Genomic DNA, 81,538 nt, shown 5'->3' with positions numbered 1-81,538 from the left:
GCGGTGCCTCAGGTCCGGGCGCGCGCCAGATAGATGCTGTCACACCATTCGTCGCGCCAAAGCAGGGTCCGCTCTGCCCGATGCGTCTCGCGGAAGCCCAACCGGCCCAGAAGCCGCAGCGAGGCCGCATTGCGCGGATCGACCTCGGCGGTCAGCGCGGGCAGGGCAGGGAACTCCGCCTCCAGCGCGGCGATGACCGCCACCATCGCCTCCTGCGCCAGACCTTGCCCCCAATGATCGGGATGCAGCAGGAACCCCACCTCCGGCAAGACCCAGGCCCCTGCCTTGCCGATCACCGCGCCGTCCTTCTCGATCAGCCAGTCCCGGCTGTCCGGTGCCTGGTCGACCAGAAAGCCCAGCCAGGCCCGCGTCTCCTCCAGCGTCTCATGCTCGGGCCGCGACCAGTAGCGCATCACGCGCGGGTCCGACATCAGCCGGTGGACGGCGTCCAGGTCCGCCCAGACCGCCTGCCGCAGGACCAGCCGTTCGGTCCGTAGCGTCGGGACGCTCATTGCCCCTCCGGCGTCAGCACCATCACCCCCGCCGCTGCCGCCCGCGCCAGCTCTGGGTCCAGCGACATCGGGATGTATTCCCCGCGCCGCCACAACTCGCCCAGGTCGTCGTAATGCCGGGACAGGGGATGGCCCGACTGCCCCGTTGCCGTGATGAAAACGGACGAGTCCGGGTCGGCAAAGTCATAGACCCCCCGATAGCCCGCCGAATGGACGTTCTGATACGGCTCCGGCCCCTCGCCACGAGTAACACCCCGCATCAGCGTGTCGTCGCCACCGCTGGTCGACTGCCGGATGTTGACGAAATACTTCACGAACGCGACCTCGCCCAGCACCGGATGGTCATGCGTCGCCTGGTGCGCATCGCCCCAGCGCCAGCTTTCGATGTTGTCGCCGTACCGTTCGGTCAACTGCAACAGCGCCTCGTCCAAAGCGATCCGCGCGATGTCGGTGCAGCTTTCCACCGCCGCCGACTGGATCACGTCGCACCACACACTCGCCCCGCCCACGTTGCGGTAGACGCGCTCGATGAAGACCGGCGAGATATGGGTGAAGCTTTCCGCCATTGCGCCCAGGTCATCCTGGATCAGCCGCTTCATCAGCGCCCGCATCCAGGCCTCGGCGATCAGAGGTTCCGGCAGATGCTCGTTCATCTCGCCGTTCCATTCGGCAAGCAGAACCAGGGCCCGCTGCCGCAACCGTTCCGGACTGCCCTCCGGCGCCGCTTCCCCGGTGAACCACAGGTCCGCCCCGATCAGCGGCAAAAGCGAGCGCGCCGTCGGGTTCACCGTGTCGAGCTGCGCCTCGATGAAGCTTTCCCGCGTATGCACCTCGCGCGCCTTCATCAGCGTCAGCCAGCGCTGGATGCGCTGCGTGTCGCCCCAGTCGAAGCTGACGTGGTTCGGGAAGGGCCGGTCCACCGTCTTGTTGTTGGTGTTGCCCAGAAGACCCGAGGCCGGGCTGATCACCCGCGGATTGTCCTCGTAGGGCAAGACCCCCTTGAACCCGACCCGCGCGTCCGACCCCAGCGCGGGCAAGCGGCCCTGCGACGGATGCCCCGCATCCCGCGCCGGCAGCGCCCCCATCACCTGCAACGCAATGCCCGTCCCATCCGCCAGCATCACGTTCTGCGCCGGCGCCACCACCATCCGGCCCGCCTCCAGCGCCTGCGCGATGTCTTGCGCCTTCATCAGCGCCATCGCCCCGCTGATCGAGGTGTCGGCCCCCGACAGCGCGGTCCAGCTGATCGCCGCCACATGCCCGGAGGGAGTGATCGACCCCAGATCATAATGCCCCCCCGGCAGGATCGGCCCGTTCTTCGACCAGCGCAGCGTCAGCGTCACCGGTTCCGCGTCCTTGACCTTGATGATCGACTGGCGGCTCTCGAACGTCGCCCAGCCGTCCGGCGTCTGGTATTCCTCGGGATTGTCCGGGTTCAGCGCCTCGATCACCACGTCCTGGTCGTCGACATAGGCCGTGGTCAGCCCCCATCCCAGCGATTCCGACCGCCCGACCAGCACCAGGGGCACGCCCGGGATCGTCCCGCCGATCACCCCGCCCGACTGCAGCTCCAGCCGCGCCAGATACCAGATCGTCGGCGCCGTCAGCCCCAGATGCGGGTCGTTGGCCAGAAGGCTTCCCCCCGCCGCCGACCGCCCCGGCATCGCCGCCCAGGAATTCGACGCCCCCGCCATCCCAGGGGCGGCCACAGGCGAGAACGGCCCCTCGGCAAAGTCGACCTTGGCCATCAGCGGCGCCACCCCCGGCACCAGCGACGCATAGTCGGGCAGGGCAGTGACCCCCTGGCTTGGATCGTCGGGAAGGATGTCGGCCAGCCGGTCGTTCGGCAACAGCAGCGACACCCGCGCCCGCAGGACCTCGGTCTGCAGGGCGCTGGACAGCTGCAGCGACATCAGCTTCAGGATCGCGATCGAATCCGCCGGCGCCCAGACCGAGATCTCGGGCTCGAACAGGAAGAACTCCGGCGCGCCCCGGCCGCGCGCGCCCGTGTTCACCTCGCCGATCCAGGCGTTCACCCCGGCCGCATAGGCCTCCAGCGCGCGCTTCGTCGCATCGTCCTGAACCTCTACCGACTGCAGCGCCAGCCCGTACAGGTCATAGCGCCGCATCAGCTCGTCTACCTTCACCGTGGCGGGGCCAAAAATCTCGGACAGCCGCCCCTGCGCCGTCCGCCGCAGCATGGTCATCTGCCACAGCCGATCCTGCGCATGGGCGAACCCCAGGGCATAGAAGACGTCCTCGTCCGTCTTGCCGAAGATATGCGGCACGTTGTCGTTGTTGCGCACGATCTCGACCGGCGCGGTGATCCCCGAAACGGTGAAATCCTCGTCATAGTCGACCAGCGACCGCGACAGGATGTAATAGGCCAGCAATGCCGCAACGACCCCCAGGGCCAGAAGCCCCGAGACGATCCGGATCAGCCAACGGAAGGCGGTCAACATCGGTGCTGTCCTTGACGGCGGGAAGCCGATCGGTTCCTAGTCGAAGCGCCGGTGAAGGGCAACACGCAGGGGGCGCAGATGGCGAAAGTGGCATTTCTTGGCTTGGGAGTCATGGGGTTCCCGATGGCGGGGCATCTGGCGGCCAAGGGACATGAGGTGACGGTCTACAACCGCACCGCCGCCAAGGCCGCGGCCTGGGTGGCCAAGCACCAGGGCCGTGCCGCCGCCACCCCGCGCGAAGCCGCGACGGGGGCCGAGTTCGTCATGGCCTGCGTCGGCAACGACCAGGACCTCGCGCAGGTTTGCACCGGGCCGGACGGGGCCTTTCTCGGCATGGGCAAAGGCGCGGTTTTCGTCGACCACACCACGGTTTCCGCCCAGATCACCCGAACGCTTGCCGCTGACGCGGCGGCGCATGGCCTCCACTTCGTCGACGCCCCCGTCTCCGGCGGTCAGGCCGGGGCCGAGAACGGCCAGCTTTCCATCATGTGCGGTGGCACGCCCGAGGATTACGCCCGGGCCGAGCCGGTGATGGCCGCCTACGCCCGCATCTGCCGGCTGATCGGAGACAGTGGGGCAGGGCAACTGGCCAAGATGATGAACCAGATCTGCATCGCGGGCCTGATGCAGGGCCTGAGCGAGGCATTGGCCTTTGGCCAGAAGGCCGGATTGGACGGCGAAAAGGTGGTCGAGGTGATCTCGCAGGGGGCCGCAGGCTCGTGGCAGATGGTGAACCGACACAAGACCATGCTGGCGGACAGCTTCGACTTCGGCTTCGCGGTGGACTGGATGCGCAAGGACCTTGGCATCTGCCTCGACACCGCCGACCAGATCGGCGCGCGCCTGCCGGTCACGGCGCTGGTGGACCAGTTCTACAAGGACGTGCAACTGATGGGCGGCGGCCGGAACGACACCTCCAGCCTGATCCGCCGTCTAAGGTAGGGTGCGCTACAGCGCACCTGTCTACCGATCCAGTTCCTTGACGATGCGAAAGCCGATGAAGTCCAACCGCGCCGCCTCAAGCGTGGCCCCCCTTGCGGCGACCCGCGCCACGTTCATGTCCTGCCCGTAATTGCCGCCCCGGGTAACCCGGTCACAGCTTGGCAGGACGCTGCGCTCCAGCCACTCGCTGGTCGTGTCCCAATCGGGAAGCGGCCGGTCCACGTCCGGCGATCCGTCGGCTTTGGTGGGAGTGCAGGACAGCGTGATTTCCGCGACATTCCCCGACATGTGCCGCAGGCCCCAGGGATTGGCCGCGTCAAGTTCGTCGACCGGCACCGGATGGCCCAGCGTCCGCAGGTCCGGCCGCGGGCGCTGCTCCATGTTGGCCGTTGCCGCGCCAGAGATGTTGGCCTCTTCCGGTTTCGGCTCATAGCCTTGTGCAAAGCGTGTTGTCGTGCCCGCCCGCGCGGCATATTCCCACTCCGCCTCGGTCGGCAGCCGGTAGGCGTCGGTCCCCAGCTTCCGGTTAAGCCAGTCCACATAGCTGGTGGCGTCCAGATAGGACACGCTGTTCACCGGATACCGTCCGCCAATCGGCAGGAACGCAGGTGAGCGCAGGACCTTGGCAATTTCCCCTTGCGAGGGGGTCGGCTTGAACCTGGGGTCGGCAAGGGACGCGGCAATCTTGTCGCTGTCGCCCCACTGGTCCGCCGTTCCATCGGGGACATAGCCATTGCAGCCGCCGTCCACGACGCAGGCCGTCCAGTCGTCAAAGGTGATCTCGGTCCGGCTCATAGCGATGCGGATATCGACCGTGACCCGGTTCTGCGGGCCTTCGTTCCGGGGGATGTAGGGGTCTTCGGCCGTGGCGAACCGCTGCGCCAGCCGGCCCTCGTCGGTCACTCCGATATAGGCGATGGTCCGGAACTCGTCGTCCGGCGCGCCCATCAGGAAGCTTCCCGTCGGCAGCTCGATCATCTCGGGGCAGGCAGGGCAGTCCTGAAAGCGGTTCAGTGGCTCGACCAGGGTTGGTTGGGCCATCAGTGCGACAGACCAGGCCCAACCGATGCCACGCGTCACCCCGGACATCTTCGCGACCCTGCCGCCACCCGCGATGCCCGCGTAGGGTGGGCGATCCGCCCACCGCCCCGACGGAGGCCAAACATTAAGAATCCCCTAACGTCCGCGACGAAGTCATTGATAACATTGATCGAACGGCGATTGTCCACCGTGGACAGATCTCAGGGAATGATCCGGGTATACTTGATCCCGGCCAACGAGGCCCCAGCGATCAGCCCCTGCTGCCCGAAGACCATCGCGATGACCTCGTCCAGCTCGGTCGTCTGCTTGCCGATCGAAGCGCCCTCTTCCGGCGACGCATAGCGGATGTCCGCCCCCGCCGCCCAGCCCGACGACCGCCGGAAGTTTTCCAGCGCCTCGGGGGACATGAAGAACAGGGCGTGGGCGTACTGCTGCGCCCCGATCTGCAGCCCGAACGACCCCTTGGCGGCCGAGTAGTAATCGACCGTCACCCCCTGGATCCGCAGCGCCCCGCGCCCGAAGGCCCCGCCGAATCCCGCACCGACCTCGGTCATCAAGGGCATGTAAAGCACCCCGGAGGCCCGGCTTGCCAGGTCGCGCGTCCCCGGAAACTGGTTGAAGAGATAATCCTGCGTGGCGTCCACCCGCGCTTCGATCTGGCTCGCGCCGTTCGACCCGATCCCGTTGTTGCAGCCCGCAAGCGCGCCCGTCGCAACCACAGCCCCCGCGCCAAGCAAAAGCCCGCGCCGCGTCATCCTCATGTCGGTCATACCACCGCCCTTTCATGCCTCACGGGGTCTCGTCTGCCCCTTGCCGCAGAGATTAGCCGCTTTCCGCGCACCTGTCATGCCCCGATGCCCCGACCGGCAAGCCGACGCCTAAGCGGTCAGGGTTGCGTAAAGGGCGAAGTCTTCGGCCGCAACCTCGCGCAGCATAGCCGCGGTTTCCGCCGTGATCTCGGTCGCCCCGGGTGGCGAGACGTTCAGCCGCGGCAGGATGACCTCGCAGTCCAGCCGCTCTTCCAGGAACTGCACGAAACTGTCGATCTCTTCATACCGGAACAGCCGGTCGACGCCGACGCCCTGCCTTGGTCGCAGGAACTTGCCCTGGCTGCCCACGTCGGCGAAATCCGGCCGCGGGTCCTGGCACCAGGCCCGCACGAAGTCGTCGAAACTTATCCCCTTGGTTGATTTCCCCGCATCCGTCTCGTCCCGCTGGCGGAAGCGGTACCACGATCCCAGCCAGTCCGTCGGCTCGCGCATCAGGGCGACCAAGGTGAAACTGTCTTTCGACGCAGCTTCCAGGAACGGGCCGATGAAGCGGCGGTAGCGATGGACCGTGGTGTGTTTCAAAAGGGGCGGCCGCTGGATCGACACCGCCGCCAGTGATTCGAGCGCGGCCGCAATCGCCGTTGACCCCGTCTTCGGCGTGGCCAGAAACGCAAGCCTCTGCTCCCAGAACACCAGCATCTTGGCCTCTTTTCTCCGGTTCTGCCTCACATCGTCCGGTTGTCCCGGCCTTCCGTAAACACTCCCTTAACCAAAGCCGTGAAAAACTGCCACCACGAGATTTAAGTTGAATTGTTCCCTTTTTGTCCTCATAAGATCAGGAACACTTGGGGAACACGGGCAAGGATTGCCGCCTGCGGGTGGCTGTGAAATAAGGAGCGTGACATGGCGACGGCAAACCTTCTCGACCTCGGGAGCAAGCGGGATATGGACAAGTCGAAGGCGCTGGAAAGCGCGCTCGCACAGATCGAACGGCAGTTCGGCAAGGGCTCGATCATGCGCCTGGGCGCGGACAGCCCGGCGATGGATATCGAAGCGACCTCGACGGGTTCCTTGGGCCTCGACATCGCGCTTGGGATCGGTGGCCTGCCCAAGGGTCGCATCATCGAGATTTACGGGCCGGAATCCTCGGGCAAGACGACGCTGACCCTGCATGCTGTTGCAGAAGAACAGAAAAAAGGCGGCGTCTGCGCCTTTGTCGACGCGGAACACGCGCTTGACCCGCAGTATGCCAAGAAGCTGGGCGTGAACCTGGATGAACTGCTGATTTCCCAGCCCGACACCGGCGAACAGGCGTTGGAGATCGTGGACACGCTGGTCCGCTCGGGCGCGGTCAGCATGGTTGTGGTGGACTCCGTGGCCGCGCTGGTCCCGAAGGCCGAGATCGAAGGCGACATGGGCGACATGCAGATGGGCAGCCAGGCCCGCCTGATGAGCCAGGCGATGCGCAAGCTGACCGCCTCCATCGGGCGCAGCAACTGCATGGTCATCTTCATCAACCAGATCCGAATGAAGATCGGCGTGATGTTCGGCTCGCCCGAAACCACGACCGGTGGAAACGCGCTGAAATTCTACGCCTCGGTCCGTCTGGACATCCGCCGCATCGGCGCGATCAAGGACCGGGAAGAGGTCGTCGGCAACACCACCCGCGTCAAGGTGGTGAAGAACAAGGTGGCCCCGCCCTTCAAGCAGGTGGAATTCGACATCATGTATGGCGAAGGCATCTCGAAGATGGGCGAGTTGGTCGACATCGGCGTCAAGGCAGGCGTGGTCGAAAAATCGGGTGCCTGGTATTCCTATGGCGACGAACGCATCGGGCAGGGGCGTGAGAACGCGAAGGCCTTCCTGAAGCAGAACCCGTCCGTCGCCCTGGCGATCGAGGACAAGATCCGCGCCGCCAACGGTCTGGACTTCACGATGGCCGGCGAAGACAGCGCCGACGTCCTGGACGAGTGAGCGGCCACGCCACCAGCGATGAATTGATGGCCGCGCTGCCGGGGGTGCTGTCCGCACCAAAGACCGGCAGCGCGGTCGAACTTCTGTGCGTCCGTCCCGGCTACGGGGAACGTCGCTTCGTTGATGAATTGACCGTGACAAAGGCGCAAGGTATCCCCGGCGAGCGCTGGGGCACCGCGCCCTGGCTGAAGCTGGCTGACGGCACCGGCCATCCCGGCATCCAGGTCTCGATCCTGCCGCGTCGGGTGCTGGACCTTGTCTGGCGCAACCGCGAGACTGTGGTGCACCCAGGCGACACGTTCGTCTGCGACCTTGACATGACCGAGGCGAACCTTCCCGCCGGGTCCCTCCTCGCGGTCGGCACCGCCGTCCTCTGCGTCTCCGAGGTCTGGAACGACGCCTGCGCCAAGTGGAAAGTGCGCCACGGCGAGGCGGCCTTCGACTGGGTCCGCGCGCACCCGGACCTGCGCCTGCGCGGGGTCCTTTGTTCCATCGAACAGGACGGCGTGATCCGGAACGGCGACGCGGTGGAAGTGCTGCGCTAGCGGCCTTTTTTCCCCGCACGAAAGGCCCGCCTGTGGACAGGCCGTTTGCAGGGGGCTACATGGGGTCCGGACTCCCGCATCCTGCCCAAGGACCGCCCCCACATGGCCTCTCTGAACGACATCCGCTCGACGTACCTCGACTTCTTCCGCCGCAATGACCACCGGGTCGTTGACAGCTCTCCGCTGGTGCCGCGGAACGATCCCACGCTGATGTTCACCAACTCGGGCATGGTGCAGTTCAAGAACCTCTTCACCGGGGTCGAGACGCGGGACTACAAGCGCGCGACGACAGCGCAGAAATGCGTGCGGGCGGGGGGCAAGCACAACGACCTCGACAACGTCGGTTACACCGCGCGGCACCATACCTTCTTCGAAATGCTGGGGAATTTCAGCTTCGGCGACTATTTCAAGGATCAGGCCATCGCCTTTGCCTGGGAGCTTTTGACCAAGGATTTTGGCCTGGCCAAGGACAAGCTTCTGGTCACCGTCTACCACACCGACGATGAGGCGGCCGAAATCTGGAAAAAGGTTGCGGGCCTGCCCGACAGCCGGATCATCCGCATCGCCAGCGATGACAACTTCTGGCGCATGGGTCCCACCGGCCCGTGCGGCCCTTGCACCGAAATCTTCTATGACCACGGCGACCATATCTGGGGCGGCCCTCCGGGCAGTGCGCAGGAAGACGGCGACCGGTTCATCGAGATCTGGAACAACGTCTTCATGCAGAACGAGCAGTTCGCCGACGGGCGGCTGGTTCCCTTGGAGATGCAGTCGATCGACACCGGCATGGGGCTGGAGCGGATCGGCGCGCTGCTGCAGGGCAAGCACGACAACTACGACACCGACCTGATGCGTTCGTTGATCGAGGCCAGCGCGAACGTCACGTCGCAAGACCCTGATGGACCGGGGAAAATCCATCACCGCGTCATCGCCGACCACCTGCGGTCCACGTCTTTCCTGATCGCCGACGGGGTGATGCCGTCGAACGAGGGCCGGGGCTATGTCCTCCGCCGGATCATGCGCCGTGCGATGCGGCATGCCCACATGCTGGGCGCGCAGGACCCGGTGATGCACCGCCTGGTGCCCGCGCTGGTGCGCCAGATGGGCGGGGCCTATCCCGAACTCAGCCGTGCCCAGTCGCTGATCGAGGAAACGCTGCGGCTGGAGGAAACCAAGTTCAAGCAGACCCTCGACCGGGGCCTGAAACTTCTGGATGAAGAACTGTCCGGCCTGCCCGAAGGTGGCGCGTTGCCCGGGTCTGCGGCGTTCAAGCTTTACGACACCTACGGCTTCCCGCTTGACCTGACCCAGGACGCCCTGCGTGAAAAGGGGCGTGAGGTCGACGTGCAGGGCTTTGACGCGGCGATGGCCGAACAGAAAGCCAAGGCCCGCGCCGCCTGGACGGGCACCGGCGCCGCCGCCGACTCCAAGGTTTGGTACGAGATCGCCGAAGAGCATGGCGTGTCCGAATTCCTCGGCTACGACACCGAAACCGCCGAAGGTGTGATCACCGCGCTGGTCCGCGACGGCGCTGCCATCGGGCAGGCTGCCACCGGTGAGACTGTGCAGATCGTCGTCAACCAGACCCCGTTCTACGCCGAATCCGGCGGTCAGGTGGGGGATTCAGGCTGGGTCCGCACTGACACCGGCCTTGCGGAAGTGACCGACGTGAAGAAGGCCGCCGGGGTCTTTATCCACATTGCAAAAGTCATGGAAGGCACTGTCCTGAAAGGACAACCGGCGAAACTGGAAGTGTCCCATACCCGCCGTTCCGCGATACGCGCCAATCATTCGGCCACGCACCTTCTGCACGAGGCGCTGCGCCGGACGCTGGGGGACCATGTGGCCCAGCGGGGCAGCCTGAACGCCGCCGACCGTCTGCGGTTTGACTTCAGCCATTCGGCCGCGATCTCGGCCCCGGACCTCGCCACCATCGAGGCCGAGGTGAACACCTTCATCCGCCAGAACTCCCCGGTCGAGACCCGGATCATGACCCCCGACGACGCCCGCGCGATCGGCGCGCAGGCGTTGTTCGGCGAGAAATACGGCGACGAGGTTCGCGTCGTGTCGATGGGTGCGCTGGAAGGCTCGGGCAAGGGTTCAGACGGCAAGACCTATTCCCTCGAACTTTGCGGCGGCACCCATGTCCAGCGCACCGGCGACATTGGGGCGATGGTGCTTCTGTCGGAAAGCGCCTCCAGCGCCGGTGTCCGCCGGATCGAGGCTTTGACAGGGCAAGCGGCGCTGGATCACCTGCGCCAGCAGGATGCACGGCTGAACGACATCGCGGCGATCATCAAGGCTCCGGCCAGTGAACTGGCTGACCGCATCCGCGCGCTGTTCGACGAACGCAAGGCGCTGGCGAACGAGGTCGCGCAACTGCGGCGCGAAGTCGCGATGGGCGGCAAGGCCGCAGGGCCAGAGTCCAAGGAAATCAATGGGGTGAAGTTCATTGCTCAAGTGCTTTCGGGCGTCTCGGGCAAGGACCTTCCGGCCCTGATTGACGAGATGAAGGCGCGTCTTGGCTCGGGGGCTGTTCTTCTTATCGCTGACACCGGTGCGAAGCCCGCCGTCGCTGCAGGTGTCACCGCCGACCTGACCGCAAAGCTTTCGGCGGTGACGCTGGTGAAAGCCGCAGCCGAAGCGATGGGCGGCAAGGGCGGCGGTGGCCGTCCGGACCTCGCACAGGCCGGGGGCGCCGACATCGCCCAGGCCGATGCAGCCATCAAGGCGGCCGAAGCCGCGATGGGGGCCTGAGCCATGCCGACCGCTCTCTGGATCGCCCACGTCCACGTCACCGACACCGAGGCCTACGCCAAATACGCCAAGGGCGCGACCGAGGCCATCGCGGCCCACGGCGGCGTCTTCCTGGCCCGCGGTGGCCGCTATGTGCAGCTGGAAGGCAACGACCGCCCGCGCAACGTGGTGGCCCGCTTCCCGAGCCTTGAGAAGGCGGTGGAGTGCTACAACTCCCCCGCCTATCAGGCCGCTTTAGCCCACGCAAAGGGCGCCAGCACCCGCGATCTGATGGTCGTCGAAGAGATCGAGTAGGGAATTCCCGCCAATTCGTCTTGAATTGATTGGACTATCTTTCCGGCCCCGCGTGATTTCTGCTAGACTTCCAGAAAAAGAAGGGCCGGGCAGATGATCCTTTTCACGACGGGGGCACGCTAGATGTGCCGCTGGGCCGCCTACACCGGCGCTCCGATCTTCCTGGAAGAGATCGTCAGCCGCCCCGGACACTCGCTGATCCACCAGTCGCACTGCGCCACCCAGTGCCACACCGCGATCAATGCCGACGGCTTCGGCATCGCCTGGTATGGCGCGAGGGCGGAGCCAGGCCTTTTCCGCGATGTCCTGCCCGCCTGGTCGGACCCGAACCTGAAAAGCCTGACCGCCCAGGTCCAGTCGCACCTCTTCCTTGCCCATGTTCGCGCCAGCACTGGCACCGCGACCAGCCGGAACAACTGTCATCCCTTCACGCATGGGCGGTGGAGCTTCATGCACAACGGCCAGGTCGGCGGCTACGACGCCTTTCGCCGCGATGCCGACATGCTGATCCCGGAACACCTCTATCCTCATCGCAAGGGCGCGACCGACAGCGAAGCGCTGTTCCTGGTCGCCCTGGCCGAGGGCCTCGACGACGATCCGCGCGGTGCCTTGGAACGGGCGGCAGCGCGTTTCATCCGCTTGTCGCGCGAAAAAGGGCAGGGGCCGCATCTGCGGATGACGGCCGCGCTGTCGGAGGGCCAGCGCCTTTATGCCGTGCGCTATGCCACCGACGCCGCCGCCCCGTCGCTGTATCACCGCTGGTCTGAAAGCCGGGGCGGTATGGCCGTGGTCTCCGAGCCGCTTGAGGCAGAAGAGGAGGGCTGGATTGAAGTGCCGTCCTCAAGCTTCTGCACTTTCGAAGGGCAGACCGCCCTTCTGGAAGAATTCCTGCCCTGTCGGCTCGCAGCGGCCGCATAGGTCGCGGCGAGGCGAAAGCGTGCTTTCTACTAGTCTCTTCTGGTCATAGCAACTTAAGCCCGGCGTCGTTCAAACTTGCCCTAAACGGCCCTGCTCGACAAGATCTGCCAGAATCCGGTTTTCGACAGTGCATGGCGCGTCATATCGCTTGAAGTAGTCCATATCACGTACCGAGTCTGATGCCTTCTCATATGAGTCACCCCGCTTCATCTTGACCCTTTCAAAAAACTCCATGCTTTGAATATTGTAGTGGAATAGGTGGAAGTTCTCATTGTCCGAGAAAGTTCTTGAAGAATCTGCACCAACTATATGATGAACTTTGATGTTCTTTCGTGACTTAATTGCCGATGTCCGGCAAAGATACTTTGTGAAGCGATGCGATGCCAGCTTCGGGTCAGAGTGAACCAGTGCGCACCTTATGCTGGTGGGTTGTTCGATCAGGCCGCTGCTGCCAAACATTCGCCAGTTGGCATATATCACGTCGACATCTAGGTATTGTGGCTCGGCCAACTTCGTCGGCACAGTCTTTCCATCGGGGCAGAACCAGAACTCGTCAAGATCAACGATAAGGAGCCATTCATATCTTCCCAAAACGAACCGTGAGATAGCCTCCCAGTAATGATCCAATTGTTTGTGGCGAGTATGACGAGAAATGAGGTCGACCTTGCCTTTTGCAACCCAAGCCTGTGCCTTTTCAACGGTGTCATCGGTACTGCCATTATCAATCAGGACTATCCGGTCAGCACCGACTTGCAGGTAATGCGATATCCACTCATCAATGTTCATGGCCTCATTCTTCATGATGGCCAATACTGCAAGCGAGCCGCGGAATTTGGCACGCTTTCGCTCTCGATACTTTGTCAATCGATCCCGATTCTTTCGTCGCAAGTAAGCAACAAGACCCGATAGACTTGACATCGACTATGGTACCTCCGCTTACTCTTTCCGGCTTTGACGCTTGCGCTCGTTCGGGTCCAAGAGGCGCTTGCGCAATCGGATGATCTTCGGCGTCACTTCGACCAGTTCGTCGTCGTCGATATAGGCAATCGCCTCTTCCAGCGACATCTTGATGTGCGGCGTCAGGCGGACGGCTTCATCCGTTCCGCTCGCGCGGACGTTGGTCAGCTTCTTGCCCTTCAGCGGGTTGACCTCAAGGTCGTTCTCGCGGGAATGCTCGCCGATCAGCATGCCGACATAGACCTGCTCTTGCGGGCCGATGAACATGCGGCCGCGTTCTTCCAGGTTCCACAGGGCATAGGCGACGGAAACGCCGGCCTCGGTCGAGATCAGGACACCCTGACGCCGACCCTGGATCGGGCCCTTGTGCGGGGTCCAGCCGTGGAAGATGCGGTTCAGAACGCCTGTGCCGCGCGTGTCGGTCAGAAACTGGCCCTGATAGCCGATCAGCCCGCGCGACGGCACATGCGCGATGATCCGGGTCTTGCCGACGCCGGCGGGCTTCATCTCGACCAGCTCGCCCTTGCGCTCACCGGTCAGCTTGTCGATGACCGCACCGGAGTATTCGTCATCGACGTCGATGGTGACTTCCTCGACCGGCTCGTTGCGAACGCCGTCGACGTCCTGAAAGATCACGCGCGGGCGGGAGATCGACAGCTCGAACCCTTCGCGGCGCATGTTTTCGATCAGGACGCCCATCTGCAGTTCGCCTCGGCCTGAAACCTCGAACGCGTCGCCGCCGGGGGTGTCGGCGATCTTGATCGCGACGTTGACCTCGGCCTCTTTCATCAGGCGGTCACGGATCACGCGGGACTGGACCTTGCTGCCATCCCGACCTGCCAGGGGCGAGTCGTTGATGCCGAAGGTCACGCTGATCGTCGGCGGGTCGATCGGCTGCGACGGCAGGGCGGTGTCGACTTCCGGCGCGCAAAGCGTGTCGGCGACGGTGGCCTTGGTCATGCCGGCAAGGGTGACGATGTCACCCGCGACGGCTTCGTCGATGGCGGTCTGGGTCAGGCCGCGGAACGCCAGGATCTTGGTGACCCGGAACTGCTCCAGCCGGTCGCCGGTGCGCGACAGGGCTTTCAGCGTGGTGCCGGTACCGATCCGGCCCGATTCCACGCGCCCGGTCAGGATGCGGCCAAGGTAGGGGTCGGCGGAGAGGGTGGTCGCCAGCATCGAGAACGGCTCGTCCACGCGGGCCAGGACCTTGGGGGCCGGGACGTGGCGGACGATCAGGTCGAACAGGGCGGACAGGTCCTTGCGCGGCCCGTCCAGCTCCATGTCGGCCCAGCCCGAACGGCCCGAGGCGTAGACATGCGGGAAATCCAGCTGGTCGTCATCGGCGCCGAGGTTGGCGAAAAGGTCAAACACCTCGTTCAGCGCGCGGTCGGGTTCGGCGTCGGGCTTGTCGACCTTGTTCAGGACGACGATGGGGCGCAGGCCCAGAGCGAGGGCCTTGGCCAGCACGAACTTCGTCTGCGGCATCGGGCCTTCGGCGGCGTCGACCAACAGGCACACACCGTCCACCATCGACAGGATCCGCTCCACCTCGCCGCCAAAGTCGGCGTGGCCGGGGGTGTCGACGATGTTGATCCGCAGGCCTGCCCATTCCACGCTGGTGCATTTGGCAAGGATCGTGATCCCGCGTTCGCGTTCGATGTCGTTGCTGTCCATCGCGCGTTCGGAAACCGACTCGTTGGCGCGGAACGCCCCCGACTGTTTCAGAAGCTCGTCCACGAGGGTGGTCTTGCCGTGGTCGACGTGGGCGATGATCGCGATGTTGCGCAGTTCCATGGGGTCCGTCCTATAGGGTTGGCGCGGCCTTACAGGGTTTTCCCGGGCGTGGCCAGAGGGCAAAGCTGCCCGCGCGCGGCGCGCCTTTCGGGTCCAGGAAAATCAAGGGCTTGGGTGCGGGCGTTCCGGAAATCTTAACCGCTGCTCGCGGCAATTATGCCGCAATATAGCGGTCGCGGCGGTGGTTGAGGGCCAGAAACAGCGAGAAGACTGCCGCCCCGAGAAAGCTGTAGGCCAGCGTGTCGACCGGCATCACCAGTGCCGCCAGGCCGAAGATCACCACGTCCGACAGAAGCTGCGCATGGCCGGCCGGAAAGCCCGTGCGGTCCTGCAGCTCGATCCAGAGGACCGAGAGGCCGCCGAAACTGCCGCCATGCCGGATCGCCGCCAGCGCCGCGATCCCGAAGAGAAGGCCGAAGAGAATGGCTGCAAGGGTGGGCTCGATCCGGCCCAGTTCCAGCCAGTTCGGCAGAACCGCCACCAACCCGGATAGCGCCGCCGTCGTGACCAGAGTCCGTAGGGCAAATCGTGGCCCCATGCGCTTCCACGCGAGGCCAAGGAAGGGCAGGGTCACGGCGAAGTAGACAGCAGGGAAGGGTAGGCCCGTCGCATGTGCGATCAGCACGGCAAGGCCGGTGGTCTGCCCGGTGACAAAGCCCATGTGGGTCAGGATTTGCATGCCCAGGGCCGCCATTGTCACCCCGAAGGCGATCCCTTGTACGTCGTCCACGGGTGAGTGCCGGGGGCGATCGGATAGCTGGTCGGGACGGTCGGGCATGGGTGCCTCCTGCGGATAAATGGGTCATAGTGTATGACCTTTAACAAGTCAATAACTCTGACCCAAACTGGTTAACCGTTCCTGTTAAGTTCTTGACGTCCCGGAGCCACCGCAGTACACCGCCACTCCTTTTCGACTGCACCATTGGAGGACGACATGACCGGGCAGCTTCCCTCGGCCGAAGTGTTCATTGCCACCAGTCTTGACGGTTACATCGCGCGCCCAGACGGCGACATCCTCTGGCTGACCGGTCGCCCCGTACCGGAGGGCGAGGATTTCGGCTATGCCGCCTTCCTGGATGGGGTAGGCGCGATGGTCATGGGACGCGAAAGCTTCGAGAAGGTGCTGACTTTCCCGGACTGGCCCTACAAGACCCCGGTCGTGGTGCTGAGCCGCACGCCGGAGCGCGTGGTTGTCCCCGAGGCGCTGAAAGCGTCAGTGCGGGTCAGCGGCCAGTCGCCTGTCAAGGTGCTGGAAATGCTAGGGGCCGAAGGCGTCACGCGCGTCTACATCGACGGCGGCCAGACGATCCGCAGCTTTCTGGCCGAAGGGCTGGTCCGCCGCACGATCGTGACGCTGATCCCGGTGCTGCTGGGGCAGGGCCGTCCGCTTTGGGGCCACGGGGCGGGGGACGTCGATCTGACGCTGGTCGCGGCGCGGTCGTGGGACAACGGCTTTGTGCAGGTGGAGTATCTGGCCTAGAAAAGGCCGGAGGTCTCCTCCCGGCCCTGAGGCAAGGTAGGGTGGGCGATATCGCCCACCCTACGATCGTTTACCCTTTCAGCGCCTTGTTCAGGTATTCGTCGACCTTCTCAAGATAGCCCATCGTGGTCAGCCATTTCTGGTCCGGCCCCACCAGCAGCGCGAGGTCCTTGGTCATGAAGCCGTCTTCCACGGCGTCCACGGTCACCTTCTCCAGCGTGGTGGCAAAGCGCATCAGCGCGTCGTTCCCATCCAGCGTCGCGCGGTGCTTGAGGCCGCCGGTCCAGGCGTAGATCGACGCGATGGAGTTCGTGGACGTCGCCTTGCCCTTCTGATGCTCACGGTAGTGGCGGGTCACGGTGCCGTGCGCGGCTTCGGCCTCGACGATCTTGCCATCGGGCGTCATCAGGACGCTGGTCATCAGGCCCAGCGAGCCGAAGCCCTGTGCCACGATGTCGGACTGCACGTCGCCGTCATAGTTCTTGCAGGCCCAGACATAACCGCCCGACCATTTCAGCGCCGAGGCGACCATGTCGTCGATCAGGCGGTGTTCGTAGGTGATGCCCTTGGCCTTGAACGCGTCGGCGAATTCGGCCTCGAACACCTGCTGGAAGATGTCCTTGAAGCGGCCGTCATAGGCCTTGAGGATGGTGTTCTTGGTGCTCAGGTAGACCGGCACGCCGCGCTGGAGCCCGTAGTTCAGCGAGGCGCGGGCGAAGTCGGTGATGCTGTCATCCAGGTTGTACATACCCATGTAGACGCCGGCGGACGGGGCCGAATAGACGTCCTTCTCGATAACCGTGCCGTCGTCGCCGACGAACTTCATCGTCAGCTTGCCCTTGCCGGGGAACTTGAAGTCGGTCGCGCGGTACTGGTCGCCAAAGGCGTGGCGGCCGACGACGATGGGCTTGGTCCAGTGCGGGACCAGGCGGGGAACGTTCTTGCAGATGATCGGCTCGCGGAAGATCACGCCGCCCAGGATGTTGCGGATCGTGCCGTTCGGCGACTTCCACATCTGCTTCAGGCCGAATTCCTCGACCCGCTGCTCGTCCGGGGTGATCGTCGCGCATTTGACGCCGACGCCGTACTGCTTGATGGCATTGGCCGCGTCGATGGTGATCTGGTCGTCGGTGCGGTCCCGCTCCTCGATCCCGAGGTCGTAGTATTTCAGGTCGATGTCGAGGTAGGGCAGGATCAATTTCTGCTTGATGAAGTCCCAGATGATCCGGGTCATCTCGTCGCCGTCAAGCTCGACGACGGGGTTGGCTACCTTGATCTTCGACATTGGTCTCTCCGGTTCGGGGATTCGTTACGGGCGGTCATAGCGGAAAAGTCGGGCCAAGGGAAGTGCGGTATGCGATTGTATACCGAATTGCCGCAGTGCTTTCCGGGCCGCTCGTCGATGACTTCGTCACTCCTCGCTGGGGGCGGTCCGACGAGAAGCCGAAGGCGCACGAGGAGGTTATCCAAACCAGGGCCGGGCCTTTCCCTTGACCCAGTCCCAAAGCGCCGGGGCGCCCTTGGCGATCTTGCTGCCCACCCGGGTTTCCAGCTGGTCGTAGGTCACGTTGTAGGTGGCCCAGGTCCCGCCGCCGGACATCAGGTTCGCCATCACCGGCTGCACGCGGTCCAGCGACTTGGCGAAGCGGGCGTCGGGGGTCTCGGCGGCCTCGAATTCCTCCCACAGGGCGCGGAGGTCGGCCGCCAAGTCACTGGGAAGAAGTCCGAAGATACGGTCGGCGGCTTTCGCTTCGGCAGTTGTCGTCTCCAGGCTGGCATGGGCCTGGCCGTTCTGCGAATGGATCGGCACGTCGCCCACGTCGATCTCGACCAGATCGTGGATCAAGAGCATCCGGATCACCCGGTCAATCGACACACCCGGCCCGGCCTGATCCGCCAGCACCAGGGCGTAAAGCGCCAGGTGCCAGCTGTGCTCCCCCGAATTCTCGACCCGGGAGCCATCGACCAGCGTCGTCGCGCGCAGGACGGATTTCAGGCGGTCCGCCTCGTTCAGGAAGGCAAACTGCGCTTCCAGACGGTCGGTCAATGGCCCGAGCCGGCAAGGTCGACCGGTGCCTCGGCCTCGGTCTCGGTGTCCGAGATCAGCCCGCGCTTGGCGGCCAGCGCACGCTCCAGGTATTCGCGGCCCCGACGTTCGGCCAGGCGGACGCGGATCGAGGTGATGTAGGCCTCCTGGAACGTGGGCGAGGCAGCCATCAGGATCTGCGCCACCTTCTCGTAGAAGCGGTCGTCGCCAAGTTCGGCCTCGGCGGCAAGGACGTCGTCGGCCAGCTTGTCGGCCAGAAGCTGCAGCGCGGACATTAGCGGGTGGCCTCCGTCATCCTCCGGCGGACATAGTCCGACACCGTCTGGATCATCGGTTTCATATGCGCCTCTTCGTCCTTGAAGAAGTGGTCCGCCCCTTCGATCTCGGTATGGGTGATGGTGATCCCCTTCTGCTCGTGCAGCTTGCCGACGAGCGTCTTGGTGTCCTTCGGCGGGGCGACCTTGTCGGCCGAGCCGTTGATGATCAGACCCGATGACGGACAGGGGGCAAGGAAGCTGAAGTCGTACAGGTTCGCGGGCGGTGCAACCGAGACGAAGCCGGTGATCTCGGGCCGCCGCATCAGAAGCTGCATCCCGATCCAGGCGCCAAAGCTGAAGCCTGCGACCCAGCACTGCTTGGAGTTCTGGTTCATCGCCTGCAGATAATCCAGCGCGCTGGCGGCATCCGACAGCTCGCCAATGCCCTGGTCATACTCGCCCTGGCTGCGCCCCACGCCGCGGAAGTTGAAGCGCAGGACCGTGAAGCCCAGGTTGTAGAACGCGTAATGCAGGTTGTAGACCACCTTGTTGTTCATCGTCCCGCCATAGGCCGGGTGCGGGTGCAGTACGATGGCGATCGGCGCGTCGCGGTCCTTCTGCGGGTGATAGCGGCCCTCAAGGCGTCCATCGGGGCCGGCAAAGATGACTTCAGGCATTGCACTCTTCTCATGCGGGAGCGATTTCTTGACGCTTTCGCTCGGCTAAACTAGAACCGTTCTAAAGCGGGCCTGCGTCACAATGACCGGGGCCAACTTTCCGGGGCTTGACTGAGGTAATGTGCGACGCGCTTGGCGTCAATGCGGTTGCGATTCTCCGGCAGGGAACGGGAGGCGTGCGATGAAGCTTTCGACCAAGGGGCGCTATGCGATGGTGGCGCTGGCAGATCTGGCGCTGGCCGAGGCGAAATCGGGGGGCGACGACCTCGTCTCGCTGGCGGCGATCTCGCGGCGGCAGGATATCAGCCTGCCCTATCTGGAGCAGCTTTTTGTCAAACTGCGCCGCGCGGGCCTGGTCGAGGCGGTGCGCGGACCGGGCGGCGGCTACAAGCTGGCGCGCAGTCCGAACGACATTCGCATCAGCGAGGTGATGGAGGCGGTCGAGGAGACGGTCGACGCCATGCACACCGGCGCGGGCGCTTCGGGTGGGCTGTCAGGCAGCCGCGCGCAGTCGCTGACCAACCGGCTCTGGGAAAGCCTGTCGGCCAACGTCTATGTCTTCTTGCACCAGGTGCGGCTGTCCGATGTGGTGAAGAACGACCTGACGCCATGCCCCGCGGTGCCGAACCTCTTCCGCGTGGTGGATGAGGAATGAGCCGCGTCTACCTCGACTGGAACGCGACTGCGCCGCTGCGCCCCGAGGCGAAGGCGGCGATGGCCCAGGCGATGGAGGTGGTTGGCAACCCCTCGTCGGTCCATGCCGAGGGGCGGGCGGCGAAGTCATTGCTGGAAAAAAGCCGCGCGAAGATCGCGGCGGCCTTGGGGGCGGACGGCGCGGATATCGTCTTCACCTCGGGCGCGACCGAAGCCGCGTCGCTGGCCTGCGCCGGGCGCGGATTGGCCTGCGCGGAAGTAGAGCATGACGCCGTTGCAGCTTGGTGCGATGTGTCGCTGCCGGTGGACGGGCAGGGCAGGGTGGCGGTCGCTGATCCCGCCCGCACCGCTTTGCAACTGGCCAACTCCGAAACCGGCATCCTGCAAGAGCTGCCCCAGGGCCTTGCCGTCAGCGACCTGACGCAGGCTTTCGGCAAGGTGCCGATGGCGTTCAACTGGCTTGGCTGCGACATGGGTCTTGTGTCGGCGCACAAGCTGGGCGGCCCCAAGGGCATCGGAGCGCTGGTCGTCCGGCGGGGGATCGACGTGCCGTCGCAGTTGAAGGGCGGCGGGCAGGAAATGGGCCGCCGGGCGGGAACCGAGAACCTGATCGGTATCGCCGGATTTGCCGCCGCCGCCGAGGCTGCAGCGCGGGATCTGGCCAGCGGGATCTGGGAAGAAGTCGCCGAACTTAGAAATATTCTAGAATCAGAGTTGTCGGCTGCGGCAAAAGAAACTATTTCCGTCGGGAATGGTTCGCCACGCTTGCCGAACACGCTTTGCCTGATCGCTCCCGGCTGGAAGGGCGAGACTCAGGTTATGGCGATGGACCTTGCCGGGTTCGCCGTATCGGCGGGCTCGGCCTGTTCCTCGGGCAAGGTGCGGGCCAGCCGCGTGCTGACCGCGATGGGCTTTTCCGAGGCTCTTGCGGGCCAGGCGATCCGGGTCTCTCTCGGGCCTGGGGTGACAAAAGACGACGTGCTGCGGTTCGCGACTGTGTGGACCAACGCCTATGCCAAGGCCCGCGCGCGGGCTGCCTGAAAGGACAACGCCGATGACCATGCTGGAAACTGTCGACGGAACCGAGGTGCGCGAAGGCGTTGACCGCGAGACGATCGAAACCGTCCAGGCGATGGCCGGCAAGTACAAGTACGGCTGGGAAACCGACATCGAGATGGACTACGCCCCCAAGGGGCTGAACGAGGACATCGTTCGTCTGATCAGCCAGAAGAACGGTGAACCCGAGTGGCTGCTGGAGTGGCGACTTGCGGCCTACAAGCGCTGGCTCAAGATGGAAGAGCCGCGTTGGGCGATGGTGAACTATCCCGACATCGACTATCAGGACCAGTTCTACTACGCGACGCCGAAGAGCATGGCGAAGAAGCCCAAAAGCCTGGACGAGGTTGATCCAAAGCTGCTGGCGACCTATGCGAAACTTGGGATTCCTCTGAAAGAACAGATGCTTCTGGCCGGAGTCGAAGGTGAAGCCGAGCCGCGCCAGGTGGCTGTGGACGCCGTCTTTGACAGCGTCTCGGTGGGGACCACGTTCAAGGCCGAACTGGCCAAGGCAGGGGTGATCTTCTGTTCGATCAGCGAGGCTGTGCGGGAGCACCCCGAACTGGTGAAGCAGTACCTGGGCAGCGTCGTGCCGCCGACGGACAACTTCTTTGCCACCCTGAACTCGGCCGTCTTTTCGGATGGTTCGTTCGTCTACATCCCCAAGGGCACCCGCTGCCCGATGGAGCTGTCGACCTACTTCCGCATCAACGCGGAAAACACCGGCCAGTTCGAACGCACCCTCATCATCTGCGACGAGGGCGCCTATGTCAGCTACCTGGAAGGCTGCACCGCGCCCAAGCGTGACACCAACCAGTTGCACGCCGCCGTGGTCGAAATCGTGATCCTGAAGGACGCCGAGGTTAAGTATTCGACCGTTCAGAACTGGTATCCGGGCGATGAAAACGGCGTCGGCGGCATCTACAACTTCGTCACCAAGCGCGCCGATTGCCGGGGCGACCGGGCGAAGGTGATGTGGACCCAAGTCGAGACCGGCTCGGCGATCACCTGGAAGTACCCGTCCTGCATCCTGCGCGGGGATGACAGCCAGGGCGAGTTCTATTCGATCGCCATCGCCAACAACGCCCAGCAGGCCGATACCGGGACCAAGATGATCCACCTTGGCAAGCGCACCAAGTCGCGCATCGTGTCGAAAGGTATCAGCGCGGGTCGGGCGCAGAACACCTACCGGGGATTGGTCAGCATGCACCCCAAGGCCAAGGACAGCCGCAACTACACCCAGTGCGATAGTCTTCTGATTGGCGACAAATGTGGGGCGCACACCGTGCCTTACATCGAAGTGCGCAACAATTCCTCGCGGGTTGAGCATGAGGCGACGACGTCCAAGGTGGACGACGATCAGCTCTTCTACTGCCGCTCGCGCGGGATGGACGAGGAAGAGGCCGTCGCCCTGGTCGTCAACGGCTTTTGCAAAGAGGTCCTGCAGGCCCTGCCGATGGAATTCGCGATGGAGGCGCAAAGCCTGGTCGCGATCAGCCTGGAAGGCTCGGTCGGGTAGAGCCAATGCTTTGTACGTTCTTCGGTGTCTGGTGTCAGCAGGTCGACGCTTTCTACTATCCCGATCGACAAGATTTGACGGTCTACGAATTAATTGTGGACGTAGGATCGGTCGAGGGTTGCCGTGACGCAGTTCGTTCGGCGGCGGCGAAGATGGGTGACCCCAACCTGCAACGCGGCGACTATGAGTGTGGCGTCGGTCGCACCGGTGAAGAATTCGGGGGGATGAGGGTCTACGAGGAGACAGTTAAGTGATCCGGCCAAACAATAACTCTGGCTCGGTCGGCTGACCCCTGGATGGCTGAAGCGCGCGCATATGCGGAACCTGATGCGGAACGGCCCCTGGTCGTGCTGGTCTCGGCCATGCGCAACGAGGGGCCGTTCCTGCTGGAATGGGTCGCCTACCACCGGGTGATCGGGATTGACCGGATCGTCGTGGTCTCGAACGGGTCGACCGACGGGATGGACGCGCTGCTGGAGGCGCTGGCAAAGGCCGGTGAGGTTACCTTCCTGCGCACCAACCCGGGCTGGGGCGTGGCCCCGCAAGAGGCTGCGGTGCAGGCCTTCGAGGCTGAGGTCGGGTATCGTGAGGGCGTGTGGCACCTGTGGCTCGACGCAGATGAGTTTCTGAACGTCCATGTCGGTGACCGGACCGTGCAGGCGCTGATTTCGGCTGTCGGTCCGGCCCAGGCGATGATGCTGAACTGGCGGCTGTTCGGGTCGAACGGGAATGACAGCTTTCCGGGCCGCCATGTGTCAGAAGCGTTCATCGGGGCCTCCAAGCTGGGTTTTGTTGCGAATCTAGAAACGAAGCCGCTTTTCCGCCATGGCCCGAAAATGATCGGCTTCTCGGCCAATGCGGCGGGCCTTCCCCGCCTGGAGCCGGGCGTTGGGGCCACTGCCGACGACTGCCTTGCCGGCAACGGCAAGCCTTTGGACCCGAAGCAGCCCCGGACGCAGGCCTGGCTGGAAGGTCAGCCGCTGCCGGGGCGCAACAACCTGGCCTCGCGGCGTGAGTTTGGCTGGGACCTGGCGCAAGTGAACCACTATTCGGTCCGCACGCCAGATCACTTCCGGCTGAAGGCGGCGCGGGGCCGGGGCATGGTCTCGACCGGGCCGAAACGGCCGAATGTCCGGCACACCGCAAGCTATTTCGACCGTTTTGACCGGAACGAGGCCGAGGATCGGTCGATCCTGCACTGGGAAGCCGCCGTCACCCAAGAGATCGCCCGCCTGCTTGCCCACCCCGGGGTCGCGACTGCCAAGGCCGAGGTGGACGCCCTCGTCGCCAAGGCACTGGCCGAGATGGACGATATGGTCGAAACGGACGACGCAGATGGCCCGCTCGACGATGCGGACTTGCCCAGGACACAGGTTGTGCGCGGCATGGAGGCTGAAATGGAGCCGGAACCCGAAACCCCGAGCTTTGCCTTGACGTTCGAGCCGAAAGAACGCCGCTTCGTGACGCGCTTTTATGAGGCGGCGGAAACAATCCTTGAATACGGCAGCGGCGGCTCGACCGTGTTGGCGGCCCAACTTGGGCGCAGGGTGTTCAGCGTTGAAAGCGACCAGGACTGGGCAGAGCGCATGGCGGCCCATGTCGCCACGATCTCGGACCGTGCGCATGTGCATTGGGCGGATGTCGGCCCGACCGGCCCCTGGGGCGTGCCGATGAAACCGCGCGAGTTCCGCAAGTTCCACGAATATGCGCTGTCGGTCTGGGACCGCCCGGATTTCGTCGCACCCGACCTTGTGCTGATCGACGGTCGTTTCCGTGCCGCCTGTCTGGTCGCCGTGATGATGCGGACAGCGAAACCTGTGACCGTCCTCTTCGACGACTACGTCCGGCGGCGCTACTATCATGGGGTCGAGCGATTGGCCCAGAAGGAAGAAATGGTTGGCCGAATGGCCCGCTTTACCGTCACCCCTGGCGCGATTCCGCCGCAGATGGTCACCAGGGCCATCGGCTGGTTCACCGATCCGCGCTGACGCTTAAAGGAAAGAAAAATGCTGGAAATCAATAACCTGCACGTAAAACTTGAAGAAGAGGACAAGGTGATCCTTCGTGGGGTCGACCTCAAGATCGGCGCGGGCGAGGTGCATGCGATCATGGGGCCGAACGGGTCCGGCAAGTCGACCTTGTCCTATGTCCTGTCGGGCCGGGACGGCTATGAGGTGACCGAGGGGTCCGCCAAGCTGGAAGGCCAGGAACTGCTGGAGATGGAACCGGAAGAGCGCGCCGCAGCGGGCCTGTTCCTGGCCTTCCAGTATCCGGTCGAAATCCCCGGTGTCGGCAACATGACCTTCCTGCGCACCGCGGTGAACGCGCAGCGCAAGGCGAGGGGCGAGGACGAACTTAGTGCCGGCGACTTCCTGAAGGTCGTCCGCGAGAAGGCCAAGACCCTGAAGATCGACGCCGAGATGCTGAAGCGCCCGGTGAACGTCGGCTTCTCGGGCGGCGAGAAAAAGCGCAACGAAATCTTGCAGATGGCCATGCTGGAACCCCGCATGTGCATCCTGGACGAGACCGATTCGGGTCTTGACGTCGATGCGATGAAGCTGGTCGCCGACGGCGTGAATGCCCTGCGCAGCGCGGGGCGCTCGTTCCTGGTCATCACGCACTACCAACGGCTTCTGGACCACATCAAGCCGGACGTCGTGCACATCATGGCGGCGGGGCGGATCATCAAGACCGGTGGGCCGGAACTTGCCCTTGAGGTCGAAAGCAACGGCTATGCCGACATCCTGAACGAGGTGGGCTGATGGCACTGCCGAAGGCAAAGGAAGACGCGCTGGCGGCCCGGCTTCAGGCGCTGCCGGGTCCGTCGGGCAAGGGCTGGCTGGCTGCGGCCCGGACCGAGGCTTTGGCGCGGCTGACCGCGATGGGCCTGCCTGCCCGGCGCGATGAATACTGGCGTTACACCGACCCGTCCAGCCTGAACGCCCCAGAGGCCCCCGCCGCCGTCCGCTTTGACGCAGGCGATGAGGCCGAACCCTTCGACGGCATGGACCGGCTGAAGATCGTGTTCGTGGACGGGGTCTTTGACCCCGCTGCCTCGGACGATCTGACCCTGTCCGGCGTCACGATCGAGCGGCTGGCTCAGGCTGGCGACACGGACATCCACTGGGCGCAAGGTCTTTACGGCCAGCTGGAGACGCGGGGCCAGACCCCGGTTCCCCGGCCTTTCGCCGCGCTGAACTCGGCCTTTGCGACGGATGGCCTTCTGATCCACGTCACCGGCAAGGCCGAGAAGCCCGTCTCTCTGGTTTATGTCCACAAATCAGATACTTCCGATGCGATCCTCCACCATTGCGTGAAGCTTGATCCGGGGGCCAGCCTGACCCTGATGGAAAGCGGCCCGGCCGCCGCGCGCTTTTCCAAGGTGATGGAGGTCGACATCGCCGATGGCGCTGTGTTTCACCACATCCGCATCCAGGGCCGCGACCACCAGCGCCGCGCCGTGACGCATCTTTTCGCCCGGATCGGCGCCAAGGCCGAGATGCGGTCCTTCACGCTGACCGCGAACGGGCGCCTCACCCGCAACGAGGCGGTGGTCGAACTTGTCGGCGACGAGGGCCGGGCGCATCTGGCCGGTGCGACGGTTGGCGACGGCGATTTCCACCACGACGATACGGTCTTTGTCACCCATGCTGCCGTGGCTTGCGAAAGCCGTCAGGTGTTCAAGAAGGTGCTGATGAACGGGGCCGTTGGCGTGTTCCAGGGCAAGATCCTGGTCAAGCCCGGTGCGCAGAAGACCGATGGCTACCAGATCAGCCAGTCGCTGCTCTTGGACGAGGACAGCCAGTTCCTGGCCAAGCCCGAGCTGGAGATCTATGCCGATGACGTGAAGTGCAGCCACGGCTCCACCTCGGGAGCCATCGACGATGTGGCGCTCTTCTATCTGCGGTCGCGCGGGGTTCCCCGGCGTCGGGCGCAGGCGCTTCTGGTGCTGGCCTTTCTGGCCGAAGCCATCCAGGAGATCGCCGACGAGGACATCGCCGAGGACATCCGCGGGCGGCTGGAGCGTTGGCTCGCCCGGCACGGCTCGAACGGGTAGGGGGACGGGATGACAGTCTCGACGGACCTGGTCGCCACCTGGCGCCGCCCGCGGCAGGTGCTGCGGCGGCACCTGGCGCGCGGGAAGTCCGAGGCCTTTGCCTTCACCCTGCTTCTGGTCTTCCTGATCCTGGCCTTCGTGGGTCAATGGCCCATCGCCGCGCGCGAGGCCTTTCTGGCGGGGGAGCAATCCGCCCTGCCACGCATTCTTGCGGTGGCTTACGGCGTGCTGATCCTGATCCCGGTCGCCTATGGCATCGCCGCCTTGTCGCGGCTTGTCGGGCGGGCCTTTGGCGGTCAGGGGTCGTGGTACAGCGCGCGGGTCGCGCTTTTCTGGGCGCTTGCGGCGACGGGGCCGGTCCTGCTGCTGCAAGGGCTGGTTGCCGGAATGATCGGACCCGGCCCGGCGTTGACCGCGGTGACCTGGGTGGGGGGCCTGGCCTTCCTGTGGCTTTGGGCAACCCTTTTGCACGAGGCGGAACGCGGATGACTTTGGGTGCGCGACTGGTCGATCTGGCGCGGCTGACGCTGCAGGACCCGCCGCAAGCGGCGCGGGTTCTCTTGGCCGAAGGCGTGCCGCTGAAAGCGCGCAGCGCGGCTTTGCTTCTGGTCGCGATCCTGTCGGCGCTTATGGCCAGCCTGCAGGTCGGCGGGCGGGAAAGCCTTGATCCGTTCAGCGCGCTGATGCTGGCCAGTCCGATCCGGGCGGCGGTGTTCTAGTGGGCGTTCCTGGCTGTCACGGTCGTCCTCGTGCACCGGGTCGGCCGGGCCTTTGGCGGTCGGGGGAGTTTTGCCGACGCTCTGCTTGTCGTGGTCTGGCTTCAGCTGATCATGCTGGGCTTTCAGGTCCTGCAGATGGTCATCCTGCCCTTGTCGCCGAACTTTGCCGGGTTGATTGGTCTTGTCAGCTTCGGGCTCTATCTGTGGCTCCTGACCGTGTTCATCGCCGAGCTGCATGGCTTTGCCTCGCGCGGGATGGTGTTTCTGGTCATGGTGCTGACCGCGATTGCCGCAGGTTTCGTCCTGGCGGTGGTGCTGATCCTCTTCCTTGGGCCGGAGGCCCTGATGCCGAATGTATGACGTCCGACAAGTCCGCGCCGACTTCCCGATCCTGTCCCGGCAGGTGAATGGCAAGCCCCTGGTCTACCTCGACAACGGCGCTTCGGCGCAGAAGCCGCAGGTGGTGATCGACGCTGTGACGCGGGCCTATTCCGAAGAATACGCCAATGTTCACCGGGGGTTGCACTACCTGTCGAACCTTGCGACCGAAAAGTACGAATCCACCCGCGGGATCATCGCGCGCTTCCTGAACGCCGGGTCCGAGACCGAGATCGTCTTCACCACCGGCACGACCGAGGCGATCAACCTGGTCTCCTACGCCTGGGCCGCGCCGCGCCTGCAGCCGGGGGACGAGATCGTGCTGTCGGTGATGGAGCATCACGCCAACATCGTCCCCTGGCACTTCCTGCGCGAACGGCAGGGGGTGGTGCTGAAATGGGTCGAGGTGGACGCGAACGGCGATCTGGACCCGCAGGCGGTGATCGACGCGATCGGGCCGAAGACCAGGCTGGTGGCCGTGACGCATATGTCGAACGTTCTTGGCACCGTGGTCGATGTGGCCGCGATCTGCCGTGGCGCGCAGGAAAAGGGCGTGCCGGTGCTGGTCGATGGCAGCCAGGCCGCCGTCCATATGCCGGTCGATGTGCAGGCGCTTGGCTGCGATTTCTATGCCATCACCGGGCACAAGCTTTACGGGCCGTCCGGGTCAGGCGGGATCTACATCAAGGCCGCCCGGCAGGCCGAAATGCGCCCCTTCCTGGGCGGCGGCGACATGATCCGCGAGGTCACCCGCGACACCGTCACCTGGAACGACCCCCCGATGAAGTTCGAGGCAGGGACCCCCGGCATCGTCCAGCAGATCGGGTTGGGCGTGGCGCTGGACTACATGATGGGCCTCGGGATGCAGAACGTCGCGGCGCATGAGCGCGTCTTGCGCGACTATGCCCGCGACCGTCTTGACGGCCTGAACTGGCTGAACGTGCAGGGGAAATCAGCGGAGAAGGGCGCGATCTTCTCGTTCACGCTGGAGGGGGCGGCCCATGCCCACGACATCTCGACCATCCTGGACAAGCGCGGCATCGCCGTCCGCGCCGGCACCCATTGCGCCATGCCGCTGATGGAGCATCTGGGGGTCACCGCCTCGTGCCGGGCCTCGTTCGGGCTTTACAACACGGTCGAGGAGGTCGACGCCCTGGTCAGCGCGCTGGAACTTGCGCACGAGCTTTTCGCCTGACGGCAGGGTTCACCTGACGGCAGGGCCCGAAGGCCCCGCCGTCCGCGGTCCTTAGAACGACCACTTCATCCCGATCACCGCCGCGCTGTCCGAGGCTCCGGCGATGTTGCCGTAGTTCGTCGCGTGGACCAGCTCCATCAGGAACTCGGACTGCTTGCCCGTCGGCATGGCATAGCTGATCGACAGGTCCATCTGACGCTCTTCCGGTGCAAGGTCGATCCCGACCGACCGGACCTCTGCCCCGCCGCTGGTCGTGGCGACGGGAACGATCATGTCGGCCCCGCCAGAGGTCACGGCAATCGGCATCGCGACGCCGAAGGTCAGCTTGTCGCCTGCCGCAAGCACGTCCCGGCTGCCAAGGTCCAGCCGCAACGCGTTGAAGTTGGCCTGACCCGTGCTGGAGATGGCCGTCGTGCTGCCCAGGTCGGCAACCCCCATCTCGCCCGACAGCGCGAAGAACCCGCCCTCGCCGGTATCGGTCGACAGCGCCAGCGTGACCGAGGCCATCGACGCCCCGCCCGAGTTGCCGCTGCCGGAAAAGCCCATCAGGCTGCCCCCATCGCGCGCCAGCTTCACGCCGACATCCAGCGCGAGGTCCCCGTCGCCCACCCGCTGCGAAAGCGCGATCCCGTAATCCTCGGCCCCGCCCATCAGCACCGCGGCGCGAGTGCCTTCGGGGCCGTTCAGTTCCATCGACTGGCCGGGGTGGGCCGCAAAGGTCTCTGCCAGCGGATTCACCGGAGCGGTCCGGGCGCGGCGGAAGTCCTTGCCGAAGGACCGCGCGGCCAGCGTCTCGGCAAGGTCGGCCGGCGCGGCGGCGGTGGCGAAATTCTTGGCCGCAACCTCGAAATCGCCGCCAAGTGCATCGCTGACCGAAAGGTCCACTCCCTCCAGGCTGCGGGTAACCGCGTCGCCCATCGCACCTCCGGTCGCAAAGGCATAGTCCTGCGTCTTGACTGCTGCCCCGTCGCCCATAGCTAGTGTGGTCTGCCCGATCGGCAGAAGAGCCGCGCGGATATCCAGGAAGCCGTGACCGAATTCGGTGGAAACCGTGTGGAAGAACTCTCCCGGACCTTCAAGCAGGTCGACCGCGGTGGTCGGAGTGGAATCAAAACCGGTGAAGGTATTGTCCGCCGAAGCCAGCAGCCTTACCCGCAGCTCATGTGGGCTCAGGTCCGGGAAGGCCTGCGCCAGCAGCGCCAAGGCGCCTGATACCTGCGGGGCCGCAAAGGACGAACCGGTGCCGCCCGCGTAACCACCGTTCTGTGTCGCTGCGACCCAATATCCGTCCGCCATGATGCACCAAGCCGCAGATTCGCGGCACGGCGCGGATTCACGGCTTGCAACGGCGCTGACGCCATTGTCATCGAAGATCGGAATGGCATTGCCGACCGCGATCCAGGCTCGTTCCAGATCGGTCTCCAGGAGGGGCAGGCCATCCATCAGACCGGCGCGGCCATTGTCGTCGTTGTCCAGCGCAAAAACCACCACGCCGCCTTCCCAGGACCCGGTTCCCAGCGCGTAGTCGCGCAAGGCGGATAGCCAGGCTGCTCCGGTCGCGTTGCCGAAGATCAGGTCAAATCCGGCGGTATCTGCCGTAAGGGAGTAACCCCAGGAATTGTTCTGGGCCACCGCGCTACCGGTCCGGGCGGCAATGGCTGCCAGACGTAGGTTGTCGAAGTTCACGTTTCCCCAGTCGCTGAGTATCAGATTTGCACCCGGAGCAACCCCGACCATGCTGTCCGAATTGCCCGCCGCGATCGAGGCGACGCGGGTTCCGTGGTCTTCGACCACCGGACTGCCGGTGGTTGTAATCGCTTTGCCGGCAAAGGCCTCATGGCCTTGCAGGAAGCCGTCATCGACAATTGCAATGACCTGGCCTTCTCCGGTCAGGCCGACGGCATGGGCATAGTCCACGCGTGAGGAATGCAGCGGGTTGGCGAAGACCGTGCCGCCGAAGAAACTGCCATCCTGCAACCGGAACCGCGGATTGTTGGTCCGGAAGCTTGCCGCGGCCGCCCGCCATTCGTCCGTGATCGACTGCATGTAATAGCTGCCGAAAATCCCCGATCCATTGGGATTGGGCGAGATGGTGAAGAAGTCGCTATCCTCCTCGCCACCACCGCAGGCGGCAAGCACGGCCAGACTGGACAGCGACAGAAGCAGCGCTGACTTGCGGCGAAAGGCGGTTGGCGAAAAATGGCGCACGAGGAACTCCTCCCAACAAAGTGACTGGTTCAACTGGAGCGATAGTCCACGATTCGGTCAAGATCGTGCCAATCCAACGGCAAGAAATCATTTTCGCATTGCCGTGCTTTGCGGCAACGGGTGCCTGCGCGAAGGGCTGCGTTTGCCATTGAAACCCCTGCCTTGTTCCGCTAAGGACATGCGCAGGCACCCATAGCTCAGCTGGATAGAGCGTTGCCCTCCGAAGGCAAAGGTCGCACGTTCGAATCGTGCTGGGTGCGCCAGAAATCCATCCTGCGTCCGCTCTGTCCCTCTCGCTGTGGCCCCTTGGACGCCTCGTGATTGCATTGGACCGGCCGTGCCGACATTGGCCCGAATAGCTGCGGGACTTGCGCTTGGAACCCTGGGTGGCGTGGTCTTCCACGCGCTGGCGCTGCCCTTGCCCTGGATGCTGGGCGCGCTTTTCGTCACCATGACCGCCTCGGTCGCCGGGCTGCCAGTGCAGGGCCCCGCGCGGTTGCGCCCGGCCATCGTGGCGATCATCGGCGTGCTGCTCGGCTCGCGCTTCACGCCCGATGTGATGGGGCAGGTGGGCGAGATGCTGGTGACGCTGGCGATCCTGCTGGTCTATCTGGTGGTCGTGGCCATCGTGGTCGTGCCGTTCTACCGCTATGTCGGGCGGCAGGACTGGACCACGGCCTACTTCGCCGGAATGCCCGGCGGCCTGTCCGAAATGATCGAGTTCGGCGAGGCGCGCGGTGCCAATGTCCCGGCCATCGTGCTGGCCCATTCGTTGCGCATCGTCGTCACCATCGCGCTGATGGCCTTTCTGTTCCGCGTGGTGCTGGGCCACGATGTCGGCGCCGCCGCGATGGCTCCTGGCCCGGCGCTGGGGCTGGCCGATGCGGCGATCCTGATCGCGTCTGCGGTGCTGGGGGCATTTCTTGGCACCCGGCTTGGGTTGCCCGCGCCAACCTTCCTTGGTCCGCTGATCCTGTCGGCGGCGGTGCATCTGGCGGGCTTCACCGAAAGCGCGCCGCCGCCACTGCTGGTCAACGCGGCCCAGGTGGTGCTGGGCACGATCCTCGGCTGCCGCTTCCTGGGGATTGCCCCGGTGATGCTGGCGCGCGCGGGGCTTCTCAGCCTTGGCTCGACGATCCTGACCCTGGCGCTGGCGGGGGCTGCGGGGCTGGCGATGGGCCGGGCGGCAGGCGTCGGGCTTGACCAGGCGCTGCTTGCGCTGGCCCCGGGTGGGCTGACCGAGATGGGCCTTATCGCGCTGGCCATTCACGCCGATGTGGCCTTCGTGGCGCTGCACCACGTCGCCCGGATCCTTGTCGTCCTGGTCCTGGCTCCGCTTGCGGTGCGCTTCCTGCCTGACGACCGCTGATTTCCTGCGGCCCCCAGGGGTAGGGGGCTTGTCTTCTTGCAAATGCTTCTCATTTACATTCTACTGTAGCCAGAGCCGATGGAGCCTCCATGCCGCTTTCCCGCCGTTTCCTTCTGATTGCCACCCTGACTGCCGCACTGCCGGTCGCCGCCCAGGCGCAGGACCCTCTCAAGGTCGTCACCACCTTCACTGTCATCGCCGACATGGCGCGAAACGTGGCCGGTGACCGGGTCGAGGTCGTCTCGATCACCAAGCCCGGGGCCGAGATTCACGGCTACGAACCCACCCCGCAGGACATCGTCGGCGCTTCGGACGCCGATCTGGTGCTGTGGAACGGCCTGAACCTGGAACGCTGGTTCGAACAGTTTCTCGGCAACCTGGGCGACGTGCCCTCTGCCACGCTGACCGAGGGGATCGAACCGATCTCGATCAGCGCTGGCGAGTATGAGGGCAAACCCAACCCCCATGCCTGGATGAGCATCGACAACGCGTTGATCTACGTCGACAACATCCAGAAGGCGCTCTCGGACGCCGACCCGGCCAACGCCGCGACCTATGCGGCCAATGCCGACGCCTACAAGGCCCAGCTTCGCGCCGCCCTTGACCCCTTGAAGGCGCAGATTGCAGCGCTGCCCGAAGACCGCCGCTGGCTGGTCACCTGTGAAGGCGCCTTCAGCTACCTCGCCCGTGACCTTGGGCTGCAAGAGCTGTACCTCTGGCCGATCAACGCAGACCAGCAGGGCACGCCCCGCCAGGTCCGTTCCGTGATCGACGGGGTGCGCGAACATGCGATCCCTGCCGTCTTCTGCGAAAGCACCGTTGCGTCCGATCCCGCCGAACAGGTCGCCCGCGAAACCGGTGCCGCGTTCGGCGGCGTCCTATATGTCGACAGCCTTTCCGCTGGCGACGGGCCGGTGCCGACCTATCTCGACCTTCTGAAGGTCACCACCGAAACCATCGCCAAGGGCCTTGCGCCGGCGAACTGAGGGTGAAATGCGCGATACCGCGGGCGATCACGGGGCAGGGGGCGAGGGCATCTTCGCCGAAGGCGTCACGGTCACCTACCGCAATGGCCTGACCGCCCTGACCGACGCCAGCTTCCAGATCCCCCAGGGCACGATCACCGCGCTGGTGGGGGTGAACGGGGCCGGCAAGTCCACACTCTTCAAGGCGATCATGGGCTTTGTCCCCATCGCCCGCGGCACGATCCGTCTGCTCGGGATGCCGGTCCGCGACGCGCTGCGGCAGAACCTGGTGGCCTACGTCCCCCAGGCCGAAGATGTGGACTGGTCCTTCCCGGTCCTGGTCGAAGACGTGGTCATGATGGGCCGCTACGGCCATATGGGCTTTCTGCGCCGCCCCTCCGCCACCGACCGCGCCAAGATCGACCAGGCTCTGTCCCGCGTCGGCCTCTCCGACCTCCGCCACCGCCAGATCGGTGAGTTGTCGGGAGGCCAGAAGAAACGCGTCTTCCTGGCCCGCGCCTTGGCACAGGAAGGCCGGATCATCCTTCTCGACGAACCCTTCACCGGCGTCGACGTGAAGACCGAGGAACAGATCATCACCCTTCTGCGCACGCTGCGCGACGAAGGTCATGTCATGCTGGTCTCGACCCACAACCTGGGCTCGGTCCCGGATTTCTGCGACCGGACGGTTCTGGTGAAAGGCACCGTCCTCGCCTACGGCCCCACGGAAACCACCTTCACCCGCGACAACCTGGAACGCGCCTTCGGCGGTGTCCTGCGCCGCTTCACTCTTGGCGGCACCGACCTGCACGAGGACGACGACAGCCGCGAAATCAGCATCCTGACCGATGACGAACGCCCCTTCGTCCAATACGGTCGCAAGGGCGACAAATGACCCACGCCCATCCCTTTCATCTGTCCCCAAATATCCCCGCCGGAGGCTCTCCGAGCCGTTTTGCGTCCTTCACGCAAAAGGGCGAGACAAAAGGCTCGCGCGTCAGCGCTCCATGCAAAAACCGCCCCAACCCGCGCGCCAGCTGCCATGCTTGAGCCCTTCGCCTACGCCTACATGACCAACGCCATGTGGGTCTCCGCTTTGGTCGGAGGCGTCTGCGGCTTCCTCTCGGCCTACCTCATGCTCAAGGGCTGGTCGCTGATCGGCGATGCGCTGTCCCACTCCGTCGTGCCGGGGGTCGCCGGGGCCTACATCCTCGGCCTGCCCTTTGCCCTCGGCGCCTTCCTGTCCGGGGGCCTCGCCGCCGCTGCCATGCTGTTCCTCACCAACCGCACCGGCCTCAAGACCGACACCATCATCGGCCTCATCTTCACCTCGTTCTTCGGTCTTGGCCTGTTCCTGATCTCGGTCTACCCGACCTCTGTCTCGATCCAGACCATCACGATGGGCAACATCCTGGCCATCTCGCCCGAGGACACGCTCCAGCTGGTCCTGATCGGCGGCATCTCGGCCGTTGTCCTGCTGCTGCTCTGGAAAGACCTGATGGTCACCTTCTTCGACGAGGCCCACGCCCGCACCATCGGCCTGCGCCCCGATCTGCTGAAGATCGTCTTCTTCACCCTCCTTTCCGCCAGCACGGTGGCCGCGATGCAGACTGTGGGGGCCTTTCTGGTCGTGGCTATGGTCGTGACACCGGGGGCCACCGCTTACCTTCTGACCGACCGCTTCCCGCGCCTTCTGGCCCTCGCCGCCGGGATCGGAGCCGTCACCGGCTTTGCGGGTGCCTACCTTTCCTATTTCCTCGACGGAGCCACGGGGGGCGTCATCGTCCTGCTGCAGACCGGCCTTTTCGCGCTGGCTTTCCTCTTCGCCCCGAAACACGGCCTTCTGGCCGCGAAGCGCAGGGCGCGGGCATGATCGAGGCCCTGATCCAGCCCTTCCAGTTCCCGTTCATGCAGAACGCCTTCCTGATCGCGCTGATCGTAGCGCCGCCCACGGCCCTTCTGTCCTGCTTTCTGGTCCTGAAAGGCTGGGCGCTGATGGGGGATGCTGTCTCCCACGCCGTGCTGCCCGGCATCGTGCTGGCCTATATGGCGGGCCTGCCGCTGCTGCTTGGGGCCTTCATCGCAGGCCTTGGCAGCGCACTTCTGACCGGCTGGCTGGCCGACAACAGCCGGATCAAGCGCGACACAGTGATGGGCGTGGTCTTTTCGGCGATGTTCGCCCTTGGCATCGTCCTGCACACCGCCTACCCGTCGGATGTCCACCTTGATCATATCCTCTTCGGCAACATGCTGGGGGTCGGAGGCGCGGACCTGCTGACCGCCCTTCTGATCGCGGTCCCGGTCACCCTGGTTCTCAGCCTGAAATGGCGCGACCTGATGCTGCATGCCTTCTATCCGGCGCAGGCGCAGGTCTCGGGCCTGCCGGTGAAGCTTCTGCACTACGGGCTTCTTGCCATCCTCTCGCTGACCATCGTCGCCACGCTCTCGTCGGTGGGGCTGATCCTTGCCATCGGCCTGCTGATCGCGCCGGGAGCCATCGCCTTCCTGATCAGCCGCAGCTTTGGCGCGATGCTGATCACCGCAACCCTGGTCTGCCTGTTCGCGATGACCGCCGGGGTCTATGCCAGCTTCCACCTGGATGCGGCCCCGGCCCCCACGATCATCCTGATCCTGACCGCGATGTTCCTCATGGCCTTCCTGCGCCGCGTGATCCTGACCCGCGCCGCCTGATGCCACCTGCTGATCACCCTGCTGATTCCCTTGCAGGACTGCAGGTCAGCCTCTACCCCTAGGGTGACGCCTCAGGAACACGCACGCATGCCCGCCACCAATGCCGCCATCTGGTTCTCGTCGGACGGCTATGACCCGAAGACCAGAGGCATCAACGGTCGCCGCGTCGCAGGCGAAAGCTTCCTGCGCGGCTTTTTCGCCCATGCCGAGGTGGACGAGTTCGTGTCCCTGGCCCATGCCCAGGCCGACCATGACGCCTTCGCGCGGATCGCCGCCGACCCGGGCGTGACGCGGCCTCTGCGCGCGGTCCGCCTTGACGCGCCCGCCGCCCTGACGCCGGTCGACGTCGTCTTTTACCCCGCGCCGATCCCGACCGTGGAATGCTGGCGCCGCGCTGCGCAGGGAGGTGCAGCCTGGGCCCTGTGCGGCATCACCCACACGACCGCCACCCGCATGGTGATGCAGACCGTCTTCGATCTGCGGTCCGCACCGCAGATGCCCTGGGACGCGGTGATCTGCACTTCGCGCGCAGTGCAATCTTCAGTCCGTCGTTTGATGGAACTGGCCGAGGTTCATCTGACCCAGCGTTTCCCCGGCGCGCCGCTGCCTGCGCGCCCCTTGCTGCCGGTGATCCCGCTTGGCATCACCTGCGCCGACTTCCAGCGCGACCCGGCCCTCGGTCAGGCCTTGCGCGACCGCATCGGAGCCGGACCGCACGACATTCTGGCCGTGACCATCGCCCGCCTTACGCCGGACGAGAAGTTCGATCCCCTTCCCCTGTTCCTGGCGCTTGAATCCGCCGCGGCCGAGGTCGCGGGGCAGGGCGGCGGCAAGCTGCACCTCGTCCTTTGCGGCCAGTTCAAGGAACCCGGGTGGGAGGCGGTCTTCGCCAAAGCCGCCGCCCGCCTGATGCCCTCCTGCGGCTACCACCTCCTGGACGGCGGCAATGCCTACGACCGCAAGGCTACCCTCTCGGGTGGCGACATTTTCGTCTTCCCGATCGACAACCTGCAGGAAACCTTCGGCCTTGCGCCGATCGAGGCGATGGCGGCGGGCCTGCCGGTGATCGTTTCGGACTGGGACGGGATGAAGGACACGGTGACACCCGAGGTGGGCTTCCGCGTCCCGACAGAACTGCCGCGTCCGGGGCTGTCGACCTATGTCAGCCAGCGGCATCTGGGGGGAACCGACAGCTACATCCAGTATCTGGGCCAGGTCTCGGCCATGACGCCGCTTGACCTTCGCGCGCTGACCCGGGCGCTGGTCACGCTGGCCCTTGACCCCGGCTTGCGCGCCCGCATGGGGGCGGCAGGCCAGGCGCGGGCGCGCAGCCTCTATGACTGGTCGGCGGTCATCCCGCAGATGCAGGCGCTCTGGGGCGAACAGGCGGCGATGCTGGCCCATGCCCGGGCTCGGGGCGGCCCCGGCCTTGCCCCGGTTCCAGCTGGTCTGATCCCGGTCAGCCCGGCGGTGGACGAGATGTTCGCGGCCTATCCCACCGCCTTCGCCGCCGAGGGCCGTCGCCTTGCCGCAACACCCGGCCCCAATCCGGCCCCCGCCGAGATCTTCGGCCTGCGCAACTACGCCGCCCGCCGCCGCCTGATCGAAAGCCCGGCCCGAATCGAGGCGATCCTTGCCGCTTTCACGGCCACCGGCCCGCAGGGCGCGACCGAGGCCGAGATCGCCGCGGCCACCCGCGCCTCGGCCCCCGTCGTGGCGCGTGTGGCGCTCTGGCTGCTCAAATACGGCTACCTGCAGGAGGTTTCATGACCCGCTCCATCCTTGTCACCGGCGCCGGTGCCGGCATCGGCCGCGCCACCGCGCGCCTTTTCCTCTCCGAAGGCTGGGAGGTCACTCTCCTTGGCCGCCGCCGCGAGACGCTGGAGGAAACCGCGCAAGGTGCAGACGCCCGTATCCTGACTGCCGACGTGGGCGACCCCGCCGAGGTCGAGGCCGCCTTCGCCCAGCTTTCCCGCCTGGATGTCCTCTTCAACAACGCCGGCATCTCGGCCCCGGCAGCACCCATCGACGAAATCCCGGTGGACAAGTGGCTGGAGGTCAGTCGTACCAACATCACCGGCATGTTCCTCTGCGCTCGCGCGGCCTTCGGGCTGATGCGTCGCCAAAGCCCGCGCGGTGGCCGCATCATCAACAACGGCTCGATCTCGGCCCATGTCCCGCGCCCCGGTAGCGCGCCCTACACCATGTCCAAACACGCCGTCACCGGCCTGACCCGGACCCTGGGCCTTGACGGCCGCGCCTTCGACATCGCCTGCGCGCAAGTGGACATCGGCAATGCGCTGACCGACATGGCCGCCAGGTTCACCCAAGGCGTGCCGCAAGCCCGCGGCGACATCCGCCCCGAGCCGGTGATGGAGGTGGATCACGTCGCGCGGATGGTCCTGCACATGGCCAGCCTGCCGTTGGAGGTGAACACGCCCTTCGTGACGATCATGGCCCGCGACATGCCCTACATCGGGCGCGGCTAGAGCCGCTCGTCGATGACTTCGTCACTCCTCGCTGCCGGTGCGCGACCTTGCGACGAGAAGACGAAGTCGCACGAGGAGCCGCCCCACACCCTTCAGCCCGCCTTTGCGAACAACCCCGGCATCAGTCGCAGCAGCGTCAGCACCCGGTCATCCTGCACGGCATAGAAGATCGCCTTGCCGTCGCGGCGGGTCGAGACCAGCCCCTCCAGCCGCAGACGCGCCAGTTGCTGGCTGACCGCCGCCTGGCGCTGACCCAGCAACGCCTCCAGCTCGGTCACCGACTTTTCGCCCCCGGCCAGATGGCACAGGATCATCAGCCGCCCCTCATGGCTTAGCGCCTTCAGCAAGGCCGCTGCCTCCGGCGCGTTCGCCGCCATCCGCAGCGCAAGATCGCGTGGCTCGGTCGTTCCGACCCCGAGTGCAGACCCGCCCGGCGGGAAACGATCCAATGACATGCCAACCCTCACACAACCAGACATTGCAGAACGATAGCATGTACGCCCGACCGCCACGACTGTCCCTTGCTCAGTTTCTCGGGTCCGGGCAAGGTTCCGCCGACATCCCTCTGGAAGGACCATCATGCTCCGCCCCTCTGCCTTTACCGCCGCCGGCCGCTTCTGGCGCGGCAATCTGCACACGCATTGCACCAACTCGGACGGGGTGCTCTCAGCCGAGGAAGTCTGCCGCCGCTACAAGGCCGAGGGCTATGATTTCCTGGCAATCACCGACCATTTCATCGGCATGTACGGCTACCCGATGACCGACACGCGCCCCTGGCGTGACGCAGGTTTCACCACGCTGATCGGGGCGGAACTGCACTCTGGCGCGCAGTCGAACGGAGAGTTGTGGCACATCCTGGCCGTGGGCCTGCCCGACGATTTCGCAGCCCCTACCACGACCAGCTTCATCGCCGAACCGGGGCAGGAGACGGGGCCAGAGATCGCCGCCCGCGCCGTTGCTGCCGGGGCCTTCGTCGCCATCGCCCACCCGCAATGGTCCGGCCTGACCCTTGCCGACGCCCGCACGATCGAAGCCGCCCACGCGGTCGAGATCTACAACCACGGCTGCGCCACCGGCTGCGACCGCCCCGATGGCGCGGGGATCGCCGACCTCTTGCTGACCGAAGGCCGCCGCCTGACCCTGATCGCCACCGACGACGCGCATTTCCACGAGCCGGACCATTTCGGCGGCTGGGTCATGGTCAAATCCACCGAAAACACGCCCGAGGCACTGCTTGCCGCCCTGAAACGCGGCGATTTCTATGCCAGCCAAGGCCCGCAGATCCATGATGTCCGGGTCGAGGGCGACACGGCCTATGTCGAATGTTCCGCTGCGGTCTCGGTCGTCGCCTTGGGCTGGGGCACGGGCGCGCGCAGTGTGCATGGCCATTCCATGACCCGCGCCGAGGTTCCGCTGGACCGGCTTCTTGGCAGCCCCTGGGTCCGCATCTCGGTCATCGACGCGGCGGGCAAACGGGCCTGGTCAAATCCGATCTGGCGCGAAGCGGGCAAGAACCCCCGCATCCTTTGAACCGGGACCGGACCGAAGCCCAAAGCGTCCCCTCTCCCCGCCGGGGGAGAGGGCCAGGGTGAGGGGGGGCTGCCACCCCCGCATCATCCTGGATCGTTGTTCCCTTGGTCAGCTCAGACTGGCCTTTGGTCAGCTCAGACTGGCCTTGCGCGCGAAGAAGACCGGCACCGCCGTCACCGGCCGCTCGGCCCCGCAGCCTTTCAGCATGCCGATCCGCCGCAGGGCCGGGTCCTCGCGCCGCATCGTCCGCAGCCACCAGCCCAGTATCGCTTTCGTTCCGGTCATCGCGCTTTCCCCCTCTGCGGCTTCGTTAAGCAATTACTCATCTGGAAGTTGTGTCTCCGATGGCCGATCCAAGGAGATTTCCGGCGAAGATCATGGCAGCACCGTGGAATGCGGCCTGACAGGCGACGATCACCGACAATCGCTATGGTTGTTCACCCCACAACGGCAAAACCTGTGGATGAAGACTGCAGCCGGAAGGCAAAACTTGAAACTTTGCACCAAACGACTGACACTACAGACCCTGAGGTTCCGATGCCCGCCCGTGTGATGACCACCGATCCTGACGCCTACTTCGCCGATGGCTGCGGCCGCTGCGACCGCTTCGCGACGCCCGACTGTTCGACCCGTCTCTGGCTGCCGGGCCTTCTCACCCTCCGCCGCATCGCGTTGGAGGCGGGTCTTGCCGAGACCGCCAAATGGGGCCACCCCTGTTACATGCACGCCGGCCGCAACATTTGCCTTTTGGGGGCCTTCCGGGGCGATTTCCGCCTGACCTTCATGAACGCGGCCCTGCTGAAAGACCCCGAGGGCCTGCTGGAACGGCAAGGCCCGAACACCCGCCACCCCGATTGCCTGCGCTTCACGGACAACGACGCCCCCGCCAGACTGGAGCCGGTGATCCGCGCCTATCTGGTCGAAGCGATGACGTACGCCGACAGGGGCCTTCTGCCGCCGAAAGAGCCGACCGAGCTGACCCTTCCCGAGGAGTTGGTCGAGACCCTGGACGCCGACCCCGACCTGGCCGAGGCTTTTGCGGCCCTCACCCCCGGCAGGCAGAAAAGCTGGGCGCTGCACGTGAACTCTGCCCGGACCAGCGCCACGCGGCTTGCGCGGATTGCGAAATCCCGTCCGAAGATCCTGGCGGGCAAGGGGGCCAACGAACGCTGACCTTCCGACTTGCGGGGCCGACCGCGCCGATGATCCGGCCCGATCACCGGCTCGGCGCACCAGGTTTGCTGGCCCACCACGCCTCGGCTTGCGTCATCAGCAACTCCGTGCAGCGCGTGGCAAGGTCCTCTTGTGGCTGGATAGCGCCGCGATAGGGCGTATCGCTTGGGCTGGCGTAGACGAACCAGTGGTCGCCCCCGGTCACTGCGCCAAGCCGGACCCAGTCTTGCGTCTGGCTGACCCTCAGCTTTGCCGGTTCGGTCTTCGACTTGAGGAAACGGTTCAGCCACCCTTGGGCGGAATAGCCCAGGTTCACGCAGAAGCTTCCCCCGCCCGAGGCGAACTGGAAGGTCACCAGCGCGACGAAGCCCCCCGTTTCCCGAAAGAAGTGGGGAAACGCACCCTGAAACGCCGCAGCCCGCAACGCCGGGACGCAGACCTGCTTCAGCACCGCGACCATCGCCTTCCGGTCGGTTCTCATCCCCTGCCGTCCCCTTGACCACCCGGACCACAGTTAACACCACCCGAACGCGCCCAGGCAAGCCCTTGATGTTGCAGGAAAGCCCAAACTCGTCCGGCGTGGGCAGCCCTCAGTTCCCCAGGATGCCCGGCAGCCGCAACCCATGCTCTTTCGCGCAGGCGATTGCCGTCTCATACCCCGCATCGGCGTGCCGCCAGACGCCCGAGGCCGGGTCGTTCCACAATACCCGCTCCAGCCGTTTCGCGGCCTCCGGCGTCCCATCCGCCAGGATCACGACGCCTGCATGCTGCGAGAACCCCATCCCCACACCGCCGCCGTGATGCAGCGACACCCAGGTCGCCCCGCTGGCGGTGTTCACCAGCGCGTTCAGCAGCGGCCAGTCGCTGACCGCGTCGGACCCGTCCCGCATCGCCTCCGTCTCCCGGTTCGGGGATGCCACCGAGCCTGAATCCAGATGATCCCGCCCGATCACGATGGGGGCCTTCAACTCGCCCGAGGCCACCATCTCGTTGAACATCAGCCCCGCCCGGTGCCGGTCGCCAAGGCCAATCCAGCAGATGCGGGCCGGGAGGCCCTGGAAAGCGATCCGCTCGCCCGCCATGTCCAGCCAGCGGTGCAGTTGCGCGTTGTCGGGGAACAGCCGCTTCATCGCCGCGTCGGTTTTCCGGATATCCTCGGGGTCACCGGACAGGGCCACCCAGCGGAAGGGGCCGATCCCCTTGCAGAAGAGGGGGCGGATGTAGGCGGGCACAAAGCCGGGGAAGGCGAAGGCGTTCTCGAACCCTTCCTCCTTCGCCACCTGCCGGATGTTGTTGCCATAGTCCAGCGTCGGCACGCCCGCGTTCCAGAAGCCCACCATCGCCTCGACATGGGCGCGCATGGAGTGTCTTGCGGCCGTCTCGACCGCTGCGGGGTCCGTCTCTTGCTGCGCCCGCCATTCGGCCACCGTCCACCCTTGCGGGCAATAGCCGTGCAGGGGGTCGTGGGCCGAGGTCTGGTCGGTCACGATGTCGGGCCGCATGCCCCCCGCCTTCATCCGGGCCAGAAGTTCCGGGAAGACCTCGGCTGCGTTGCCCAGAAGGCCGACCGACTTCGCTTCGCCCTTCGAGGTCCAGTCGGCGATCATCGCAAGGGCTTCGTCCAGCGTCCGGGCCTTGGCATCGACATAGCGGGTGCGCAGGCGGAAATCGATCCGGGTCTCGTCGACCTCCACGGCCAGACAGCAGGCCCCGGCCATGACAGCAGCCAAGGGCTGCGCGCCGCCCATGCCACCGAGACCACCCGTCAGAATCCAGCGGCCTTTCAGAGAGCCGCCGTAATGCTGCCGCCCCGCTTCGGCGAAGGTTTCATAGGTGCCCTGCACGATGCCTTGCGTCCCGATGTAGATCCAGGACCCGGCGGTCATCTGGCCGTACATCATCAGACCCTTGCGGTCCAATTCGTTGAAATGCGCCCAGGTTGCCCAGTGCGGTACCAGGTTGGAATTCGCGATCAGCACCCGGGGAGCGTCCGTGTGGGTGCGCACGATGGCGATAGGCTTGCCGGACTGGACAATCAGGGTCTCGTCCGCCTCCAGATCCTTCAGGCCGGCGACGATGCGGTCGAAATCCTCCCAGGTCCGCGCCGCGCGACCGATGCCACCATAGACCACCAGCTCATGCGGGTTTTCCGCCACGTCGGGGTGCAGGTTGTTCATCAGCATCCGCATCGCCGCCTCACCGCCCCAGGTCTTGGCGGTCTTTTCCGGGCCGGTGGGGGGGTAGATGTCGCGCAGGTTGTGGCGGGGGTTCGTCATGGTCGGGCTCCGGGCTTGGGGAGGCGCCGGGGGCTTCGCGCCCCGGGACCCCCGCGGGATATTTTCAGACAGATGAAATCAGCCAAGGTCGGGCAGGGGGATGCCGGTGGCGCGGGACAAAGCGCCCTCGGCCACAAGGGCTGCGGCGCTGGCAAGGTCGGGGGCGAGATAGCGGTCCTCTTCCAGGGCGTGAACCTTGACGCGCAGGGCATGGACAGCGGCCTGGAGGGGAGGAGACGTGCGCAGGGGCGCACGGAATTCGACGCCTTGCGCGGCGCACATCGCCTCGACGCCCAGGATCACGTTCAGGTTCTTGACCATCCGCCGCAGCCTGCGGGCGCCGTGGGCGGCCATGCTGACATGGTCTTCCTGGTTGGCAGAGGTGGGGGTGCTGTCGATCACCGTTGGGTGGGCGAGGTGCTTGTTCTCGCTCATCAGAGCTGCCGTCGTCACTTCGGCGATCATCAGGCCCGAGTTGAGGCCCGGCTTCGGTGTCAGGAAGGCGGGCAGGTCGAACGACAGCGTTGGATCGACCATCAGCGCCACCCGGCGTTGGGATATCGCGCCGATTTCGGCCAGAGCCATCGCGATCATGTCGGCGGCAAAGCCCACGGGTTCGGCGTGGAAGTTGCCGCCGCTGACGATCTGGCCGTCCGACAGGACCAGCGGGTTGTCGGTGGCGGCGTTGGCCTCGATTTCCAGCGTGCGGGCGGCCATGCGCAGAACGTCCATTGCGGCCCCGGTCACCTGTGGCTGGCAGCGGATGCAATAGGGGTCCTGGACGCGGGTGTCGCCCTCGCGGTGGCTGTCGCGGATCGCCGAGCCTTCCAGCAGCGCCCGCATCGCTGCGGCTGCGGCGATCTGGCCAGGCTGGCCGCGCAAGGAGTGGATCTCGGGTTCCAGTGGCGCGGTGGAGCCCATGATGGCGTCTGTCGACAGGGCCGAGATCACCAGCGCTTCACGCGCGGATTGCCAGCCCTGAAAAAGGCCGGCCAGCGCGTAAGCGGTCGAAAACTGGGTGCCGTTGATCAGCGCAAGTCCCTCTTTCGCGCCCAGCGTGATCGGCGAAAGCCCTTTCATGGCAAGAGCTTCTGCGCCTGGCTTGACCTGACCGTCGACCGTTGCCTCGCCGTGGCCGATCATCACCGCAGTCATGTGGGCCAGGGGGGCAAGGTCGCCCGACGCACCGACCGAGCCCTGGTCAGGGATCACGGGTGTCACGCCCTGGGCCAGCATGTCCTCGATCAGGGTCACCACGACCGGCCGGACCCCCGACGCGCCGCGCCCAAGGGACAGAAGCTTCAGCACCATCATCAGCCGGGCGACGTCTTCCGGCATCGCCGCGCCAACACCGCAGCAATGGCTTAGGATCAAATTCTTCTGCAGCGTTTCCGTGTCTTCCGCGGCGATCTTCACGCTGGCAAGCTTGCCAAACCCGGTGTTCACGCCATAGACCGCCGCCGTCCCCCGCGCTGCGGCCGCGATGTGGCTGGCGGCGCGTTCAATGCCGGGGCGGGCGCTGTCGTGCAGCTTTGCGGGACGCTGCTGGCGGAAGATCCGCTCCAGCTGGGCAAGGGTGACCTGGCCGGGGATCAGGATTTCAGGCAAGGCGGCCTCCGAAGATGCGGGTGTGAAGCGGGGTCGCGCCGATGCGGTAGGCCAGTTCGGCCGGGTGGTCGGCGTCCCAGATGCAAAGGTCGGCGCGCAGCCCTGGGGCGATGCGGCCGCGGTCGGTCAGTCCAAGGGCTTTCGCCGCATGAACAGTCGTGCCCAGAAGCGCCTCTTCCGGTGTCAGGCGAAAGAGCGTGCACGCCATGTTCATCGCCAACGTCAGCGAGGCCATCGGCGAGGAGCCGGGGTTGAGGTCGGTCGCCACCGCCATCGCCACCCCCGCCGCGCGGAGGGCCGCGACAGGCGGCACCTGGCTTTCGCGCAAGGTGTAGAAGGCACCGGGCAGGATCACCGCGACGGTCCCGGACCGCGCCATCGCGGTGATTCCTTCGGGCGAGAGATATTCCAGATGGTCTGCTGAAATTGCCCCGTGCCGGGCTGCAAAGGCAGCGCCACCCAGGTCGGTCAGCTGCTCGGCGTGAAGTTTCACCGGCAGGCCAAGCGCGCGGGCCTCGGCGAAAAGGGGGGCAAGGTCGTCAGGCGAAAACGCAATGGTTTCGCAAAAGGCGTCGACGGCGTCGACCAGACCCTGGGCATGGGCGGCGTGCAGCGAGGGGATTGCGACCTCTGCGATGTAGGCCGGTGCGCGGCCGGAGTAGTCGGGCGGAATGGCATGGGCCGCAAGATGCGTGGTTTTGACCGAAACCGGCAGGTGGCGGGCGATCCCGCGGGCGGCGCGCAATAGCTTCAGCTCGTCCTCGACGGTGAGGCCGTAGCCGGATTTCACCTCGATCGTGGTGGCGCCGCTGGCGATCAGCTGGTCGACGCGCGGCAGGGCCTTGGCCAGAAGCTGGTCTTCGGACGCGGCCCGGGTGGCCGTCACCGTGGACAGGATGCCCCCGCCGGCGCGGGCGATTTCCTCGTAGCTTGCGCCCTTCAGCCGCAGCTCGAATTCCACCGCGCGGTGGCCCGCGAAGACGGCGTGCGTGTGGCAATCGATCAGGCCCGGCGTGACAAGGCGGCCTTCGGCGTTGTGTTCGGGCAACGCGCGGTAGGCGGCAGGCAGGTCCGCCATCGGTCCGGCCCAGGCGATGCGGTCCCCCTCCAGCGCTACGGCGGCGTCAGGGATCATCCCGTAGCCATCGGTCATCGTCGCAAGAGTGGCGTGGGTCAGGAGCATCTGCTTGCCTTATGGCTGATGTAATGGCTAATATGTCTAGACATAAACCCGAGTCAAGCGAGTCGCCATGATCCTGCACGCCGCCCAAGCGCTTCTGCCCGAAGGCTGGGCAAAGGATGTCCGTCTGCGGGTGGAAAAGGGCCGGATCGCCGAGGTGACGACCGGCGTGCCGGGGCAAGGCCACGACGTAATCCTGCCGGCTCCGGTCAACCTCCACTCTCACACGTTCCAGCGCGCGATGGGCGGGCTGACCGAGGCGCGGACGGCCGGTCAGGACAGCTTCTGGACCTGGCGCGCGCTGATGTACCGCTTTCTGGACCGCCTTTCCCCCGAAGACGTGCAGGCAATTGCGACCCAGGCGATGGTCGAGATGGCCGAGGCCGGGTTCGGGGCGGTCTGCGAGTTTCACTACCTGCACCATCCGGTGGGCGGCGGCACCTATGCCGATCCGGCCGAGATGTCGGGCCGTGTCGCGGCGGCCGCGCAAGAGACCGGGCTGGGGCTGACGCATCTGCCGGTGATCTATGAACAGGGCGGGGTCGATGGCCGCGTGCTGGCGGGCGGGCAGTTGCGGTTCGGGTCCTCGCCCGACGTCTACAACCAGCTGCTGGACGGGGCAGGGCGCGCGCTGTCGGGGATGCCGGACGCGGTGCTGGGAGTGGCCCCTCATTCGTTGCGGGCGGTCAGCCGGGGGACGCTTGACCGTGTCGGCGGGATGACGGGTGGGCCGGTGCATATCCATATCGCCGAACAGGTCGCCGAAGTGACTGAAGTGCTGGCGGCCTGGAGAGCGCGGCCTGTTGAATGGGCAGTGGCGAACCTGCCGCTGGACGCACGCTGGTGCATGATCCACGCGACGCAGATGACGCCAGCCGAGGTGGCGGCCCTGGCGCGGACCGGAGCCGTCGCGGGGCTTTGCCCGATCACCGAAGCGAACCTTGGAGACGGGGTCTTTGACGCGCCGGGCTGGCTGGCGGCGGGTGGGGCTTTCGGGGTGGGGACGGATTCGAATGTCCGGATCTCGCTGGCGGAAGAGCTGCGGCTGCTGGAGTATTCCCAACGCCTCGCCCTGAAGGCCCGGGCGGTGATGGCGGACACCCGGTCGACCGGCCGGCTCTTGTGGGAGGAGGCCGCGACGGGGGGCGCTCGGGCGGCAGGGCGCGGGACGGGCCGCATCGAGGTGGGTCAGTGGGCCGACCTTCTGGCGCTGGAGACGGGCGATCTGCGGCTGGAGGGGCTGAGGGGCGACCAGCTTCTGGACGCCTTCACCTTCGCGGGGCGCGACGGGCTGGTGGCTGACCTCTGGTCTGCGGGCCGACATATCGTGCAGGGCGGGCGTCACATCGCCCGCGAGGGTGTCGCGGCCCGCTTCCGCGCGACGATGCACCGGCTGCGGGCTGCGCTGTGAAAGGCTGGGAAGACATCCGCACCGAGGTGCTGCGCCGCATCCGCGCCCGCGACTGGCCACCGGGAGCGCTGATCCCGGGCGAGGAAGCGCTGGCCGAGGAGTTCGGCGTCGCCCGCGCCACGGTCAACCGGGCGCTGACCGCGCTGGCCGCGGCGGGGGTGATCGAGCGGAAGAAGCGGGCGGGCACGCGGGTGGCAGAGCTTCCGGTCCGGCGGGCACGGCTGGAGATCCCGGTGATCCGGCTGGATGTGCTGGGTCGGGGGCTGAGCTACGACTTCAAGCTGCTGTCCGACCGGCTGGCCCCGGCTCCGGTCCCGGTGACGGCGCGGCTGGGCCTGCCCGAAGCCACACCAATGCTGCAGCTGGAGACGCTGCATCTGGCCGGGGGGCGGCCTTTCGTGCTGGAGACCCGCTGGCTGAACCCGGAGGTCCTGACCTACCCCCAGCCGGACTTTGCCGCGGTCAGCGTGAACGAGTGGCTGGTGACCCATGTCAGCCTGGTCTCGGGTGACATCGCCTTTACCGCCGAACCGGCCTCGCTGCGCGAGGCCGAGGTGATGGGCGTGCCGCCCGGCACGGCGCTTTTGGTGGCCGAACGCACGACCTTTGGCATCGGCGGCCCCGTGACCTGGGTCCGGCTTGCGCATGCGCCGGGGCACCGGGTGACGATGACCTTCTGACCAGGGTGGGCGGATCGCCCACCCTACCTCCCCGCGCGAAAATGCCGGGCGACCAGCTGGGTCAGCTTGCGGTGCAGGGGCAGCGTCCGATGCCGGATGTGGATCGCCGCAAAGACCGGCTGGCGCAGGTCCGGCGCGTCCTGCACGGCCACGAACCGGCCCCCCGAGATCAGATCCTCGGCCGTCTTTTCCAGCACGTAGCCGGACCCGCCCATCGCTGTCAGCAGCGATACCACCGACCCCGACTGGCCGACCGAGACCGGCGAGGAGGCAAGGTCGGGTGTCAGCTGGCGATGCATCTCCTCGAAAGCGGGGGAGAAATGGGCGAAGACGAAGCGGGTGGGGCTGACCTCGGCCAGGACTGCCGTATCGGTCGAGACCATTCGGTAGGTGACCTCGCCCACGCTGTCGAAATGCAGGTCGGGATGGGGCTTGGGGCTGAACATGACTGCGAAGTCCAGGATGCCGGTCAGAAGGTCGGCGCACATCTGGTTGGAGTAGTCCGGCTCGATGTAGAAGGCGGTCTCGGGCAGCGCGGCGCGAAACTCGGCCACCCAGTCGCCAAGGTAGACGGCGGCAAGGTCGTTCTGGATGCCAAGGCGGAGAAGTTGCGCGGCCCCTTGCGGGATCTGGATGCGGCGCTTGGCCTCGTTCCATTCGTGGCGAAGGGCCCGGGCGTGCGGCTCGAACCGCTTGCCTTCCGGGGTGAGGTCGGTGCCGGCGCGCGAGCGGTCGAAGAGCCGCTGGCCCACGGCCTGTTCCAGCGCCGTGACGCGGGCGGAGACGGTGGATTGGGTGATCCGCAGCCGGTCCGCCGTGCGGTGGAAGCTGCGGGTTTCGGCCAGGTCGAGGAAGGTGTCGAGAAGGTCAATCTGCATGGGGTGACCGGTGCGTTTGGGGCAGGAACCGGGGGCGCTTCGCCCCCCGGACCCCCCGAGGATACTTGTGGACAGACGAATGGGCTGATCGGGTATGCCGATCAATACCCCCGGTCTGCCCGAATTGAAAGCGGGCGCGTGGCAGGGGATAGTGGCGCAGGGAACGGGGAGGCGGACATGGCGGAATTTGCGTCGGCGCGGGTGGTGATCATCGGGGGCGGGGCGGTGGGGGCCTCGGCCTTGTACCACCTGGCAAAGGCGGGGTGGACCGATGCGCTTCTGCTGGAAAAGAACGAGCTGACGGCGGGGTCGACATGGCATGCGGCGGGGAACGTGCCGACGTTTTCCTCCAGCTGGTCGATCATGAACATGCAGCGCTATTCGGCCAACCTGTACCGGGGTCTCGGCGATGCTGTCGGCTATCCGATGAACTATCACGTCACCGGCTCGGTCCGGCTGGGTCATTCCCGGGAACGGCTGCAGGAATTCCGGCGCGTGGCCGGCATGGGGCGCTATCAGGGGATGGACCTGGACATCCTGTCGCCTGAAGAGATCCGGTCGCGCTATCCCTTTGTCCAGACGCATGACCTGACGGGCGCGCTGTATGACCCCTACGACGGTGATATCGACCCCGCACAGCTGACCCAGGCGCTTGCGACGGGGGCGCGCAAGATGGGTGCCAGGATCGAACGGTTCTGCCCGGTGACAGCAGCGACTTGGACGGGCCGCGAGTGGGTGCTGTCGACGCCGAAGGGCGAGGTCCGGGCCGAGTATGTGGTGAACGCGGGCGGCTACTATGCGGCGCAGGTCGGCGCCATGTTCGGCCGCCGGGTGCCGATGATGGTGATGAGCCACCAGTATATGCTCTTTGACACGATACCGGAGCTGGAGGCGTGGACGAAAGAGGTCGGCCACAAGCTGCCTTTGCTGCGCGACGTCGATTCAAGCTACTACCTGCGGCAAGAGAAGATGGGCTTCAACCTTGGCCCCTACGAGAACCCCTGCCGGGCGCATTGGGCGACGCCGGACGACCCGATGCCCGAGGACTTTTCGTTCCAGCTCTTCCCCGATGATCTGGAGCGGCTTGAATGGCACATCAATGACGCGATGGCGCGGGTGCCGCTTTTGCAGCAGGCGAACCTGACCAAGGTGATCAATGGTCCGATCCCCTATACTCCCGACGGCAACCCGCTGATCGGCCCGATGCCGGGGGTGCCGAATGCATTCGAGGCCTGCGTCTTCACCTTCGGCATCTGCCAGGCGGGCGGGGCGGGCAAGGTGCTGGCGGAATGGGTGACGGAAGGTGGCACGGAATGGGACATGTGGTCCTGCGACCCGCGCCGCTTCACCGGGTGGGAGGATCAGGATTACCTGATCGCCAAGGGCAAGGAAGTCTACGGCCATGAATACGGAATGCATTTCCCCATGGCGCGCTGGCCTGCCGGGGCGGACCGTCGGCTTTCCCCCGTCCATGACCGGTTGAAGACGCTGGGCGCGCAGTTCGCGCCCTACAACGGCTGGGAACGGGCGGAATGGTATGCCGCGCCGGGCGACGACACGGGCTGGGAAGCGACGCAGACCTGGGGGCGCTCTGGCCCGTGGGAGGCCCGGATCAAGGCCGAATGCGAGGCGGTGCGGGATGGGGTCGGGGTCCTTGACCTGCCGGGTTTCTCGCGCCTTGTGGTCAAGGGGCCCGGGGCAAAGGCGCATGTGGCGGGTCTGACCGCCTCGCGCCTTCCGGCTGAGGGGCGGATTGGCCTGGTCTATTTTGCCGATGACCGGGGCCGGATCGTGACCGAGATGTCCTGCATGGTGCAGGGTGAGGATCAGGTCGGGCTGATCACCGCCGCCGTGGCGCAATGGCATGACGCGGATGTGCTGCGGAGGGGGCTGCCCGAGGGCTGCGTGATCGAGGATCACTCGGACGCGGTGTCCTGTTTCATCGTGACCGGGCCGAAGGCGCGTGACCTGCTTGCGCGGATCGCCGAGGCCGATCTGACTCGGCCCTGGTTGTCGGTCCAGTATGACGCGAAGGTCGCGGGCAAGGACGTGGCGCTGGTCCGGGTGTCCTTCGCGGGTGAGCTTGGCTGGGAAATCCACTGCGACACTGCGGATGCCCCTGCGATTCTGGACGCGCTTCTGGCCGGGGGGGCCAAGCCCTTTGGCATGAAAGCGCTGAATTCCTTGCGCATCGAAAAGGGCTATCGGGCGTGGAAGGGCGATCTGTCGACCGACTACTCGCTGCTGGAGGGGGGCCTCGAGCGGTTCATCGACTGGAACCACAATTTCCCCGGCAAGGCGGCGCTGGCGGCCGAGAAGCAGCAGGGCGTGAAGAAGCGGTTCGTGTCGCTGAAGGTCGAGGCCGGGGAGTGCGACGCGCCCTATATGTCCACGCTTTGGCATCAGGGTCAGGTGGTGGGAGAGACGACCTCGGGCGCCTGGGGCTACCGGGTCGGGCACTCGATGGCGCTGGGCATGCTGCGGGCGGACCTTGCAGTGGCGGGGACCGAGGTCGAGGTGGAAATCTTCGGCGACCGTGTGAAGGCCACGGTACTGCCAGATGGTCCGGCCTGGGACGCGAAGAACGAGCGCATCCGCGCGTGACAGCGGGCGCACCTGGGGTTTCACACCCCCGGACCCCCGTGGGATATTTTTGGACAGATGAAAGACCTGAGTGATGGCTGAGATTCCAACCAAGGCGCGGGCGGTGGTGATCGGGGGCGGGGTCTCGGGCTGTTCGGTGGCCTACCATCTGGCCAAGGCGGGCTGGACCGATGTCGTGCTTCTGGAGCGGCGGAAGCTGACCAGCGGGACGACGTGGCACGCGGCGGGGCTGATAGGGCAGCTGCGGGGCAGCGCGAACATGACGCGGTTGGCCAAGTATTCGGCCGATCTGTACCGCGGGCTGGAGGCGGAGACCGGGGTCGCGACGGGGATGAAGCAGGTGGGCAGCATCTCGGTCGCGCTGACGTCCGAGCGGCATGAGGAGTTGCTGCGACAGGCCACCGTGGCGCGGATCTTCGATGTCGAGGTGCATGAGATCAGCCCGCAGGAGGCGAAGGCGAAGTACCCGCACCTGAACATCGACGGCGTCGTGGGGGCCGTGGCGTTGCCGCTTGATGGACAATGTGATCCGGCCAACATCGCGATGGCGCTGGCCAAGGGCGCGCGGATGCGGGGGGCGAAGATCTTCGAGGGCGCGCTCGTGACGCGTGTGACGACGGCCGGCGGGCGCGTCACCGGAGTGGACTACGAAACCGCCGAGGGGCCGGGGCATATCCAGGCCGATGTCATCGTCAACTGTGGTGGCATGTGGGGCCGGGATCTTGCGGCACAGAATGGGGTCACGCTGCCGCTGCATGCTTGCGAGCACTTCTACCTTGTCACCGAACCCGTTGACGGGCTTAAGGATTTGCCGGTCCTGCGGGTGCCGGACGAATGCGCCTATTACAAGCAGGACGCTGGCAAGATGATGCTGGGGGCCTTCGAGCCCAAGGCCAAGCCCTGGGGCATGGAGGGCATCCGCAAGGACTTTGAGTTCGACACGCTGCCCGAGGACTGGGACCACTTCATGCCCATCCTGGAACACGCGATGAACCGGATGCCCCTATTCCAGACCGCAGGCATCCATACCTTCTTCAACGGACCGGAAAGCTTTACCCCCGACGACCGCTACTATCTGGGTGAGGCGCCCGAGGTGCAGGGCTATTGGATCGCGGCTGGATACAATTCCATCGGCATCGTGTCCTCGGGCGGGGCTGGTCAGGCGCTGGCGCACTGGATCACCGAGGGCGAGCCGCCCTTTGACCTATGGGAAGTCGATATCCGCCGCGCGCAACCCTTCCAGAAGAACCGCCGCTATTTGAAAGAGCGGGTGACCGAGACGCTGGGCCTCCTCTACGCCGACCACTTCCCCTATCGGCAGGTGGTCACATCAAGGGGCGTCCGTCGCAGCCCGATCCACGAGCATCTGAAGGCGCGTGGGGCGGTCTTTGGCGAGGTCGCGGGCTGGGAACGCGCCAACTGGTTCGCGAATGAGGGGCAGGAGCGGGACTACCGCTACTCCTGGAAGCGGCAGAACTGGTTCGACAACCAGCGCGCAGAGCATATGGCGGTGCGCGAAGCCGCGGGTCTTTTCGACATGACCTCGTTCGGCAAGATCCGGATCGAAGGCCGCGACGCCTGTGCCTATCTGAACCGAATTTCCTCGGCCCAGATGGATGTGCCAGTTGGACGGATCGTCTATACGATGTTCCTCAATGATCGCGGTGGGATAGAGGCCGACCTTACCGTGACGCGCCTGTCCGAGACCGCCTATCTGGCCGTCGTCCCCGGCGCGACGCTGCAGCGTAACCTTGCGTGGATGCGCGCACATCTTGGCGACGATTTCGCCGTGATCACCGATGTCACCGCCGCCGAAAGCGTGCTGTGCCTGATGGGTCCGCAGGCGAGGGAGGTTCTGGCCAAGGTCTCGCCCAACGACTTTAGCAACATCGCGCATCCCTTTGGGCAGGCGAAGGAAATCGAGGTCGGCATGGGCCTTGCCCGCGCCCATCGCGTCACCTACGTCGGCGAGCTTGGGTGGGAGCTGTATATACCCACCGATCAGACCGCCCATGTCTTCGAGGCGCTGATGGAGGCCGCACCGAACCTTAAACTCTGCGGCTTGCACACGCTGGACAGCTGCCGGATCGAGAAGGCTTACCGGCACTGGGGCCATGACATCACCGATGAGGACCATGTGCTTGAGGCAGGTCTTGGCTTCACGGTCAGCCGCAAGAAACCGGCCTTCCTGGGGCGAGACGCCGTTTTGCGGCGCGAAGACGAAGGCCTGGGCCGCAAGCTGCTTCAGTTCCGCCTGAAGGACCCCGAGCCTTTGCTTTTCCACAACGAAGCCATTGTCCGGGATGGAAAAATCGTCGGGCCGGTGACCAGCGGCAACTACGGCCACTTCCTGGGCGGCGCCATTGGTCTGGGCTATGTCCCCGCCAAGGGGCAAAGCGACGCCGACATCCTCGGCTCTACCTACGCGATCGAGGTCGCGGGCCAGCGCCATGCGGCCATCGCCTCACTTGTCCCGATGCACGATCCGAACTCTGAAAGGGTAAAGGCATGACCGACCTCTCCGACCTTCCGGGCGAGACCTGCGAACCCGCCCGCGCCCGTCGATCGGGTGGGCGGCAGGCCCGCGTGGCCATGCGCGCCGCCCCGCTGACGGACGAAATGCGGCCCGTCCGCCCCGGCCTGCCCGGTGGCCAGTACAAGCCGCTGACCGAGGCCGGGGTCCAGCAGATTCACGCCGCGGCACTGGACGCGCTGGAAGAGATCGGCCTTAGCCAGGCCCCGCCGTCGGGCGTGAAGCTTCTGACCGAGGCGGGGGCGATCCTGGGTGATGACGGCCGCATCCGCTTTCCCCGCGCTCTGGTCGAGGACATGCTGGCCATCGCTGCCCGCAACATCACCCTGCACGCCCGCGACCCGAAGTACGACCTGCATCTTGGCGGCACCAACGTTCACTACGGCACCGCGGGCGCTGCGGTGCATATCGTCGATCCGGTGACCAACGAGTATCGCGAATCGACCGCTCAGGACCTGTATGACGCGGCGCGGCTGGTCGACAACCTGGACAACATCCACTTCTACCAGCGCACGATGGTCTGCCGGGATGTGATGGACAACAAGGAGATGGACCTCAACACGCTGTACGGCAGCCTTGCCGGGACGGTGAAGCACGTCGGAACCAGTTTCTCGGACCCCAGCCACGTGGCCGATTGTTTCGATCTGATCCACATGGTTGCGGGTGGCGAGGAGAAGTGGCTGGAACGGCCCTTCGTCAGCAATTCGAACTGCTTCGTCGTCCCCCCGATGAAATTCGCCGAGGAGTCCTGCATCACGATGGAGGATTGCATCCGGCGCGGGATGCCGATGCTGCTTCTGTCGGCCGGGCAGGCCGGGGCCACCGCGCCCGCGCCCATCGCGCTGACCATCGTACAGGCGGTGGCGGAATGTCTGGCGGGTGTGGTCTATGTGAACGCGATAAAGCCCGGGGCTCCGGCGATCTTCGGGACCTGGCCTTTTGTTTCCGATCTAAGAACGGGCGCGATGTCGGGCGGGTCGGCCGAACAGGCGCTTCTGACCGCCGGTTGCGCGCAGATGCACCGGTTCTACGACTTGCCGGGGGGCGCCGCCTCGGGGATCAGCGACTCCAAGTTGCCGGATATGCAGGCGGGCTGGGAGCAGGGGATCACCAACGCGCTCGCCGGTCTTGCGGGCCTGAACATGTGCTACGAGGCGGTGGGGATGCATGCCTCGCTGCTGGGCTTCTGCCTTGAATCGCTGGTCCTGGGCGACGACCTTCTGGGGCAGACCATGCGCCTGGTGCGCGGGATCGACGTCACGCCGGACAGCACCAGCATCGACGCGATGAAAGAGGTCTGCCTGGGCGGCCCGGGGCACTATCTCGGGTCGGATCAGACGCTGAAGCTGATGCAGACGGAATACATCTACCCCAACGTCGGCAACCGGATGTCGCCAAAGGAATGGAACGAGGCCGGCAAACCTCTGCTTCTGGACACCGCCATCGCCCGGAAGAACGCGATCCTTGCCAAGGCCGGCTGCCGGGTGGACCCCGAAATCGACGCGATGATCCGCAAGCGGTATAACATCTACTTCAAATAAGCCTGCCAAGCTGCGGGAAAGAGGGACAAATGCACTACGGATATATCGGCCTTGGCAACCTTGGTGCGGCCTGCGCGGGCTGTCTGGTTAAGGCTGGCTTCAAGGTCACGGTCTATGACCTTAACCCAAGCCTGGCCGATCCTCTGGTGGCACAAGGGGCGACGCTTGCGTCCAGTGCCGAAGCTGTGGCCGCATCGGTGGACCATGTCATCACCTGCCTGCCGTCCCCCGCCGTATCAGAGCGCGTGTTGCGCAACACCCTGCCGCACATGAAGCCGGGTGCGTCCTGGGTCGAGATGTCGACACTCGGCCGCGACGAAGTGCTGAAACTGGCCGCCGTGGCCGAAGCAGGCGGCGTCCGGATGATGGAGCTTCCCGTGACCGGCGGGGTGCATCTGGCCCATCAGGGCAAGATCACCATGCTGGCGGGTGGGGACCGCGACCTCTATGATCTGCACACCAAGGCCATGCAGGCGATGGGCGACCGGATCTTCCACATGGGGCCTTTGGGGTCGTCGTCGATCATCAAGGTGATCACCAACATGCTGGCCTTCATCCATCTGAAAGCCACCTCCGAGGCGCTGATGCTGGCCAAGCGTGGCGGGCTGGATCTGGGTCAGGCCTGGCATGCGATTGCAGCCAGTTCTGGAAACAGTTTCGTGCATGAGACGGAAGGCGCGCTGATCCTGAACGGCTCTTACGACATCGCGTTCAACATCGATCTGGCGTTGAAGGACCTGGGTTTTGCGCTTGGCTTCGGGAAAGAGTTCTGCGTGCCGCTGGATCTCGCGTCGATGACCAACCAGACCTACATCGCGGCCAAAGCGGCCTATGGCGGTGAAGCGCAGTCGCCGATGATCGCCAAGCTTTTGGAGGACCTCCTCGGCACGGACTTGCGCGCGCCTGGCTTCCCGGCCCGGCTGGAGTGAGGGGTTGAGGCGCGCGGGCCGACGCGCTAGCGTCTGGTGAAGTCCCGCCGCCAAGCCCTTGATTTCGCAGGAACCGCCATGACCGCCGAAACCGACGCCAGGATTGCTCGCCTCTTGCATCACCGGAAGGCGGGCCTCTCGTTGGGCGAGCCGGTCGTGCCCCCGATTTCGGTCGCGACCACTTTCCATCTGCCGCAGGCGCAGGGGGCCGCGCACTACTACGGTCGCTCTGGTCAGCCCACCTGGGACGCGGTCGAGGCGCAGCTTGCGATCCTGGAGGGGGCCGAGGTCGTGTCCTTCCCCTCCGGCATGGCCGCGATCACGGCGGCGCTGGTCTGCTGCCTGAAGGCCGGGGCCAAGGTGATGATCCCGTCGGATGGCTACTACGTGACCCGTCTTCTGGGGCGCGACCTGCTGCAGGTCTACGGGGTCGAGGTCGTCCAGATCCCGACGCTGGAGATGGAGGCTGCCGATTTCACGGGCTTTCAGGTGATCTATATCGAGACGCCCTCGAACCCCGGTCTCGACACGGTCGACATCGCCGCGCTGGCCCGCAAGGCGCATGCCGCCGGTGCGTTGCTGCTTGCCGACAACACGACGATGACGCCCCTGTTGCAGCGCCCGCTGGACCTGGGGGCCGACCTGGTGGTCGCCGCCGATACCAAGGCGCCGGCAGGTCATTCGGACGCGCTTTTCGGTCATGTGGCGGGGCGGGATGCGAACCTGATGGCCCGGATTCGCGAGTGGCGGCGGCAGTCGGGGTCGGTGCCCGGCCCGTTCGAGGCCTACCTCGTCCACCGCGGGCTGGAGACGCTTGAGGTGCGACTGTCGCGGATGTGCGCCTCGGCTGCGGTGATCGCCGAACGTCTGGCGGTGCATCCCAAAGTGCGGGGCGTGCGCTATCCGGGGCTGCCGGGCGACGCCTCGCACAAGGCGGTCGGCACGCAGATGACCAACGGGGGCTTCCTGATCGGGTTCGAAATGGCGGGGGAAGCTGAGGCCGAAGGGTTCCTCGCCCGTTGCCCGCTGATCGAGCAGGCCACCAGCTTTGGCGGCGTCCACACTGCGGCCGAGCGTCGGGCGCGTTGGGGGGACGCCGTGGCGGACGGGTTCATCCGGCTGTCGGTGGGGGTGGAGCAGGTCGAGGTGCTGTGGTCGGCCATCGACGCGGCGCTGGCGGGGTAGGTCCAAATTTCTTGAGCAAGAAATTTGACAAATTCCTTACGTAAGGAATTTGGGGTCCAAGATCACAGGTCGTCGAGAATCCGGGCCGCTTCGGCCGGGACGTCGGCCAGTTTCGTCCGGTCCTCGCCGGGGAAGAACCGCGCGCGGGTGGCGGTTGGCAGGCCCTTTGGTTCGGCGATGACCACGCGCGGGCCGTGCTTTGCCGTCTCGGCCAGCCAGCTACGGGCAAGGGCCATCTGCGTGGCCTTTGTGGCCCCGTAGGACCCGAAGAACGGCTGACCGGCGCGGGGGTCGTCAAGGAAAAGGGCCGTGCCCGCATGCGCTTTCAGCAGAGGCTCGACCATCGGGATCAGCATGCCCGTAGCGCGGGCGTTGGTAGCAAGCGACTTCTCCCAGTCCTTCTGGTCGATGTGACCGGCGGGCGAAAGCGGGGCTGCATGGATCGCGGCATGGACCCAGAGGCCAATGCCACCCCAGCGGTCATGGATGCTGCGGCAGAGGTGACGCATCGCATCATCGTTGGTCACGTCCATCGGGGCCAGCGTCAGCCCGCCCGCGCCCGGAAGGCCTGCGCGTTTGACGCGGTCGTCCAACTCCTCCAGCCCGCCCACAGTGCGAGCGACGGCCACCACATGCCAGCCGCGCAGCGCCAGCTGTTCGGCGATGGCAGACCCCAAGCCGCGCGAGGCGCCAGTGACAAGAGCGATCTTCTGGGTCATGGGTCAGTCCTTCTGGAAGCTGTCGGAGCCTCCGGCGGGGATATTTGGACCAGTATGAAAGGGCAAGGGGGGGCGCGGTCTAAGCCTTGCGACCATAGCCCGCAGCGATCTCGGCTTGGCGCGTTGCGAGGATTGCCTTGAGCAAGAAGTCGGGCAGCGGCTGGTCGGGAGTAAAGAGGACGCCGGATTTCGAGGTCTTGAACGGCGTGCAGTCGATCTGTGGGATCACGGTGCCGGAATGGGGATAGAGACCGAGGTGGCGCGCGAAGGCCGCGTAGCCGATGACCATCTTGCCCTTCGGCCCGGGCTGGCGGAAGCCGGGCATGGCGTAGGACATGACTTCCAGGTGGTCGGGGAGGAGGGACTGCAGGCGGGCGCGGAGGGCGGTCAGAGCCTCGCGCTGGTCCGGGGGCAGGGCGGCGAGGTAGGCGTCGACTTCGGGTGCCATCAGGGTTCTCCGAGATGCGGGCGGAGGTCTTGGCCAAAGGTCGCGTAGATGTCCAGAAGCTGATCGAAGCTGATCCTGTCCCGCTGCGCTGCGCTAAGGTCGGCAGGAGGCTGCACGGCGAACTGCGGCCGGTCGGAGCCGCCAGAAAACCGGATGGTCAGCGCCAGGCCGACGCTGCCCGGAAAGCCGGGCAAGGCGTTCGCAAGCCGGGCTTGCCGTGCACCAAGCGCGGCCTCGGCGTCGGTTCCGAAAGCTGCGCGATAGGCCTGGAACGTCTCGGCCGGCACTTCCGCCCAAGGGCCGAACGCAAAAGACACGTCAGTGTTCTGAATTGGCAGGGTGAGGAGGCCGCGCAGGTAAAGCCGGTCGCCCATTGAACAGAGGTCTTGTGTCAGCCTGTCTTGACCGACCGTCACTGTGCCCCCCGTCCGGCGGTAGGAGGCATGCGGCCAGGCGTCCGGGTGGTCGTAGCCCACATCCAGCACGCCCTGCACCGCTTTGCCGCAGCAGGGGCAGCGGTAATCCGTGTCCGTGAACCTTTGCCAGCGCCGGTCCGGGGCCAGCGACACGGATTACTCTGCCGCCTTCATCTCGAAGCCTTCCTCGATCTTGTCCGAGGGCGCGACCGGGTAGTCACCCGAGAAGCAGGCGTCGCAGTATTGCGGAGCGGCGGCGTTGCGGCCTTCGGCCTCACCGGCGGCGCGGTAGAGGCCGTCGAGCGAGATGAACTTCAGGCTGTCGACGCCGATCCAGTCGCGCATCTCGTCCTCGGACATCGTCGCGGCCAGGAGTTTCGACCGTTCGGGCGTATCCACACCGTAAAAGCAGGGCCAGGCGGTGGGGGGAGAGGCGATGCGGAAGTGGACCTCGGCCGCGCCCGCCTCAAGGATCATGTCCTTGATCTTGCGGCTGGTGGTGCCGCGCACCACGCTGTCATCCACCAGGATCACCCGCTTGCCCTTGATCAGCGCGCGGTTGACGTTCAGCTTTAGCCGCACGCCCATGTTGCGGATGCTGTCCGTGGGCTCGATGAAGGTGCGGCCCATGTACTGGTTGCGGATGATCCCCATCGCATAGGGTATGCCGGATTGCTGGCTGTAGCCGATGGCGGCCGGCGTGCCACTGTCGGGAACCGGGCAGACAAGGTCGGCATCGACCGGCGCTTCAATGGCCAGCTCGACGCCGATCTGCCGACGGGTTTCATAGACCGAGCGGCCGCCGATGATGCTGTCGGGGCGCGAGAAATACACGTTTTCGAAGATGCAGAAGCGCGACTTGGCCGGGGTGAAGGGGCGGGTCGATTCCACCTTGTTGCCCTCGATCACCACCATCTCGCCGGGTTCGATTTCGCGGACGAAGTCGGCGCCGATGATGTCCAGCGCGCAGGTTTCCGACGACAGGGCCCAGCCGTGATCCCCGATCCGGCCCAGGACCAGCGGTCGAACGCCCAGGGGGTCGCGGACGCCGATCAGTTTGGTGCGGGTCATCGCGACGACGCTGAAGGCGCCCTCGACCCGGCGAAGCGCGTCCTTGATCCGTTCCGCCAGCGACTTCTGGATCGATCGTGCCATCAGGTGGATGATGCACTCGCTGTCCGACGAGGACTGGAAGATCGACCCGCGCTCGATCAGTTCCCGCCGCAGGGCCGAGGCGTTGGTGAGGTTGCCGTTGTGTGCGATCGCGCAGCCACCCATCGAGAATTCGCCGAAAAACGGCTGCACGTCGCGGATCGCTGTGGCCCCTTTGGACCCGGCGGTGGAATAGCGGACATGGCCGATGGCAAGCTGCCCCGGCAGGGTGTCCATCACGTCGGCCTTGGTGAAGTTGTCGCGCACATAGCCAAAGCGGCGGGCCGAGTTGAAGCCGTGGTCGGGGTGGTAGCTGACGATCCCGCCCGCTTCTTGCCCGCGATGCTGGAGCGCGTGCAGGCCAAGGGCGACGAAGTTCGAGGCATCGGCGACGCCGACGACGCCGAATATCCCGCACTCCTCCTTCAGCTTGTCGTCATCGAAGGGGTGCGAGCGGAAGGGAGCCATGCGTCCGAATCCTACCTTGGGCTTAGGCCCGCTGTTTAAGGCAGCGGGTCGGGGCTGTCACGCCCCGAAACGCCCTTTGGGATCACGGATTGGTTGCAGGAGCCTCGGTCGCGGGCGCTTCGGTGGCGGGCGCTTCCGAGGCGGGCGGCGTCTGCAGGGTCGGTGCTCCGCCCGGGGCGCAGACGTTGGTCAGGTCGTTGTAGCGGTCGACGATCCAGCCCGGCGCGTCCGAGGGAATGTTCTGGTCGATCTGGGCCTGGAAGTTGGCGAAGACCAGTGCCGTGCGGGACTCGTCGATCATCGCGATCTGCTGTCCCGACAGGACCCGGTCATAGACGATGAAGGCGATGGCAATCAGCAGAATGCCGCGCGCCGCGCCGAACAGGAAGCCAAGCGCCTGGTCGATCCCGCCCAGGGCCGACCGCTGCACGGCACCGGCGAAGAGAGGGGTGAACAGGGCCGCGACGATCAGGCCGACGACGAAGACGCCGGCAAAGGCCGCGACCACGGAAAGTTCGCAGCTGTCGGACAGGAATTCGCCCACCACCGGCAGCTCTTTCACCAAGGGCTGGACGCCGGGCGCGAAGTAGTAGGCGGCGATGGCGGCCCCGATCCAGCCAAGGATCGCCATCAGTTCGCGGACCAGCCCGCGCGAGAAGGCGAGAATGGCCGAAATGATGATGATAAGCGCCGCACCACCATCGACTGCGGTCAGATTTTCCATCGCTTAAGTCCCCGTTCCCATTCTTTGCAAGGGCTTATCCCGCCCCGAACATTTCGCCCACAAACGCCGTCAGGTCGGGCATCTGCCGCACCGTCAGACCTGTGGCCCCCTCGATCTTCGAATGGGACGGCACAGTCGCCTGTGAGAAACCAAGTTTCGAGGCTTCTTTCAACCTGTTTTCCGTTTGGCCCACCGGACGCAAGGCCCCGGAAAGGCTGATCTCTCCGAAAAGCACCATGTCGGGCGGGATTGCCACATCCTCACGCGCGGACAAAAGCGCCCCCGCGACGGCAAGGTCGGCGGCAGGTTCGTTCACGCGCAGGCCGCCCGCGACATTCAGGAACACGTCCAGCCCGGCGAAGGGAATGCCGCAGCGGGCCTCGAGGACGGCAAGGATCGTGGACACCCGTCCGCTGTCCAGCCCCACGACCGTGCGGCGCGGGCTGGCAAGGGTCGACGGCGCGACAAGGGCCTGGATCTCGGTTAGGACCGGGCGGGTCCCTTCGATCCCGGAAAAGACGGCGGACCCCGGAGCGGGCTGGTCGCGGTTGGCCAGGAACAGCGCCGAGGGGTTGGGCACTTCGGCAAGACCACCGCCGGTCATCTCGAAGACGCCGATCTCGTCCGCGGGGCCGAAGCGGTTCTTCACCGCGCGCAGGATGCGGAACTGGTGGCCACGCTCGCCCTCGAAGTAAAGCACCGTGTCGACCATGTGCTCGACCACGCGCGGCCCGGCGATCTGGCCGTCCTTGGTGACGTGGCCGACCAGAATGATCGCCACGCCGCGCCGCTTGGCGAAGGTGACAAGCTCATGCGCCGAGGCGCGAACCTGAGAGACCGAGCCGGGAGCTGCCTCGATACTGTCCAGCCACATGGTCTGGATGGAATCGATGATGGCCAGCGCGGGGCGCTCGGCATCCAGCGTCGTCAGGATGTCGCGCAGGTTGGTCTCGGCCCCCAGTTGCACGGCGGCATCAGTCAGCCCCAGTCGCTGTGCGCGCATCCGAACCTGGGCGCTGGCTTCCTCGCCCGAGATATACAGGCATTTCAGCCCCTTGCGGGCGAAACTTGCTGCGGCTTGCAAAAGAAGCGTGGACTTCCCGATCCCCGGATCGCCGCCGACCAGGATGGCCGAGGCCGGGACCAGCCCGCCGCCCAGCACGCGGTCCAGCTCATCAATTCCCGATGAGGCGCGGGGTGGCGGGGCTTCCTCGGTCGCAAGGTCGGTCAGCGGGATCTGGCGGCCTTTGGCCCCCAGCGATTTCGGGCCGGCGGACAGCGGGGCCTCTTCGACGATGGTGTTCCACCCACCGCAGGCATCGCATTTGCCGGCCCATTTGCGATAGGCGGCTCCGCAGACAGTGCAGGTGAACGAGGCGGTCTGTTTCATGGTGCGGGACAGTGGCCGGACTTTTGGGCAGTATCAAGGCGTCGGGTCGACAACAGTTTTATGGAGAATTCTTCCGAAGTTCCTTGAGGAAGGAATTCGGGTTGCACTTCGGTCAGGCCGTTGGCTTCGATTTCCACGCGATCAGGACCTGCGCCAGAATGCAGCCGGTAAAGAGGTAAAGGCCCCACGCGGTTTCGATGGTCACATAGCCCGCGCCTTTCGCGATGACGATGTAAAGCGCGATCAGGAAGACATCGGCCATGGCCAGCTTGCCCAGGATGTCCAGCACTGGCAGCGTCTTCGGGCTGAGCAGGTTCCAGTGCAGAAGGGCCAACCCGATGGTCTTGGCATAGGGCGCAAAGACCGCAAGGAAGGTGACGACGAGGGCAAGGGCCGCATCGGACTCCCACAAGCTTTGCAGGCCGGTGATCACGCTGACCTCGTCCATCCCGAAGATCGGCAGAAGGGCGGCACGCAGAAGCGGGGCGAACCAGGCGATGGGGAAGAGGATCAGGAGGGCGAGGTTGAGGTATTTCATCGGCGGTGGCCCTTGGCTGGCATCGACCGGGGCGCGCGCCCTTCAAAGCGAAGGTCATCGCACGGATTCGATGGGCCCCTCGGCGCGGCCGTGGATGAATTGTTGCACGTAAGCGTCGGACGTTGCGTCCATTTCCGCGACGGTCCCTGACCAGCGGATGACACCGCCGTGCAGCATCGCCACATTGTCGGCAATCGCGCGGACCGAGGACATGTCGTGGGTGATGGTCATCGCGGTCGCGCCCATCTCGGTCACGATCTCGCGGATCAGGTCGTTGATCACGCCGGCCATGATCGGGTCCAGCCCGGTGGTGGGTTCGTCGAAGAAGATGATCTCGGGCTCGGCCGCGATGGCACGGGCAAGGCCCACGCGCTTTTGCATCCCGCCCGACAGTTCGGCGGGGAAAAGGTCGGCCACGGCGGGCTTCAACCCGACGCGGCGCAGCTTTTCGATGGCGATCTCGCGCGCCTGGACCTTGGGCAGGGCCTTGGGGCCACGGACCAGGCGGAAGGCGACGTTCTCCCAGACCTTGAGCGAGTCAAACAGCGCGCCGCCCTGAAACAGCATCCCGAACCGCGCAAGAAAGGCGTCGCGGTCGCCTTTGGTCACGTCCTGGCCGTCCAGCGTGATCGTGCCGCTGTCGTGATGCACCAGGCCCAGGATGCATTTCAACAGCACCGACTTGCCCGTCCCCGAGCCGCCGATGATCACCATCGAGGTTCCCGACGCAATGCTCAGGTTCACCCCTTGCAGCACCCGGTTCTCGCCAAACCGCTTATGCACCTGGGCAAGTTCGATCATGACGAGAAGAACACTTCGGTCAGGATGTAGTTGGCCGCCAGGATCAGCACGCTGGCCGAGACCACGGCGGCCTTGGTCGCCGCCCCCACGCCCTGCGCCCCGCGGGCCGAGTTCATGCCGTGATAGCAGCCCATCAGCGCCACGATGAAACCGAAGACCGCGCCTTTCACGAGGCCCGAGCCGATGTCCCAGCCTTCCAGGAAGTCCACCGTGTTCTTCAGATAGGCGGCCGAGTTGAAGTCCAGCCGGGTGATCCCGACCAGCCAGCCGCCCATGATCCCGATGGCGTCGCCCACGGCCACCAGCACGGGCATCGACAGGGTCGCAGCCAGCACCCGCGGAACGGCAAGGTATTTCAGGGGGTTGGTCGACAGGGTCACCAGCGCGTCGATCTGTTCGGTGACCTTCATCGTCCCGATCTCGGCAGCGATGGAACTTGCCACCCGGGCCGCGACCATCAGACCACCCAGGACCGGCCCAAGCTCGCGCGTCATGCCGATGGCGACAATCGAGGGTACGACGGATTCGGCGTTGAAGCGCGACCCGCCGGCATAGATCTGCAAGGCAAGCGCGCCGCCGGTGAAGATGGCGGTCAGGCCGACGACGGGCAGCGAATACCAGCCGATCTGCAACAGCGAAGACCCCAACTCGCGCAGGTAGAAGGGTGGGCGCAGGATGTGGCCGATGATCGCTGCGGCAAACAGTGTCACGCGCCCGACCGCGGCCACGGCCTGCAGCACAGGACGGCCCAGCGACCCCAGGGTCGCCTCGATCATAAGCTGCGCTCCTGGTAGCGGCGGGTGTAGCGCGGGCCAAGCGCGGTCAGAAGCTCATAGCCGATGGTCCCGGCCAGACCGGCCAATGCGTCGACCGGCTGGTTCGGCCCCAGAATGTCCAGGCTGCGCGGCACTTCGGGCAGGTGGGTGATGTCCACCGTGATCATGTCCATCGAGACGCGACCGACCAGCGGGCAGGGCGTGTCGCCGTCCCAAAGCTGCGCCGTGTTGGACAGCGTCCGGGGCAAGCCGTCGGCATACCCCGCCGCCACGGTGGCGATGATCGAGGGCCGGTCGGCGACCCAGGTGCAGCCGTAGCCCACCGCTTCGCCCACGGCGACTTCGCGGGTCTGGATCACCGGCAGTGACAGGGTCAGTGCGGGGATCGCGGCCTCATAGGGCTGGCCACCGTAAAGGCCGACGCCGGGGCGGGTCAGGTCGAAGTGATAGCGCGGACCCAGAAGGATGCCGCCGGTGGCCGCCAGGCTGCGGGGCAGGCCGGTGCCATCGGTCATCTCAAGGAAGGTCCGAAGCTGGGCCTCGTTCAGCGGATGGTCGGGCTCGTCAGCGCAGGCAAGGTGGCTCATCAAGAGTTCCGGCCCCGCATCGACCAGGATCGGCGCCACGGCCTGCCATTCCAGCATCTCGACGCCAAGCCGGTTCATGCCGGTGTCCAGCTGCACGCCGAAGGGATGTCCCGGGAGTGCTTCCAGATGACGGGTGATCTGCTCCAGGCTGTTCAGCATCGGCGTCAGATCCAGGTCATGGATCATCTCGGTGTCGCCTGCCATGTGCCCCGACAGGATCGCGATCTGCGGGCCGGGACCCAGGGCCTGACGCACCGCAGCCCCTTCCTCGGCCTGGGCGACGAAGAAGCGCCGGGCGCCCGCCGCGGCCAAGGCGCGGACAACCCGCGTCACGCCAAGCCCGTAGGCATCGGCTTTGACCACCGCGGCTGTCTGCACGCCTGCACCGGTCATCCGGTCCAGCGCGCGCCAGTTCGCGGCAATCGCATCAAGGTCAATCGTCAGGGTTCCAGTCGCCATGCGGCTGTTTCGACCGGGTCGGGGGCGGGGTCAAGGGAAAACCTTGGACCGGGCGGGCGCTTGCCCTTTCCGGCCGCCTGCGCGACGGTGGGTCCGGGAAAAGGGAGATCACCAGTGTCCCAGCACAGCACGGAACATGACGAGGATGCGGACCTTTATCTGACGCTTCTGTGCTGGATCGGCCTTGGCATCGCGACGCTGGACGCCTTCCTGCAGCCTTTGCCGTCGGGTCTGGTCTGGGGCGCGCTGGGGGTGTCGTTTCTGTCCGGTGGCCTGCCTCCGTTGCGCACGGCGCTGTCCGAGCTTTGGGACGACCACCGGCTGGACATCGACCTTCTGATGGTCGTCGCAGCCCTCGCGGCGGCGGCTGTGGGGGCGGCGCTGGAAGGTGCGGTGCTGCTGGCGCTGTTTTCCCTGTCGCAGACGCTGGAGCATCGGGCAATGGGCAAGGCCCGCCGCGCGGTCGAGGCGCTGATGCAGCTGCGCCCGGAAACCGCCCTGCGTCTGGGGCCGGAGGGCGTGGTCGAGGTCCCGGTGGCCGACCTTGCCCCGGGCGACCGTGTCATCCTGCGCCCCGGAGCGCGGGTGCCGGTGGATGGTCGGGTGGCCGAAGGCTCGGGGCATCTGGACGAAAGCACGGTGACGGGGGAATCTGCGCCGATGCGGAAGGTGCCGGGCGATCCGGTGCATGAGGCCACAGTGAACCTGGACGGCATCCTGACCGTCGAGGTGACGCGGACCCTGGCCACCAGCACGGTTGCCCAGATGATCAAGCTGGTGACCGAGGCGCAGGCGATGAAATCGCCGTCCGAGCGGTTCTCGGACTGGTTTGGCCAGCGCTACACCATCGCGGTGCTGGTGGGTTCGGTTCTGTCCTGGTTCGGGTTTCGCGCCGTGGGCTATGACGGGGGCGAGGCGCTTTATCGGTCCGCCACGCTTTTGGTCGCGGCCAGTCCTTGCGCCGTGGTGATCTCGGTCCCCGCCGCGATCCTGTCGGCGCTGTCGGCGGCGGCGCGGGGCGGGGTCCTTTTCAAGGGCGGCGCGGCGCTGGAGGGGCTGGCCGAGGTCAGGACCTTCGCCTTCGACAAGACCGGGACGCTGACCACCGGCTTGGCTGCGGTGACCAATATCCTGGTGCTGGAGGGGGAGGAGGACGCCTTCCTGGCCCTCACCGCGGGGCTTGAGGCGCAATCCGAGCACCCCATCGCTGCCGCCATCCGCCGCGAGGTGGCCGAACGCGGGCTGACCCCGACCCAGGTGCGGGATGTCCGCTCCTACCCCAGCGAGGGGATCACCGGAGCCGACGCCGAGGGTCCGGTCTGGGCCGGCAACGCGCGGATGCTGGCGCGGACGGGGGCCACCTTGCCGCCCGAGGTCGCGCGTCTGGCCGACGGGGCCGAAACGCTGATCCTGGTCGGGCGCGGTTCGCGCGTTCTTGGCGCTGTCACCGTGGCCGACGAACCCCGCGCCACCTCGGCCGAGGCTTTGGTGGCGCTGAAGGCCGGGGGCAAGACCGACATCCTGATGATGACCGGCGACCGCGCCCCGGTGGCGGCGCGGATCGGTGAACGGCTGGGCCTGGCCGCGGACGAGATCCATGCAGGTCTTCTGCCGGGCGACAAGGTCACGCTGGTCGATGCGGCGGCCAAACGCGGCAAGGTGGCCTTCATCGGCGACGGCGTGAATGACGCCGCCGCTCTGGCACGAGCCGATGTCGGCGTGGCGATGGGTGTGGCGGGCAGCGAGGTGGCCCTGCAAGCCGCCGATGTCGCCCTGATGGCCGATGATCTGAGGAAGCTGGCCGCCGCCCGCCGCCTGGCCCGCCGCACGATGCGGGTGATCCGGCAGAACCTGACGCTGGCCCTGGGCGCGATGGCCGTGCTGGTAACCGGGAGCCTCTTCTTCGAACTGCCGCTGCCGCTGGCTGTCCTCGGCCACGAAGGCGGGACGCTGCTGGTCGTGCTGAACGGTCTCAGGCTCTTGGCAGACCCGATCCGGGCGAAGGGTTAGAACCCCACGTCCGGCCCGCCCTGACCCTGCCAGGGCTTTGCCAGGTTGCCAAAGCGGGTGAAGCGGCCCTCGAACGACAGTTCCACCGTGCCGATGGGGCCGTGGCGTTGCTTGCCGATGATGACCTCGGCCTTGCCATGCACCGATTCCATGATCGACTGCCACTGCGCCATCTTTTCCAGCTCGTGATCGCCGGGCTTTTCGCGTTCCTTGTAGTATTCGTCGCGGTAGACGAACATCACCACGTCCGCGTCCTGCTCGATCGAGCCCGATTCCCGCAGGTCGCTCAGTTGCGGCCGCTTGTCCTCGCGGCTTTCCACGGCGCGGGACAACTGGGACAAGGCGATGACCGGAATGTTCAGCTCTTTGGCGATGGCCTTCAACCCTTGGGTGATCTCGCTGACCTCCTGGACCCGGTTTTCCTTGGAGGTCCCCTTCAGAAGCTGCAGGTAGTCGATGATCAGCACATCCAGCCCATGCGTCCGCTTCAACCGTCGCGCCCGCGCCGCGACCTGGCTGATCGGCAGGGCAGGGGTGTCGTCGATGTACAGCGGACAGGCCTCCAGCGACTTTGCCGCCTCGACGAAGCGGCGGAACTCCTGTTCGGTCATGTCACCGCGGCGGATCTGTTCGGACGGGACTTCGGCCGCTTCGGACAGGATACGCGCGGCCAGCTGCTCGGCGCTCATTTCCAAGGAGAAGAACCCGACAACGCCGCCTTCGACCGACCCTTCGCCGCCATCCGGCAGCCGCCCGCGCTTGTGCGCCTTGGCGATGTTGAAGGCGATGTTCGTCGCAAGCGAGGTCTTGCCCATCGACGGACGCCCGGCAAGGATCAGAAGGTCGGAAGGGTGCAGCCCGCCCAGCTTCTTGTCCATGTCAATCAGGCCGGTGGAAATCCCCGCCAGGCCCCCGTCGCGCTGATAGGCTGCGTTGGCCACATTCACTGCGTCGGTTACGGCCTTGAGAAAGCTTTGAAACCCCCGCTCGGCAACGCCCTGTTCGCCCAGCTTGTAAAGCCGCTGTTCCGCCTCGATGATCTGGTCCTTGGGCTCGGACGCCACCTCGACCTTGGCCGCCTGCGCCGCGATGTCCCGGCCCAGCTGGATCAGCTCGCGCCGGACTGCCAGGTCATAGACCATCTGCGCATAGTCCCGCGCCGCATAGGCCGAGATCGCGGCCCCCGCCAGACGCACCAGATAAGACGGCCCGCCAAGTTCCTTGAGGCCCTGGTCATCCTCCAGAAACGCCTTCAGCGTCACGGGCGAGGCCAGGGCGTTCTTCAGGATTCGCGCCGCCGCGACCTCGAAAATGCGCTGGTGGACCGGGTCAAAGAAATGCTCGGCCTTCACCAAGGACGAGATGCGGTCGAAGATTTCGTTGTTGGTCAAGATCGCGCCCAGCAGCTGCTGCTCGGCCTCGATGTTGTGCGGCAGCACCTCTGATTCGGACGCAGCCGAAGACGCGCCGGCAACCATCGGGCCGGGCCCCATCGCCCGTAGTGCGGTGATCTCGGTCATGTCTGCCCCCTGCCGTCTTTTCTGGTTTTTGCTGCCCACCGCCTAGCATGTCCGGCGGTGGATTGGGTTGGGGGAAAGCTGTGCATAAGCCGCTTATCCACAAGTTTCAGCCTACCACATCTTGCCCCGGCGATGAAGCGGGAACCTAGGCCTTGCTATCCCGGCAGGCCGTAGTAGGCGGGTTTTCGACCGGCGCGAACGGGTCGGGCGGGAATCAGGCCTTGCGGGCGTCCTGCCAGGCGCGGGGGGCTTTCAGGAAGCTTTCCACCTCGGCCAGCGTGGCCGCGTCAAAGGACCCTTGCGCCCGCGCCTCGGCCAGCACGTCCCACCAGGTGCACAGGTGATGCAGCTTGACGCCATGCGCGCCCAGCTTGGCCTCGGTGTCGGGGAAGATGCCATAGTAGAAGATCACGGCAGTATGGCCGCAGGTCGCCCCCGTCTCGCGGATCGCATCGACGAAGGACAGCTTCGAGCCGCCGTCGGTGGTCAGGTCCTCGACCAGCAGGACGCGCTGGCCTTCGGTCATCGCCCCTTCGATCCGGGCGTTGCGGCCATAGCCCTTGGGCTTCTTCCGTACGTAAGTCATTGGCAAGGCGAGGCGTTCGGCCACAAGGGCGGCGAAGGGGATGCCTGCGGTTTCCCCGCCTGCGATGTTGTCAAAGGCCTCGAACCCCGCCTCGCGCAGCACGGTTACCGAGAGGAAGTCCATCAGCGCCGACCGGATGCGCGGGTAGCTGATAGCTTGCGACAGTCGATGTAAGTGGGGCTGGGCAGGCCCGAGGCCAGCGTGAAAGGCGTCTCGGCGTTGAAGTGGACCGCCTTGATCTCCAGAAGGGCGCGGGCGGTCAGCCGGGCGATTTCATCCTTGGGCGGGAAGGTCGAGGGGATCATGCGGTGTCCTTTCGGGCAGGCTCGTCGTGCGCCTTCGGCTTCTCCTCGCGCCAGCGACGAGTGACGAAGTCATCGAGGAGCGGTCAGGGCAGAACGTGCCAATGCACGGGAAAGCCGGGGTTGAAGACGGTGACGGGGCCGGGCTCGGCCTGGATCTTCTCGGGCCAGGTGCAGGCCTCGGCCCGCTTTTCCAAGGTGAGAGTGCCCTGGTTCACCGGCAGGCGGTAGAAGGCGGGACCGTGCAGCGAGGTGAAACCCTCCAGCCGGTCCAGCGCACCCTCTTGCTCGAAGACATGCGCCAGCAGGGACATCGTGTTGGTCGCGGTAAAGCATCCTGCGCAGCCGCAGGCATGTTCCTTCAGCGCATCGACATGCGGGGCCGAGTCGGTGCCCAGGAAATACCGCGGCGAGCCAGAGGTGGCCGCCTTCCGCAAAGCCAGTCGATGCTTTTCGCGCTTGGCCACCGGCAGGCAGTAGTAATGCGGCTTGATCCCGCCCGCGAGGATATGGTTGCGGTTGATGATCAGGTGATGCGTGGTGATCGTCGCGGCCAGCCCGTCGCCACCTTCGGCCGCATAGGCGACGCCCTCTTCGGTGGTGATATGCTCCATCACCACCCGCAGCTCGGGCAGGCGTCGGCGCAGGGGATCAAGGACGGTGTCGATGAAGACGGCCTCACGGTCGAAGATGTCGACATGGGCGTCCGTGACTTCGCCGTGGGTGCACAGCGGCAGGCCGATCGCGGCCATCTTCTCCAGCACCGGCATGACCTTGGTCAGGACCCGCACCCCGGAGTGCGAGTTCGTCGTGGCCCCCGCCGGGTAAAGCTTCACCGCCTTGACCAGCCCCGACGCCGCCGCGCGCTCGACATCCGCCGGGTCAGTGCCCTCGGTCAAATAAAGCGTCATCAGGGGCTCGAAGGTCATCCCATGGGGCAGGGCAGCGAGAATCCGGTCCCGGTAAGCCACGGCGTCGTCCAGCGTCACCACAGGCGGCACCAGGTTCGGCATGATGATGGCGCGGGCGAAATGGCGGGCGGTTTCGGGAAGCACGGCCTGCAGCATCGCGCCGTCGCGCAGATGCAGGTGCCAGTCGTCGGGGCGGCGAAGCGTGATCTGATGCATGCCCGGCAGGTAACGTAAACCCGACCCCGTTTCCAGTGGCATCGCGCGCCAACCTGCGCAAGGATCATCGCGAAACGAAGGAGTCATCCAATGATCCGTCCGCTGGTTGTGTTCGCCTGCCTTGCCTTGCCCGCCGCCGCTCAGGAAGTCGACTGCGCCAATGCGATGGCCCAGGTCGACCTGAACGCCTGCGCCTATGCCGATTGGGAGGCCGCCGATGCCGGTCTGAAAGCGGCCTATCAGCAGGCGATGGCTCTGCTTGAAGACTGGGACGCGAATCTTCCCGAAGAGGAGCAGGGCGGGGCCGAAACCCTGCGCGAGGCCCAGCGCGCCTGGATCACCTTCCGCGACAAGGCCTGCGAGGCCGAAGGCTATGCCATGAAGGGCGGCAGCGCCGAGCCCTTGCTGGTCTACGGCTGCATGCGTGTCCTGACCTTGGAACGCACCGGCCACCTCACCAGCATGGTCGAGGCCTATGCGGGTTAGCCCGAGTCTCCGGTCAGCTCTTCCAGCCGCCGCGCGAATCGCGGGGCGTTCAGCCGTGAGGTGACCGACCGGCAGATCTTGATCTCGCGCCGGGGGTGGCCCGACAGCCGCGCCGCCGCCAGCACCGCCCGCAAGTAGCTGCTGTTCGACCGCCGCCCGCGCCACAGCCACGAGAACCGCTCGGACGACATCTTGCCCTCCATCGCGGCTTCCAGGATGCGGTCCAGCACCTTCATCTCGCGCAAGGTGTCCTCGGTCCCCTCGCCGGTATAGCGGGCGTGCAAGGGGTGGACCCAGGGGCGCTGGAAAAGGGCCGCATGCATCGCGTCGGGCTGGTGCAGCGGGTCATGGATCAGCCAGACCTTCGAGGCACTTTCCGTCATGTCCGGCGCATAGCCGTAACGGCCGCGGAAGTTGATCCGTCGCGCGATCCGGTGGCGTTCGTCCCAGCCGGCAAGCGACGGGTCAAGCGTCGCACGGGGGGCGACCAGCACCAGCTCGGCCTGAGGCGCAGTGATCGAGTAGGCCGCCGCGGCATAGCCCGCAGGACCCGCGCCATAGAACACCACCCGGTCGAAATCCTCCAGGAACCCGTCATCGGCCAGCCGGTCGAAATACCGAAACACCGCCGGGTCGCGCCACCAGGTCTCGCCCTCGGCCAGGATTGTCAGGATCGACCAGCCCCGGTTCTGCGCCAGTGCGAAATGTTCGGGCAGATGGTCCTCCCGCTCACGCAGGGCGGCGGCATCCTCGAAGGTCACCAGAAGCTGCGGCCGTTCCTCGGCGAAGAAGGCAAAGTGCTTGTCCCCAAGCGGCAGAAAGTCGCCATCGCCCTCGGCGATCTCCAGCATGGGGCGCTGCCAGGCGGGCGGCTGGACTTCGGGGGTCATCGGGAAACTGTCGGAATGCTGCATGGGGTGAGGGGGTTTTGGCCTAAAGACTCTGGCGACAGATTGCGGCCACGACAAGGCCTAGCGGTGGAAACATTTGCCACGTCTACAGCCATGACGCGCATTCGGCGGCAACGATCCCCCTGCGGTACAACCCAAGATTGCAGGCCTGCCGGATTTCACGCTTCATGATTAGGTGCGGACCAGATGCGGCTTCCAGATTGCCTCGGCGCTCTCGCGGTCAAGAACCCGAGTCGGCCCCGCCATCAGCAGCTGCCCGTAGAAGCTGCGCCAGGCATCCTCTTGCATCAGTGCACGAAACCGCTGGTGCCGCCAGGCGACGGCATCCTGGTGCAGCGGTCCCAGCACCGGGTCCATGCGCAGCGTCTCGCGCAGGGCGCGGCTCTGCAGGGACAGAATGGACCGGTCCTCTGCATCGCTGAAGTTCCGCTCGACCCAGTAGCCCACATCCAGTCCGCCATCAGCATGCACCGCCCGGCCGCGGTCCCGCTTCAGAAGGAAGCTTTCCACCGCCCCCAAAGCATAGTGGTTCAACTGCACAAGGCCGTAGTGGTCGCGCCCGACGTCCGAGAAGATCCGCCCGCGGTGAAAGGCCGCAGGCAACTCCCGGCCCGAGCCATCGAACCACCGCTGCCCGGCCAGGCGCTCGGCCACGGGGGCACGCGGACGATGCACGCCAAGCTTGGCGTAACTGCCATCATTCCTGACCAGGGTCTTGAACAGCAGGCCGCGCCACGGCCAGTGCAGGATGGACGGAGCGGCGTGGGTGAACGTCTCGGTCAGCGGGGTATCCCTGAATTCGACCACACCCGCATTGCCGAAAAGCCGCCAGGTCAGCGTGATTGCCGTCGCTTCAGGCAAGGCGGCCAGCAGGGCAGGGATCGTCCGGTCGCCGGCATGGACATTGACGAACTCGTCGACATCCAGCGGCAGCACCCAGTCCGCCTCCGTCACCAGAGGATGCCGGTCGGCCTGCTTCAGCGCCGCCCACTGCGGCCCCTCGGCATGAGGACCCGGATTGCGGACATGGGCCAGCCAGCCCAAGGCCTCCAGCCGGTCCAGCATTGCATCCGTGCCATCATCGCAATCGTTGGAAAAGACCAGGACATCCGTGACCCCGCAAGCCCGGTGATGGGCCAGCCACTCCAGCAGGAACGCGCCCTCATTCCGAACGCAAAGGACGGCCGTGATCTTCAACGCCCGCCCTTTCATACTGGTCCAAATATCCCCGCCGGAGGCATCCGCCGTCTCCACCCCGCGCCACGCCCGACAGGCCTAGCACGGGGCCGGGATCAGAAGAAAGCCTGCACGCCCGTGATCGCCCGGCCCAGGATCAGCGCGTGGATATCATGCGTGCCTTCGTAGGTGTTCACCGTCTCCAGGTTGACCATGTGGCGCATCACCTGGAAATCCTCGGAGATCCCGTTGCCGCCATGCATGTCGCGCGCCCAGCGGGCCGCCTCCAGCGCCTTGCCGCAGTTGTTGCGCTTGACGATGCTGATCATCTCCGGTGCCGCATTGGCCTCATCGAGGAGCCGCCCCACGCGAAGCGACGCCTGCAGGCCCAGCGAAATCTCGGTCATCATGTTCGCCAGCTTCAGCTGGAACAGCTGCGTCCCCGCGATGGGCTTGCCGAACTGCTTCCTGTCCAGACCATACTGCCGCGCTGCATGCATGCAGAACTCGGCCGAGCCCATGACGCCCCAGCTGATCCCATAGCGCGCCCGGTTCAGGCAGCCGAACGGCCCCTTCAGCCCCTCGACGAACGGAAGCAGCGCGTCCTCGCCCACCTCCACGTCCTTCATCACGATCTCGCCGGTAATGCTGGCGCGCAAGCTCAGCTTGCCCCCGACTTTCGGCGCCGACAGGCCCTTCATGCCCTTTTCCAGCACGAAGCCCTTGATCTTGCCGCCATGCGCCTCGGACTTGGCCCAGACCACGAAGACATCGGCGATCGGGGCGTTGGAAATCCACATCTTCGCGCCGTTCAGCACATAGCCATTGGCGGTCTTCTTCGCCGTGGTCTTCATCCCCGCCGGGTCTGACCCTGCGTCCGGCTCGGTCAAGCCAAAGCAGCCGATGAACTCGCCCGAGGCAAGCTTCGGCAGATACTTCATCCGCTGCTCTTCGGTTCCGTAGGCATAGATCGGATACATCACCAGCGACGACTGCACCGACATCATGCTGCGGTAGCCCGAATCGACCCGCTCGACCTCGCGCGCGACCAGCCCATAGGCGACGTAGGACGCCCCAAGCCCACCGTATTCCTCGGGCACCGTCACGCCCAAAAGGCCCATTTCGCCCATCTTGCGGAAGATCGACGGGTCGGTCGTCTCTTCCCGGTAGGCCGCGATGACCCGGGGTTGCAGCTTTTCCTGCGCATAGGCCCGTGCCGCATCGCGCAGCATCCGTTCTTCCTCGGTCAGCTGGTCGTCCAGCCGGAACGGGTCCTCCCAATCGAACCGGCCCAGATCGGGTGCGTCCTTGGCTTTCAGCTTCGGCTGGCTGTGCAGGGTATCGGGCATGGGAACCTCCATCTTTGGGCGCATCATTGCAGAAAAAGGCAGGGCAGGCTATCGAAAGCCCTGCACGGGTTCATGAGGGAAACTCATAATGCTGCCCCGCCGCTACCTGCCACCGATCTCGACCCTGATGGCCTTCGAGGCCGTCGACCGCCTTGGCACCGCCTCCGGGGCGGCAAAGGAACTGAACCTCACCCAAGGCGCCATCAGCCGCGCCTTGCAAGGGCTTGAGGCGCAACTGGGCGTGCCGCTTCTGATCCGGGAACGCCAGCGCCTGCGCCTGACACCGGCCGGCCTCGACTATGTGGCCGAAGTCCGCCGTGCCCTTCACCTTCTCGCCTCGGCCTCGCTGACCCTGCGCGCCAATCCGACCGGAGGCTCCCTCAACCTGGCGATCCTTCCCGCCTTCGGGATGCACTGGCTGGCCCCGCGTCTTGCCCGCTTTGCCCAGACCCACCCCGAGGTCACGATCAATCTCTCCACCCGGCTGAAGCCCTTCGATTTCACCGGATCGACCTTCGACGCCGCGATCCATTACGGTCGGCAGGACTGGCCGGGGGTGGACAGCCTGAAACTCATGGACGAAGAGATCCTTGCCGTCGCCGCCCCCGGCTTTGCCACGCTGCAGACCGCGACCGACGTCCTGCGCCACCCGCTTCTGCACCTGGAATCCCGCACCGGTGACTGGGGCCGCTGGCTGGCCCACCACGGCCACCCCGGCCTTCGGCCTGCCGGCATGATGTTCGACCAGTTCGCGACCCTCACCCAAGGCGCGATCCACGGTATGGGGCTGGCTCTTGTCCCCACTTTCCTGATCCAGCGCGAGCTGTCCGAAGGCCGCCTCGTCCCGCTTTTCGGCCCCCCCGTCCGCGCCCTCGGCTCTTACTATCTTGTCTGGCCCAACAGCCTTCCCGAGCGCGCGCCGCTGCGCTCCCTACGACTATGGTTGCAGGCCGAGGCGACCGATCCCGCCTTGACCCCCTCCGAACCTCCCGCCACTCTTTCCTGAACGCCCGGAGGCCCCGTGACCCAGATCCCGTCCAGCATCGACGCCGTCGAAACCTTGCTTGCGGGGCAGGGCTATGTCGCCTCCCGCGCGCTTGCCACGGTCGTGTTCCTCTCGCTGAAACTCGGCCGCCCCCTCTTTCTGGAAGGCGAGGCCGGCACCGGAAAGACGGAAATCGCCAAGACCCTGGCCACCGCCCTGGGCCGGCGCCTGATCCGGCTGCAATGCTACGAAGGCCTCGACGCCGCTTCCGCCGTCGCCGAATGGAACTTCGCCGCCCAGATGATCGCCATCCGAACCGCGGAAGGCACCTCGGACCGCGACCAGCTGAAGACGGAACTTTTCACCGAAGACTACCTCATCGAACGCCCGCTTCTGGCCGCGATGCGCCCGCAACCGGGCGGCGCGCCGGTCCTTCTGATCGACGAGATCGACCGCACGGATGAGCCGTTCGAGGCCTTCCTCCTTGAAGCCCTCTCCGACTTCCAGGTCACCATCCCCGAACTTGGCACGATCAAGGCCCCCGAGCCCCCCATCGTCATCCTGACCTCGAACCGCACGCGCGAGGTGCATGACGCCCTCAAACGCCGCTGTCTCTATCACTGGGTCGACTACCCCAGCTTCGACCGCGAGCTTGCCATCCTGAACGCCCGCGCCCCCGAAGCGCAGTCCCAACTCAGCCGGGAGATCGTCGCTTTCGTCCAGAAGCTGCGGCGCGAGGATCTCTTCAAGCGACCCGGCGTGGCGGAAACCATCGACTGGGCCAAGTGCCTCCTGGCCCTCGACGTGATCGCCCTGTCGCCCGAGGTCATCTCCGACACCCTGGGTGCGATCCTGAAATACCAGGACGACATCCAGAAACTGCAAGGCTCCGAGGCCAAGCGCCTTCTCGACGAGGTCAGACGCGAACTGGCCCCGGCATGACCGTTCAAACTGGTCCAAGTATCCCACGGGGAGCGCGAGGGGTGTGAAACCCCTCGCTCCGACGATGGCAACATACGCCCCGCTGGACATCCCCGAAGACGGCAAGCTTGCCCACAACATCGCCCATTTCGCCCGCGCGCTGCGCAAGGCGGGCCTGCCCATCGGTCCCGGTCGCACCCTCGATGCCGTGAATGCCGTCGCCGCCGCAGGGTTCGACCGGCGCGAAGACTTCTACTTCACCCTGCAAGCGATCTTCGTTTCCCGCCCCGAGGAACGCCTCCTCTTCGATCAGGTCTTCCGCCTCTTCTGGCGCGACCCGCGCTACCTGGACCACATGATGTCGCTCATGCTGCCCCAGGTCCACGGCGTGCAGGAAGACCGCGCCGCCCAGGCTGCCGAAAAGCGCGCTGCCGAGGCGCTCCTGGACGGCCAGCTTCCCCCGGCCCCCAGGGACACCGCGGAAGGCGACCAGATCGAGATCGACGCCACCGCCACGATTTCAGCGGAAGAACGGCTCAAGACGCTCGACTTCGAGCAGATGTCGACCGAGGAAGTCGCCGCCGCGAAACGGATGCTGGCAAAGCTGTCGCTGCCCGTCCAGCCGCTGAAGACCCGCCGCATGGCGCCCTCCGCGCTGACCCTGCGCATCGACGCCCGCCGCACCCTGCGTGAGGCGCTGCGGCATGGCGGCGAAATCACCCGCCTGGCCCACAAGGCCCCCGTCACCCGCTGGCCGAACCTGGTCGTGCTCTGCGACATCTCCGGCTCGATGGCCGACTATTCCCGCATGGTGCTCCACTTCGTCCATGCCGTCGCGAACCGGAAGGGGCAGGGCTGGGCCAGGGTGCATGCCTTTACCTTCGGCACCCGGCTGACCAACATCAGCCGCCACCTGCGCGACCGTGACGTTGACGCGGCCCTGCGCGCGGCAGGTGCGCAGGCGCAGGACTGGTCGGGCGGCACCCGGATCGGACAGTCGCTGCACAGCTTCAACCGCGACTGGTCGCGCCGCGTGCTGGGGCAGGGGGCCGTGGTGCTGCTGATCACCGACGGCCTGGACCGCGACGACACCACCCTTCTGGCCCGCGAAACCGAACGCCTGCACCTGTCGTGCCGCCGCCTGATCTGGCTGAACCCGCTCCTCCGCTGGACCAGCTTTGCCCCCCGCGCCCAGGGCATCCGCGCGATCCTGCCGCATGTCGACAGCTTTCGCGCCGGCCATTCCATCGCCTCGCTGGAAGCGCTTGGCCGCGCGATCTCGGAACCCTCGGACCACGGCGAGCGGGACCGCTTGATGGCAATGATCCGCTCCTAGGCGGCTCCCCGCCGAAGGTTATGGCTTTGCAAGTCCGTGATATCGCATATCAGGACCCCATGCCCTTTGTTATGCGTATCAGGGCCATCGGGAACCGGATGAATTCATATCCGTTATTCCTGTGCCCATCAGAATGAGGACTGGTTCATGAGAAGACTTCTGGTATCCACCACGGCCCTTTCGGTGGCGATCAGCCCCCTGGGCACGATGCCTGGCTTTGCCCAGGTGCTGAACGAGGACGGCTCGGTCACCGGCAACGACGGCGCGGTGCTTTGCGTGCCGACGGCCGACGCGGCGTGCGACCTCGACGCGATCATCGCGCAGCTGGAGGCGGATGCCGCCGCTGCCGCCGCAGTGGCAGCCGAAGCCGCCGCCGCACAGGCCGCCGAAGCGGCTGCCGCTGCCGAGGCCGCTGCTCAGGCCGAGGCCGAAGCGACAGCGCAAGCCGACGCGGAAGCCGCAGCCGAGGCCGCCGCTGCCGCTGAAGCGGACGCGCAAGCCCAGGCTCAGGCCGATGCGGATGCCGCCGCAGCCGCCGCCGCCGCCCAGGCCGAAGCCGAAGCCCAGGCACAGGCAGAATCCGACGCCGCCGCCGCGCTTGCTGCTGAAGAGCAGGCCGCCGCCGAAGCGGCTGCAGAAGCTTCCGCCGAAGCAGAAGCCGCCGCCCGCGCTGCCGAGGAAGCGGCTGCTGCAGACGCTGCCGCCGCAGAAGCTGCCGCCGCAGAAGCCGCCGCTGCCGAGGAAGCTGCCGTCGAAGAGGTGCCTGCCGAAGAGCCCGTCGTCGAGGAAGCCCCCGCCGAAGAGCCTGTCGTCGAAGAGGCCGCTCCGGCGGACGAAGCTGTTGTCGAGGAGGCTCCTGCGGAAGAGCCGGTTGTGGAAGAACCCGCTGCCGAAGAACCCGCCGCAGAAGAGCCAGTTGCAGAAGAGCCAGTTGCAGAAGAGCCAGTTGCAGAAGAGCCAGTTGCAGAAGAGCCAGTTGCAGAAGAGCCTGTCGCAGAAGAACCCGTTGCCGAAGAACCAGCGGCTGAAGAACCCGCTGCCGAGGCAGCCGTCGAAGCCGACGCAACTGTCGACCCCAGCACCGGCGCGCCGGTCGATCCGGTGGCGGAAGCGGCAGCTCTGGAAGCGGCCGAGGCGGAACTTGCCATCACCGAAGGCGGCGAAATCGTCGATCCTGCCGCTGGCCTGATGGTTGCCGAGCCCGATCCGGCCGTCGAAGTCGAACCGGTCGAGGCTCCGCAAGTCACCGAGGCCGAGGTCGAAAGCCTGACCGAACTTCTGACCGCCGACCCGACGGTCATCGACCCGTCGACGCTTGCGGCCGCCGAACTGGTGACCGCCCCGACCGACGAGGCGACCGGAGAGGCGACCGGGATCGTCGCAGCGGACCCGGCCAATCTGGTGGCCGAGACGACCCAGACGATCACCGAGGAAACCGCCCGGACCTCTGCCGAGGAATTTTCGGCGGCGCCGAAGGTGCTTGGTGACGGCAAGAAGAGCGGTTTTTCGGATCTGGAGAAGGCCGGACTTCTGGTGCTTGGTGCTCTGGCCGTCGGCGCGATCATCAAGAACAACCGCGCGGCTGCAGCGACCGACACCACCGTCTCGACGATGGGGTCCGGCGACAGCCGCGTCGTGTCGAACACCGGCGACCGGGTCATCGTGCTGCAGCCCGACGGCACCTACCGGGTGCTGAAGGACGACGACACCGTGATCCGCCGCCCCGGCTCGACCGTGCGGACGGAAACCTTCCGCGACGGCTCGACCCGGACCATCGTCGAGCGCACTGACGGCACTCAGGTCGTCACCATCCGCGACGCGACGGGCCGTGTGCTGCGCCGGGCGACCTATGACGACCTTGGCCGCGAAGTCATCCTGTTCGATGACCTTGCCGAAGAGGAAGTCGTGGTCATCCGCGATCTGCCGAAGCCGAGCCGCCGGATCGTCATCTCGTCGAAGGACGACGACACCGCGCTGAAGCGCGAGCTTGCCGCGCTGGAAGCCGAAAGCGCCGGTCGGAAGTTCTCGCTTCGTCAGATCCGCGAAATCCCGGAAGTGCGGGCGCTGGCTGCCACCATCGACGTGGAACCGGT

74 protein-coding genes, 1 tRNA gene and 1 pseudogene are annotated in these 81,538 nt (G+C 65.8%); 40 read left to right on the top strand and 36 right to left on the bottom strand.

Features of this window, described 5'->3' with window-relative positions; genetic code table 11:
• Positions 1 to 8: 8 nt before the first annotated feature.
• Both U1E69_RS08360 and U1E69_RS08355 read right to left on the bottom strand, forming a co-directional pair.
• Positions 9 to 512, bottom strand: a complete 504-nt coding sequence (locus tag U1E69_RS08360; RefSeq protein WP_322243936.1) for a GNAT family N-acetyltransferase — start codon at positions 510 to 512, stop codon at positions 9 to 11.
• Positions 509 to 2,974 (bottom strand): penicillin acylase family protein, encoded by a 2,466-nt coding sequence (locus U1E69_RS08355; protein WP_322243935.1) that lies wholly within the window; start codon positions 2,972 to 2,974, stop codon positions 509 to 511. Before U1E69_RS08355 ends, U1E69_RS08360 begins: the two co-directional genes overlap by 4 nt.
• Before the next feature lie 78 nt (positions 2,975 to 3,052).
• On the opposite strand from U1E69_RS08355, the gene U1E69_RS08350 reads away from it, so the two are divergent.
• Complete coding sequence (locus U1E69_RS08350) at positions 3,053 to 3,916, top strand: NAD(P)-dependent oxidoreductase (RefSeq protein WP_322243934.1); 864 nt, start codon at positions 3,053 to 3,055, stop codon at positions 3,914 to 3,916.
• A gap of 21 nt (positions 3,917 to 3,937) precedes the next feature.
• Here U1E69_RS08350 and U1E69_RS08345 read toward each other — a convergent pair whose 3' ends face one another.
• The 3 genes from U1E69_RS08345 to U1E69_RS08335 form a co-directional block, all read right to left on the bottom strand.
• Positions 3,938 to 4,957 (bottom strand): formylglycine-generating enzyme family protein, encoded by a 1,020-nt coding sequence (locus U1E69_RS08345; protein WP_322243932.1) that lies wholly within the window; start codon positions 4,955 to 4,957, stop codon positions 3,938 to 3,940.
• 200 nt (positions 4,958 to 5,157) lie between these two features.
• Entirely contained in the window at positions 5,158 to 5,718 is a 561-nt protein-coding gene (locus U1E69_RS08340) for a YSC84-related protein (protein ID WP_416200268.1), read from the bottom strand.
• 117 nt (positions 5,719 to 5,835) lie between these two features.
• The gene (locus U1E69_RS08335; RefSeq protein ID WP_322243931.1) at positions 5,836 to 6,426 is read right to left on the bottom strand and encodes a hypothetical protein; all 591 of its coding nucleotides are present in this window, start codon (positions 6,424 to 6,426) and stop codon (positions 5,836 to 5,838) included.
• A 204-nt stretch (positions 6,427 to 6,630) separates the two neighbouring features.
• Here U1E69_RS08335 and recA point away from each other — a divergent pair, with 204 nt between their 5' ends.
• The 5 genes from recA (at position 6,631) to U1E69_RS08310 (ending at position 12,215) form a co-directional block, all read left to right on the top strand.
• Positions 6,631 to 7,701 carry a recombinase RecA gene (gene recA / locus U1E69_RS08330; RefSeq protein WP_322243930.1) on the top strand — a complete coding sequence of 357 codons (1,071 nt, stop codon included), beginning with the start codon at positions 6,631 to 6,633 and terminating at the stop codon, positions 7,699 to 7,701.
• Between the two features lie 26 nt (positions 7,702 to 7,727).
• Positions 7,728 to 8,246, top strand: a complete 519-nt coding sequence (locus U1E69_RS08325) for an MOSC domain-containing protein (RefSeq protein WP_322243942.1) — start codon at positions 7,728 to 7,730, stop codon at positions 8,244 to 8,246.
• Between the two features lie 102 nt (positions 8,247 to 8,348).
• Complete coding sequence (gene alaS, locus U1E69_RS08320) at positions 8,349 to 11,003, top strand: alanine--tRNA ligase (RefSeq protein WP_322243929.1); 2,655 nt, start codon at positions 8,349 to 8,351, stop codon at positions 11,001 to 11,003.
• A 3-nt stretch (positions 11,004 to 11,006) separates the two neighbouring features.
• Positions 11,007 to 11,297, top strand: a complete 291-nt coding sequence (locus U1E69_RS08315; protein ID WP_322243928.1) for a DUF1330 domain-containing protein — start codon at positions 11,007 to 11,009, stop codon at positions 11,295 to 11,297.
• Positions 11,298 to 11,420: 123 nt separating this feature from the next.
• Complete coding sequence (locus U1E69_RS08310; RefSeq protein WP_322243927.1) at positions 11,421 to 12,215, top strand: class II glutamine amidotransferase; 795 nt, start codon at positions 11,421 to 11,423, stop codon at positions 12,213 to 12,215.
• Between the two features lie 69 nt (positions 12,216 to 12,284).
• On the opposite strand, the gene U1E69_RS08305 is transcribed toward U1E69_RS08310, so the two are convergent.
• The 3 genes from U1E69_RS08305 to U1E69_RS08295 form a co-directional block, all read right to left on the bottom strand.
• The gene (locus U1E69_RS08305; RefSeq protein WP_322243926.1) at positions 12,285 to 13,016 is read right to left on the bottom strand and encodes a glycosyltransferase family 2 protein; all 732 of its coding nucleotides are present in this window, start codon (positions 13,014 to 13,016) and stop codon (positions 12,285 to 12,287) included.
• A gap of 135 nt (positions 13,017 to 13,151) precedes the next feature.
• Positions 13,152 to 14,969, bottom strand: coding sequence for a translational GTPase TypA (gene typA / locus U1E69_RS08300; RefSeq protein ID WP_322243924.1), 1,818 nt, complete (start codon positions 14,967 to 14,969; stop codon positions 13,152 to 13,154).
• A gap of 154 nt (positions 14,970 to 15,123) precedes the next feature.
• Positions 15,124 to 15,747, bottom strand: a complete 624-nt coding sequence (locus U1E69_RS08295; RefSeq protein ID WP_322243922.1) for a YitT family protein — start codon at positions 15,745 to 15,747, stop codon at positions 15,124 to 15,126.
• A 156-nt stretch (positions 15,748 to 15,903) separates the two neighbouring features.
• On the opposite strand from U1E69_RS08295, the gene U1E69_RS08290 reads away from it, so the two are divergent.
• Positions 15,904 to 16,449, top strand: coding sequence for a dihydrofolate reductase family protein (locus tag U1E69_RS08290; protein WP_322243921.1), 546 nt, complete (start codon positions 15,904 to 15,906; stop codon positions 16,447 to 16,449).
• 70 nt (positions 16,450 to 16,519) lie between these two features.
• Here the strand turns inward: U1E69_RS08290 and U1E69_RS08285 are convergent, their stop codons facing one another.
• The 4 genes from U1E69_RS08285 to U1E69_RS08270 all read right to left on the bottom strand — a co-directional run bounded on the left by U1E69_RS08285 (position 16,520) and on the right by U1E69_RS08270 (position 19,430).
• Entirely contained in the window at positions 16,520 to 17,734 is a 1,215-nt protein-coding gene (locus U1E69_RS08285) for an NADP-dependent isocitrate dehydrogenase (RefSeq protein WP_322243920.1), read from the bottom strand.
• Positions 17,735 to 17,911: 177 nt separating this feature from the next.
• On the bottom strand, positions 17,912 to 18,496 hold the full coding sequence (locus U1E69_RS08280; RefSeq protein WP_322243918.1) for an HD domain-containing protein: 585 nt from the start codon (positions 18,494 to 18,496) through the stop codon (positions 17,912 to 17,914).
• Entirely contained in the window at positions 18,493 to 18,771 is a 279-nt protein-coding gene (locus U1E69_RS08275) for a hypothetical protein (protein ID WP_322243916.1), read from the bottom strand. The genes U1E69_RS08280 and U1E69_RS08275 overlap by 4 nt, the downstream gene beginning before the upstream one ends.
• On the bottom strand, positions 18,771 to 19,430 hold the full coding sequence (locus tag U1E69_RS08270; protein ID WP_295075723.1) for an alpha/beta hydrolase: 660 nt from the start codon (positions 19,428 to 19,430) through the stop codon (positions 18,771 to 18,773). Before U1E69_RS08270 ends, U1E69_RS08275 begins: the two co-directional genes overlap by 1 nt.
• 181 nt (positions 19,431 to 19,611) lie before the next feature.
• Between U1E69_RS08270 and U1E69_RS08265 the strand changes: the two genes are divergently transcribed.
• The 10 genes from U1E69_RS08265 (at position 19,612) to U1E69_RS08220 (ending at position 29,008) form a co-directional block, all read left to right on the top strand.
• Positions 19,612 to 20,085: an Rrf2 family transcriptional regulator gene (locus U1E69_RS08265; RefSeq protein WP_322243915.1), complete on the top strand. Its 474-nt coding sequence runs from the start codon at positions 19,612 to 19,614 to the stop codon at positions 20,083 to 20,085.
• Complete coding sequence (locus U1E69_RS08260; protein WP_322243914.1) at positions 20,082 to 21,125, top strand: cysteine desulfurase family protein; 1,044 nt, start codon at positions 20,082 to 20,084, stop codon at positions 21,123 to 21,125. Before U1E69_RS08265 ends, U1E69_RS08260 begins: the two co-directional genes overlap by 4 nt.
• Before the next feature lie 13 nt (positions 21,126 to 21,138).
• Complete coding sequence (gene sufB, locus U1E69_RS08255; RefSeq protein ID WP_322243913.1) at positions 21,139 to 22,659, top strand: Fe-S cluster assembly protein SufB; 1,521 nt, start codon at positions 21,139 to 21,141, stop codon at positions 22,657 to 22,659.
• Positions 22,660 to 22,955: 296 nt separating this feature from the next.
• Positions 22,956 to 24,647 carry a glycosyltransferase family 2 protein gene (locus tag U1E69_RS08250; RefSeq protein WP_322243912.1) on the top strand — a complete coding sequence of 564 codons (1,692 nt, stop codon included), beginning with the start codon at positions 22,956 to 22,958 and terminating at the stop codon, positions 24,645 to 24,647.
• An 18-nt stretch (positions 24,648 to 24,665) separates the two neighbouring features.
• Positions 24,666 to 25,421 (top strand): Fe-S cluster assembly ATPase SufC, encoded by a 756-nt coding sequence (gene sufC / locus U1E69_RS08245; protein ID WP_322243911.1) that lies wholly within the window; start codon positions 24,666 to 24,668, stop codon positions 25,419 to 25,421.
• The gene (gene sufD, locus U1E69_RS08240; RefSeq protein ID WP_322243909.1) at positions 25,421 to 26,716 is read left to right on the top strand and encodes a Fe-S cluster assembly protein SufD; all 1,296 of its coding nucleotides are present in this window, start codon (positions 25,421 to 25,423) and stop codon (positions 26,714 to 26,716) included. The genes sufC and sufD overlap by 1 nt, the downstream gene beginning before the upstream one ends.
• A 9-nt stretch (positions 26,717 to 26,725) precedes the next feature.
• Complete coding sequence (locus U1E69_RS08235; protein ID WP_322243907.1) at positions 26,726 to 27,205, top strand: YIP1 family protein; 480 nt, start codon at positions 26,726 to 26,728, stop codon at positions 27,203 to 27,205.
• Complete coding sequence (locus tag U1E69_RS08230; protein WP_322243906.1) at positions 27,202 to 27,435, top strand: hypothetical protein; 234 nt, start codon at positions 27,202 to 27,204, stop codon at positions 27,433 to 27,435. Before U1E69_RS08235 ends, U1E69_RS08230 begins: the two co-directional genes overlap by 4 nt.
• A 30-nt stretch (positions 27,436 to 27,465) precedes the next feature.
• Complete coding sequence (locus tag U1E69_RS08225) at positions 27,466 to 27,795, top strand: Yip1 family protein (RefSeq protein WP_416200267.1); 330 nt, start codon at positions 27,466 to 27,468, stop codon at positions 27,793 to 27,795.
• Positions 27,788 to 29,008 carry a cysteine desulfurase gene (locus U1E69_RS08220; protein ID WP_322243904.1) on the top strand — a complete coding sequence of 407 codons (1,221 nt, stop codon included), beginning with the start codon at positions 27,788 to 27,790 and terminating at the stop codon, positions 29,006 to 29,008. Before U1E69_RS08225 ends, U1E69_RS08220 begins: the two co-directional genes overlap by 8 nt.
• A 51-nt stretch (positions 29,009 to 29,059) precedes the next feature.
• Here U1E69_RS08220 and U1E69_RS08215 read toward each other — a convergent pair whose 3' ends face one another.
• A complete protein-coding gene (locus tag U1E69_RS08215; RefSeq protein WP_322243903.1) occupies positions 29,060 to 31,216 on the bottom strand; it encodes a S8 family peptidase in 2,157 nt (718 codons plus the stop codon).
• 186 nt (positions 31,217 to 31,402) lie between these two features.
• On the opposite strand from U1E69_RS08215, the gene U1E69_RS08210 reads away from it, so the two are divergent.
• The 8 genes from U1E69_RS08210 (at position 31,403) to U1E69_RS08175 (ending at position 38,730) form a co-directional block, all read left to right on the top strand.
• Positions 31,403 to 31,479, top strand: a tRNA-Arg gene (locus tag U1E69_RS08210).
• A 74-nt stretch (positions 31,480 to 31,553) separates the two neighbouring features.
• Positions 31,554 to 32,585: an AbrB family transcriptional regulator gene (locus U1E69_RS08205; protein WP_322243901.1), complete on the top strand. Its 1,032-nt coding sequence runs from the start codon at positions 31,554 to 31,556 to the stop codon at positions 32,583 to 32,585.
• Positions 32,586 to 32,674: 89 nt separating this feature from the next.
• Positions 32,675 to 33,571, top strand: coding sequence for a metal ABC transporter substrate-binding protein (locus U1E69_RS08200; RefSeq protein WP_322243899.1), 897 nt, complete (start codon positions 32,675 to 32,677; stop codon positions 33,569 to 33,571).
• A 7-nt stretch (positions 33,572 to 33,578) separates the two neighbouring features.
• The gene (locus tag U1E69_RS08195) at positions 33,579 to 34,445 is read left to right on the top strand and encodes a manganese/iron ABC transporter ATP-binding protein (protein WP_322243898.1); all 867 of its coding nucleotides are present in this window, start codon (positions 33,579 to 33,581) and stop codon (positions 34,443 to 34,445) included.
• Positions 34,446 to 34,592: 147 nt separating this feature from the next.
• A complete protein-coding gene (locus U1E69_RS08190; RefSeq protein ID WP_322243896.1) occupies positions 34,593 to 35,423 on the top strand; it encodes a metal ABC transporter permease in 831 nt (276 codons plus the stop codon).
• Positions 35,420 to 36,241, top strand: a complete 822-nt coding sequence (locus tag U1E69_RS08185; RefSeq protein ID WP_322243894.1) for a metal ABC transporter permease — start codon at positions 35,420 to 35,422, stop codon at positions 36,239 to 36,241. Before U1E69_RS08190 ends, U1E69_RS08185 begins: the two co-directional genes overlap by 4 nt.
• A gap of 87 nt (positions 36,242 to 36,328) precedes the next feature.
• Complete coding sequence (locus U1E69_RS08180) at positions 36,329 to 38,011, top strand: glycosyltransferase family 4 protein (protein ID WP_322243892.1); 1,683 nt, start codon at positions 36,329 to 36,331, stop codon at positions 38,009 to 38,011.
• Entirely contained in the window at positions 38,008 to 38,730 is a 723-nt protein-coding gene (locus U1E69_RS08175) for an SDR family oxidoreductase (RefSeq protein ID WP_322243890.1), read from the top strand. Before U1E69_RS08180 ends, U1E69_RS08175 begins: the two co-directional genes overlap by 4 nt.
• A gap of 92 nt (positions 38,731 to 38,822) precedes the next feature.
• Here U1E69_RS08175 and U1E69_RS08170 read toward each other — a convergent pair whose 3' ends face one another.
• Positions 38,823 to 39,107 (bottom strand): metalloregulator ArsR/SmtB family transcription factor, encoded by a 285-nt coding sequence (locus U1E69_RS08170; protein ID WP_322243939.1) that lies wholly within the window; start codon positions 39,105 to 39,107, stop codon positions 38,823 to 38,825.
• A gap of 202 nt (positions 39,108 to 39,309) precedes the next feature.
• Between U1E69_RS08170 and U1E69_RS08165 the strand changes: the two genes are divergently transcribed.
• The gene (locus U1E69_RS08165) at positions 39,310 to 40,260 is read left to right on the top strand and encodes a CehA/McbA family metallohydrolase (protein WP_322243888.1); all 951 of its coding nucleotides are present in this window, start codon (positions 39,310 to 39,312) and stop codon (positions 40,258 to 40,260) included.
• 129 nt (positions 40,261 to 40,389) lie between these two features.
• On the opposite strand, the gene U1E69_RS08160 is transcribed toward U1E69_RS08165, so the two are convergent.
• Positions 40,390 to 40,545, bottom strand: a complete 156-nt coding sequence (locus U1E69_RS08160; RefSeq protein ID WP_322243886.1) for a hypothetical protein — start codon at positions 40,543 to 40,545, stop codon at positions 40,390 to 40,392.
• Between the two features lie 267 nt (positions 40,546 to 40,812).
• On the opposite strand from U1E69_RS08160, the gene U1E69_RS08155 reads away from it, so the two are divergent.
• Positions 40,813 to 41,433: a YdeI/OmpD-associated family protein gene (locus U1E69_RS08155; RefSeq protein WP_322243884.1), complete on the top strand. Its 621-nt coding sequence runs from the start codon at positions 40,813 to 40,815 to the stop codon at positions 41,431 to 41,433.
• A 43-nt stretch (positions 41,434 to 41,476) separates the two neighbouring features.
• On the opposite strand, the gene U1E69_RS08150 is transcribed toward U1E69_RS08155, so the two are convergent.
• The 4 genes from U1E69_RS08150 to hutI all read right to left on the bottom strand — a co-directional run bounded on the left by U1E69_RS08150 (position 41,477) and on the right by hutI (position 46,500).
• Positions 41,477 to 41,914 carry a DUF4304 domain-containing protein gene (locus tag U1E69_RS08150; RefSeq protein WP_322243883.1) on the bottom strand — a complete coding sequence of 146 codons (438 nt, stop codon included), beginning with the start codon at positions 41,912 to 41,914 and terminating at the stop codon, positions 41,477 to 41,479.
• A gap of 109 nt (positions 41,915 to 42,023) precedes the next feature.
• Positions 42,024 to 43,709 (bottom strand): urocanate hydratase, encoded by a 1,686-nt coding sequence (gene hutU / locus U1E69_RS08145; RefSeq protein ID WP_322243882.1) that lies wholly within the window; start codon positions 43,707 to 43,709, stop codon positions 42,024 to 42,026.
• A 78-nt stretch (positions 43,710 to 43,787) separates the two neighbouring features.
• A complete protein-coding gene (gene hutH / locus U1E69_RS08140) occupies positions 43,788 to 45,317 on the bottom strand; it encodes a histidine ammonia-lyase (RefSeq protein ID WP_322243880.1) in 1,530 nt (509 codons plus the stop codon).
• On the bottom strand, positions 45,310 to 46,500 hold the full coding sequence (gene hutI, locus U1E69_RS08135) for an imidazolonepropionase (RefSeq protein WP_322243878.1): 1,191 nt from the start codon (positions 46,498 to 46,500) through the stop codon (positions 45,310 to 45,312). The genes hutH and hutI overlap by 8 nt, the downstream gene beginning before the upstream one ends.
• A gap of 67 nt (positions 46,501 to 46,567) precedes the next feature.
• Between hutI and U1E69_RS08130 the strand changes: the two genes are divergently transcribed.
• Both U1E69_RS08130 and U1E69_RS08125 read left to right on the top strand, forming a co-directional pair.
• Entirely contained in the window at positions 46,568 to 47,908 is a 1,341-nt protein-coding gene (locus U1E69_RS08130; protein WP_322243877.1) for a formimidoylglutamate deiminase, read from the top strand.
• Positions 47,905 to 48,588 carry a GntR family transcriptional regulator gene (locus tag U1E69_RS08125; protein WP_322243875.1) on the top strand — a complete coding sequence of 228 codons (684 nt, stop codon included), beginning with the start codon at positions 47,905 to 47,907 and terminating at the stop codon, positions 48,586 to 48,588. Before U1E69_RS08130 ends, U1E69_RS08125 begins: the two co-directional genes overlap by 4 nt.
• Before the next feature lie 23 nt (positions 48,589 to 48,611).
• Here U1E69_RS08125 and U1E69_RS08120 read toward each other — a convergent pair whose 3' ends face one another.
• The gene (locus U1E69_RS08120; protein WP_322243874.1) at positions 48,612 to 49,466 is read right to left on the bottom strand and encodes a LysR family transcriptional regulator; all 855 of its coding nucleotides are present in this window, start codon (positions 49,464 to 49,466) and stop codon (positions 48,612 to 48,614) included.
• A 177-nt stretch (positions 49,467 to 49,643) separates the two neighbouring features.
• Here U1E69_RS08120 and U1E69_RS08115 point away from each other — a divergent pair, with 177 nt between their 5' ends.
• The 5 genes from U1E69_RS08115 to U1E69_RS08095 all read left to right on the top strand — a co-directional run bounded on the left by U1E69_RS08115 (position 49,644) and on the right by U1E69_RS08095 (position 58,258).
• Positions 49,644 to 52,070: an FAD-dependent oxidoreductase gene (locus tag U1E69_RS08115; protein WP_322243872.1), complete on the top strand. Its 2,427-nt coding sequence runs from the start codon at positions 49,644 to 49,646 to the stop codon at positions 52,068 to 52,070.
• Positions 52,071 to 52,143: 73 nt separating this feature from the next.
• Entirely contained in the window at positions 52,144 to 54,582 is a 2,439-nt protein-coding gene (locus tag U1E69_RS08110) for an FAD-dependent oxidoreductase (protein ID WP_322243870.1), read from the top strand.
• On the top strand, positions 54,579 to 56,144 hold the full coding sequence (locus U1E69_RS08105) for a trimethylamine methyltransferase family protein (protein WP_322243868.1): 1,566 nt from the start codon (positions 54,579 to 54,581) through the stop codon (positions 56,142 to 56,144). Before U1E69_RS08110 ends, U1E69_RS08105 begins: the two co-directional genes overlap by 4 nt.
• 29 nt (positions 56,145 to 56,173) lie before the next feature.
• A complete protein-coding gene (locus U1E69_RS08100; protein ID WP_322243866.1) occupies positions 56,174 to 57,073 on the top strand; it encodes an NAD(P)-dependent oxidoreductase in 900 nt (299 codons plus the stop codon).
• A 78-nt stretch (positions 57,074 to 57,151) separates the two neighbouring features.
• Complete coding sequence (locus U1E69_RS08095) at positions 57,152 to 58,258, top strand: cystathionine gamma-lyase (protein WP_322243865.1); 1,107 nt, start codon at positions 57,152 to 57,154, stop codon at positions 58,256 to 58,258.
• Positions 58,259 to 58,320: 62 nt separating this feature from the next.
• Here U1E69_RS08095 and U1E69_RS08090 read toward each other — a convergent pair whose 3' ends face one another.
• From U1E69_RS08090 to alr, 10 genes are all read right to left on the bottom strand, one after another.
• Positions 58,321 to 58,977 (bottom strand): SDR family oxidoreductase, encoded by a 657-nt coding sequence (locus U1E69_RS08090; protein ID WP_322243864.1) that lies wholly within the window; start codon positions 58,975 to 58,977, stop codon positions 58,321 to 58,323.
• Positions 58,978 to 59,056: 79 nt separating this feature from the next.
• On the bottom strand, positions 59,057 to 59,425 hold the full coding sequence (locus U1E69_RS08085; RefSeq protein ID WP_322243862.1) for a DUF1801 domain-containing protein: 369 nt from the start codon (positions 59,423 to 59,425) through the stop codon (positions 59,057 to 59,059).
• Positions 59,425 to 59,994, bottom strand: coding sequence for a DUF2199 domain-containing protein (locus U1E69_RS08080; RefSeq protein WP_322243860.1), 570 nt, complete (start codon positions 59,992 to 59,994; stop codon positions 59,425 to 59,427). Before U1E69_RS08080 ends, U1E69_RS08085 begins: the two co-directional genes overlap by 1 nt.
• 3 nt (positions 59,995 to 59,997) lie before the next feature.
• Positions 59,998 to 61,461, bottom strand: a complete 1,464-nt coding sequence (gene purF, locus U1E69_RS08075; protein WP_322243858.1) for an amidophosphoribosyltransferase — start codon at positions 61,459 to 61,461, stop codon at positions 59,998 to 60,000.
• Positions 61,462 to 61,543: 82 nt separating this feature from the next.
• Positions 61,544 to 62,185, bottom strand: a complete 642-nt coding sequence (locus U1E69_RS08070; protein ID WP_322243856.1) for a CvpA family protein — start codon at positions 62,183 to 62,185, stop codon at positions 61,544 to 61,546.
• Between the two features lie 34 nt (positions 62,186 to 62,219).
• Positions 62,220 to 63,575, bottom strand: a complete 1,356-nt coding sequence (gene radA / locus U1E69_RS08065; protein WP_322243854.1) for a DNA repair protein RadA — start codon at positions 63,573 to 63,575, stop codon at positions 62,220 to 62,222.
• 112 nt (positions 63,576 to 63,687) lie between these two features.
• Complete coding sequence (locus U1E69_RS08060) at positions 63,688 to 64,113, bottom strand: paraquat-inducible protein A (protein WP_322243853.1); 426 nt, start codon at positions 64,111 to 64,113, stop codon at positions 63,688 to 63,690.
• Between the two features lie 54 nt (positions 64,114 to 64,167).
• A complete protein-coding gene (locus U1E69_RS08055) occupies positions 64,168 to 64,914 on the bottom strand; it encodes an ABC transporter ATP-binding protein (RefSeq protein WP_322243852.1) in 747 nt (248 codons plus the stop codon).
• Positions 64,911 to 65,690, bottom strand: coding sequence for an ABC transporter permease (locus U1E69_RS08050; RefSeq protein ID WP_322243851.1), 780 nt, complete (start codon positions 65,688 to 65,690; stop codon positions 64,911 to 64,913). Before U1E69_RS08050 ends, U1E69_RS08055 begins: the two co-directional genes overlap by 4 nt.
• A complete protein-coding gene (gene alr / locus U1E69_RS08045; protein WP_322243849.1) occupies positions 65,687 to 66,736 on the bottom strand; it encodes an alanine racemase in 1,050 nt (349 codons plus the stop codon). Before alr ends, U1E69_RS08050 begins: the two co-directional genes overlap by 4 nt.
• Before the next feature lie 114 nt (positions 66,737 to 66,850).
• Here alr and U1E69_RS08040 point away from each other — a divergent pair, with 114 nt between their 5' ends.
• Positions 66,851 to 68,746 (top strand): cation-translocating P-type ATPase, encoded by a 1,896-nt coding sequence (locus U1E69_RS08040; RefSeq protein WP_322243848.1) that lies wholly within the window; start codon positions 66,851 to 66,853, stop codon positions 68,744 to 68,746.
• Here the strand turns inward: U1E69_RS08040 and U1E69_RS08035 are convergent.
• The 3 genes and pseudogenes from U1E69_RS08035 to pyrC all read right to left on the bottom strand — a co-directional run bounded on the left by U1E69_RS08035 (position 68,743) and on the right by pyrC (position 72,281).
• Positions 68,743 to 70,266 carry a replicative DNA helicase gene (locus U1E69_RS08035; protein ID WP_416200266.1) on the bottom strand — a complete coding sequence of 508 codons (1,524 nt, stop codon included), beginning with the start codon at positions 70,264 to 70,266 and terminating at the stop codon, positions 68,743 to 68,745. The two genes, U1E69_RS08040 and U1E69_RS08035, sit on opposite strands and share 4 nt — an antisense overlap.
• Positions 70,267 to 70,480: 214 nt before the next feature.
• Positions 70,481 to 71,157: pseudogene (locus tag U1E69_RS08030) on the bottom strand (orotate phosphoribosyltransferase).
• A gap of 83 nt (positions 71,158 to 71,240) precedes the next feature.
• The gene (gene pyrC / locus U1E69_RS08025; RefSeq protein ID WP_322243846.1) at positions 71,241 to 72,281 is read right to left on the bottom strand and encodes a dihydroorotase; all 1,041 of its coding nucleotides are present in this window, start codon (positions 72,279 to 72,281) and stop codon (positions 71,241 to 71,243) included.
• A 90-nt stretch (positions 72,282 to 72,371) separates the two neighbouring features.
• On the opposite strand from pyrC, the gene U1E69_RS08020 reads away from it, so the two are divergent.
• Positions 72,372 to 72,767: a lysozyme inhibitor LprI family protein gene (locus U1E69_RS08020; protein WP_322243844.1), complete on the top strand. Its 396-nt coding sequence runs from the start codon at positions 72,372 to 72,374 to the stop codon at positions 72,765 to 72,767.
• Here the strand turns inward: U1E69_RS08020 and U1E69_RS08015 are convergent.
• From U1E69_RS08015 to U1E69_RS08005, 3 genes are all read right to left on the bottom strand, one after another.
• Positions 72,764 to 73,681 (bottom strand): phosphoadenosine phosphosulfate reductase, encoded by a 918-nt coding sequence (locus U1E69_RS08015; RefSeq protein WP_322243841.1) that lies wholly within the window; start codon positions 73,679 to 73,681, stop codon positions 72,764 to 72,766. The genes U1E69_RS08020 and U1E69_RS08015 overlap by 4 nt on opposite strands.
• A 168-nt stretch (positions 73,682 to 73,849) precedes the next feature.
• Positions 73,850 to 74,875 (bottom strand): glycosyltransferase family 2 protein, encoded by a 1,026-nt coding sequence (locus U1E69_RS08010; protein ID WP_322243840.1) that lies wholly within the window; start codon positions 74,873 to 74,875, stop codon positions 73,850 to 73,852.
• A gap of 95 nt (positions 74,876 to 74,970) precedes the next feature.
• A complete protein-coding gene (locus U1E69_RS08005) occupies positions 74,971 to 76,203 on the bottom strand; it encodes an acyl-CoA dehydrogenase (protein ID WP_322243838.1) in 1,233 nt (410 codons plus the stop codon).
• A gap of 85 nt (positions 76,204 to 76,288) precedes the next feature.
• On the opposite strand from U1E69_RS08005, the gene U1E69_RS08000 reads away from it, so the two are divergent.
• The 4 genes from U1E69_RS08000 to U1E69_RS07985 form a co-directional block, all read left to right on the top strand.
• Complete coding sequence (locus U1E69_RS08000; protein ID WP_322243937.1) at positions 76,289 to 77,209, top strand: LysR substrate-binding domain-containing protein; 921 nt, start codon at positions 76,289 to 76,291, stop codon at positions 77,207 to 77,209.
• Between the two features lie 15 nt (positions 77,210 to 77,224).
• Positions 77,225 to 78,130 carry a MoxR family ATPase gene (locus U1E69_RS07995; RefSeq protein WP_322243837.1) on the top strand — a complete coding sequence of 302 codons (906 nt, stop codon included), beginning with the start codon at positions 77,225 to 77,227 and terminating at the stop codon, positions 78,128 to 78,130.
• A gap of 64 nt (positions 78,131 to 78,194) precedes the next feature.
• The gene (locus U1E69_RS07990; protein WP_322243835.1) at positions 78,195 to 79,445 is read left to right on the top strand and encodes a VWA domain-containing protein; all 1,251 of its coding nucleotides are present in this window, start codon (positions 78,195 to 78,197) and stop codon (positions 79,443 to 79,445) included.
• A gap of 147 nt (positions 79,446 to 79,592) precedes the next feature.
• Positions 79,593 to 81,538: hypothetical protein (locus U1E69_RS07985; RefSeq protein WP_322243833.1), on the top strand; the 1,946-nt coding region annotated here is incomplete at its 3' end.

The sequence above is a fragment of the Tabrizicola sp. genome (assembly GCF_034366665.1).
Taxonomy (GTDB): domain Bacteria; phylum Pseudomonadota; class Alphaproteobacteria; order Rhodobacterales; family Rhodobacteraceae; genus Tabrizicola.
This window is presented reverse-complemented; position numbering and strand designations above follow the sequence as displayed.

Coding starts and splice junctions, on each gene's coding strand:
- U1E69_RS08360 (WP_322243936.1), bottom strand. CDS start 512: ATGAGCGTCCCGACGCTACGGACCGAACGGCTGGTCCTGCGGCAGGCG.
- U1E69_RS08355 (WP_322243935.1), bottom strand. CDS start 2,974: ATGTTGACCGCCTTCCGTTGGCTGATCCGGATCGTCTCGGGGCTTCTG.
- U1E69_RS08350 (WP_322243934.1), top strand. CDS start 3,053: ATGGCGAAAGTGGCATTTCTTGGCTTGGGAGTCATGGGGTTCCCGATG.
- U1E69_RS08345 (WP_322243932.1), bottom strand. CDS start 4,957: ATGGCCCAACCAACCCTGGTCGAGCCACTGAACCGCTTTCAGGACTGC.
- U1E69_RS08340 (WP_416200268.1), bottom strand. CDS start 5,718: ATGAGGATGACGCGGCGCGGGCTTTTGCTTGGCGCGGGGGCTGTGGTT.
- U1E69_RS08335 (WP_322243931.1), bottom strand. CDS start 6,426: ATGCTGGTGTTCTGGGAGCAGAGGCTTGCGTTTCTGGCCACGCCGAAG.
- recA (WP_322243930.1), top strand. CDS start 6,631: ATGGCGACGGCAAACCTTCTCGACCTCGGGAGCAAGCGGGATATGGAC.
- U1E69_RS08325 (WP_322243942.1), top strand. CDS start 7,728: ATGGCCGCGCTGCCGGGGGTGCTGTCCGCACCAAAGACCGGCAGCGCG.
- alaS (WP_322243929.1), top strand. CDS start 8,349: ATGGCCTCTCTGAACGACATCCGCTCGACGTACCTCGACTTCTTCCGC.
- U1E69_RS08315 (WP_322243928.1), top strand. CDS start 11,007: ATGCCGACCGCTCTCTGGATCGCCCACGTCCACGTCACCGACACCGAG.
- U1E69_RS08310 (WP_322243927.1), top strand. CDS start 11,421: ATGTGCCGCTGGGCCGCCTACACCGGCGCTCCGATCTTCCTGGAAGAG.
- U1E69_RS08305 (WP_322243926.1), bottom strand. CDS start 13,016: ATGAAGAATGAGGCCATGAACATTGATGAGTGGATATCGCATTACCTG.
- typA (WP_322243924.1), bottom strand. CDS start 14,969: ATGGAACTGCGCAACATCGCGATCATCGCCCACGTCGACCACGGCAAG.
- U1E69_RS08295 (WP_322243922.1), bottom strand. CDS start 15,747: ATGCCCGACCGTCCCGACCAGCTATCCGATCGCCCCCGGCACTCACCC.
- U1E69_RS08290 (WP_322243921.1), top strand. CDS start 15,904: ATGACCGGGCAGCTTCCCTCGGCCGAAGTGTTCATTGCCACCAGTCTT.
- U1E69_RS08285 (WP_322243920.1), bottom strand. CDS start 17,734: ATGTCGAAGATCAAGGTAGCCAACCCCGTCGTCGAGCTTGACGGCGAC.
- U1E69_RS08275 (WP_322243916.1), bottom strand. CDS start 18,771: ATGTCCGCGCTGCAGCTTCTGGCCGACAAGCTGGCCGACGACGTCCTT.
- U1E69_RS08270 (WP_295075723.1), bottom strand. CDS start 19,430: ATGCCTGAAGTCATCTTTGCCGGCCCCGATGGACGCCTTGAGGGCCGC.
- U1E69_RS08265 (WP_322243915.1), top strand. CDS start 19,612: ATGAAGCTTTCGACCAAGGGGCGCTATGCGATGGTGGCGCTGGCAGAT.
- U1E69_RS08260 (WP_322243914.1), top strand. CDS start 20,082: ATGAGCCGCGTCTACCTCGACTGGAACGCGACTGCGCCGCTGCGCCCC.
- sufB (WP_322243913.1), top strand. CDS start 21,139: ATGACCATGCTGGAAACTGTCGACGGAACCGAGGTGCGCGAAGGCGTT.
- U1E69_RS08250 (WP_322243912.1), top strand. CDS start 22,956: ATGGCTGAAGCGCGCGCATATGCGGAACCTGATGCGGAACGGCCCCTG.
- sufC (WP_322243911.1), top strand. CDS start 24,666: ATGCTGGAAATCAATAACCTGCACGTAAAACTTGAAGAAGAGGACAAG.
- sufD (WP_322243909.1), top strand. CDS start 25,421: ATGGCACTGCCGAAGGCAAAGGAAGACGCGCTGGCGGCCCGGCTTCAG.
- U1E69_RS08235 (WP_322243907.1), top strand. CDS start 26,726: ATGACAGTCTCGACGGACCTGGTCGCCACCTGGCGCCGCCCGCGGCAG.
- U1E69_RS08230 (WP_322243906.1), top strand. CDS start 27,202: ATGACTTTGGGTGCGCGACTGGTCGATCTGGCGCGGCTGACGCTGCAG.
- U1E69_RS08220 (WP_322243904.1), top strand. CDS start 27,788: ATGTATGACGTCCGACAAGTCCGCGCCGACTTCCCGATCCTGTCCCGG.
- U1E69_RS08200 (WP_322243899.1), top strand. CDS start 32,675: ATGCCGCTTTCCCGCCGTTTCCTTCTGATTGCCACCCTGACTGCCGCA.
- U1E69_RS08195 (WP_322243898.1), top strand. CDS start 33,579: ATGCGCGATACCGCGGGCGATCACGGGGCAGGGGGCGAGGGCATCTTC.
- U1E69_RS08190 (WP_322243896.1), top strand. CDS start 34,593: ATGCTTGAGCCCTTCGCCTACGCCTACATGACCAACGCCATGTGGGTC.
- U1E69_RS08185 (WP_322243894.1), top strand. CDS start 35,420: ATGATCGAGGCCCTGATCCAGCCCTTCCAGTTCCCGTTCATGCAGAAC.
- U1E69_RS08180 (WP_322243892.1), top strand. CDS start 36,329: ATGCCCGCCACCAATGCCGCCATCTGGTTCTCGTCGGACGGCTATGAC.
- U1E69_RS08175 (WP_322243890.1), top strand. CDS start 38,008: ATGACCCGCTCCATCCTTGTCACCGGCGCCGGTGCCGGCATCGGCCGC.
- U1E69_RS08170 (WP_322243939.1), bottom strand. CDS start 39,107: ATGGCGGCGAACGCGCCGGAGGCAGCGGCCTTGCTGAAGGCGCTAAGC.
- U1E69_RS08165 (WP_322243888.1), top strand. CDS start 39,310: ATGCTCCGCCCCTCTGCCTTTACCGCCGCCGGCCGCTTCTGGCGCGGC.
- U1E69_RS08160 (WP_322243886.1), bottom strand. CDS start 40,545: ATGACCGGAACGAAAGCGATACTGGGCTGGTGGCTGCGGACGATGCGG.
- U1E69_RS08155 (WP_322243884.1), top strand. CDS start 40,813: ATGACCACCGATCCTGACGCCTACTTCGCCGATGGCTGCGGCCGCTGC.
- U1E69_RS08150 (WP_322243883.1), bottom strand. CDS start 41,914: ATGAGAACCGACCGGAAGGCGATGGTCGCGGTGCTGAAGCAGGTCTGC.
- hutU (WP_322243882.1), bottom strand. CDS start 43,709: ATGACGAACCCCCGCCACAACCTGCGCGACATCTACCCCCCCACCGGC.
- hutI (WP_322243878.1), bottom strand. CDS start 46,500: ATGCTCCTGACCCACGCCACTCTTGCGACGATGACCGATGGCTACGGG.
- U1E69_RS08130 (WP_322243877.1), top strand. CDS start 46,568: ATGATCCTGCACGCCGCCCAAGCGCTTCTGCCCGAAGGCTGGGCAAAG.
- U1E69_RS08120 (WP_322243874.1), bottom strand. CDS start 49,466: ATGCAGATTGACCTTCTCGACACCTTCCTCGACCTGGCCGAAACCCGC.
- U1E69_RS08115 (WP_322243872.1), top strand. CDS start 49,644: ATGGCGGAATTTGCGTCGGCGCGGGTGGTGATCATCGGGGGCGGGGCG.
- U1E69_RS08110 (WP_322243870.1), top strand. CDS start 52,144: ATGGCTGAGATTCCAACCAAGGCGCGGGCGGTGGTGATCGGGGGCGGG.
- U1E69_RS08105 (WP_322243868.1), top strand. CDS start 54,579: ATGACCGACCTCTCCGACCTTCCGGGCGAGACCTGCGAACCCGCCCGC.
- U1E69_RS08100 (WP_322243866.1), top strand. CDS start 56,174: ATGCACTACGGATATATCGGCCTTGGCAACCTTGGTGCGGCCTGCGCG.
- U1E69_RS08095 (WP_322243865.1), top strand. CDS start 57,152: ATGACCGCCGAAACCGACGCCAGGATTGCTCGCCTCTTGCATCACCGG.
- U1E69_RS08090 (WP_322243864.1), bottom strand. CDS start 58,977: ATGACCCAGAAGATCGCTCTTGTCACTGGCGCCTCGCGCGGCTTGGGG.
- U1E69_RS08085 (WP_322243862.1), bottom strand. CDS start 59,425: ATGGCACCCGAAGTCGACGCCTACCTCGCCGCCCTGCCCCCGGACCAG.
- purF (WP_322243858.1), bottom strand. CDS start 61,461: ATGGCTCCCTTCCGCTCGCACCCCTTCGATGACGACAAGCTGAAGGAG.
- U1E69_RS08070 (WP_322243856.1), bottom strand. CDS start 62,185: ATGGAAAATCTGACCGCAGTCGATGGTGGTGCGGCGCTTATCATCATC.
- radA (WP_322243854.1), bottom strand. CDS start 63,575: ATGAAACAGACCGCCTCGTTCACCTGCACTGTCTGCGGAGCCGCCTAT.
- U1E69_RS08060 (WP_322243853.1), bottom strand. CDS start 64,113: ATGAAATACCTCAACCTCGCCCTCCTGATCCTCTTCCCCATCGCCTGG.
- U1E69_RS08055 (WP_322243852.1), bottom strand. CDS start 64,914: ATGATCGAACTTGCCCAGGTGCATAAGCGGTTTGGCGAGAACCGGGTG.
- U1E69_RS08050 (WP_322243851.1), bottom strand. CDS start 65,690: ATGATCGAGGCGACCCTGGGGTCGCTGGGCCGTCCTGTGCTGCAGGCC.
- alr (WP_322243849.1), bottom strand. CDS start 66,736: ATGGCGACTGGAACCCTGACGATTGACCTTGATGCGATTGCCGCGAAC.
- U1E69_RS08035 (WP_416200266.1), bottom strand. CDS start 70,266: ATGACCGAGATCACCGCACTACGGGCGATGGGGCCCGGCCCGATGGTT.
- pyrC (WP_322243846.1), bottom strand. CDS start 72,281: ATGCATCAGATCACGCTTCGCCGCCCCGACGACTGGCACCTGCATCTG.
- U1E69_RS08020 (WP_322243844.1), top strand. CDS start 72,372: ATGATCCGTCCGCTGGTTGTGTTCGCCTGCCTTGCCTTGCCCGCCGCC.
- U1E69_RS08015 (WP_322243841.1), bottom strand. CDS start 73,681: ATGCAGCATTCCGACAGTTTCCCGATGACCCCCGAAGTCCAGCCGCCC.
- U1E69_RS08005 (WP_322243838.1), bottom strand. CDS start 76,203: ATGCCCGATACCCTGCACAGCCAGCCGAAGCTGAAAGCCAAGGACGCA.
- U1E69_RS07990 (WP_322243835.1), top strand. CDS start 78,195: ATGGCAACATACGCCCCGCTGGACATCCCCGAAGACGGCAAGCTTGCC.